This is a genomic window from Arenibaculum sp., assembly GCF_035998295.1.
Taxonomy (GTDB): domain Bacteria; phylum Pseudomonadota; class Alphaproteobacteria; order Azospirillales; family Azospirillaceae; genus DASYHS01.
Genome location: NZ_DASYHS010000279.1, coordinates 1 through 81,034, shown reverse-complemented (window position 1 = coordinate 81,034; position 81,034 = coordinate 1). Strand labels below are relative to the sequence as shown.

At 70.5% G+C, this 81,034-nt stretch carries 83 protein-coding genes and 2 tRNA genes; 56 read left to right on the top strand and 29 right to left on the bottom strand.

Annotation, left to right across the window (positions count from 1 at the left end; genetic code table 11):
• Nucleotides 1–27 precede the first annotated feature (27 nt).
• Together VGO20_RS26365 and VGO20_RS26360 are read right to left on the bottom strand one after the other, a co-directional pair.
• Entirely contained in the window at nucleotides 28–1,197 is a 1,170-nt protein-coding gene (locus VGO20_RS26365) for a UxaA family hydrolase (RefSeq protein ID WP_327505389.1), read from the bottom strand.
• Nucleotides 1,198–1,199: 2 nt separating this feature from the next.
• Complete coding sequence (locus VGO20_RS26360) at nucleotides 1,200–1,568, bottom strand: UxaA family hydrolase (protein ID WP_327505388.1); 369 nt, start codon at nucleotides 1,566–1,568, stop codon at nucleotides 1,200–1,202.
• Nucleotides 1,569–1,700: 132 nt separating this feature from the next.
• On the opposite strand from VGO20_RS26360, the gene VGO20_RS26355 reads away from it, so the two are divergent.
• The 3 genes from VGO20_RS26355 to VGO20_RS26345 all read left to right on the top strand — a co-directional run bounded on the left by VGO20_RS26355 (nucleotide 1,701) and on the right by VGO20_RS26345 (nucleotide 4,775).
• Entirely contained in the window at nucleotides 1,701–2,648 is a 948-nt protein-coding gene (locus VGO20_RS26355; protein WP_327505387.1) for a hydroxyacid dehydrogenase, read from the top strand.
• A complete protein-coding gene (locus VGO20_RS26350) occupies nucleotides 2,645–3,658 on the top strand; it encodes an Ldh family oxidoreductase (RefSeq protein WP_327505386.1) in 1,014 nt (337 codons plus the stop codon). Before VGO20_RS26355 ends, VGO20_RS26350 begins: the two co-directional genes overlap by 4 nt.
• An 88-nt stretch (nucleotides 3,659–3,746) precedes the next feature.
• Nucleotides 3,747–4,775, top strand: a complete 1,029-nt coding sequence (locus VGO20_RS26345) for a YeiH family protein (protein ID WP_327505385.1) — start codon at nucleotides 3,747–3,749, stop codon at nucleotides 4,773–4,775.
• Nucleotides 4,776–4,782: 7 nt separating this feature from the next.
• Here the strand turns inward: VGO20_RS26345 and rpoH are convergent, their stop codons facing one another.
• The gene (gene rpoH / locus VGO20_RS26340) at nucleotides 4,783–5,667 is read right to left on the bottom strand and encodes an RNA polymerase sigma factor RpoH (RefSeq protein ID WP_327505384.1); all 885 of its coding nucleotides are present in this window, start codon (nucleotides 5,665–5,667) and stop codon (nucleotides 4,783–4,785) included.
• A 198-nt stretch (nucleotides 5,668–5,865) separates the two neighbouring features.
• Between rpoH and VGO20_RS26335 the strand changes: the two genes are divergently transcribed.
• A complete protein-coding gene (locus tag VGO20_RS26335) occupies nucleotides 5,866–6,636 on the top strand; it encodes a PRC-barrel domain-containing protein (RefSeq protein ID WP_327505383.1) in 771 nt (256 codons plus the stop codon).
• On the opposite strand, the gene VGO20_RS26330 is transcribed toward VGO20_RS26335, so the two are convergent.
• Nucleotides 6,609–7,532, bottom strand: a complete 924-nt coding sequence (locus tag VGO20_RS26330; protein ID WP_327505382.1) for a LysR family transcriptional regulator — start codon at nucleotides 7,530–7,532, stop codon at nucleotides 6,609–6,611. The genes VGO20_RS26335 and VGO20_RS26330 overlap by 28 nt on opposite strands.
• A gap of 94 nt (nucleotides 7,533–7,626) precedes the next feature.
• Between VGO20_RS26330 and VGO20_RS26325 the strand changes: the two genes are divergently transcribed.
• Nucleotides 7,627–8,637 (top strand): NAD(P)H-binding protein, encoded by a 1,011-nt coding sequence (locus tag VGO20_RS26325; protein ID WP_327505381.1) that lies wholly within the window; start codon nucleotides 7,627–7,629, stop codon nucleotides 8,635–8,637.
• Here VGO20_RS26325 and VGO20_RS26320 read toward each other — a convergent pair.
• From VGO20_RS26320 to VGO20_RS26305, 4 genes are all read right to left on the bottom strand, one after another.
• The gene (locus VGO20_RS26320) at nucleotides 8,615–8,821 is read right to left on the bottom strand and encodes a hypothetical protein (RefSeq protein WP_327505380.1); all 207 of its coding nucleotides are present in this window, start codon (nucleotides 8,819–8,821) and stop codon (nucleotides 8,615–8,617) included. The two genes, VGO20_RS26325 and VGO20_RS26320, sit on opposite strands and share 23 nt — an antisense overlap.
• 87 nt (nucleotides 8,822–8,908) lie before the next feature.
• Nucleotides 8,909–10,564 carry a thiol reductant ABC exporter subunit CydC gene (cydC, locus tag VGO20_RS26315; protein WP_327505379.1) on the bottom strand — a complete coding sequence of 552 codons (1,656 nt, stop codon included), beginning with the start codon at nucleotides 10,562–10,564 and terminating at the stop codon, nucleotides 8,909–8,911.
• Complete coding sequence (cydD, locus tag VGO20_RS26310) at nucleotides 10,564–12,285, bottom strand: thiol reductant ABC exporter subunit CydD (protein WP_327505378.1); 1,722 nt, start codon at nucleotides 12,283–12,285, stop codon at nucleotides 10,564–10,566. Before cydD ends, cydC begins: the two co-directional genes overlap by 1 nt.
• A 121-nt stretch (nucleotides 12,286–12,406) precedes the next feature.
• Nucleotides 12,407–12,631 carry a hypothetical protein gene (locus VGO20_RS26305; RefSeq protein ID WP_327505377.1) on the bottom strand — a complete coding sequence of 75 codons (225 nt, stop codon included), beginning with the start codon at nucleotides 12,629–12,631 and terminating at the stop codon, nucleotides 12,407–12,409.
• A gap of 225 nt (nucleotides 12,632–12,856) precedes the next feature.
• Here VGO20_RS26305 and VGO20_RS26300 point away from each other — a divergent pair, with 225 nt between their 5' ends.
• Genes VGO20_RS26300 through VGO20_RS26290 form a run of 3 tightly spaced genes read left to right on the top strand, consistent with a single transcriptional unit; the run spans nucleotide 12,857 to nucleotide 14,716 of the window.
• Entirely contained in the window at nucleotides 12,857–13,336 is a 480-nt protein-coding gene (locus tag VGO20_RS26300) for a hypothetical protein (protein ID WP_327505376.1), read from the top strand.
• 12 nt (nucleotides 13,337–13,348) lie between these two features.
• Nucleotides 13,349–14,272, top strand: coding sequence for a CAP domain-containing protein (locus VGO20_RS26295; protein ID WP_327505375.1), 924 nt, complete (start codon nucleotides 13,349–13,351; stop codon nucleotides 14,270–14,272).
• Between the two features lie 18 nt (nucleotides 14,273–14,290).
• On the top strand, nucleotides 14,291–14,716 hold the full coding sequence (locus tag VGO20_RS26290; RefSeq protein ID WP_327505374.1) for a GFA family protein: 426 nt from the start codon (nucleotides 14,291–14,293) through the stop codon (nucleotides 14,714–14,716).
• Nucleotides 14,717–14,777: 61 nt separating this feature from the next.
• Here the strand turns inward: VGO20_RS26290 and VGO20_RS26285 are convergent, their stop codons facing one another.
• Together VGO20_RS26285 and VGO20_RS26280 are read right to left on the bottom strand one after the other, a co-directional pair.
• Nucleotides 14,778–15,608: a DUF2066 domain-containing protein gene (locus tag VGO20_RS26285; protein WP_327505373.1), complete on the bottom strand. Its 831-nt coding sequence runs from the start codon at nucleotides 15,606–15,608 to the stop codon at nucleotides 14,778–14,780.
• Nucleotides 15,609–15,766: 158 nt separating this feature from the next.
• Nucleotides 15,767–16,504, bottom strand: coding sequence for a terminase small subunit (locus VGO20_RS26280; RefSeq protein ID WP_327505372.1), 738 nt, complete (start codon nucleotides 16,502–16,504; stop codon nucleotides 15,767–15,769).
• Between the two features lie 106 nt (nucleotides 16,505–16,610).
• On the opposite strand from VGO20_RS26280, the gene VGO20_RS26275 reads away from it, so the two are divergent.
• Complete coding sequence (locus VGO20_RS26275) at nucleotides 16,611–17,639, top strand: HNH endonuclease (protein WP_327505371.1); 1,029 nt, start codon at nucleotides 16,611–16,613, stop codon at nucleotides 17,637–17,639.
• A 390-nt stretch (nucleotides 17,640–18,029) separates the two neighbouring features.
• Here the strand turns inward: VGO20_RS26275 and VGO20_RS26270 are convergent, their stop codons facing one another.
• The 5 genes from VGO20_RS26270 to VGO20_RS26250 form a co-directional block, all read right to left on the bottom strand.
• On the bottom strand, nucleotides 18,030–19,859 hold the full coding sequence (locus VGO20_RS26270) for a hypothetical protein (RefSeq protein ID WP_327505370.1): 1,830 nt from the start codon (nucleotides 19,857–19,859) through the stop codon (nucleotides 18,030–18,032).
• Nucleotides 19,860–19,924: 65 nt separating this feature from the next.
• Entirely contained in the window at nucleotides 19,925–20,410 is a 486-nt protein-coding gene (locus VGO20_RS26265; protein WP_327505369.1) for an ABC-three component system middle component 2, read from the bottom strand.
• Entirely contained in the window at nucleotides 20,407–21,417 is a 1,011-nt protein-coding gene (locus VGO20_RS26260; RefSeq protein WP_327505368.1) for an ABC-three component system protein, read from the bottom strand. Before VGO20_RS26260 ends, VGO20_RS26265 begins: the two co-directional genes overlap by 4 nt.
• Nucleotides 21,418–21,739: 322 nt before the next feature.
• Nucleotides 21,740–21,829, bottom strand: a tRNA-Ser gene (locus tag VGO20_RS26255).
• A 68-nt stretch (nucleotides 21,830–21,897) separates the two neighbouring features.
• The gene (locus VGO20_RS26250) at nucleotides 21,898–22,662 is read right to left on the bottom strand and encodes a class II glutamine amidotransferase (protein WP_327505367.1); all 765 of its coding nucleotides are present in this window, start codon (nucleotides 22,660–22,662) and stop codon (nucleotides 21,898–21,900) included.
• 119 nt (nucleotides 22,663–22,781) lie between these two features.
• On the opposite strand from VGO20_RS26250, the gene VGO20_RS26245 reads away from it, so the two are divergent.
• Entirely contained in the window at nucleotides 22,782–23,195 is a 414-nt protein-coding gene (locus VGO20_RS26245) for a VOC family protein (RefSeq protein WP_327505366.1), read from the top strand.
• Nucleotides 23,196–23,212: 17 nt separating this feature from the next.
• Here VGO20_RS26245 and VGO20_RS26240 read toward each other — a convergent pair whose 3' ends face one another.
• Nucleotides 23,213–23,797, bottom strand: a complete 585-nt coding sequence (locus tag VGO20_RS26240; RefSeq protein WP_327505365.1) for a hypothetical protein — start codon at nucleotides 23,795–23,797, stop codon at nucleotides 23,213–23,215.
• 129 nt (nucleotides 23,798–23,926) lie between these two features.
• Between VGO20_RS26240 and VGO20_RS26235 the strand changes: the two genes are divergently transcribed.
• Nucleotides 23,927–24,235, top strand: coding sequence for a DUF1330 domain-containing protein (locus VGO20_RS26235; RefSeq protein ID WP_327505364.1), 309 nt, complete (start codon nucleotides 23,927–23,929; stop codon nucleotides 24,233–24,235).
• Here the strand turns inward: VGO20_RS26235 and VGO20_RS26230 are convergent.
• The gene (locus VGO20_RS26230) at nucleotides 24,232–25,017 is read right to left on the bottom strand and encodes an exodeoxyribonuclease III (RefSeq protein ID WP_327505363.1); all 786 of its coding nucleotides are present in this window, start codon (nucleotides 25,015–25,017) and stop codon (nucleotides 24,232–24,234) included. The two genes, VGO20_RS26235 and VGO20_RS26230, sit on opposite strands and share 4 nt — an antisense overlap.
• Nucleotides 25,018–25,086: 69 nt before the next feature.
• Complete coding sequence (gene erpA / locus VGO20_RS26225; protein ID WP_327505362.1) at nucleotides 25,087–25,464, bottom strand: iron-sulfur cluster insertion protein ErpA; 378 nt, start codon at nucleotides 25,462–25,464, stop codon at nucleotides 25,087–25,089.
• Between the two features lie 208 nt (nucleotides 25,465–25,672).
• On the opposite strand from erpA, the gene argS reads away from it, so the two are divergent.
• From argS to VGO20_RS26155, 14 genes are all read left to right on the top strand, one after another.
• Nucleotides 25,673–27,430, top strand: coding sequence for an arginine--tRNA ligase (argS, locus tag VGO20_RS26220; protein WP_327505391.1), 1,758 nt, complete (start codon nucleotides 25,673–25,675; stop codon nucleotides 27,428–27,430).
• Entirely contained in the window at nucleotides 27,427–28,425 is a 999-nt protein-coding gene (locus tag VGO20_RS26215) for an SPOR domain-containing protein (protein WP_327505361.1), read from the top strand. The genes argS and VGO20_RS26215 overlap by 4 nt, the downstream gene beginning before the upstream one ends.
• Before the next feature lie 4 nt (nucleotides 28,426–28,429).
• Nucleotides 28,430–29,455: a beta-N-acetylhexosaminidase gene (nagZ, locus tag VGO20_RS26210; RefSeq protein ID WP_327505360.1), complete on the top strand. Its 1,026-nt coding sequence runs from the start codon at nucleotides 28,430–28,432 to the stop codon at nucleotides 29,453–29,455.
• Between the two features lies 1 nt (nucleotide 29,456).
• Entirely contained in the window at nucleotides 29,457–30,143 is a 687-nt protein-coding gene (locus VGO20_RS26205) for a site-2 protease family protein (protein WP_327505359.1), read from the top strand.
• 35 nt (nucleotides 30,144–30,178) lie between these two features.
• Nucleotides 30,179–30,985 carry a segregation and condensation protein A gene (locus tag VGO20_RS26200; RefSeq protein WP_327505358.1) on the top strand — a complete coding sequence of 269 codons (807 nt, stop codon included), beginning with the start codon at nucleotides 30,179–30,181 and terminating at the stop codon, nucleotides 30,983–30,985.
• Nucleotides 30,986–30,992: 7 nt separating this feature from the next.
• A complete protein-coding gene (gene scpB, locus VGO20_RS26195) occupies nucleotides 30,993–31,616 on the top strand; it encodes an SMC-Scp complex subunit ScpB (protein ID WP_327505357.1) in 624 nt (207 codons plus the stop codon).
• A gap of 116 nt (nucleotides 31,617–31,732) precedes the next feature.
• Nucleotides 31,733–32,971 carry an ABC transporter ATP-binding protein gene (locus tag VGO20_RS26190; protein ID WP_327505356.1) on the top strand — a complete coding sequence of 413 codons (1,239 nt, stop codon included), beginning with the start codon at nucleotides 31,733–31,735 and terminating at the stop codon, nucleotides 32,969–32,971.
• 118 nt (nucleotides 32,972–33,089) lie between these two features.
• On the top strand, nucleotides 33,090–33,311 hold the full coding sequence (gene tatA, locus VGO20_RS26185; RefSeq protein ID WP_327505355.1) for a twin-arginine translocase TatA/TatE family subunit: 222 nt from the start codon (nucleotides 33,090–33,092) through the stop codon (nucleotides 33,309–33,311).
• 60 nt (nucleotides 33,312–33,371) lie between these two features.
• Complete coding sequence (gene tatB / locus VGO20_RS26180) at nucleotides 33,372–33,830, top strand: Sec-independent protein translocase protein TatB (protein ID WP_327505354.1); 459 nt, start codon at nucleotides 33,372–33,374, stop codon at nucleotides 33,828–33,830.
• A gap of 5 nt (nucleotides 33,831–33,835) precedes the next feature.
• Nucleotides 33,836–34,639: a twin-arginine translocase subunit TatC gene (tatC, locus tag VGO20_RS26175; protein ID WP_414639904.1), complete on the top strand. Its 804-nt coding sequence runs from the start codon at nucleotides 33,836–33,838 to the stop codon at nucleotides 34,637–34,639.
• Between the two features lie 133 nt (nucleotides 34,640–34,772).
• A complete protein-coding gene (gene serS / locus VGO20_RS26170; RefSeq protein WP_327505352.1) occupies nucleotides 34,773–36,044 on the top strand; it encodes a serine--tRNA ligase in 1,272 nt (423 codons plus the stop codon).
• A gap of 22 nt (nucleotides 36,045–36,066) precedes the next feature.
• Nucleotides 36,067–36,819, top strand: a complete 753-nt coding sequence (surE, locus tag VGO20_RS26165) for a 5'/3'-nucleotidase SurE (protein WP_327505351.1) — start codon at nucleotides 36,067–36,069, stop codon at nucleotides 36,817–36,819.
• The gene (locus VGO20_RS26160) at nucleotides 36,816–37,481 is read left to right on the top strand and encodes a protein-L-isoaspartate(D-aspartate) O-methyltransferase (RefSeq protein ID WP_327505350.1); all 666 of its coding nucleotides are present in this window, start codon (nucleotides 36,816–36,818) and stop codon (nucleotides 37,479–37,481) included. The genes surE and VGO20_RS26160 overlap by 4 nt, the downstream gene beginning before the upstream one ends.
• Nucleotides 37,478–38,773, top strand: coding sequence for a LysM peptidoglycan-binding domain-containing M23 family metallopeptidase (locus VGO20_RS26155; RefSeq protein WP_327505349.1), 1,296 nt, complete (start codon nucleotides 37,478–37,480; stop codon nucleotides 38,771–38,773). Before VGO20_RS26160 ends, VGO20_RS26155 begins: the two co-directional genes overlap by 4 nt.
• Here the strand turns inward: VGO20_RS26155 and VGO20_RS26150 are convergent.
• Nucleotides 38,730–39,581, bottom strand: coding sequence for an ATP-binding protein (locus VGO20_RS26150; protein ID WP_327505348.1), 852 nt, complete (start codon nucleotides 39,579–39,581; stop codon nucleotides 38,730–38,732). The two genes, VGO20_RS26155 and VGO20_RS26150, sit on opposite strands and share 44 nt — an antisense overlap.
• 191 nt (nucleotides 39,582–39,772) lie before the next feature.
• On the opposite strand from VGO20_RS26150, the gene yajC reads away from it, so the two are divergent.
• The 5 genes from yajC to VGO20_RS26125 all read left to right on the top strand — a co-directional run bounded on the left by yajC (nucleotide 39,773) and on the right by VGO20_RS26125 (nucleotide 43,627).
• Nucleotides 39,773–40,201: a preprotein translocase subunit YajC gene (gene yajC / locus VGO20_RS26145; RefSeq protein ID WP_327505347.1), complete on the top strand. Its 429-nt coding sequence runs from the start codon at nucleotides 39,773–39,775 to the stop codon at nucleotides 40,199–40,201.
• Between the two features lie 39 nt (nucleotides 40,202–40,240).
• A complete protein-coding gene (gene secD / locus VGO20_RS26140; protein ID WP_327505346.1) occupies nucleotides 40,241–41,812 on the top strand; it encodes a protein translocase subunit SecD in 1,572 nt (523 codons plus the stop codon).
• Nucleotides 41,813–41,885: 73 nt separating this feature from the next.
• On the top strand, nucleotides 41,886–42,818 hold the full coding sequence (secF, locus tag VGO20_RS26135) for a protein translocase subunit SecF (RefSeq protein WP_327505345.1): 933 nt from the start codon (nucleotides 41,886–41,888) through the stop codon (nucleotides 42,816–42,818).
• Between the two features lie 19 nt (nucleotides 42,819–42,837).
• Entirely contained in the window at nucleotides 42,838–43,212 is a 375-nt protein-coding gene (locus VGO20_RS26130; RefSeq protein WP_327505344.1) for an Mth938-like domain-containing protein, read from the top strand.
• Nucleotides 43,213–43,234: 22 nt separating this feature from the next.
• The gene (locus VGO20_RS26125) at nucleotides 43,235–43,627 is read left to right on the top strand and encodes a RidA family protein (RefSeq protein ID WP_327505343.1); all 393 of its coding nucleotides are present in this window, start codon (nucleotides 43,235–43,237) and stop codon (nucleotides 43,625–43,627) included.
• Nucleotides 43,628–43,636: 9 nt separating this feature from the next.
• Here the strand turns inward: VGO20_RS26125 and hpnE are convergent, their stop codons facing one another.
• The 3 genes from hpnE to VGO20_RS26110 are packed head-to-tail and all read right to left on the bottom strand — an operon-like array spanning nucleotide 43,637 to nucleotide 46,648.
• Nucleotides 43,637–44,887 (bottom strand): hydroxysqualene dehydroxylase HpnE, encoded by a 1,251-nt coding sequence (gene hpnE, locus VGO20_RS26120; RefSeq protein WP_327505342.1) that lies wholly within the window; start codon nucleotides 44,885–44,887, stop codon nucleotides 43,637–43,639.
• A gap of 31 nt (nucleotides 44,888–44,918) precedes the next feature.
• The gene (locus VGO20_RS26115; protein ID WP_327505341.1) at nucleotides 44,919–45,779 is read right to left on the bottom strand and encodes a squalene/phytoene synthase family protein; all 861 of its coding nucleotides are present in this window, start codon (nucleotides 45,777–45,779) and stop codon (nucleotides 44,919–44,921) included.
• Complete coding sequence (locus tag VGO20_RS26110) at nucleotides 45,776–46,648, bottom strand: squalene/phytoene synthase family protein (protein WP_327505340.1); 873 nt, start codon at nucleotides 46,646–46,648, stop codon at nucleotides 45,776–45,778. Before VGO20_RS26110 ends, VGO20_RS26115 begins: the two co-directional genes overlap by 4 nt.
• Before the next feature lie 138 nt (nucleotides 46,649–46,786).
• On the opposite strand from VGO20_RS26110, the gene VGO20_RS26105 reads away from it, so the two are divergent.
• Entirely contained in the window at nucleotides 46,787–47,638 is an 852-nt protein-coding gene (locus VGO20_RS26105) for a phytoene/squalene synthase family protein (RefSeq protein ID WP_327505339.1), read from the top strand.
• Nucleotides 47,639–47,646: 8 nt separating this feature from the next.
• Here the strand turns inward: VGO20_RS26105 and trmFO are convergent, their stop codons facing one another.
• Complete coding sequence (gene trmFO / locus VGO20_RS26100; protein ID WP_327505338.1) at nucleotides 47,647–49,002, bottom strand: methylenetetrahydrofolate--tRNA-(uracil(54)-C(5))-methyltransferase (FADH(2)-oxidizing) TrmFO; 1,356 nt, start codon at nucleotides 49,000–49,002, stop codon at nucleotides 47,647–47,649.
• Between the two features lie 104 nt (nucleotides 49,003–49,106).
• Between trmFO and VGO20_RS26095 the strand changes: the two genes are divergently transcribed.
• From VGO20_RS26095 to VGO20_RS26085, 3 genes are all read left to right on the top strand, one after another.
• On the top strand, nucleotides 49,107–49,949 hold the full coding sequence (locus tag VGO20_RS26095) for an AraC family transcriptional regulator (protein WP_327505337.1): 843 nt from the start codon (nucleotides 49,107–49,109) through the stop codon (nucleotides 49,947–49,949).
• A gap of 121 nt (nucleotides 49,950–50,070) precedes the next feature.
• A complete protein-coding gene (locus VGO20_RS26090) occupies nucleotides 50,071–50,688 on the top strand; it encodes a LysE family translocator (protein ID WP_327505336.1) in 618 nt (205 codons plus the stop codon).
• A gap of 87 nt (nucleotides 50,689–50,775) precedes the next feature.
• Nucleotides 50,776–51,687, top strand: coding sequence for a DMT family transporter (locus VGO20_RS26085; RefSeq protein WP_327505335.1), 912 nt, complete (start codon nucleotides 50,776–50,778; stop codon nucleotides 51,685–51,687).
• Here the strand turns inward: VGO20_RS26085 and uvrA are convergent.
• Nucleotides 51,648–54,500 (bottom strand): excinuclease ABC subunit UvrA, encoded by a 2,853-nt coding sequence (gene uvrA, locus VGO20_RS26080; protein ID WP_327505334.1) that lies wholly within the window; start codon nucleotides 54,498–54,500, stop codon nucleotides 51,648–51,650. The genes VGO20_RS26085 and uvrA overlap by 40 nt on opposite strands.
• A 230-nt stretch (nucleotides 54,501–54,730) precedes the next feature.
• Here uvrA and ssb point away from each other — a divergent pair, with 230 nt between their 5' ends.
• Entirely contained in the window at nucleotides 54,731–55,255 is a 525-nt protein-coding gene (ssb, locus tag VGO20_RS26075; protein WP_327505333.1) for a single-stranded DNA-binding protein, read from the top strand.
• A 102-nt stretch (nucleotides 55,256–55,357) separates the two neighbouring features.
• A complete protein-coding gene (locus VGO20_RS26070; protein ID WP_327505332.1) occupies nucleotides 55,358–55,969 on the top strand; it encodes a class I SAM-dependent methyltransferase in 612 nt (203 codons plus the stop codon).
• A gap of 27 nt (nucleotides 55,970–55,996) precedes the next feature.
• Here the strand turns inward: VGO20_RS26070 and VGO20_RS26065 are convergent, their stop codons facing one another.
• A complete protein-coding gene (locus VGO20_RS26065; protein WP_327505331.1) occupies nucleotides 55,997–56,827 on the bottom strand; it encodes a GNAT family N-acetyltransferase in 831 nt (276 codons plus the stop codon).
• A gap of 173 nt (nucleotides 56,828–57,000) precedes the next feature.
• Between VGO20_RS26065 and VGO20_RS26060 the strand changes: the two genes are divergently transcribed.
• The 4 genes from VGO20_RS26060 to VGO20_RS26045 are packed head-to-tail and all read left to right on the top strand — an operon-like array spanning nucleotide 57,001 to nucleotide 61,391.
• Nucleotides 57,001–58,092, top strand: a complete 1,092-nt coding sequence (locus VGO20_RS26060) for an ABC transporter ATP-binding protein (RefSeq protein ID WP_327505330.1) — start codon at nucleotides 57,001–57,003, stop codon at nucleotides 58,090–58,092.
• Nucleotides 58,093–58,149: 57 nt separating this feature from the next.
• Entirely contained in the window at nucleotides 58,150–59,196 is a 1,047-nt protein-coding gene (locus VGO20_RS26055) for an ABC transporter substrate-binding protein (protein WP_327505329.1), read from the top strand.
• 55 nt (nucleotides 59,197–59,251) lie between these two features.
• A complete protein-coding gene (locus VGO20_RS26050; protein WP_327505328.1) occupies nucleotides 59,252–60,532 on the top strand; it encodes an ABC transporter permease in 1,281 nt (426 codons plus the stop codon).
• Between the two features lie 22 nt (nucleotides 60,533–60,554).
• Entirely contained in the window at nucleotides 60,555–61,391 is an 837-nt protein-coding gene (locus VGO20_RS26045; RefSeq protein ID WP_327505327.1) for an ABC transporter permease, read from the top strand.
• Between the two features lie 6 nt (nucleotides 61,392–61,397).
• Here the strand turns inward: VGO20_RS26045 and VGO20_RS26040 are convergent, their stop codons facing one another.
• Both VGO20_RS26040 and VGO20_RS26035 read right to left on the bottom strand, forming a co-directional pair.
• Nucleotides 61,398–61,580 (bottom strand): hypothetical protein, encoded by a 183-nt coding sequence (locus VGO20_RS26040; protein WP_327505326.1) that lies wholly within the window; start codon nucleotides 61,578–61,580, stop codon nucleotides 61,398–61,400.
• Between the two features lie 29 nt (nucleotides 61,581–61,609).
• A complete protein-coding gene (locus VGO20_RS26035; protein ID WP_327505325.1) occupies nucleotides 61,610–61,753 on the bottom strand; it encodes a hypothetical protein in 144 nt (47 codons plus the stop codon).
• A 318-nt stretch (nucleotides 61,754–62,071) separates the two neighbouring features.
• On the opposite strand from VGO20_RS26035, the gene gyrA reads away from it, so the two are divergent.
• The 16 genes from gyrA to VGO20_RS25955 all read left to right on the top strand — a co-directional run bounded on the left by gyrA (nucleotide 62,072) and on the right by VGO20_RS25955 (nucleotide 79,060).
• Nucleotides 62,072–64,807, top strand: coding sequence for a DNA gyrase subunit A (gene gyrA / locus VGO20_RS26030; RefSeq protein WP_414639905.1), 2,736 nt, complete (start codon nucleotides 62,072–62,074; stop codon nucleotides 64,805–64,807).
• 31 nt (nucleotides 64,808–64,838) lie between these two features.
• Nucleotides 64,839–65,363 carry a pantetheine-phosphate adenylyltransferase gene (gene coaD, locus VGO20_RS26025; protein ID WP_327505323.1) on the top strand — a complete coding sequence of 175 codons (525 nt, stop codon included), beginning with the start codon at nucleotides 64,839–64,841 and terminating at the stop codon, nucleotides 65,361–65,363.
• A 44-nt stretch (nucleotides 65,364–65,407) separates the two neighbouring features.
• Nucleotides 65,408–65,483, top strand: a tRNA-Lys gene (locus VGO20_RS26020).
• 59 nt (nucleotides 65,484–65,542) lie between these two features.
• Nucleotides 65,543–66,634: a DNA polymerase III subunit delta' gene (locus VGO20_RS26015; RefSeq protein WP_327505322.1), complete on the top strand. Its 1,092-nt coding sequence runs from the start codon at nucleotides 65,543–65,545 to the stop codon at nucleotides 66,632–66,634.
• Between the two features lie 25 nt (nucleotides 66,635–66,659).
• Nucleotides 66,660–68,228 carry a methionine--tRNA ligase gene (gene metG, locus VGO20_RS26010; protein ID WP_327505321.1) on the top strand — a complete coding sequence of 523 codons (1,569 nt, stop codon included), beginning with the start codon at nucleotides 66,660–66,662 and terminating at the stop codon, nucleotides 68,226–68,228.
• Nucleotides 68,228–69,040, top strand: coding sequence for a TatD family hydrolase (locus tag VGO20_RS26005; RefSeq protein WP_327505320.1), 813 nt, complete (start codon nucleotides 68,228–68,230; stop codon nucleotides 69,038–69,040). Before metG ends, VGO20_RS26005 begins: the two co-directional genes overlap by 1 nt.
• A gap of 3 nt (nucleotides 69,041–69,043) precedes the next feature.
• On the top strand, nucleotides 69,044–69,826 hold the full coding sequence (locus VGO20_RS26000) for an MBL fold metallo-hydrolase (protein ID WP_327505319.1): 783 nt from the start codon (nucleotides 69,044–69,046) through the stop codon (nucleotides 69,824–69,826).
• Between the two features lie 93 nt (nucleotides 69,827–69,919).
• Entirely contained in the window at nucleotides 69,920–70,690 is a 771-nt protein-coding gene (locus VGO20_RS25995; protein ID WP_327505318.1) for a TrkA C-terminal domain-containing protein, read from the top strand.
• Between the two features lie 143 nt (nucleotides 70,691–70,833).
• A complete protein-coding gene (locus tag VGO20_RS25990) occupies nucleotides 70,834–71,430 on the top strand; it encodes a hypothetical protein (protein WP_327505317.1) in 597 nt (198 codons plus the stop codon).
• 93 nt (nucleotides 71,431–71,523) lie between these two features.
• On the top strand, nucleotides 71,524–72,639 hold the full coding sequence (locus tag VGO20_RS25985; protein WP_327505316.1) for a radical SAM protein: 1,116 nt from the start codon (nucleotides 71,524–71,526) through the stop codon (nucleotides 72,637–72,639).
• Nucleotides 72,602–73,543 (top strand): SPASM domain-containing protein, encoded by a 942-nt coding sequence (locus VGO20_RS25980; RefSeq protein ID WP_327505315.1) that lies wholly within the window; start codon nucleotides 72,602–72,604, stop codon nucleotides 73,541–73,543. Before VGO20_RS25985 ends, VGO20_RS25980 begins: the two co-directional genes overlap by 38 nt.
• On the top strand, nucleotides 73,540–74,538 hold the full coding sequence (locus VGO20_RS25975; protein ID WP_327505314.1) for a phosphotransferase: 999 nt from the start codon (nucleotides 73,540–73,542) through the stop codon (nucleotides 74,536–74,538). Before VGO20_RS25980 ends, VGO20_RS25975 begins: the two co-directional genes overlap by 4 nt.
• Nucleotides 74,535–76,181, top strand: a complete 1,647-nt coding sequence (locus tag VGO20_RS25970) for a radical SAM/SPASM domain-containing protein (protein WP_327505313.1) — start codon at nucleotides 74,535–74,537, stop codon at nucleotides 76,179–76,181. Before VGO20_RS25975 ends, VGO20_RS25970 begins: the two co-directional genes overlap by 4 nt.
• Nucleotides 76,182–76,183: 2 nt before the next feature.
• On the top strand, nucleotides 76,184–77,179 hold the full coding sequence (locus tag VGO20_RS25965) for a trypsin-like serine peptidase (protein ID WP_327505390.1): 996 nt from the start codon (nucleotides 76,184–76,186) through the stop codon (nucleotides 77,177–77,179).
• Nucleotides 77,180–77,183: 4 nt separating this feature from the next.
• The gene (locus VGO20_RS25960) at nucleotides 77,184–78,104 is read left to right on the top strand and encodes a M23 family metallopeptidase (protein ID WP_327505312.1); all 921 of its coding nucleotides are present in this window, start codon (nucleotides 77,184–77,186) and stop codon (nucleotides 78,102–78,104) included.
• A 98-nt stretch (nucleotides 78,105–78,202) separates the two neighbouring features.
• Nucleotides 78,203–79,060 carry a hypothetical protein gene (locus VGO20_RS25955; protein WP_327505311.1) on the top strand — a complete coding sequence of 286 codons (858 nt, stop codon included), beginning with the start codon at nucleotides 78,203–78,205 and terminating at the stop codon, nucleotides 79,058–79,060.
• On the opposite strand, the gene VGO20_RS25950 is transcribed toward VGO20_RS25955, so the two are convergent.
• Both VGO20_RS25950 and VGO20_RS25945 read right to left on the bottom strand, forming a co-directional pair.
• Nucleotides 79,061–79,960 carry a hypothetical protein gene (locus VGO20_RS25950; RefSeq protein WP_327505310.1) on the bottom strand — a complete coding sequence of 300 codons (900 nt, stop codon included), beginning with the start codon at nucleotides 79,958–79,960 and terminating at the stop codon, nucleotides 79,061–79,063. It abuts the gene before it with no gap.
• The coding region (locus tag VGO20_RS25945; protein WP_327505309.1) for a radical SAM protein at nucleotides 79,957–81,034 on the bottom strand (1,078 nt) is incomplete at its 5' end. The genes VGO20_RS25950 and VGO20_RS25945, both read right to left, overlap by 4 nt.

Here is an 81,034-nt window from a genome sequence, read left to right as displayed (position 1 = left end):
GATGTCCGGCCGCCGCCCCGGCGGAAGTCAGGCGCTGCGGTAGAGCTTCGTCATCACGAACTCGCGATGGCCGAGCGCCTCGGCGGCGGTGAGCCGTCCGTTGCAGGTGCGGATCGTCATGTCGATCAGCGCGTCGCCTGCGTCGTCCAGCGTCATCTCGCGGCGCAGGACGCCGGTGACGTCGACGTCGACATGCTCGCTCATGGTCCTGACGGTACGGGGGTTCCCGGAGATCTTGACCACCGGCATGATCGGGTTGCCGATGACGTTGCCCTGTCCGGTCGGGAACAGGTGAACCACGAAGCCGCCCGCCGCCTGGAGCGTGCAGCATTCGGCGGCAGCGCTCGACGTGTCCATGAAGTAGAGACCAGGTCCCTTGGCCGGCATCTCGGCAGGCTCGAGAACGTCGATGTAGCGGGTGCTCTTGCCGATCTTCTCGAGGTTGCCGAAGGCCTTCTCCTCGATGGTGCTGAGGCCGCCGTACTTGTTGCCCTTCGTCGGCTGGCTATCGGAGAGGTCGTCGGTCTTGTGGGCCTCGATCACCTCCTCCTGATAGGCCTTCCAGGTCCTCAGGAACTTCTCGCGCGCTTCCGGGTTCGCCGCACGGTCGGCGCAGACCATCTCGGCGCCGGTGATCTCGGACGTCTCGCCGAAGCAGGTCGTGGATCCGGCGGGATCGAGCTTGTCGATCAGGTTGCCGACCGTCGGGCATGACGCCAAGCCGGAGGTCGTGTCGCTTTCGCCGCACTTGGTGGCGACCCAGAGCTCTTCGAGGCCGCACTTCTCGCGCTGCTTCTCGGTCGCCCAGTGCAAGAACTCCTTCGCGGCGCGCGACGCGCGGGCAATGGTGTTGATGTCGCCGTTCTGCTCGATCGCGAAGCCCTCGACCGGCTTGCCCGTCGCCGCGATGCCCTCGACTATGCGGCGCGTCCATTCCGGCTCGATGCCGATGACGACGACCGCGGCGACGTTGGGATTGGCGCCGGTGCCGATCATGGTCCGGAAATGGAGGTCGAGGTCTGCGCCGAACTGCAGGCGGCCATAGGCGTGCGGCAGTGCCATCACACCCTTGATGTTGTTGGCGACACCCTCGCAGGCCGCGTTCGAGATGTCGTCGAGCGGGAGCACGACGACATGGTTGCGGATGCCGACCCGGCCGTTCTCGCGCCGGTATCCCAGGAAATGGTCGCGCGCCATGTCTACCACCTCTTCGTCTTCACATTGTGGTAATGGACGTAGCCGCCCTGGCCGATATCCTCGATGGCCCGCCCGATATCGTGCTCGTACTTCAAGATCGTGTCGCCGGTCTTGATCGGACGGATCGCCACCTTGTGGCCGAGCGGTATGTCGGCCTGGGCGGTCACGGTGATGGTCTCGTCCGTTTCCATGACCCAGCCGGAAAGCTGATCGCCGGCGTGAACCGTCTCGACGACGACGACGCCGACAGTATCGGTCTTGTTGTGGACGACGAAATGCGGCGTCGGCCGGCCCTGCGCGTTGGGCACGCCGCCGCGCGCAACGCCGTCGGCCGGGCTACCCGATGCGGAACCCGCGGAATGCAGCGACATGCGCTTTCTCCCTTGCATATCGAATGCGGTGGCAACGGCGCTGAGGGTAGAGGCCGCGAAATCGGTTTGTCAATTGTTCATGTATCTTATATAAGACATCAAAGTTCAAGGAAGCCCAGGGAGGCGGCGCGCATGCCCGCGGACATCGTGATCTCCGAGTTCATGGACCTGCCCGCGGTCGAGCGGCTGCGCGAGGCCCATGAGGTGCTCTACGACCCCGGCCTCGTCGATCGGCCCGAGGATCTGCAGCGCCTGGTCGCCGACGCCCGCGCCCTGATCGTGCGCAACCGGACGCAGGTCCGGTGCGCGCTGCTGGCCGCCGCCGGGCGCCTCGTCGCGGTCGGGCGGCTGGGCGTCGGGCTGGACAACATCGACGTCGATGCGTGCGCGGCACGGGGGATCGGCGTCCATCCGGCGACCGGCGCCAACGACCTTTCCGTCGCCGAATACGTCGTCACGGGGGCGCTGGTGCTACTGCGCGGCGCCTATGGCGCGACCGCCGACGTGGCCGAGGGGAAATGGCCGCGCCAGCGCCTGATCGGGCGGGAGGCTGCCGGCAAGACGCTCGGCCTCGTGGGGTTCGGCGCCATCGCCAGGGCGACGGCGGAGCGCGCGGCCGCGCTCGGCATGCGCGTACTGGCCCATGATCCCTTCGTCGGTCCCGACGATCCCGCCTGGGTCCGCCATGGAGCCGCCCCGTCGCCGTCGCTGCAGGCGCTGCTCGCGCAAAGCGACGTCGTCAGCCTGCACGTACCGCTCGTTCCCGCGACCCGGCATCTGATCGACGAGGCCGCGATCGGGTGCATGAAGCCGGATGCGGTCCTGATCAACGCCGCGCGCGGGGGCATCGTGGACGAACACGCACTCGCCCGCGCGCTGGAGGGCGGGCGGATCGCGGCGGCAATGCTCGACGTCTTCGAGGGCGAGCCGCTGGGATCGGACAACCCGTTCCGGGGCCTGGCGAACGTGATTCTGACGCCGCATGTCGCGGGGGTGACGGTGGAATCGAACGAGCGGGTCAGCGCGGTCGTCGCAGAGACGGTCCTTCGTGTCCTTTCGCCTTCGGGAGACCGGCGATGAACGGGGCGCGGCTCACTCTGGGAGAGCTGCACGAGCTGACCGCGCGGGCCCTGGTGGCGGCCGGGACCCTGAGGGAGACGGCGGACGTCGTCGCCGATGCGCTCGTCGCCGCGGAGGCGGACGGTCAGCCGGGCCACGGGATCTCCCGCCTCGCCAGCTATGCCGATCAGGTCCGCAGCGGCAAGGTCGACGGACGTGCCCGCCCCTCCGCCACGCGGCCGGCGCGGGCGGCGGTCGCCGTCGACGCCCGCTGCGGCTTCGCCTATCCCGCGATCGCCATGGGCGCCGAGCTTGGCGCGGAGGTCGCCGCGCAGTGCGGGATCGCCGCGCTCGTGATCGGGAACTCGCACCATTCCGGCATGGCCGGCCATCACGTCGAAAGCCTGGCCCGGCGCGGCATGGTGACGCTGGCCTTCAGCAACTCGCCTGCGGCCATCGCGCCCCAGGGTGGGGGGCGTCCGCTGTTCGGGACCAACCCGATCGCCTTCGCATGTCCGCGCGCCGGCTCCGATCCTCTCGTGATCGACCTGTCGCTGTCCAAGGTCGCGCGCGGCAAGGTCATGGTGGCGGCAAAGGCGGGCGAAGCCATTCCCGAGGGCTGGGCGGTGGACCCCGAAGGCCGTCCGACCACCGACGCGCGGGCAGCACTGGCCGGCGCCATGCTGCCGATCGGCGACGCCAAGGGGGCGGCGCTCGCGATGATGGTCGAGATCCTGGCAACCTGCCTTTCCGGCGCCAATTTCGGCTTCGAGGCAAGCTCCTTCTTCGACGCGGAAGGGCCTCCTCCGCGGGTCGGGCAGTTCTTCGTCCTGCTCTCGCCCGATGCGGTCGGCGCGCCGGGGTTCGCGGAGCGGGTCGAGACGCTGTGCGCCGCCGTGCTGGCCCAGGGCGGTACCCGCCTCCCGGGCGATCGCCGCTACGAGGCCCGCAGGCGCGCCGAGCGCGAGGGCGTCGTGCTTCCCGACACCCTGTTCGCAGACTTGGTGCGCAGAGCGGGGTCGACGGATTAGGATGCCCCGCCCGGACGCGGCCATGCCGCGGCCGCGTTCACGCCGATCTCATTCCCGCCGACCTCTTTCCAGCCGCGACCGAGTTCCCATGTCCGCTTCGAGTTTTGCCGCCAAGCTGTCCACCGGTACGGTTCCGTGGGTCCGCGCCCATTTCCCGGGGCTCATGTTCAGCGCCGTCGTCGCGCTGGCCGCTACCTTCCTGTCCGAGCATTACGGCGCGCCCACGATGCTGTTCGCCCTGCTGCTCGGCATGGCGTTCAACTTCCTGGCCCAGGAGCCGAGGTTTGCCGCCGGCATCGCCTTCGCGGCGCGCCAAGTGCTGCGCGTCGGCGTGGCGCTGCTCGGTGCGCGCATCACCTTCGACCACGTCGTCGGGCTCGGCTGGGGCGCGTTGGCGGGCGTGGCGGCGGCGGTCGGCCTCACGATCGGCTTCGGGGCGCTGGGAGCGCAGATGCTGGGCCTGCGCACCCGCTTCGGCATCCTGTCGGCCGGCGCGACCGCGATCTGCGGCGCTTCCGCGGCCGCCGCGATCTCCGCCGTCCTGCCGCGCTACGACGAGCAGGAGCGCGACACCGCGTTCACGATCATCGGCGTCACGACGCTGAGCACCGTCGCCATGGTGCTGTACCCGATCATCGCGACGGCGTTCGGATGGAGCGACACCGAGACCGGGATCTTTCTGGGAGGCACGATCCACGACGTGGCGCAGGTCGTCGGGGCCGGCTACAGCGTCTCGAACGAGGCCGGCGACACCGCGACCATCGTCAAGCTGCTCCGGGTGGCCCTGCTCGTGCCCACCGTGCTGCTGATAGCGCTGGCGGCCCGGCGGGTCGCGCCGACCACGGCAAAGCGGCCTTCCCTGGTTCCCGGCTTCCTCGTCGCGTTCGTCGCGATCGTCGTCCTGAACAGCCTCGGCCTCGTGCCCCAGGCGGCGACCGCCGCCATGACCGCCGCCTCCTCATGGTGCATCGTGATCGCGATCTCGGCCCTGGGCGTCAAGACGGCGCTGGGCTCGCTCCTCTCGGTCGGCCATCGGGCGATCGGGCTCATCGTCGTCGAGACGGCGTTCATCGCGGCCGTGGTGATCGCGGTCCTTTCCGCGATCCGGGGGGCGTGAGCAGGCCTCAGGCCGGGAGCAGGGAAGGCCGCCGCAGCCCCTGCGCGGCACTCAGCACCGCCTTGCGCAGCTTCTCGAACGCCCGAACCTCGATCTGGCGGATGCGTTCGCGCGAGACCGAGTACCGCGAGCTCAGCTCCTCGAGCGTCGACGGGTCGTCCTTCAGCCGGCGCTCGAGCAGGATGTGGCGCTCGCGCTCGTTCAGGACGGTCATCGCCTGGGACAGGAGCCGCCGGCGCATCGCGAACTCCGCCGCCTCGCCGACGGCCACCTCCTGCGAGGGCCGTTCATCCGCCAGCAGCTCGATCCATTCGTGCTCGCCGTCCTCGCCGACATTGGTGTTGAGGGAGCTGTCGGACGCCGCGAGCCGGCGGTTCATCTCCATCACCTCGGCCTCGGGCACGTCCAGCTCGGCCGCGATCGTGCGCAGGGCCGCGGGCGGCAGGTCTCCCTGCTCCAGCTCCTGCATCCGGCCCTTGATCCGGCGCAGGTTGAAGAAGAGCTTCTTCTGGGCCGCCGTCGTGCCGATCTTCACCAGCGACCAGTTGTGCAGGATGTATTCCTGGATCGCCGCGCGGACCCACCACATCGCGTAGGTCGCGAAACGGAATCCCCGCTCGGGGTCGAACTTCTCGGCCGCCTGCATCAGCCCGACATTGCCCTCGGCGACGAGGTCGGCCAGCGGGAGCCCGTAGCCGGCGAACCCGCGGGCGATCTTGATCACCAGCCGGAGATGGCTGCCGACGAGCTGGCGGACCGCGTCCTCCTCCCGATGCTGGTTCCATGCCGTCGCCAGCTCCCGCTCGCGTTCGGAGCTGAGCATGGGGTAGCGGCCGGCTTCCTGGAGGAAGCGGTTGAGGATTGCGTCCTGGCTGTACGTCGTCGCGGTCAAGGTGATGCACCTCCCGGAATGCCCGACCGGCGCCCCGGCCGTTCGGGCGCCGTCCCCTGTTCAACCGTCCGAACGCGGCATTTGGTTCCGTCGAACCGCAGGGGGCGTTGCCGGCGGAGAGGCTTCCAGGAACGACAGGGGCCCGCAACTTGTTGATTCGACGGGTCGAGCGAGACCGGCAGTCGAAGGAAAGCGGCCATGTTCTGGAACCTCGAAGCGATGCGCGACTACGGTCTGCGGGCCACGGACGGCGACATCGGGCAGATCACCGACGTCCTGCTGGACGACGCGGCCTGGTCCGTCCGGTACGTCGTGGTGGACACCGGAAGCTGGTTGCCCGGCCGGAAGGTCCTGATCCCGCCGAGGGCGTTCGGCGAACCGGACACGGCGACCCGCGCCTTCCCGGTCGACCTCACCCGGGATCAAGTCAAGCACAGTCCCGACATCGATTGCGACCGCCCGGTCGGCCGGCAGCAGGAGGAAGCGTTGTACGGCCATTACGGCTGGGCGCCCTACTGGGGTGGACCGGCCGCGCCGATGTGGGGCGCCCCGATGGCGGAACCGGTGCCGGCGGACTACCCGGCGACCATGAAGACGCCTGGAGAGCGCGATCCGTCCCGGCCGGAGGACACGGGCGGCGATCCCCATCTGCGCAGCGGGCGCGAGATCGAAGGCTACGCGATCGAGGCCGAGGACGGCTCGATCGGTCACGTCCAGGACTTCCTGATCGGGCATGACTGGCGCATCCGCTATCTCGTGATCGACACGCGGAACTGGCTGCCGGGCAGGAAGGTCGTGGTCCCGCCGGACTGGGTCCGCCGGATCGACTGGGCGACCCGCGAGGTGGACGTCGACCTCACCCGCGAGCAGGTGAAGAGCAGCCCGGAATACGACCCGCTGGTCCAGCTCGACCGCGGGTTCGAGGAGCAGCTGTACGGCTATTACGGCCGGGTCCCGTACTGGATCTGAGCATACTCGGCCAGGCCGGCGGCGAGCGCGTCGAAGACGACGCGGCACTGGCGGCTGGAGCGCAGGTTCTCGTGCATCGCCAGCCAGGTATCGAGCGCGAGCTCGAAATGCCCCGGCAGGACGCGCACGAGATCCGGGTCGCGCGCGGCGAGCGCCGCCTGGCAGATGCCGATGCCGTAGCCGGCCCTGATCGCGGCGAGCTGGGCGAGGTCGCTGTCGGACCGCAGGGCGAACATCGCGCGCCGGATGCCGGCGGCGCGCGCGAGCATGCCCCGGATGGCGGGCGTCTCGGTGTCGAAGCCGATCAGCGAATGGTTCGCGAGATCCTGGAGATCCGCCGGGACGCCGTACCGGTCGAGATAGCGGCGATGGGCATGCAGGCCGAGCACGACGTCGCAGACGCGCTTGGCGAGCAGCGCCTCCTGGCTCGGCCTGACCATGCGCACCGCGATGTCGGCGTCGCGCCGGAGCAGGTCCTCGACCCGGTTGGACAGCGCGAGCTCGATCACGAGCTCCGGGTATTCCCGGCGCAGGCCCGTCAGGATCGGCGGCAGCACCTCGACCCCGACCACCTCGCTGGCGGTCACCCTGACGGTCCCGCGGACCGCACCCCGCGCCGCACTCCCGTGGCCTGAGGCGGCCCTGAGCAGCGAGGCGGCGGTCGCGGCCAGCGCCTCCGCATGGGGGCGCAGCTCGGACGCCGCCTCCGTCGGGGTCAATCCGTCCCGCGACCGCGTGAAGAGCTGGAAGCCGACCGCCTGCTCGAGCGCGTCGAGGTGGCGGCCCACCGTCGGCTGGGCGACGCCCAGCGAGCGTGCCGCGCCGGACAGGGAGCCCTCGCGCAGGACGGCGAGGAAGGTGCGGTAGAGATCCCAGCTCGGCTCATGGACCGTCATTCAGAATAGTATGGATACCGCACGCATTAAGGCAATTCCGTTCGGCCGCCGCCGGACCGATCCTGCCCGGACCGATACCGGAGGAGACAGGATCATGGCCCAGGAACGGATTGCGCTGGTTCTCGGAGCGACGGGAGGGATCGGCGGCGAGGCCGCCCGGCGCCTGCATGCGCGCGGCTGGACGGTAAGGGCGCTGCACCGCGCCCCGGAGACGGCGGCGGCCGGCCGGTCGCCGCCCGGCTTCGAGTGGGTCCGGGGCGACGCGATGCGGGCCGCGGACGTCGCCGGCGCGGCGCGCGGGGCCGGCCTGATCGTCCACGCCGTCAACCCGCCCGGCTACCGCAACTGGGGCGGGCTGGTGCTGCCGATGCTGGAAAGCACGATCGCGGCGGCGCGCCTGTCCGGCGCGCGCATCGTGCTGCCGGGGACGGTCTACAACTACGGCCCCGGCGCGTTCCCCGTGATCGGGGAGGATGCCCCCCAGGCTCCGACGACGCGCAAGGGCGCCATCCGGGTCGAGATGGAGCGCAGGCTGCGGGCGGCCGCCGGGACGGGCGTGCGGAGCCTGGTGGTGCGTGCCGGCGATTTCTTCGGCCCGAAGGCCGGGAACAACTGGTTCTCGCAGGGGCTTGTGAAACCGGGACGCCCGGTTGGGTCCGTGAGCCGTCCGGGCCGGCGCGGCGTCGGCCACCAATGGGCCTACCTGCCCGACGTCGCCGAGACCATGGTGCGGCTGGTGGAGCGGGAAGCCGACCTGGAGGCGTTCGACACGTTCCACATGGACGGCCATTGGGATGCCGACGGCGAGGCCATGATCTCGGCGATCCGCCGCGCGGTCGGCCGGCCGGACCTGAAGGTCCGGGGCTTTCCCTGGTGGCTGGTCCGCGCGGCGTCGCCCTTCGTGCCCCTGTTCAGGGAGCTGGGGGAGATGCGCTACCTGTGGCAGGTGCCGGTCCGCCTCGACAACGCGCGCCTGGTCGCCCTGCTCGGGACGGAGCCGCGCACGCCGCTCGACGGCGCGGTCCGGGCGACGCTCATCGGCCTGGGATGCCTGGATGCGGACGCCGGAGCCCCGGCGCCGGTCAGCGCGCGCGCAGGGGCGTGAGCCCGGCGGCTTCGGGATCGAAGAGGGAGGGACGCGGGGGCGTGCGGGCGAGTTCCCGCTCGGCCGCGTCGCGGAAGGCCTGCTTCACGTGTTCCGGCCGCCGCGCCCATGCGATGCCGGTCCGGTCGCTGGCCTGGTAACGGCATATGGCGAGATCCTCCCGCCGCCTGGGATCGATCCTCATCGTTCTATCCATCCTTGCCACTCCCTAGGGGCAACAGCCCGTCGGCACGGGCCGTTCCAGGGGGAGCATGCAAGTTCCGCGCAAGGCTCAGGCGAGCCGGCCCCCTTCCAGCCGGCGCACCTCGTGCATCGCCGCGAGCCCGGCCGGGCGATGCGTGATCAGCAGGACGGTCCGGCCTTCCATGTGGCGCGCCAGCGCGGCCCATACCTCCGCCTCGGTCTCGGCGTCGAGCCCTTCGGTCGGCTCGTCCAGGACGAGGACCGGCGCTTTTTCGAGCAGCACCCGCCCAAGGGCCAGACGGCGTGCCTGCCCGCCGGACAGCATCGTGCCCGCCTCGCCGACCCAGGTGTCGAGCCCGTCCGGCAGGTCCCGCACGAAATCGGCGAGACGAACCTCCGCCAGCACGGACCACAAGGCCGGGTCGTCGGCGTCGGCGCGCCCGACCAGCAGGTTGTCGCGGATCGTCGCGTTGAACAGCGGCTCGGACTGCGACAGGTAGCCGATCCTGGCGTGGAGGTCGGCCTGGCGCAGCCGCCGCAGGTCGACGCCGCCGAGCGCGACCGTGCCCGCGTCCGGGTCCCACAGCCGGAGCAGCAGGCGGGCGATCGTGCTCTTGCCGCTGCCGCTCGGCCCGAGGACGGCGAGGCGGCGGCCTTGCGGAAGGTCGAGGTCGAAGCCCGAGAGCACGGCCGGGCCGCCGGCGTCGTAGGCGAAGCGCACGCCGCGGAACGCCACGCCGGTGCCGGGCGGCGGCGGCGCCGGCGTCTCCGGGTCGCGGATCGCCGGCTCCATCTCCGCCACCTCGCGCAGGCGGCGCGCCGCCCCGGCGGTGCGGCCGAGGAGCTGGAAGGCCGAGGGCAGGGGGGCCACCACCTCGAACAGCCCGATCACCGCGAGCACCAGCCCGGCCAGCAGCGCCGGGGGCATGCCGCCCCGGGTCACCAGCGCCGCGCCCAGGGCGAGGGCGGCCAGCAAGGTCGCGCCGGAACACAGCGCCGTCATCGCCGCCGACAGCCCGGCGATCCGCCCCATGCGCCGCTGCAGGTCGGCGAGCACCGCGACGGCGGCATGGACGGGTTCCGCCGCCCGCGCGGCCGCCCCGAAGACGCGCAGCTCGGCGGCGCCCTGGATGTCGCGGACGAGACGGTCGCGCAAGCCGGCCGAGACCGAAACGATCTCCCGGCCGAGCGGCTCGCCCAGGCGGCGGGCGAGCAGCGGCACCGCGACGCCGGCCAGCACCATGCCGCCGACCACCGCGAGGGCGACGACGAGGTCGACGGAGCCGATCGCGGCGAAGGCCAGCACGGCGACGGCAGCGGCGACCACCGCGGGGGCGAGGATGCGCAGGTACAGCGTGTCGAGCGCGTCGACGTCGGCGGTCATCCGGGCCAGCAGGTCGCCCGAGCGCAGCCGGCCGAGCTGCGCCGCGTCGAGCCGGGCCGCCCTGGCGAACAGCCAAGCCCGCAGGTCCGCCAGCACGCGGAACGTCGCCTCGTGCGTCGCCAGCCTCTCGCCGTAGCGCGAGGCGGTGCGGAACAGCGCCAGGAAGCGGATGCCGGCGCTGGGGCGGAGCAGGTCGAAGCCCGCCGCCCCGGCCGACAGGGCGGCCGCGGCGACGAACCACCCCGACAGGCCGAGCAGCCCGATCCCGGCGAGCGCGGTCGCCAGCATCAGCGCCGTCCCGGCCACGAGCCAGGGCAGGCGCCGCGCGAACAGGCGCAGGAAGAAGCCGAGGTCGCGCATCAGGCCGCCTCCACCGCCGCGGTTCCGCCGGCGATCCGGATGCGGCGGTCGGCCCAGGCGGCGACAGCCGGGCTGTGGGTCGCGACCAGGACGGTCCGGTCGCGCGGCAGGCCGCCCAGCGCGTCGAGCACCAGCCGCTCGTTGCCGGCGTCGAGGCCGGCGGTCGGCTCGTCGAGCAGCAGCAGCGCGGAAGGGCGCAGCAGCGCGCGGGCGAGTGCCACGCGCTGCGCCTGCCCGCCGGAAAGGCCGAAGCCGCGCTCGCCGACGACGGTCCCGAGGCCGGAGGGCAGGGCCGCCGCGAACTCGTCGACGCGGGACAGCGCCAAAGCGGCCTGCACCCGCGCGTCCGGCGCGTCGGGATCGGCGAGGCGGACATTGTCGAGGATCGTGCCGGGGAACAGGCGGGGGTTCTGGCCGACCCAGCCGACGAGGCGGCGCAGCGTCGCCTCGTCCATCTCCTCGACCGGGATGCCGCCGAGGGTGGCGCGGCCCCGGTCGGGGGCGAGGAAGCCGAGAAGGATCGCGAGCGCCGTCGTCTTGCCGGAGCCCGACGGGCCGACCAGGGCCACGCGCTCGCCCGGGGCGACGGCGAGGTCCATGCCATCGAGGATGATGCCGCGGCCGGGGCGGGCCAGGGTCACGCCGTCGAACCGGACGGCGAGCGGGCCGGGCGGCGGGACGGGACCGCGTTCGGGCCGGGGCGGCGGCGAGGCTTCCAGGATCGGCCGCAGCTCCCGCGCGGCGCCCACGGCCTGGGCGCGGTCGTGGTAGTAGGCCGAGAGCTGGCGCAGCGGCTGGAACAGCTCCGGCGCCAGGATCAGGACGAACAGGCCGCGGCCGAGCGTCATCTCGTCGGCCGGCCCGAGGGAGATCCAGCCGAGCAGGGCGAAGCCGACATAGATCGCGACCAGCGCGACGGCGACCGCGGTGAAGAACTCCAGCACGGCCGAGGTCAGGAACGCGATCCGGAGCACGGACATGGTCCGCCGCCGGAACTCCTGCGCCGCCGCCTCGACGCCGCGAAGCTCGGCCTCGGCCCGGCCGAACAGCTTCAAGGTCACGAGCCCCTGGAGGCGGTCGAGGAAGTGCCCGGACATGCGGGCGAGGGCCTGGAACTGCTCCTGGCTGGCCGCGGCCGCCGCGCCGCCGATCACCATCATCAGCACCGGCACCATGGGCACGGCCAGCAGGAGGATGGTCCCGGCGAGCCAGTCCACCGGAAACACCGCGGCCAGGATCGCGAGCGGGACGAGCACCGCGACGACCGTCTGCGGCCGGTAGCGCGCGACCCAGCCGTCGAGCGCGTCCGTCTGCTCCATCACGGCGGCGGTGAGGGCGCCGGCGCCCAGCGGTGCCGCGAAGCCGGGGCCGAGCGAGACGACGTGGTCGTAGAGCCGGGTGCGCAGCGCCTGCTTGACCCGGGCGGCGGCGGAAGCACCCGCCCGCTCCCACGCCCAGGCGGCGCCCGCGCGGCCGAGGACGACGGCCGCCAGCGCCGCCAGCATCCAGGCCGGGAAGGCGTCGGCTTCCCCGTCCGCCGCGCCTGCGGCCACGGCGGCGATGACGGCCGCGACCAGCGCCGCCTGGGCGACCTGGAGCAGGCCTGCGGCGGTGCCGGCACCGACGCAGACGAGATGCATGCCCCGGCCGGGCCGCGCCGTTTCGCGCAGCCATTCGCGCTCGATGGTGCCGGCCCGCCCGGCCGGCCGGTCCTGGGCCACCCGCGTCCCCTCCCGTCGCCGAAACCGGGGCGAAACCTAGGTCCGGGCGGCCGGGATGTCACGGGTTTCGATCAGGCGGGGGGCAGGGTGCGGCGGCGAAGCGCACCCGCCCTCGAGCCGCCTACTTCTTCTTGTCGCCGGTCAGGGCGCCGATCGCGGCACCGCCGGCGCCCCCGACCAGCGCGCCGGTCAGCAGGCTGCCGCCCGCCAGCACGCCGATTGCGGCACCACCCGCGGCGCCGATCGCGCCGCCGCTGAGCGCGCGCTGCTCCATGTCCGAGAGGCCGGAGCAGGCCGAGGTCCCCGCCAGCGCCAGCATCAGGACCGCGATCGTCGTCTTGCGCATTTTCGGTTCTCTCCCGAGTTCGTGTTCCACCAGCACCGCGCGGGCACGGGTACCCGCCGCGCTGCCGTTCGTGATGCTGTGGAATGTGGAGGGTGGGGTGTGACCTTTCCGGGATTTCGGGGTAGCGGTACCTCCAAAGCGCCGGGGCGGCCCGATGGCGTGCAACCTTCGCCCGGTCCCGGCGGTTGGCGGCATGCGGATGTGCCGGGTGAGGGAAGGGCGATCATGGCGGACGAGGCGGACAGGCCCCCGGGCAAGGCGCCCGAAGGCGGGCCCGAAGGAAAGCGGGCGGAACGGGACGCGGAGGGCGGGCCTCCGGTGCGCCCGCCCTCGACGATACCGGACCCCGGCGCCGAGGGGCGCGGCCCCGTGCCGCCGCGCAGCGAGGCCGTGCCGCCGGAACTGCCGCGGGCCGAGCGGGCCTTCGTGATGGCGGGGCCGCCGGGCAGCGTGAGCGAACGGACCGACGCCCGCCCGGCCGGCCCGCCGGGCGGCCAGGCGCCGCCCGCGGACGAGCTGGCGCAGCGCCGGGCGCGCGACGAGACGGCGCGCCTGCGCGCCCGGGTCGAGGCGATCGAGCAGGAGAACCGGGAGCTGTGGGCGATGCTGATCGAGGAGCGGCGCGAGCGCGTGCGCGAGCACGACCGCATGAGCCGGCTGGTCGAACTGGCCCGGCGCAACCCGCCGGCGCCCGAAGGCCGTTAGGATCGCGGCGGGATGAAGACGACGACGTTAGGAACGCTGCTGGGGGCGGCCGCGCTCGCGGCATTGTGGGCGTGCCCGCCGGCGGGAGCCGCGGAGACGGGCGACCTCGACCGGCTGCGCGGTGCCGCCCTCGACCTCGTCAACGAGCGGCGGCGCGAGCACGATCTGGCGCCGCTGCGCTTCGACGAGGCGCTGAACGCCGCCGCCCAGGCCCATTCCGAGGACATGCTGGCGCGCGGCTACTACGCCCATGAATCGCCCGAGGGCGAGACGGTGATGGACCGCTACCTGTCGGCCGGCGGCAGCACGGCGCGCGCCGTGGCCGAGAACATCGCGCGGTGCGACGGCTGCCCGCCGCCGCCCGGCCGCCCGGACGTGGCGTTCCTGACCGAGGGCTGGATGGACAGCCCGGGGCATCGCCGCAACATCCTCGATCCCGGCATGGACCGCTTCGGCTTCGGCATCGTGGCCGGCGAGGATGCCGGCCTCTACGCGACGCAGACCTTCGCCGGGCCGGGCGCGCCCCGGGGTGCCGGAACGGACGGGGGCGCGCCGATCGGGCCGGAGGTGCAGCAGGCCCTGCTGGTCGACCACGTCAACGAGGCGCGGCGCGAGGCCGGCGTTCCCGAACTCGACGCCAGCGCCGACCTGTCGAAGGCCGCCCGGGACGCGGTCCCGGAGGATATTTCCGCGTTCGATCCGGCGGCGCTGGAGATGCCGGCGTCCTGGCGCACGGCCTCGATCGTGGCGGGTAGCTGCGGCGGCTGCGGGACCCGGCCGACCGAAGCGGACATCAGGTTCTTCGTGCGGCAATGGCTGGACCAGCCCGACTATGCGCGCCGTCTCACGGACCCGGCCTACACCCATGCCGGCATGGCGCTCGCCGCCGACGGCGACGGCCGGAAGCTTGGGGCGGCCGTCCTCGCCGGGCGCTGAGCATTCGGAGGCGACGACATGGACGAACCGGGTCATTCCGGCGGCTGCGCCTGCGGGGCGGTCAGGATCGAGGCGTCGGGCGAGCCCTACCGCGTCGGCCTGTGCCACTGCCTGACCTGCCGCAAGCGCCATGCCGCCCCCTTCAGCGCGTTCGCGGTCTTTCCCCGGGAGCGGGTCCGCTTCGGCGGCGGGGAGATCGCGGCGTTCCGGTCCTCCGGCACGGGGCAGCGGCATTTCTGCCGGGCCTGCGGGTCGCCGCTGTTCTACGCCGAGGACGGATCGGACGAGATCGAGCTCTATCTCGGCTCCTTCGACGAGCCGAGCCGCTGGATGCCGACCTACGAGGCCTGGGACCAACGCCGGGAAGCCTGGCTGCCGGACCTGCCGACGGTGACGCATCGCTACGAGGAGAACCGGACCGGCACCGGCCGGACCGAAACCTGATGCCCCGTTCCGGCCGGTAGAAAAACTCCTCTCCCGTTGCACAGGAGAGGGGGTTTTCCACCTACTCCGGCTGGCCGTTGCCGGACAGGATCCGGGCGGCGCCGCCGATGCCCTTGCGGAACGCCTCGTCGAAGCCGCCGCCGCGGTGCTCCCAGCGATGGTTCCGGCCATCCGCGGCGAAGCGCCATTCGGAGATCCAGCCATGGGCCTCGTCGCTCCAGGTCAGGCTGCCGAGCAACACCAGGTCGGCGTCGGCCGCCTCGGCGACCGCGTCGAGACCTTCCGGCTCCGCCGTCGGCAGAGCCTGCACGGTCAGGCCGTGCTCCGCCAGGACCGCGGCCCGCGGCAGGGCCACCGGGATGCCGAAGCGGTCGGCGGCCAACGCCAGCGCGACGCGCTGGCGCTTCAGGTTCATGCCGCCGTCGGCGGTCAGCAGGTGGTCCTTCGGGCCGTTGCGCATGCCGATCACGGCGACGAAGCCGGGGCGGGCCGCCGTCCAGGGCTTGCGGCCCAGGGACTGCAGGGCGGCGTCGATCTTCCGCGGGTCGAAGTCGACGGTGAGATCGTAGGGCCGGTCCCGCGATCCCTGCTCGTCCGCGAGCGGCTTGCCGTCCATCCGGTCGCGATAGCCGAACCCGACCACATAGGCGCCCGCGTCCTCGGCCATCGCGGCGACGCGCGGGTCGTCGACCAGGCGCGGATCGCCCGAGACCTTTGCCAGCACGTAGCGCAGCGCCTCGGCGATGCCGCCGTGGCGCGTCTCCTCGCGCTGGCCGGTCACGATGGCGCGCGCCCGGTACAACTCGTCCCGCTCCGCCGCCAGGGCGGCGAGGGGCGATGACAAGGCCGCCAGGACCGCGACGACGCCGATACGCTTCCAGAAACCGCGCATTCCCGAAGCTCCTCGTACGGACGTGACAGGCCCGCACTTAAGCAGGTTGCCGCCCGCGAGGGAAGGGCACGCCGTAGGGGTGGCGGGTCCGCTTGCCTGGAGGCCCTCCTTGGCATGCGCCCTGATATTCCCCTGATGGCAGCCCGCCCGGCCGGCGGTCACCCGGAGATGGCGAGCTTGCCCGCGGGAACCGGCAGGGGCTGGTCGCGCAGCCGGGCCTTCAGGCTGCCGGCGCCGTGCGGAGCGGCGACCGCCAGCGGGCCGGCCAGCGGACCGGCCACCGGGCCGGAGGGCACTTGGGCGTCGAAACGTGCGGGAATGTCATGCTTCGTCACGGCCCCGGTCTTCGTCTTCGGCCCGGCCCCGGCGCGCATCTCGCGGCGCAGCTCCACGCGCATATCCTGGCGCAGTTCCGCCATCTCCTTGCGCAGCTCGTCCACCAGTTCCGCCCGGACCTCGCCGCGCAATTCCTCGCGCAGCTCGTCCCGGACCTCCTCGCGCAGGTCCTCGCGCAGGCGATCGCGCTCGGTCCGGGTCTCGGCGCGGACGGCGCCGACCTCCTTCTCGAAGCGCCACCGGTGGACCAGCAGGCGGCTGGCGGCGGGGAACTGCCCCTGCTCGACCAGCTTGCCGTACAGCTCGTCGTGCTGCCGACGCATCTGCTCGACAAGGGCTTGGTGCCGGTCCTCCTCCTCGGCGGACAGCTCGCCGAGGCGGGCCTGGACGTCGTCGCGCGCCCACAGCTCCGAGCCGCGCTGGCGCGCCGAGCCGGGGGCGTAGCCGGCGCGGCGCGCAGCCTCGGCCAGGGACACGCCGCCGGCAGCGACGACGCGGCAGAACAACTCGATGCGCGGGGCCAGCGGCCGGGCGTCGGGCGTGGCGGCGGTAGCGACCATGGGGTGTCCTCCTCGTTCCGGCAGAAAGAACAATAAGAGAACATCTACCCGCGGCAGTCAAGAGGCGGTTACACGGCCCTCTGCCGGAGGTTGAGGCGGCGCATGAGTGAGCCGCGCTAGACGCGACGACGGCGCTGTCAATATACTGGGTTATGAAGAGACCGAAGCCGATCGTCGCGGAGAGCGTGACCTGCTACGCGCCGCGAACCGCCACGCCGCCGTCGCGCATGGGGGCATGGTGAAGGCCGTCTTCGATACCAAACCCGGCTCGGGCTACGACGACAGTACCGAGCGCTACCACTTTCCCAGATCTTACCTGGGACACGCGCGAGCCTGCGTCGGCGACTGGGTGATCTTGCGTGAACCACGGAGGAACGGGGGCAGGCGCGCCTATGTCGCTGCCGCCCGTGTCGAGCGGATCGATCCGGACCCCGACCGCGCCGGTCACAGCTACGCCATCCTTCGTGATTATCTGCCGTTCGATGTGCCGGTGCCGTTCAGAAGCCCCGACGGCCACCGCGAGGCCATCTTGCGTGCGGTTCCCGACCCGACGCAGGTAGGGCGTGCATTGCGCGGCGCGTCGGTCAGGCCGATCCCCGACGACGACTTTGCCGCGATCGTGAACGAGGGCCTGCGGGAGACGCTGTCACCCGCCAACGCGGTGCGGCTCGAGCTTGACGCGATGCACGTCGATCCCGCCACGGCGGCGCTCATCACCGCGGCACCCGCGGAGCGGAGGGTCGAGCAGGTACTGATGAACCGCAAGGTTCGCGATGCGGCATTCAGGCGGGCCGTGCTCGCCGCCTACGATGATACCTGCGCCGTCACCGGCATCAAGATAGTGAACGGCGGCGGCAGAGCGGAGGCTCAAGCTGCGCATATCTGGCCGGTGGCGGACGGTGGCCCCGATGTCGTTCAGAACGGCATCGCGCTATCCGCGACGGTGCACTGGCTGTTCGACCGGCACCTCATATCCATTGATGACGACTGGCGTCTGCTGGTGTCGCACAACAAAGTGCCGCCGGAGCTGCGCGAGTTGTTCACCCGTCACCAAGACCGGATCAGGCTCCCGAAGGACCGCAGCCTTTGGCCTCATCCAGCATTCGTGGCCCGCCACCGCGAGCACTATGGATAGCGGTCAGCGCTCGTTTCAGTTTTAGCCTGATTTTGTGGCAACTGCGGGCGCGGTTTCGCTGAGACCGGGGCTGCGGCATCAGGATGGGTCGTTGGCCGCAGGCAGTGATGTAGCGGATAGTGTGGGGCAAGCTCCACCCTTGCCTTGTGTTATAGTTTCGTTGTGTTATTTGGCATCCCTCGGCGCCATCGGCGTAGCGCCGCGGTGTGGCACATGCAAGGATCCTCGCAGTACGAAAGGGGCGCTCCTTAGAGTCAGGGCCAAACCACTGGCGTTCAGCGTTAACTCAACTGCAGACCACATCACAGTCCCTGCGCAGTTGGCTCGCCAAGTCTATGGGTGGCGGTCACTAACGTCGTCATATTCTCGCGCGATCGTCAGTGCTTAATCTCAAGTCGAGTTGGCCCTGTTAGTCCGAAAGAAGCCTGTCCTGTCCCCATCGCCCTCCTCTCCAGCAAAGACCGTGACCTTTGCGTTCTGTCCTAATTCAAATGGAGGGGCGTCGTTCTCGACAATGATGTATTGAACGTCATCCACAGTGCGAAGTAGATACTCGTAAAAATAATGATTTAGCTTTGTCTGGCTGATCGCCTGCTCATCTTTATCCAAGGCGCCATGTCTCGACCTATGGGCGTCACGATAGCTCAACAGCGGACTGTCGAGTGCAATGATACCCGGATGGGGCAAGCCATGGCGGCGGCAGAAGATCAGCACACCAATCTTGAACGCGGCGTGCATCAATGCGCGGACACCCTTGCCATTTCCGCGGCGACTTTCGCCGTTGAGCAGGATGTCGTGGCTCTTTGTATCGAACGACACCCGCGGCGGTCCGGGATACTTCCAGGCGTGCAGCACGGACTGAACATCTTGAGCAAACTCGTCACCGATAGCACCGCTGATACCCGCGATGACACTGCCACGAGGCAGGGTGGTCGGCTTAAACGCCTCGATCTCTTTTTTTCGCACCTGAAGGTCTTCGATCCGGCGTAGAACCGACAGGCCACGACGAACGTGCTCCCGGGCCCGATCGAGACGTTCATAGTGGGCGCGGACCGAACTCTCTAGAGGTTGCTCTGCCCTAATGGATGCCTCGATCCCCTCGATCTCCGCTGTTTGGTTCGAAATGGAGGCGCTGAGGCCGTCGTGCTTGCCGCGCAAAGCACCAATAGTTCGCTGCAAGTCGGCCTGTTCTAGTCGGATCTTTGCGACCTCAGCCTCGACGGCCGCGTAGGTGCGCTCGATCTCATCCAATCCATGGCGATGACGTTGATGTTCCGGATCCGCGCCGCAGTGGGGGCATGGACGCTGCGCACCAGCGAGCAGCGCCGCCCCACCCTCAGCTAGAGCGTCGAGGCGCATGATGTCGTTTTCATAGACCTTCGCGAGGATGTCGAAACGATCGAGCGTCAGCCTAACGCCGGAGCGCCGCTCCTCCAGAGACGCAAGCTCGTCGAGGGCTGCACGGCGCCGGGCTCGCAGCTCGTCGAGCATCCCTTGTCGTGCCGCGGCCTCAGCCTCCACGGAGCTAAGGGCTTCCGCTATACGCTCCTCCTGAACGGGCAGTTCCGCGCTGTCAGGCCAGCCCTGTTGCAATTCCTCCTCAGCGTCGGCGATGAGCTCATTTATTAACTCTAGCTTGCCAGCGTTGCCCCTGCGCTGTGTCTGCGAGTTCTCCGTTGTGACTGTGGCCGAACCGTCGATCCCTGTAAGGTGGAATTTGAAGACGTTCTTGTTGAAGGTATCGCCTGCCCGCGGGTCGATCACGATCGGGCTCCATGTTGCCATCATGTTCGTTTCGTCCGTGAGGACGTAGGGCGTTACGTGGCGAAATGTGAACGCGTTCTTCTCCCCGTTCAGAGTCCTGTCGATCTGCTTGTCACGGATACCAAGTTCGCGGAGGAGGAAAGATGAAAGGCTGAGGGACTTTGTCTTATGATCCGCTGAGAGGGTCTGGCCAGACGTGCCAGGGGCCTCGGGATCCACGTCGCCCTTGTACAGGGCGTAATTTCCTCCAGAGACCGCTCGCTCGATCGTGACCCGTCCGCTCGCCGGCAAGTCGAGGCTCAACCAGACACGCTCGTAACCACGCAGCATCCTGATGTCGGGAAGGGGCGACCCGCTGCCGAACATGAAATCGAGCGCAGCGAGAATGAACGATTTGCCGGAGTTGGAAGCGCCCCAGACGAGGTTGAGCCCGTCAGCGAAATCTAGATCCGACAATGGGACGTCGGGCCCGGTAAAAGTCAGCCGTCGCAAGATGAAGCGTGGAGGAGGCATAATCAGGCTTACCGTGCGGATCTATCGGCCACACCGAACGCCTCGGCCCAGTCGCCGATCTGGTCTCGTAGCCGCTCTCCGAAGCCAGCCTTCGTGTATTGCCTCACCTCGTCCCGGATCCAGGCCGAGCAGCGCTTTAGGTGCTCCGAGTACGGCGTCTCAAGTAGCTCAATGTAGGCTGCGGCCTCATCGGTGGCGTGGTAGGAGATCCCATACTCATCGTGAGCCTCGGCCACTAAGTGGCATTGCTGCATCAGCCGCAGACTTTCCTCTATCAGACGACGCCGGACGAGAAGCTCTCCCTTTCGATCCGGAAGAGCGGTGTGAAGGCTCCGCGGGCCGCCGTGATCGCCCGTATGGACCACAACGTGGTCGAACAGAATCATCTCGGCAAGGTCCGCCTTTACCGGACGCAGGTGCTCTAGGATGATCACCGCCCGGATGCCCGTCTCCAAGGGCGAGTTGTAGAGGTGGCCGAACTCGTCGAACCTCATGGTGTCCACTTCATGGTCCCCTCATTCGCGAGGTGATGGCACATGCCCTGACGCACAGGCACCCGCGCGAGCTTGCCCCCGATGGCGGCGGCCATCACCGAGGCATGGTCCATCACGGCGCAGAGGCGGTCAAACCCTGTTGGGTGCCTGCGACGATGGACGCCTACTACCCCAAGGTAAACATCCTGCTGAAAGGCTTCGAGCGCATTGGCATCGGTGTTATCCCGATGGAACCGCTTGAAAACGGCGGCCTCGAAGAACCGGGTCCGTTGGTCGCTGAGGTCGGGCCCATACTCCTTATCCGCCAGGACTGCTTCGACAGTTACGAAGGAAGTACCACGGGCAGCACCGTACACCTGTCTGAGTTGGTCGAGGTACTCGATCTCCTCCGCCTGTAGAGTTGATGGTGCGACCCCAACTGGAGCGTCGCCGGGCACCACCTTGAGAACGCGGGTGAGTGCTGGCCCCGCCGCGGAATGCTTCACGATTCCGGTAGCCGGAAGGTAATCGACCTGACCGAAATCGTAGGCCTCAATGGCGGCCCTGATCTGCGGCGTCAGCGGGGTTTTGCCGTTGCCGCGCCCGGTGATACCCGTCAGGCAGTAGGTATCCCAATCCGCCAAAAGCCTTGCCTTAAGGGTGGACGGGTTGAGGATCAGGTCGCGTAAAGGGCCCGTGACGTTGCGTGGGGCAACGAAGACGTACTTGGTCGGCAGCGTCAGGTAGGCCCCTTCAATGTAGTGATAAAACAGCTTGCCGAGTTCGACGAGCGCTTCCGGGGCCCCGAGAGCGCTGCCTTTGGTTTTCCGCTTACACTGGTAAAGGTGCCAAGGCCCCTCATGCTTGGCCGGTGTCAAGAAGCCTACAACGTCGCGGCCCTTATCATTGGCCTGACCCATCCTGTGGACCGCGAGATACCCGGCACCGATGCAGTCGGCAAAGAGCTCAATGAACTCCTCCAGCTGGTCTTCATCCAGCTCCTTCAGGCGAATGGCGAGGCTGGTCACGATCCTTAATCCGGGGAGAGGCCTTCTTAAGTGTGAGGCCCGCGTAAACGCGAATGGCGAGGAGTGAGGGCTCGTCAGAGGCATTACCTGGGCTTTACATACAGAACCATGCTCCAACGTACTAGTGAGAAAATGATTTTCCGGCCACTTACCAGAGAATGAGGAGAAAGGAGACGCTGGAGGGGAGCGACAGCGGGATTGCTGAGGTGGACCCTGAGGAAACCCGTCTAGCAGCAATCGAGCTAGCTCATAGGGAGATCGCGGCGAACGCCCGTGCTTGGCGAGTGAATGTCTGCGCTGTTAATGGTATGCGGCAGTGAAATGGCGGATGGGGTGGGATTCGAACCCACGGTGGGCTTGCACCCACGGCGGTTTTCAAGACCGCTGCCTTAAACCACTCGGCCACCCATCCGGCTTCGGCGTATCGCACGGGGTTGTGTAGCATCGGCCGCGGCTAGCAGCCAAGGGGGATGGCGATGCTCAGCCGACCGGCTCGCCGTCGCGGAACGCGACGAAGCTGTTCCGGTCCATCACGGTCCAGGTCTCGTTCGCGGTCAGGGGGTGGGTCGCGACGACGGTCACGACGTCGTGGGGGGTGGTCTCCTGCGCGAAGTCGACGGTCAGGTCCTCGTCCACCAGGGTCGCCGGGCCGAAGGGGCTGCGGCGCGTGATCCAGGCCAGCTTCGTGCCGCAGTGGCAGAACAGGGCACGGCCCTCGGTCAGCAGCATGTTGAACACGCCCAGTTCCGCGAGGTCGGCGGCCAGCGCGCGGATCTCGCGCGCGAGCGCCGGCATCGTGGGCGCGTCGTGCCAGCGGGCGCGCAGCCGGTCCAGGATCCAGCAGAAGGCGTGCTCGCTGTCGGTGGTGCCGACCGGCCGGTAGTAGTCGAGCGGGCGCCGCTTGATGCCGCGGAGCTGGCCGTTATGGGCGAAGGTCCAGTTGCGGCCCCACAGCTCGCGCGTGAAGGGATGGGTGTTCTCCAGCGAGATCCGCCCGCGATTCGCCTTGCGGATGTGGCACACGACGACCCGGCTCTTGATCGAGTAGCCGCGGATGAAATGCGCGATCTCGGACTGGACGGACGGGCAGGGGTCGTGGAAGGCCCTGCAGCCGCGGCCGTCGTAGAAGGCGATGCCCCAGCCGTCGCGGTGCGGGCCCGTGCCGCCGCCGCGGCGCATCAGCCCGGCGAAGCTGAAGCAGATGTCCGTCGGGGTGTTGGCGCTCATTCCCAGGAGTTCGCACATGTGCTCTGTCTAAGGTGTCGGTCGGCGGGACGCAACCTCCCGCCGGGAACGAAACCTTCGGCCGGGGGATGGGTTGCGCCTGAGGACGGATATCGGCCGAGCAAAGACAGGAGGGGACCGTGCCGCGAATCGACGGCATCCTGGAGACCGCGCTCTACGTCGCCGACATGGACAGGGCGACGGCGTTCTACGCCCGCGTCCTCGGCCTGGAGGCGATGGTCATGGGGCCCAGGCTCACCGCGTTCGACGCCCGCGGCAACGGCGTGCTGCTGATCTTCCAGAACGGCACCACCGAGGAGGACATCCCCGCCAGGGGCGGGATCGTCCCCGGGCACCACGGCAGCGGAAGGCTGCACATGGCGTTCAAGATCCCCGGCGCCGAGCTCGACGCCTGGCGCGCCCATCTCGGCGAGCAGGGCGTGCCCGTCTACAGCGAGGTCAACTGGTCGGCGGGCGGCACCAGCCTCTATTTCCACGACCCCGACGGGCACGTGATCGAGCTGGCGACGCCGGGGCTGTGGCCGAACTACTGAAGCCTACTGAAGCCCGCCTACTGAAGCCCGTCGCGGGCCGCGAGCCGCGGCGGGTCGGCGGGAGCATCGGGCTCGTCGAAGTCGGGCAGGGCCGGGACGCGGCGCAGCACCTCCTCCAGGTCGGCGCGGGCGGCGGTCGCCGAGGCGGCCAGGCGCGGGCTCGCCTCCTCGCCGCCAGCCAGCCGCGCCAGCGCCTCGTCCAGAAGCGCCAGTTCCGGGCGCAGGACGTCGTGCGCCACCAGCGGCAGGACCGCGCGGTCGAGCATCGCGCGGAAATGGACGCCGGCCGTGCGGACGTAGAGCGTCAGCATCGCCGCGTCCAGGCGCCGGAACTCCTGCCCCAGGGCATCGGCCCGCGCGCCCTCCAGGCCCGGCAGGCGCAGGTTGATCAGGCTGACGAGGGCGCGGAAATCGTCGATCTTGGCCCGGAACGCCCGCCAGAAGGCGAGGTTGCCGGGCCGCGGGTCGCGCAGCGCCGCCTGGGTCAGTTCGACCGCCTGATGGGCGTGGGCCTCCAGCGCGCCCAGCATGGCCACCACCTCGCGGCGGGCGTGCTCCTGCCGTTTGTCGCGCTCTTCGCGCTCCACCTCGCGCGGGCCCATCGTCGCGTCCGATCCGTATTCGCAGGGAGACGGATAGTGACCCGGGACGCGGTACACTGCAACGGCGGCGCTCGCATCGCGCCTGCCGCTTTCGTATGGTGGGCGGGAAACATCGTGGGAGGCCCGCTCATGGCCAAGGGGTATTGGGTCGCGTTCGGCGAGGTGAGCGATCCGGAGGGGTACAAGGCCTATGTCGCGGCGAACGCGAAGGCCTTCGCCAAATACGGCGCGCGCTTCCTGGCGCGCGGCGGTGCCTGCGAGAACCCGGAAGGCAGCGCGCGCCCGCGCGTGGTCGTCATCGAGTTCCCGAGCTACGCCGCGGCGCTCGACTGCTACCGGTCGCCCGAATACGCGGAGGCGATGGCCCTCAGGCAGGGCAAGGCGGTCGTGGACCTGGCGATCGTCGAGGGCTACGACGGCCCGCAGCCCGGAGGTTAAGATACCGGGTCGGCCAGCTCGACGATGACGGGGGTGTGGTCGGACGCCTTCTCCCGGCCACGCGGGCCGCGGTCGATCGTGCAGGAGACGAGCCGGTCGGCGGCGCCGGGCGACAGCAGGAAATGGTCGATGCGCAGCCCGTTGTCGCGCGGCCACGCCCCGGCCTGGTAGTCCCAGAACGTGTAGGCGTGCCGCTCCTGCGGGTGCAGGGCGCGGAACGCCTCGGTCAGGCCGAGATTGAGGAGCTTGCGGAACTGCCGGCGCGTGTCCAGGCGGAACAGCGCGTCCTCCGTCCAGCCGACCGGGTCGTACACGTCTTCCGGCGCGGGGATCACGTTGTAGTCGCCGCCCAGGACGAAGGGGACCTCCTCGGCCAGCAGGGCGCGGGCGCGCTCGTGCAGGCGGTCCATCCAGCGCAGCTTGTAGGGGTATTTCTCGGTGCCGACGGGATTGCCGTTGGGCAGGTAGAGCGAGGCGACGCGCAGGCCGCCGACGGTCGCCTCGACGTAGCGGGCCTGCGGGTCCTCCGGCTCGCCGGGCAGCCGGTCGAGGACGTCGGAGACCGGGAGGGTCGAGAGCAGCGCCACGCCGTTGTAGCTCTTCTGCCCGACGACGGCGGCGTGGTAGCCGAGCTCCTCGAACGCCGCCCTCGGGAAGGCGTCCGTCTCGCACTTGATCTCCTGGAGCAGGACGATCTCGGGCCGCGTCTCGGCTATCCACCCGGTCACGTTGGCGAGGCGCGCCTTGACGGAGTTCACGTTCCAGGTGGCGATTCTGGTCATCGGGCGGTCCGGCAATGAAAAAGGGCCCGCGGCGCGGGCCCTCCTTGATAGATCAGCGTGCGGGCGGGATCAAACGGCGAAGCTGGAACCGCAGCCGCAGGACGAGCTGGCGTTGGGGTTGCGGATCTGGAAGGCGGCGCCCATCAGGTCCTCGACGAAGTCGATCTCGGCCCCGGCCAGCAGGTCGAGGGAGACGTCGTCGACCACGACCTGGACGCCGTCGCGCTCGAACACGTAGTCGTCGTCGTTGCGCAGGTTGTCGAAGCTGAAGCCGTACTGGAAGCCGGAGCAGCCGCCGCCGGACACCGAGATGCGCAGCATCAGCGTCTCGTCCCCCTCCATCCGCCGGAGTGCCGCGACCCGCCGCGCGGCGCTCTCGCTCAGGGAAAGGACGCGTCCCGGAGTGGGGTTCGGGGCCGTGCCCCCCGCCATCGCCGTATCCGCCATGTCCGGCTCCTCGATCACAAAAATGGAACTGTCGCTCTCCCATATGTAGGCTCACCCTCCGGCCCGGTCAAAGGGTTGCGTTGCAGGTTGCAGCGAGGCCGGGCGTCGGGGCTTGCGCTCGGACGCGAATCGGCGCATCTAGCCGCGCGACCGCCGGCCGTGCGACACGAGCGTGCGACGCCGGCCGTACGACATGGACGACGATCGAATGAACCTGTTCAACGCCTTCGCCCAAGACCTCAGCGCCATCCTCGGCGACCTCGCCGAATCCGGGGCCCTTCCGCGAGGCCTGGACGCGGCGAAGGTGACCGTCGAGCCCCCGCGCGAGGCCGCGCACGGCGACCTGTCCACCAACGCGGCCCTCGTGCTCGCCAAGCAGGCCGGGCGCAAGCCGCGCGACATCGCCGAGCTGCTGGCCGCGCGCCTGAAGGAGCACCCGCACGTCGCCTCGGTCGAGATCGCGGGGCCCGGCTTCGTGAACCTGCGGCTGACGGACGCCTACTGGCGCGCGCGCGTCGGCGACATCCTGGCCGCGGGCACCGCCTACGGGGCGAGCACGGTCGGCGCCGGGCGGGGGGTCAACGTCGAATACGTGTCGGCCAACCCCACCGGGCCGCTGCACGCCGCCCATGCCCGGGGTGCCGTGGTCGGCGACGTGCTGGCCAACCTGCTGGAGAAGGCGGGCTACGCGGTCACGCGCGAATACTACATCAACGACGCCGGCGCGCAGGTGCAGACCCTGGCCCGCTCGGCCCATCTGCGCTACCGCGAGGCGCTGGGCGAGGACGTCGGCGAGATCCCGCCGGGAATGTATCCGGGCGAGTACCTGAAGGACGTCGGCGAGGCGCTGGCCCGGCGCGACGGCCGGAAATGGGTGGGCGTTCCCGAGGAGGAATGGTTCCCGGCGGTGCGCGACTTCGCCATCGACGAGATCATGGCCGGCATCCGCGGCGACCTGAAGGCGCTGGGCGTCGGCGAGCAGGTCTTCTCCTCGGAACGCGCGCTGGTCGCGTCGGGGGCGGTCGAGGCCGCGCTCGACGCGCTGGAGCGGCAGGGGCTGGTCTATGTCGGCGTGCTGGAGCCGCCCAAGGGCAAGAAGCCCGAGGAGTGGGAACCGCGCCCGCAGACGCTGTTCCGATCGAGCGAGTTCGGCGACGACGTCGACCGGCCGCTCAAGAAGTCGGACGGGTCCTGGACCTATTTCGCCAACGACATCGCCTATCACTACGACAAGTTCCGCCGCGGCACGCCGCTGCTGGTCGACGTGCTGGGCGCCGACCATGGCGGCTACGTCAAGCGGATGGTGGCCGCGACCCAGGCGGTCACGGCACGCGAGGGCGCGCTCGACGTGCTGCTGTGCCAGCTCGTCCACCTCATGGACAAGGGCCAGCCCGTGAAGATGTCGAAGCGGGCCGGCACCTTCGTCACCCTGCGCGACGTCGTCGACGCGGTCGGGCGCGACGTGATCCGCTTCATCATGCTGACCCGGCGCAGCGACCAGACGCTGGAGTTCGACTACGCCAAAGTGACGGAGCAGTCCAAGGACAACCCCGTCTTCTACGTCCAGTACGCGCATGCGCGCTGCTGCTCGGTGCTGCGCAACGCGGCCGAGGCCGATCCGGCCGCCGACCTCACCGGGCCGGGGCTGGCCGGCGCGCCGCTCGACCGCCTGGCCGAGCCGGACGAGCTGGCGCTGGTCCGCGCGATGGCGAACTGGCCCCGGGTCGTCGAGGGCGCGGCCGAGGCGCACGAGCCGCACCGGATCGCCTTCTACCTCCAGGACCTCGCGGCGGCCTTCCACGCGCTGTGGAACCGCGGCCGCGACGACGCGTCGATGCGCTTCCTGGTCGAGGGCGAGCCCGAGCTGACGCGCGCGCGCCTGGCCCTCGTGAAGGCCGTGGCGCTGGTCATCGCGTCGGGCCTCGAAGTGATGGGCGTCAAGCCGCTGGAGGAGCTGCGGGCATGAACCGGTTCGACGAGTTCGACGGGGACGACCGGCCCGGGCGGCGCGAACCGACCCTGGGGCAGGGGCACGGGCCGGGGCAGGGGCACGACGAGTTCGCGCAGGAGGAGGCCTATGCCGAGGCCCCGATCCCGCGCGACCGGGAGATGCCGCCGCGCCGGGGCTACGAGCGGCCTGTCCGCGGGCACGACCTGCGCCCCGGCCGCCGCCGGCTGCTGGTCCGGGCGGGGGCGGGGGCGATCGTGGTGGTGGCGCTGGTCGCGGTGGTCGGGATGATGAGTTCCGAGCCCGCCACCGACGGGCACGTGCCGCTGATCCAGGCCGACGCGACGCCGGCCAAGATCCGGCCGGAGCAGCCCGGCGGCATGGCCGTGCCGCACCAGGACAAGCTGGTGTTCCAGCGCCTGAGCCCGGGCGGCGACGAGCCCACGGTCGAGCGCCTGCTGCCGCCGCCGGAGGAGCCGCTGCCCCGTCCGGCGCCGCTCCAGCCGGCGGAACCGGCGCCGGCCCAGCTCGCGGCCGAGCCGGAGCCCGTGGAAGCCGCGCCCGAACCGCCGCTCGCGCAAGCGGCACCCGAACCATCGCCATCACCGGCACCGGCCCCGGCACCGGCCGCGGAGCCCGCGCCGGCCGAGGTCGCGGTGCTTCCGCCGGCCCCGCCGCCCGCACCGGTGACGGCGCCCGTGGTCACCCCGGCGCCGGCACCGCCGGTCGCCGCGCCGGCCCAGCCTGCGCCCGCCCAGCCCGCGGCGCTGGGCGACGTCCGCCTGCAGATCGCCTCCGTGCGCAGCGAGGACGTCGCGCGGCAGGAGTTCCAGCGCCTGCAGCGCCGCTTCCCGGCGGAGCTCGGCCCGCTCGGCCTCACGGTCGTGCGCGCGGATCTCGGCGACAAGGGGATCTACTACCGGGTCCATGCCGGCCCCGTCGACGGGCCCCGGGCCGACGCCATCTGCCAGACGCTCAAGGCCCAGAGCGTCGGCTGCCTCGTGATCCGGTAGCCCGGTGGCGTCCGTACCCTCCGCCGCCGTGTTCGGCTGCGCCGGCCCCGAACTGAGCCGGGACGAGCGCGACTTCTTCCGCAGCGTCGACCCGCTGGGCTTCATCCTGTTCCGGCGCAACTGCCGCGACCCCGACCAGGTCCGCGCCCTGGTGGCCGAGATGCGGGCGGCCGTCGGGCGCCCCGACGCGCCGGTCCTGATCGACCAGGAGGGCGGGCGGGTGGCCCGCCTGCGGCCGCCGTCCTGGCCCGCGCATCCGCCGATGCGCCTGATCGGCGACCTGGCGGCCGGCGACCCCGAGGCGGCCGCGGAGGCCGCCTGGATCAATGCCCGCCTGCTGGCCCACCTGCTGCACGGCCTGGGCATCACCGTCAACTGCGCGCCGGTCTGCGACGTGCCGGTCGAAGGCGCGCACGACGTGATCGGCGACCGGGCGTTCGGCACCGACCCGGAGCAGGTGGCGGGGCTTGCGCGCGTCAGTTGCCTCGGTATGCTCGACGGCGGCGTGCTGCCGGTGATCAAGCACCTGCCCGGCCACGGCCGGGCCTTCAGCGACAGCCACCGGGAATTGCCGAACGTCGATGCGCCGCTGGACGCGCTGGCCGCCACCGACTTCGTGCCGTTCGAGGTGCTGGCCGACATGCCGCTCGGCATGGTCGCGCACGTCGTCTACCAGGCGATCGACCCCGACCGGCCGTCCAGCGTCTCGCCGGCGGTGATCGGGACGGTGGTGCGCGGCAGGCTCGGCTTCGACGGGCTGCTGCTGTCCGACGACCTGTCGATGGAGGCGCTGTCGGGGAGCATGGAGGAGCGTGCGCGCGCCGTGCTGGCGGCGGGCTGCGACGTGGTCCTGCACTGCAACGGCGACATGACGGAGATGACGGGGGTGGCGCGCGCGCTGGTTCCGCTGTCGGCGCGCGCCGGCGAGCGCTGGACGCGCGCGGCCGCGATGCTGAAGCCGCCGGGCGCGATCGATCCGGAGGCGTTGCGCGCGCGCCTCGACGCGCTGCTCGGCGCCGGGGACGTGTAGGATGGACGAGACGACGGAATTCCTGATCCGCGCCTCGGCCTGGGTCCTGCCGACGATCCTGGCGATCACGTTCCACGAGGCCGCGCATGGCTGGGCGGCCTCCAAGCTCGGCGACGACACGGCCAAGCGGCTGGGCCGCGTCACCTTCAACCCGATCGCGCATGTCGACCCGTTCGGGACCGTCATCCTGCCGGCGCTGCTGTATTTCACGACCGGGTTCCTGTTCGGCTGGGCGAAGCCGGTGCCGGTGTCGTTCGGGCGACTGAACAAGCCGCGCCGCGACATGGTGCTGGTGGCGCTGGCCGGGCCGGTCACGAACATTCTGCTGGCCTTCGTCAGCGCGTGGCTGATGCGCTGGGCCCATCTGCTGCCGGAACCGCTGGCGCCCTGGGCGGCGACGAGCCTCCAGATCTCGGTCGTCATCAACCTGGTGCTGGCGATCTTCAACATGCTGCCGCTGCCGCCGCTCGACGGCGGGCGGGTCGCGGTCGGCATCCTGCCGAGGCCGCTCGCGATCCCGCTGGCGCGCATGGAGCGCTACGGACTGCTGGTGCTGATCGGGGTGCTGGTGCTGCTGCCGATGATCGGCGGGCAGCTCGGCTACCGCATCGAGATTCTCCCTTGGCTGCTGCGGACTCCGATGGAGTACATTGGCGACCTGATCTTTCGGCTGGCCGGCCACGGCTGAGTGCCGGACGGCCGAGACCACGACCACCGACCCGAATGAGCGCATCGCCCCTGCAACCGGCCGAGAGCTTCGAGGAGGACCCGCCCCGGACGGGCGCCGGCGAGGCGCCCGACGGGCGCCTCGTGCTGGCGCTGGACGGGTTCGAGGGGCCGATCGACCTGCTGCTCGGCCTCGCGCGCGACCAGAAGGTCGACCTCGCCCGGATCTCGATCCTCCAGCTCGCGGACCAGTACCTCGCCTTCATCGCGCAGGCGCGCCGCGTCCGCCTGGAGCTCGCGGCCGACTACCTCGTGATGGCCGCCTGGCTCGCCTACCTGAAGTCGCGCCTGCTGCTGCCCGAACCGGACGAGCAGGAGCCGAGCGGCGAGGAGCTGGCCCAGGCCCTGGCCTTCCAGCTCCAGCGGCTGGAGGCGATGCAGCAGGCGGGCGGGCGGCTGCTGGCGCGCCCGCAGCTCGGCCGGGACGTGTTCGCGCGCGGCGCGCCGGAGGGGATCCGCGTCGTCACCCGCTCCGTGTTCGAGGTCTCGCTCTACGACCTGTTGCGCGCCTATGCCGACCACAAGCGGCGCAAGGAGTTCCGGACCTGGCGGATCCGGCCGCTGGAGCTGTTCTCGATGGAGGACGCCCGCCAGCGGCTGGAGGCGATGCTGGGCAGCCTGCCGGACTGGGCGGACCTGTCGAGCTTCGTTCCCGAAGGGGCGGGCGACGGGCTGGCGAGCCGGTCGGCGCTCGCCGCCACCTTCGCGGCCAGCCTGGAGCTGACCAAGGAGGGGCAGATCGAGCTGCGCCAGGACGGCGTCTTCGCGCCGATCTTCATCCGCAACGCGTCGCGCGCGGAGTGAGGCGGGCATGAGCGAAGCCGGTCCCGACGTGCCCGCCCTTCACGGCCAGCAGCTTCGCCTGCTGGAGGCGCTGCTGTTCGCGGCGGTCGAGCCGCTCGACGAGCGGACGCTGCGGCTGCGGATGGGGGAGGGCGCCGACCTGCCGGCGCTGCTGCGCGAGCTCGCCGGGCTGTACGCCAACCGCGGCATCAACCTCGTCTCGACCGGCGGGCGCTGGTGGTTCCGCACGGCGCCGGACCTGGCGGAACGGCTGCGCGTCGAGGCGGACGTGCAGAAGCGGCTGTCGCGCGCGGCGGTCGAGACGCTCGCGATCGTCGCCTACCACCAGCCCGTCACCCGCACCGAGATCGAGGGCATCCGGGGTGTGGCGACCAGCAAGGGCACGCTCGACCTGCTGATGGAGGCGGGCTGGATCCGGCCGGGCAAGCGCCGGGAGACGCCGGGCCGGCCGCTGACCTGGATCACGACCGACGCCTTCCTCGACCATTTCGGCCTGGACTCGCTTCGCGACCTGCCCGGCGTGGACGAGCTCAAGACCGCCGGGCTGCTCGATCCGCGGCCGGTCCTGGCCGCCGTCGCCGGCGAGGACGTGGCCCAGGGCGATCCGGAGGACGAGGCCGAGGACGACTGACCGGGCGGCGCGGTGCGAATGGGAGTGAGAACCGTTTGCAAAGTGAGCGGGGCCTGCGATAATGCCGCCGGCCCGGACATCCTTCCACGGTCTCCACGGACGCTGGCGGCGGACAGATGGCACTGTTTCACGACGACGACGGATCCCGAGGGCTCGGCAGGTCGCTGCGGTCGCGCGCCACCTCCTGGCTCGCGAAGCCGCGCGCCGTGCACGCCGTGCACGCCGTGCCCGACCGGCGGCCCGACGAGGTCGACGCCCGCGGGCCGGGCGGCCGGGACGCCGCCCCGCTCGAGGCGCTGGCGCTCGTCTCGATCACCCATGCCTACGACCGCAAGACCGCGGTCGACGACGTTTCCATCGACCTCGCCGCGGGGGAGATCCTGTGCCTCGTCGGCCCGTCGGGCTGCGGCAAGTCGACCCTGCTGCGCCTGGCCGCCGGCCTCGAGCCGCTGCAGCGCGGCGCGGTGCGGATCGGCGGCCGCCTCGTCGCCGACGGCATGCGGCAGATGCCGCCGGAGCTGCGCGGCGTCGGGCTGGTGTTCCAGGACTACGCACTGTTCCCGCACCTCTCGGTGCTGGACAACGTCCGCTTCGGGCTGTCCGACCTGCCTGCCGCCCAGCAGCGGGCCCGCGCGACCGAGACGCTGGCCCAGGTCGGCATGGAGGGGTACGCCAACGCCTATCCCCACGCGCTGTCGGGCGGCCAGCAACAGCGCGTGGCGCTGGCCCGGGCGCTGGCGCCGCAGCCCAAGGTGCTGCTGCTGGACGAGCCGTTCTCGGGCCTGGACGCGCGCCTGCGCGAGCAGATCCGCGACGAGACGCTGCACGTCCTGAAGCGCAGCGGCGCGGCGACGCTGCTGGTGACCCACGATCCCGAGGAGGCGATGTTCCTCGGCGACCGCATCGCCTTGATGAACGAAGGCAAGCTGGTCCAGCTCGGCACGCCGGTCGACCTCTACACCAGCCCGGCCGACGCCTTCGCCACGACCTTCTTCGGGGAGGCCAACCGGCTGCAGGGCGTCGTGCGCGGCGGCCGGGTCGCCACGCCGCTCGGCAGCATCGCCTGCGGCTTTAGCGACGGCGACGGCGTCGACGTGCTGGTGCGGCCCGAAGCCTTGCGCCTGTCCATGCTGGGGCAGGGGGCCGCGGAGGTGCCGATCCTGGCGCGGGTCGAGGCGGCGCGCCTGCTCGGCCGGTCGAGCCTCGTCCATCTGCGCGTCCAGGACGGCCGGGGCGGCAGCGTCCACCTCCATTCGCGCATGCCCGGACAGTTCCTCCCGCCCGAGGGCAGCCATGTCTGCGTGGTGCTCGATCACGCCCAGGCCTTCGTTTTCCGGAGAGCCGGCACCATCTGAGAGAATAAGAGGGGGATACCCGGAAGGGGTCCTGCGATCGTTGCGACGGATATGGCTTTCTGCCATTATCCGCGCCGGACGATGGGATCGTCAACGGACCGCGGAGCGGAGTTTTCCTATGAGTATCGGTATTTGGCAGGTCATCCTGATCCTCCTGATCGTCCTGATCATCTTCGGGGCCGGGAAGCTGCCCAGGGTGATGGGAGACGTCGCCAAGGGGGTCAAGAACTTCAAGTCCGGCCTTAAGGAAGAGGACGAGGACACGAAGAAGATCGACGCCGAGGAAGGGCGCACGATCCACCAGACCGTCAACAAGGACGAGACGGCGAAGAGCTCCTGACCCGGGGCCGGTACACCGGGCCGTCACCGGCCGGACAAGCCCGTCGCAGGACGCAATAGAATGCTCGACATCGGCTGGACCGAACTCGCGGTCATCATCGTCGTCGCCCTCATCGTGATCGGTCCCAAGGACCTTCCGATGGTGCTGAAGACGGTGGGCGGCTGGGTCCGCAAGGCGCGGATGCTGACCCGCGAGTTCCAGAGCAGCATCGACGACATGGTCCGCGAGGCGGAACTCGACGAGGTCCGCAAGCAGGCGCTCGAACTGAAGCAGCTGAACGTCGCCAAGCAGATCGAGAAGACGATCGATCCGACGGGCAGCCTGCGCAACGCCTTCGATCCCGAGGATACGGGCTCCAAGGACACGGGCTCGAAGGACACGGCCAAGGCGAACGAGGCTGCGGCGCCGGCGACGGCCGCCGCGCAGGCCGTCCCGGCTCCGGCTCCCGCGCCAGCCCCGGCTCCGCCGGCGGACGCGAAGGCCGAGGCCCCGGAGACCGCCGGCCAGAAGCAGGCTTGACGGACGTGACCCAAGAAGAAGATCTCGAAGACGCCAAGATGCCGCTCCTCGACCATCTGGTCGAGCTGCGGAACCGGCTGATGTACTCGCTGGCCGCGTTGTTCGTCGCGTTCCTGTTCTGCTACTACTTCTCGCAGGACATCTACGCCTTCCTGCTCGAACCGCTCGCCGACATCCTCGGCGAGGGGCGGCGGATGATCTACACCAACCTGACGGAGGCGTTCTTCACCTATGTGAAGGTCGCGTTCTGGGCTGCGTGCTTCCTGTCCTTCCCGGTCATCGCCAGCCAGCTCTGGCTGTTCATCGCCCCCGGCCTGTACCGGCAGGAGAAGAGGGCGTTCCTGCCGTTCCTGGTGGCGACGCCGTTCCTGTTCTTCCTGGGCGGGGCGATGGTCTACTACTTCATCTTCCCGCTCGCCTGGCGGTTCTTCCTGGGCTTCGAGCAGGTGCCCGGCACGTCGGAACTCGCGATCGAGTTCGAAGGCCGCGTCGGCGAGTACCTGTCGCTGGTGATGACGCTGATCTTCGCGTTCGGCATCGCCTTCCAGCTTCCGGTGCTGCTGACGCTGCTGGTCCGCGTCGGGATGGTTTCGGTCGACGCGCTGGCGCGCAAGCGCAAATACGCCGTGGTCATCATCCTGACCGCGGCCGCGGTCCTGACCCCGCCCGACGTCATCAGCCAGGTCGGCCTCGGCATCCCGCTCTACCTGCTGTACGAGGTGTCGATCCTGATCGGCCGGCGGATCGAGAAGGACCGCCTGCGCCGCGAAGCCGCCGAGGCGGCCGAGGAAGGCGCGACCACCGTCTGAAGGCGCCCGGCGGGGGTGATTCTTCTATGCAACACCAGCGCTGCATTCATGCAACGGATGGCGCCGTCCCCCTGGACCCCGGAGGCTGGACCGGACTATAACCAGCCTCCCTCCCGTTGACGGTCCAGGGTCCATGCACGATCTCCGCTTCATCCGCGACAACCCCGGGGAATTCGACCGAGGCCTGGCCCGGAGAGGCCTGGAGCCGCTCTCCGCCGACGTGCTGGCGCTGGATGCGCGCCGCCGCGCCGCGCAGACCTCGATGCAGGAGATGCAGGCCCGCCGGAACGAGGCTTCGAAGGAGATCGGGGCGGCCAAGCGCCAGGGCCAGGGTGCCGCCGGGCTGGTCGCCGAGGTCGCGACCCTGAAGGAGCGCCTGCCCGAGGTCGAGGCCGAGGAGAAGGCGCTGGGGGAACAACTCGAAGCGCTTCTCGCCGGCGTGCCGAACCTCCCGGCCGAGGACGTGCCGGACGGCCCCGACGAGACCGCGAACGTCGAGATCCGGCGCTGGGGCACGCCGCGGGAAAGCGGCCTGCGCGAGCATTTCGACCTCGGCGAGGCGCTCGGCCTGATGGACTTCCAGGCGGCGGCCAAGCTTTCGGGCGCCCGGTTCACGGTGCTGAAGGGGGCGCTGGCGCGGCTGGAACGCGCGCTCGGCGACTTCATGCTCGACATCCACACGGCGGAGTTCGGCTACCAGGAGGTGTCGCCGCCGCTGCTCGTGCGCGACGAGGCGATGTTCGGCACCGCGCAGCTGCCGAAGTTCCGCGACGACCAGTTCCAGGTCTCGTCGGGCCACTGGCTGATCCCGACCGCTGAGGTGCCGCTGACCAACCTGGTCGCGGACGAGATCCTGGACGCCGAGGCCCTGCCGCTGCGCTTCACCGCGCGCACGCCGTGCTTCCGCGCCGAGGCCGGCGCCGCCGGCCGCGACACTCGCGGCATGATCCGGCAGCACCAGTTCTACAAGGTCGAGATGGTGAGCGTCACGGCGCCCGACCAGTCGGCCGCGGAGCACGAGCGCATGACCGAAGCGGCGGAGACGGTGCTCCGACGGCTCGGGCTCGCGTACCGGACGGTGGTCCTGTGCACGGGCGACATGGGGTTCGCGTCGCGCAAGACCTACGACATCGAGGTGTGGCTGCCCGGCCAGGGCGCCTATCGCGAGATATCGAGCTGCTCCAACTGCGGGGATTTCCAGGCGCGCCGCATGAAGGCCCGGTTCCGCGGGCGCGGCGAGAAGGCGACGCAGTTCGTGCATACGCTCAACGGCTCCGGCACGGCCGTCGGCCGCGCGCTGATCGCCGTGATGGAGACCTACCAGGAAGCCGACGGTTCGATCGCCGTGCCCGATGCCCTGCGCCCGTACATGAACGGCATGGAAAGGATCTCGGTCCATGGATGACCGGTCGCCCGACACTTCGGGCATGCGGATTCTGATCACGAACGACGACGGCATCCATGCGCCGGGCCTGCAGGTCCTGGAGAGGATCGCCCGCAGCCTGACCGACGACGTCTGGACCGTGGCGCCCGAGACCGAGCAGTCCGGCGCCAGCCACTCGCTGACCATCCACCGTCCGCTGCGGCTGCGCACGCTCGACGACCGGCGCTTCATCGTCGACGGCACGCCGACGGACTGCGTCCTGCTGGCGCTCAACCACGTCCTGAAGGACCGCCGGCCGGACCTCGTGCTGTCGGGGGTCAACCACGGCAGCAACATAGGCGAGGACGTGACTTATTCCGGCACGATCGCGGCCGCGATGGAGGCGACGCTGCTGGGCTGCCGGGCCGTGGCGCTCAGCCAGCATCTCGACCCGGCCCGGCCGGCCGACTGGCCGACGGCCGAGCACTGGGGGCCGCAGGTGATCCGCAAGACGCTGGCGGTGGACTGGCCGCGCAACGTCCTGATCAACGTGAACTTCCCGGCCGTCGGTCCCGAGGAGGTGAACTGCATCAAGGTCGTCCGGCACGGCAAGAGGAAGATCGGCGACGACCTCCACGAACGCCAGGACCCGCGCGGCCGCACCTATTTCTGGATCGGGACGCTGCGCGGCGATGCCGACGTCCTGCCGGACACCGATGTCGGGGTCATCACAGACAACGGGATCGCGGTGACGCCGCTCGACCTCGACCTGACCCATTACGGGACGCTGGACACGCTGAGGGACGTTCTCCGTTGACCGTCGACGCCCGCAAGATCCGGCTCGTGATGCAGCTTCGGCGGGCCGGGGTGACCGACACCGCGGTCCTGGGCGTCATCGAGCGCATCCCGCGCGAGGCGTTCCTTCCTCCCGCCTTCCTCGACCGCGCCTACGAGGACGTGGCGCTGCCGATCGGCGAGGGCCAGACGATCAGCCAGCCGCTCGTCGTCGCCCAGATGACCCAGGCGCTGGAGCTGAACGACCGCCACAAGGTGCTGGAGATCGGCACCGGGTCGGGCTACCAGGGCGCGGTGCTGTCGCGCCTGTGCCGCCGGGTCTACACCATCGAGCGCCACCGGCCGTTGCTGAGGGAGGCGGAACGGCGGTTCGCCGACCTCAACCTCCACAACGTCACGACGCGGCACGGCGACGGCATGCGCGGGTGGCCGGAGCAGGCGCCCTTCGACAGGATCATCGTGACGGCCGCGGCATCGGGAGACGTGCCGCGGGACCTGGCCGACCAGCTCGCCGTCGGCGGCATCATGGTGATCCCGCTCGCCGCCGACCGGCGGGACCAGAGCGTCTACCGGATCCGCCGCACGGCGGCCGGACTTGAACGGGAGGAGCTGTGGCCGGTACGTTTCGTGCCTTTGCTGCCCGAGGCGGTGCCCGAGCCGCTCGAGCGCGTACGGGTCCAGTGAGAGCGGGTCGGGCGGCCTTCCTGCCCGCCGCGATCGTGCTCGCCGCGGCCGGGTGCGCGTTCGACCGCAGCGGCCCGCCCGCGCCGGTGACCATGAGCGAGCAGGCGGCGTCTCCGAGCGCGGCGGGGGCGGTCACCGTCGCGGCCGGCGATACGCTCTACGAGATCGCGCGCCGCTACAACGTCCCCGTCCGCGAACTGATCGAGATGAACGGCCTCGCGCCGCCCTACGTCCTCCAGGTGGGCCAGCGGCTGGCCCTGCCGACCGCGCGCTACCACACGGTCCAGGGGGGAGACACGCTGTACGCGGTATCCCGCCTCTACCAGGTCGACCTGGCCGAGCTGGCGCGCGCCAACGGGCTGGCGGCCCCCTACCAGATCCGAGTCGGCCAGCAGCTCCGCCTGCCCGGCGCGAACGGCGTCGCCACCGCCACCGCCACGGACCCGGCAACGCCGGCCGGCGCGCCGCTGCCCGGCCGCAAGCCCGGCAGCACCGTCGTGGCCGCAGCACCGGTCGCGCCCGCGCCTCCGGCCGCCCCTCCGGCCTCCCCTGCGGTCGCGGCGCCGCGACCGGGGCAGGGCGCCGTGCTGCCGGCGATCCCGTCGCGGCAGGAACCGCCGCCCGAAACGCTCCCGCCCGCGGCCGTTCCGAACACGGTGCATCCGTCCGCGATCCATCCCTCCGCGGTCCCTCCGGCCGCGGTCGCGCAAACGCCGGTCGTGGTTCCTCCGAAGCCGCCGGCGAGGACGGCCGCGGCCGCGCCTCCCCCCGCGCCGGTGCCCGAACCCGTCCCCAGCCAGCCGGCGAGCCCGCCGCCAAGCCCGCCGTCAAGCCCGCCGCCGGCCGAAGATCCCCCGCCGCGTACTGCGTCCACCTTCGCCTGGCCGCTGCGCGGCGAGATCCTGTCCGATTTCGGTTCGAAGCCGGGTGGGCTCCACAACGACGGCATCAACATCGCCGCCGCGGCAGGCACGCCGGTGACGGCGGCGGAGAGCGGCATCGTCGCCTATGCGGGCAACGAGCTGCGGGGCTTCGGCAACCTGCTGCTGATCCGCCACGCCGACGGCTGGATGACCGCCTATGCCCACCTGCAGCAGATGCAGGTGGAGCGCGGCGCGCGCGTGTCCAGGGGACAGCAGATCGGGACCGTCGGCTCGACCGGCAACGTCACCTCGCCGCAGCTCCATTTCGAGGTGCGCAGGGGCAGCCGCGCGGTGAACCCGCGCGAATGGCTGGCCGACCGGACCGTCAGTCGATCCGGCGCCCCAGGCGGCCGGCGAGATCCTGGATGAACTGCCACGCGACGCGGCCAGAACGGCCGCCGCGGGTCATCGCCCACTCCACCGCCTCGGCCCTGAGCCGTTCCTGCGGGACGTCCAGCCCGAAGCGGCCGGCATAGCCTTCGACCATGTCGAAGAAGGTCGGCTGGTCGCAGTTGTGGAAACCGAGCCACAGCCCGAACCGGTCCGACAGGGAGACCTTCTCCTCGACAGCCTCGCCCGGGTTGATCGCGGTCGAGCGCTCGTTGTCGATCATGTCCCGGGGCATCAGGTGCCGGCGGTTCGACGTGGCGTAGAAGACGACGTTGCGGGGCCGTCCCTCGACGCCGCCCTCGAGCACGGCCTTCAGGCTTTTGTAGGCGCCGTCGTCGTGGTCGAAGGACAGGTCGTCGCAGAACAGGATGAAGCGCCGCGACGAGCCGCGGAGCATGGCCAGCAGGTCCGGCAGGGACGGGATGTCCTCGCGGTGGATCTCCACCAGCGCCAGGGCGCCGCCGCACTCGGCCGAGGCCTCGGCATGGACGGATTTCACGAGCGAGCTCTTGCCCATGCCGCGCGCGCCCCACAGCAGCGCGTTGTTCGCGGGCATGCCGCCCGCGAAGCGCCGGGTGTTGTCGAGCAGGATGTCGCGCTGGCGCTCGATGCCGCGGAGCAGGGCGATGTCGACGCGGTTGACCTCCCTGACCGGGACCAGGCGCCGGTCCTCGGCATGCCAGACGAACGCGTCGGCGCCATCCAGATCGGGCGGGCCCGGCGGGGGCGGGGCGAGCCGCTCCAGGGCCGACGCGATGCGCTCCAGCAGGGCGGATACTTCCGCCAATCCCTCATTGACCGTTTGCACGAGCTTCCAACCTGCTTACTTAGACCGGGTAGCGCGAAAGCTAGCACAGGTCGGGGGCGCATCGCCTCCCCCGGTGGAGGCCCGGCCCGCGGGTTTCATTTGCCATCGTGGCGCGGCCCGCTATAGTCCCGGCGTCCGCGGACACATTTGAGCAAAGAGAGGAGCACCGGATGTTGGTTTCGACGGCCTACGCCCAGGCAGCGGGCGGTGCGCCGGCTGGCGGTTTCGAACTGATGTCGTTCTTGCCGCTGATCCTTATATTCGTGGTGTTCTACTTCCTGCTGATCCGGCCGCAGCAGAGAAAGCTCAAGGAGCACAAGACGATGCTGGACGCGCTGCGGCGCGGCGACCGCGTCGTCACCGGCGGCGGCCTGATCGGGACGGTCACCAAGGTCGCGGACGACGAAGTGACGGTGGAGATCGCCGAAGGCGTGCGCGTGCGCACGGTACGGGGCACCATCTCCAACGTCCTGGCCAAGACCGAGCCGACCAAGGGCTCCCGCGACGACAAGGAGACGGCCGACGCCGCTCCCGCCAAGCCGGAAACCAGCGCGCAGAGCGCCGGGGTCAAGATCGGCAAGATGTTCGGCCGCAAGTAACCCTCAGCATGTCTTCGTAAGGTCGGGTCGTCGCCGCTCATGGTCCATTTTGAACGCTGGAAGATCATTCTCGTCCTCGCGATCTGCGCGTTGGGCGTGCTGTACGCAGCTCCCAACCTGCTCGGCCGCGCCACGGTCGACCAGTGGGGCGAGGACCTGCCGGGCTGGCTGCCGACCAGGACCGTCAATCTCGGCCTGGACCTCCAGGGCGGATCGCATCTCCTGCTCGAGGTCGAAGTCCAGGAGGTGATCTCCGAGCGCCTGGAGGCGCTGCTCGACAGCGTCCGCGCCGAGCTCCGGCAGGTGCGCATCGGCTACACGGACCTCGCGGTCGCCGACGCCACCGTCAGCTTCCGCCTGCGCGACGCTGCCGACGCCGAGCGCGCGCAGGACATCCTGCGCGACCTCGATCCGGACGTCGTGGTCGAGACGTCGGGGGACGCGGTCGGCCTGCGCCTCAGCGAGGCGGCGATCGAACAGCGGACGGAGCAGGCCGTCCAGCAGTCGATCGAGATCGTGCGCCGGCGCATCGACGAGACCGGCACGCGCGAGCCGACGATCCAGCGCCAGGGGCGCGACCGCATCCTGGTCCAGCTTCCGGGCATCGACGACCCGGAACGGGTGAAGCGCCTGCTCGGCGAGACGGCCCGGCTCAGCTTCCGTTTCGTGGACGAGACGACCTCGGTCCAGGACGCGCTCGCCGGCCGCATCCCGCCGGGCTCGGAACTGCTGCCCTCCGCGGAGACGCCGGGCCAGCAATACGTCGTCCGCAAGCGGGTGATGGTCAGCGGCGACACGCTGGTGGACGCGCAGCCGACCTTCGCCGAAGGGCAGCCCGTCGTCAGCTTCCGCTTCGATTCCGTCGGCGGCCGGCGGTTCGCCGAGGCGACCCAGGAGAATGTCGGCCGCCTGTTCGCGATCGTGCTGGACGAGAAGGTCATCAGCGCGCCGGTGATCCGCCAGCCGATCCTGGGCGGAAGCGGCCAGATCGAGGGCAACTTCAGCGTCCAGGCGGCGCAGGACCTGGCGCTGCTGCTCAGGGCGGGCGCGCTTCCGGCGCCGCTGACCATCCTGGAGGAACGGACGGTCGGCCCCGGCCTCGGCCAGGATTCGATCGACGCCGGCAAGTTCGCGAGCATGCTCGGCCTCGTCCTCGTCATGATCTTCATGGTGATCACCTACGGCCTGTTCGGCCTGATGGCGAACGTCGCCCTGCTGTTCAACATCGCGCTGATCTTCTCCGCGCTGTCGATCCTGCAGGCGACGCTGACGCTGCCCGGCATCGCGGGCATCGTGCTCACGATCGGCATGGCGGTCGATGCGAACGTGCTGATCTTCGAGCGCATCCGCGAGGAGGTGCGGGCCGGCCGGACGGTGATCTCGGCGATCGACGCGGGCTACAGCCGCGCGCTGACGACGATCATCGATTCCAACGTGACCACGCTGATCGCGGCGCTGCTGCTGTTCATGCTCGGCTCCGGTCCGGTCCGCGGGTTCGCGGTGACGCTGGCGATCGGCATCATCACCTCCATGTTCACGGCGATCATGGTGACGCGCCTGATGGTCGTGGCCTGGCTGCGGCGGACGAAGCCGAAGACCGTTCCGATCTGACCCGAAGCGGTCGACAACACAGTCGGGCGGGGCCCCACGGGACCCGCCCCCGAGCATCTCCAGAGGACTTTCGATGCGCCCGCTGCGTCTAGTGCCAGATAACACCCGGATCGACTTCCTCCGGTACCGCATCCCGGCTTTCATCCTGTCGGCGCTGCTGATCGTGGCCTCGTTCGTGGTGGTGGCGGCCAACGGACTGAACTTCGGCATCGATTTCCGGGGCGGCATCCTGATCGAGATCCGGACCGAGCAGCCCGCCGACATCGCGCAGCTGCGCTCGACGCTCGGCGGGCTCGGCCTCGGCGAGGTCTCGCTGCAGGAGTTCGGGGAACCGACCGACGTCCTGATCCGCCTGCAGCAGCAGGAAGGCGGCGAGCCGGCGCAGCAGGCCGCGATCGAGAAGGTGCGGACCGCGCTCGGCGAGGACGTGAGCTACCGGCGCATCGAGCAGGTCGGCCCGCAGGTCGGCGCCGAGCTGATCGAGGCCGGGACCCTGGCGGTGCTGCTGGCGATGGCCGGCATCCTTCTCTACGTCTGGTTCCGCTTCGAGTGGCAGTTCGGCCTAGCGGCGCTGGCGGCGCTGGCGCACGACGTCATCACGACGATCGGCCTGTTCTCGCTGACGCAGATGGAGTTCAGCCTGTCCTCCGTGGCGGCGGTGCTGACGATCGCCGGCTACTCGATCAACGACACGGTCGTGGTGTTCGACCGCGTGCGCGAGAACCTGCGCAAGTACAAGTCGAAGAGCCTGCCGCTGATCCTGAACGAGGCGATCAACGAGACGCTGGCGCGCACGGCGATGACCAGCGGCACCACGCTGCTGGCAGCGCTCGCCCTCACGATCTTCGGCGGCGAAGTCATCCGCGGGTTCAGCGTCGCGCTGGTCTGGGGGCTCGTCGTCGGCACCTATTCGTCGATCCTGGTCGCGGTCCCGCTGCTGCTGTACTTCAATCTCAGGCGCGGCGAGCAGAAGAGCGGGGCCAAGACCGCGACCGAGACCTCCTGAACCAGCAAGGGAGAGCGGCATGGACGTCACGCCGATCATTCCCGCCGACCGCCAGTTCATCGAGAGCTACGGGGAAGGTGAGTTCCGCGTCAGCGGCACCGTCTACCAGGGTCCCGTCCTGGTCTTCCCGGACCACTCGCGGGCGTGGCCGGTCGCGTCCTTCGAGACGATGACGGTCGAGGCCTTCGCCCCGGTCATGTCGGCCGACCCGCCGGTCGAGCTGCTGCTGCTCGGCTCCGGGCAGAAGATGCAGCTCCTGCCCGGCGCGTTGCGGCGCGACCTGCGCAGCGCCGGCGTCGTGGTCGAAGTGATGGACACGGGCGCCGCCTGCCGCACCTACAACATACTGCTGGCCGAGGCGCGCCGGGTCGCTGCGGCCCTGCTGCCGATCTGAACCCGAAAGCAGGCGGTACCGCATGAACCGGACGCACAACCCCTCGGCCATCGCGCCGCCCTTCAACAACCGCTATTCCCACGCCGTCGAGACGGTCGAGGAAGCGCGGCATCTCTTCATTTCCGGCCAGATCGGCGTCAAGCCCGACGGATCGATCGATGCGGACGTCGAGGGCCAGTCGGAACAGATCATGGAGAACCTGCGGGAGATCCTGGCGTCGGCAGGCATGGGCTTCGCCGACCTCGTGAAGATCAACGCCTATCTCCTCAATGCCGAGGACATCCCGAAATTCGCGGCGATCCGGGCGCGGCACCTGGACGGGGGCCGGCCGGCCATGACGACCGTCGTCGTGACGGCGCTCGCCGCTCCGCAGTGGCTGATCGAGGTGGAGGCCGTCGCCGCAAAGCGCGGCTGACGCCGGCGATCAATCGAGACAGGCGGCGGCGCGCTCTCCCGACAGGATCGCGCCTTCGATCGTCGCCGGCAGGCCGGTGTCGGTCCAGTCGCCGGCGAGGAACAGATTCGACCACCGCGTCCGCGGCCCCGGACGCGACGCCAGTGTTTCCGGCGTCTGGAGGAAGGTCGCCCTCTTTTCCTTGACGACGCGGAACGCGGGCAGCGGATCCTCGGGCGTGCCGAGCGCCGCCGCGGCGTCCCGCCAGACGCGCGATGCCACCACGGGCGCGGGCTCGGCCGCGAGCGCGTCGGCCGCGCTCACGGTTGCCGACAGGACGTCGCCGCGGGCGAACAGCCACTCGGCCGTCCCGCCGATCAGCCCGAGGAGTGCCAGGCCCCCGGGCAGGCGCGGCGGCCGGTCGAGACGGAAATGCACGTTCACGATCGCGGGGCCTTCCGGGGGAACGACGAGCCCCGGCAGGAGCGAGGCCGCCGTGCCGGGCGGCACCGCGAGCACGACCGCGTCCTCCGGCCCGAGGCCGACGGTCCCGTCCGGCAGGTCCAGGCCCGCGGCCCGGTTCCCGGCGAAGGCGATCCCCCGGAGACGGCTGTGGAAGCGGACCTGCACGCCGGCCCGTTCCAGCCGGGCGAGCGCCGGGTCGATGAAGCATGGCCCGAGGCCGTCCCGGGCGATCATCGGCCGGCACGCCGCCTCACCCCTGAGCAGCGACCGCAGCAGCACGGTCCGCATCAGCCGGGCGGCGCCCCGATGCGCGTCGACGTTCAGCGCCGACACGGCGAGGGGCTTCCAGAGCCGGTCGAACAGGGGATCGCCGGCGTCCAGGCATTCGGCCACGCTCGCGCCCGCCGGCGCCGCCAGCAGCCGCACCGACGCCAGATGCGCGCGTGCGGACGAGCCGGGGACGCGGCGGCCGGCGGCGAAGACCCACCAGGGCAGGAGCCCGGCATTGGGGCGGACGGTCCAGCTCTCGCCCGTCCGCAGGTCCAGGAACGGGAACGCGGCCGGGCTCGTCTCGATCAGCCCGCCCCGCGTGCCGAGCATATCGAGGAAGGCCAGCGCCCTGGCATTGGCGCCGAGCAGGAGATGGTTGCCGTTGTCGATCAGGCAGCCGAGCACGGGGTCGTGGAACGACCGGCACCGCCCGCCCGCCTGGCCGGAGGCCTCGTGCAGCACCACCGTCCGGCCCGCATCGGCCAGGCGCATGGCGGCCGCCAGGCCGGCGAGCCCGGCGCCGAAGACGTGGGTCGTCCCAGTCATGCCGCCGTCATCACCCCGATCATCGCCCCGATCATCGCCCAGGCGGCTGCCCGGCGAGGCAACGCAGGGTGACGGCCGCCCGCTCGACCTTGCCCAGAAGCGTCGGCCGGCCGGTCTCCGCCCAGCCGCGCGCCCTCATGCGGTCGAGCAGGCGCCGGTACAGCACCATCATCGCGCGCGCCGACCACAGCCGCCGTTTCGGCCAGTGGCGCAGGAAATCGTCGGCCTCGAGGTAGCGCGCCTCCGCGTGCTCGGCGAGCCGTTCGCAAGCGGTCCCGAACCGCGCATGCCCGAGCACGGCGTCCGGCAGCGTGTCGGGGATGTCCGCCTGCAGCAGGTATTCCCGCGGGACGTACAGGCGGCCGATCGCGGCGTCGTCCCGCAGATCGCGCAGGATGTTCGTCGCCTGCAGCGCCTCCCCGAGGGCGAGCGCGAAGCCTTCGGTGTCCGGGTCGGCCCGGTCGAAGACGTGGATCGACAACAGGCCGACCGCACCAGCGACGCGCCGGCAGTAGGTCCGGAACACGTCGAGCGGCGGAGCCCGCATGTCCGACAGGTCCATCGCGACCCCGTCCACGACCGCTTCCAGCTCCGCGCGGGGAAGGCGGTAGCGCCGGATCGCCGCCTGCAGGCCGGTCTCGACCCGGCCCTGCGGCGGCATGCCAAGATAGAGGGCGCCGAGCCGGTCCCGCCACGCGGCCAGGCGGGCTTGCTTCTCGTCGGGATCGCCCGGGAGGTCGACGATGTCGTCGACCTCCCGGCAGAAGCGGTAGATCGCGAACATCGCGCCGCGCTGGGACGGCGGCAGCAGCAGCATGGGCCAGAAGAAGGTGCTGCCCGTCGTCGCCGGCGCCGTCTCGACCCGGTCCAGGGCTTCCGCCGGCACGCTCATCGCGCGGCGATGCCCAGGGCGATGCCCCGCATCACCGCACCGGCCTTCGCGTGCGCGGGCAGGCGGACATGCGCCGCCAGCGGGTCGCGCCGGCGCAGCCGGCGGGCGAGCGCCCGGGCCAGGCTCAGGATCACGGCCGCCTCCACCCTCAGCCCGCGGTGGGCGACAAGTCGGGGCAGCGGCGCCGCGCGGACGAGCAGGGCGTCGACCTGGTCCAGGGTGCGGTCGAGGACTGCCCGGAGCGGCGGGTTGGCACGGCGCTCGACGAGCGCTTCGGGGCTGATCCCCGCCTGGTCGAACCAGACCCGGGGGATGTAGCAGCGGCCGAGCTGGCACCAGTCGTCGCGCACGTCCTGGAGATGGTTGATGATCTGGAGTGCTGCGCACAGCGCGTCGCTGGCGGACGTGGCGCGCGGGCCTTCGCCGTGGAGCGCCAGCATGTAGCGGCCGACCGGCACCGCCGAGTAGCGGCAGTACAGCATCAGGTCGCCCCAGGTCCGGCAGGATTCGTTGCGGGCGTCCCGGCGGAAGGCATGGAGGAGGTGGCGGGCGTAGCTGTCGGCCAGCCCGCTTTCGCGCAGGCTCGCCCGCAGCACGACGGCGGCGTCGGCGTATCCCGGGCCGGGGCCGCCCTGCTGGAGCACGCCTTCGAGAACGTCGAGGTACTGGAGCTTGGTCTCGCGTTCGAGGTTCGGGTCGTCGGCGACGTCGTCGGCGAGGCGCACGAAATCGTAGAAGGCGGCCACGTGGCGGCGCAGCCGGCGGGGCAGGAGGCGCGAGGCGACCGGGAAGTTCTCCCCCGAGGCGTCCTTGCGCGCGCGTGGCTCGGTCGGGCCGAGGAGAGGCGGGATGGTATCGAACTCGGGCATGTCGTCCGCGGAAACCGCACCCCTCGTTTCGGACTGGCGGGTCGGGCGGCGAGGAGCGATATAACCTCGCGAGGCTATCGAGTATAGGCCATCCTCTCCCGTTTTCCCGTCCCACTTCGTGCAACGGCAAGAAATTTCATGGCTAACCCCGATGCTGCCCTGTCCTACTGCGGGCGGGAGGTGCGCCGGCACGACAACGACCGGTATCAGACCTGCCTCTTCGCGCCGGCCGACCGCCGCGAGGGGCTGTTCGCCCTGTACGCGTTCAATGTCGAGATCGCGAAGACCCGCGAGGTGGTGACGGAGCCGATCCTCGGCCAGATCCGCCTGCAATGGTGGCGCGAAGCCGTCGAGGAGCTGTTCGGCGGGACCGTGCGGCGGCACGAGGTCGTCCAGGGCCTCGCCGAAGCGGTTGCCGCGCACGGGCTGAGCCGGGCGTCGATCGAGCGCCTGATCGACGCCAGGGAAGCCGATCTCGACGACGAGCCGCCGGCCACGCTCGACTGCCTCGTCAGCTACGCCGAGGTGACCGGGGCGCCGCTGGCGCAGCTCGCGCTGGAGGTCCTCGGCGTGCGGGGGGAGGCGGCGATGGCGGCGGCCCGCCACGTCGGCATCGCATGGGCCCTGACCGGCCTGCTGCGGGCGGTTCCCTTCCACGCGCGGTCCCGGCGGCTCTACCTGCCGCGCGACCTGCTGGACCGGCACGACGTCGCGCCGGGCCGGCTGTTCGAGATGAAGGCGCCCGAAGGGCTGCGCGAGGTGGTCCGTGCCGTGGCGGCGACGGCGGCGGACCACCTGCGCGAGGCGAGGGCCCGGCGCCGGGACGTGCCGCGGGCGGCCCTGCCGGCGCTGCTGCCGGCGACGCTCGCCGACGTCTATCTGTCGGCGCTCGCCAAGGCCGGCCACGATCCCTACGACGCGCGGTTCCAGGTCGCCGATCCGCTCCGCCCGCTCCGCCTCGCCGGGCGCGCGCTGATCGGCCGGTACTGATCCTGCGCTCATTCGGCTGCGGCGCGTTCCCGTCCGAGCCAGGCGTCGAGCGCGCCCAGCGCGCGCCCGGTGTAGGCGCGCTTGCGCTCGCGCCCGCGGACGCGGTCGTCGACGGGCGGGAAAAGGCCGAAATTGACGTTCATGGGCTGGAAGGTGTCGGCGGCCGCCCCGCCGGTGATGTGGCCGAGCAGCGCGCCCAGGGCGGTTTCCGGCGGCGGCGGCCCGACCTCGTGGCCGAGGCGCTCGGCGGCGGCGAAGCGGCCGGCGAGAAGGCCGATCGCGGCACTCTCGACATAGCCCTCGACGCCGGTCACCTGGCCCGCGAAGCGCAGCCGCGGCATGGCCTTCAGCCGCAGCATGCCGTCCAGCAGCCGCGGGCTGTTGATGAAGGTGTTCCGGTGCAGCCCGCCGAGCCGGGCGAACTCCGCCTGCTCGAGCCCGGGTATCATCCGGAACACGCGGGCCTGCTCGGCGTATTTGAGCTTCGTCTGGAAACCCACGATGTTGTAGAGCGTGCCGAGCGCGTTGTCCTGGCGGAGCTGGACCACCGCGTAGGGCCGCCGGCCGGTATGCGGATCGGTCAGCCCCACCGGCTTCATCGGCCCGTAGCGGAGCGTGTCGGGGCCGCGCGCGGCCATCACCTCGATCGGCAGGCAGCCCTCGAAATAGGGCGTGTCCTTCTCCCAGTCCTTGAACTCGGTCTTGGCTCCGGTCAGCAGTTCGGCGATGAACGCCTCGTACAGCTCGCGGTCGAGCGCGCAGTTGATGTAGTCGGAGCCCGTTCCGCCGGGACCGGGCTTGTCGTAGCGCGACTGGAACCAGGCCTTCGACATGTCGATCGAATCGCGATGGACGATCGGGGCGATCGCGTCGAAGAAGGCGAGGCTGTCCTCGCCGGTCAGGGTCCGCACCGCCTCGGCCAGGGCGGGCGAGGTGAGGGGGCCGGTCGCGACGACGACGCTGTCCCAGTCCTCGGGCGGCAGGCCGTCCACCTCCCCGCGCACGACCGTGACGAGCGGATGGGCGGCCAGCGCGCCGGTCACGGCGTCGGCGAAGCCCTCCCGGTCGACGGCGAGCGCGCCGCCCGCCGGCACCTTGTTGGCGTCGCCCGCGCGCAGGATCAGCGACCCGCAGCGGCGCAGCTCCTCGTGCAGCAGGCCGACCGCGTTGTACTCGGCATCGTCGGAGCGGAAGGAGTTGGAGCACACGAGTTCGGCAAGGCGGTCCGTCTGGTGCGCGTCCGTGCCCCGGACGGGCCGCATCTCGTGCAGCACGACCGGCACTCCGGCCGAGACGATCTGCCAGGCCGCCTCGCTGCCGGCAAGCCCGCCGCCGATCACGTGAATGGGTGAAGGCGTGGCCATGGAACCCCCGTGTCCCTGCGTGTCAGCGCGCAGACATGGGCCGATCCGGCAGCGCGCGCAAGTATCATTTGCCCCCGGACCGCCAGCCGCTATCCTGGGCGGCGATGACGAGCGGCCAGTTCAGGATGCACCGGCGCAAGGTCGCCGGCGTGGAGGCGGTCGAGGCCGATACGCGCCACACCTTCGCGCGCCACACGCACGAGCAGTTCGGCATCGGCGTGATCCATCGCGGCGCGCAGAGGTCGCTCAGCGGCCGCGGCGAGGTCGAGGCGGGGCCGGGCGACACGATCACCGTCAATCCCGGCGAGGTCCATGACGGCGCGCCGATCGGCGACCGCGGCCGTTCCTGGCGGATGCTCTACTTCGACCCGGCGGTGGTCGCGGATGCGGTTCTGGACATCGGCGCCGGCGGGACGGCGGGCCGCGAGTTCTCCCGCCCCGTGATCCGGAGTGCCGCCCTCGCCGAACGGTTCGGGGAGCTGTTCTCCATCCTGACCGCGCAGGGGGACGAGCTTCGCCGCGAAGAGCTGTCGCTGTCGGTGCTGGCCGAAGCGATGCGCGAGCATGCCGGCGACGACCGGAAACGGCCGGTCCCCGCGGCGGTCGCCATCACCCGCACCCTGATCGACGACGACCCGGCGGCGCCGGTCACGCTCGCCGACCTGGCGCGGGAATGCGGGTTGAGCCGGTTCCAGGTGCTGCGGGCGTTCGCCAGGGCCACCGGGCTCACGCCCCATGCGTATCTCGTCCAACGCCGGATCGACGTCGCGCGGCGGCTGATCGCGCAGGGCACCCCGCTGGCGGAAGCCGCCGCCGCCAGCGGCTTCGCCGACCAGAGCCACATGACCCGCACCTTCGTCCGCAAATACGGCCTTTCGCCCGGCGCCTACGCTGGCGCGAGCATCTCCTCTCCCATGCACCGAGAGAGGAAGGGGCCCGCCGCGTAGCGGTGGGAAGGCGAGGGTTTGCCGGCAGCCGGCCCTCACCCTGCCGCACTTTCAGTGCGGGCCCCTCCCTCTCCCGTTGCACGGGAGAGGGAATATTCGCGTCGCCCCATCAGGAGATCCCATGGTCGACCCGAGCCTTTTCCTGGCGTTCGTCGCCGCCGTCACGGTCCTCATGCTGATACCGGGGCCGAACGTCGCCCTGATCGTCGCCAACAGCGTCGCCTACGGGCCGAAATACGGCCTTCTCACCGTCGCCGGCACCAGCTCGGCGATGGTGGTGCAGCTCGGCATCGCGGCCTTCGGGATGACGGAACTCCTGGGAACGCTCGGCGTCTGGTTCGAATGGCTGCGCTGGATCGGCGTCGCCTACCTGATCCATCTCGGCATCGCGCAGTGGCGCGCGCCGGCGGTCGACCTGACCAGGACCCGCCCGGAACCGAGATCGGCGCGCGCGATCTATCTGCGGGCCCTGCTGGTGTCGCTGACCAACCCCAAGACGCTCCTCTTCTACGGCGCCTTCTTTCCACAGTTCCTCGTCTTGGACGGGTCGGTCGGATCGCAGGTCGCCGTCCTGTCGGCGGCGTTCCTCGCGGTCGCGCTGCTGGTGGACGGCGCGTGGGCGCTGGTCGCCGGCCGCGCCCGGGGACTGCTGGCGGCGCGCGGCCGCCTGCGCAACGCGGTGTCCGGCGGGCTGCTGATCGGGGCCGCGGCGGCGCTCGCGCTGACGCGGAGCAAGTAAGCGCGGCCGCGGGCCTGCAATCCCGTTCAAGACCGGGCCCGGCCGATCGGCTTTCCTGCGGTTTTCCGCGGATGAGGAGGGCCAGCCGTGCCGAGGCAGGTTCAGGGATATCTCTATTTGTCGCTCGCGATGGTGCTGGTCGGGAGCACGGTGGTGGCGAGCAAGGTGATCGCATCGGGCCTGCCGCCCTTCACGGCGACGGCCCTGCGGTTCGCGATCGCGTTCCCGTTCTTCCTCGCCCTGATGCGCCTGACCGGGACGCCCTGGCCGAGGCCGGGGCGGGGGGATTGGGTGCTCCTGCTCCTCCAGGCCGGGGCCGGCAGCGTCGGCTACACGACCCTGCTGATTTCCGGGCTGAGCTTCACCTCCGCGGCGGACGCGGGCGTCATCATCGGGACCTTGCCCGTCGTCTCGGCGGCGTTCGCCATCCTCGTCCTCGGCGAACGGCCCCGCCGGTCCCTGCTCGCGGCGATCGCGCTCGCCGCCGCCGGGGTTCTGGCGATCACGTTGCGGCCGGGTGCCGGCGGCACGCAGTCGCTGATCGGAAACGCCCTGATCCTCGGCGCCGTCGCGTGCGAGAGCCTGTTCATCCTGCTCAACAAGCGCCTGCGGACGGCGATCGCCCCGCTCGCCCTGTCAGCCGTCATGACCGGCGCGGGACTGGCGGTCGCGGCGGTGCCGGCCGTCCTGGAGGCGCCCTGGACCACGGGCATGACCGCCGGGGCCGCATGGGCCGTGGTCTACTACGCCCTCGTCCCCACCGTCGGCGGCTTTGTCTTCTGGTATGCGGGCTCCGCGAGGGTCAGCGGCGCGGAGGCGTCCCTCTTCACCGCCCTGGCGCCCGTCTCGGCCGTGCTCCTCGCCGCCGTGCTCCTGGGCGAGGCGGTCGGCGCGAACCAGATGGTCGGGATCGGCTGCGTGCTCGTCGCCGTGCTGGGCATGGGCATGACGGCGCGCGATCAGGCGCGCCGGCGCCCGGCCGCACCCTCCCAGAGATAGGGGGCGAGGTAGCTGCCGGTGTAGCTGCGCGGTGCGCGCGCGACCTGCTCCGGCGTGCCTTCGGCCACGACCTCGCCGCCGCCGTCGCCGCCCTCGGGGCCCAGGTCGAGGATCCAGTCCGCGGTCTTGATCACTTCGAGGTTGTGCTCGATCACGACGACGGTGTTGCCCTGGTCGACGAGCGCGTGCAGCACCTCCAGCAGCCTGCGCACGTCCTCGAAATGCAGGCCCGTCGTCGGCTCATCGAGGATGTAGAGCGTGCGGCCGGTGGCCCGGCGCGACAGTTCCTTGGCGAGCTTGACGCGCTGGGCTTCGCCGCCCGACAGCGTGGTCGCCGCCTGGCCGACATGGATATAGCCGAGCCCGACGCGGTCGAGCATCGCCATCTTGTCCCGGATCGAGGGGACCGCCTTGAAGAAGGCGGCCCCTTCCTCGACCGTCATGTCAAGAACGTCCGCTATGCTCTTGTCCTTGTAGAGGATTTCGAGCGTCTCGCGGTTGTAGCGCTTGCCGTGGCAGACGTCGCAGGTGACGTAGACGTCGGGTAGGAAGTGCATCTCGATCTTGATGACGCCGTCGCCCTGGCACGCCTCGCAGCGCCCGCCCTTGACGTTGAAGGAGAAGCGGCCCGGCCCGTAGCCCCGGGCCTTGGCCTCGGGCAGCCCGGCGTACCAGTCGCGGATCGGCGTGAAGGCGCCGGTATATGTCGCGGGGTTGGAGCGCGGCGTGCGGCCGATCGGCGACTGGTCGATGTCGACGATCTTGTCCAGGAACTCGACCCCGTTGATCGCGTCGTGCGCCGCCGGGTGCTCGCGCGCGCCCATCAGGCGGCGCGCCAGCGCCTTGTACAGCGTCTCGATCACCAGGGTGGACTTGCCGCCGCCCGACACGCCGGTGACGCAGGTGAAGGTGCCGAGCGGGATGCGCGCGGTCACATTCTTGAGGTTGTTGGCCCGCGCGCCGACCACTTCCAGCGCCTGGCCGCGGTGGCCCGGACGGCGCGTTTCCGGCACGTCGATGCGGTGGTTGCCGACGAGGTACTGGCCGGTCAGGCTGGCGGGGTTGCCCATCACCTCCTGCGGCGTGCCGCGGGCGACGACGGTGCCGCCATGGGTCCCCGCGCCCGGCCCCATGTCGATGAGGTAGTCGGCGCTGCGGATCGCGTCCTCGTCGTGCTCGACCACGATGACGGTGTTGCCGAGGTCGCGCAGGCGCTTCAGCGTCTCCAGCAGGCGGTCGTTGTCGCGCTGGTGCAGGCCGATCGACGGCTCGTCGAGGACGTAGAGCACGCCCGTGAGGCCGGAGCCGATCTGCGAGGCGAGGCGGATGCGCTGGCTCTCACCGCCCGACAGGGTGCCGGACTTGCGCGACAGGGTCAGGTAGTCGAGGCCGACGTCGACCAGGAAGCCGAGCCGCTCGTTGATCTCCTTCAGGATGCGCTGGGCGATCTCCCGGTCCTTGGGCCGCAGATGCGCGTCGAGCTCGCCGAACCACTCGGCCGCCTGCCGGATCGACATCTCGGCGACCTCGCTGACGTTGCGCGCCCGCACCTTCACCGCCAGCGCCTCCGGCTTGAGGCGCGCGCCCTGGCACGCCTCGCACGGCATCGTGGACTGGTACTTGCCCAACTCCTCCTTGACCCAGGCGCTCTCGGTCTCGCGCCAGCGCCGGTCAAGGTTGGTGACGATCCCCTCGAACGGCTTCGATGTCTCATAGCTGCGCAGCCCGTCGTCGTAGCGCATGGTCACGGACGTGCCGCCGGAACCGAACAGGATCGCGTTGCGGACGGCCTCGTCGATGTCCTTCCACGCGGTCGTGGTGCTGACGCCGTAGTGGCGCGCCAGGCTGTCGAGGGTCTGCTGGTAGTACTGGCTGCTTGACCCGGCCCAGGGCGCGACCGCACCGTCGCGCAGGCTCAGCCGCTCGTCGGGGACGACCAGAAGCGGATCGAAATAGAGCTTCTCGCCCAGGCCGTCGCAGGCCGGGCAGGCGCCGAACGGGTTGTTGAACGAGAACAGGCGCGGCTCGACCTCGTCGATGGTGAAGCCGCTGACCGGGCAGGCGAACTTCGCCGAGAAGGTCGTCCGCTCCCCGCTGTCGGCATCGTCGGCGAAGAGCAGCCCCTCGCCCATGGCGAGCGCGGTCTCGATCGAATCGGCGAGCCGGTTGCCCAGCCCCTCGCGCACGACGATGCGGTCGACGACGACCTCGATGTCGTGCTTCAGCTTCTTGTTGAGGTTAGGGACCTCGTCGATCTCGTAGAGCTGGCCGTCGATGCGGACGCGCTGGAAGCCGCGCTTGCGCAGGTCCTGCAGCTCCTTGCGGTACTCGCCCTTGCGGCCGCGCACCACCGGGGCCAGGAGATAGAGGCGGGTGCCTTCCGGCATCTCCAGGATGCGGTCGACCATCTGGCTGACGGTCTGGCTCTCGATCGGCAGGCCGGTCGCGGGCGAATAGGGGATGCCGACCCGCGCCCACAGCAGGCGCATGTAGTCGTAGATCTCCGTCACCGTGCCGACGGTCGAGCGCGGGTTGCGCGAGGTCGTCTTCTGCTCGATCGAGATCGCCGGCGACAGCCCCTCGATCGAATCGACGTCCGGCTTCTGCATCAGCTCCAGGAACTGGCGCGCATAGGCCGACAGGCTCTCGACATAGCGGCGCTGCCCCTCGGCATAGATCGTGTCGAAGGCGAGGCTCGATTTCCCCGACCCGGACAGCCCGGTGATCACGACGAGGCTGTCGCGTGGCATTTCCACGTCGACACCCTTCAAATTGTGTTCCCGCGCGCCGCGGACGGTGATAAATTTGTTCATGGGATGTTCTTAGCGGAGTCCCTGAGCGAAAGCCAGTCACATATTGGCCTGTTCACCCCCGATTGCGACAGCCGTAACCGCGACCGGACGGCGCAGGGCAGGGTGGACGCAGAAGCGCATCGGCCGCCGTATCCCCGGCCGCGCACCATAGCGCGAGGCACCCCCTCGCGCTATGGTGCGGCGGACCGTGCGGCGCGCCGCAGGAGCGAGAGAAAGAAGGAAGCAAGGACATGGCAGGCGTCAACAAAGTGATCCTGGTGGGCAACCTGGGCAAGGACCCGGAGATCCGCAGCATGCAGAACGGCGGGCGGGTCGCCAGCTTCAGCCTGGCCACGTCCGAGACGTGGAAGGACCGCGCCACCGGCGAGCGCAAGGAGCGCACGGAGTGGCACCGGATCGCGGTGTTCAACGAGAACCTGGTCGGCGTGATCGAGCGCTTCGTGAAGAAGGGCAGCAAGATCTACGTCGAAGGCCAGCTCGAGACCCGCAAATGGACCGACCAGAGCGGCCAGGAGCGGTACACGACCGAAGTGGTGCTGCGCCCCTACCGCGGCGAGCTGACCCTGCTCGACAGCGCGTCGGGCGGCGGTGGTGGTGGTGGCGGCGGCTACGACCGCGGCCCGGACGAGGGCTATGGCGGTGGCGGGGGCGGCGGTGGCGGCTACGACCGCGGGCCGAGCGGCGGCGGTGGCGGCCGTTCCGGCGGCGGCGGCCGGGGCCCGAGCGAGGATTTGGACGACGAGATCCCGTTCTGACGCGGAACGCCATTTAACCGTAGTGAAACCCTAGCGTAACCGGCGCGCTCCGATTTCCGTGGTTCCTTCTTGCGACGTGCTCATCGCAATGGAACCAGGGACTTGATCAGCCTCACCTACGACCGGATCGCGCCGGTCTACGACATCCTGGACAAGGCCTACGAGGTCGGCTGGAAGCGGCGGCTGCGCCGGGACGTCTTCGCCGGCCTCCATGGCGACATCCTCGACGCGGGGGCGGGGACCGGCTGCAACATGCCGTTCTACCCGGCCGGCTCCCGCGTGGTCGCGCTCGACGCCAGCGCCGCGATGCTCCGCCGGGCGCGCCGCCGTGCCGACAGCCTCGGCCTGGACGTCGATGTCCGGGTCGGCGACCTCCTGGCGACCGGCTTCCCGGACGGCCATTTCGACCACGTTGTCGCAACCTTCGTGTTCTGCGTCCTGCCGGAGGAACTCCAGCTGCCCGCGCTGCGCGAGCTGGCCCGGATCTGCAAGCCCGGAGGGACGGTCCGCATCCTCGACTACTGCACGCCGAAGAGCGGCCCGGCCCGGCTGTGGACCCGGACGGTCGCGCCCTGGATCGGGTTCGTCTTCTCCGCCCGGCACGATGCCGGCTACGAGAGCTGCGTCGCCCCGGCCGGCCTCGACCTCGTCGAGAGCCGCCACGTGTTCGGCGACGTCGTGAAGCAGCTCACGGCCCGGCCGGTCCGGGCCTGAGCGCGCGCCTGACCGCAGACGGGCCGTTCAGGCGCCGCGGTGGAGGAAATGGGCGGCGTATTTCCGCGACACGCCGTCCATGGGGACGATCAGGCAGACATCCGTCGTATTGAAGGCGGTGTCCACCACCGCCCCGTCGCCGACGAAGCCGCCGACCCGCAGGTAGCCCTTGAGCAGCGGGGGCAGCGTCGCGGCGGCCGCGTGCGGCTCGAAGCCGGCGGCCGCCTGCTCGGCCGAGCCGAGGCCGGCCGGCAGGCGGTCCATCGCCACGTAGCGGCCGGGCAGGGCCCGGGCGCGCAGCGGCTCGGGCGCGAGGTGGTTGTGGTGCAGATAGGCCAGCGCGGGGGCCAGCGCCTCGACGTCGGTGCCGGGCAGGCTCGCGCAGCCGAACATCAGCGTCACCCCGTGCCGCAGCACGTAACCCGCGATGCCGCGCCACAGGAGCTGCATCGTCGCGCGGGTGCGGTGGGTCGGCGCGACGCAGGAGCGGCCCAGCTCCAGCAGTTCCCCGGGATTGGAGAGCAGCGGCGCCACGTCGAACTCGGTCGCGGTGTAGAAGCCGCCGTGCCGCTCCGCGACGGAGCGGCGCAGGAGCCGGTAGGTGCCGACCACCGCGGGGCCCGGCCGGCAGGCGTGGTCGAGGATGATCAGGTGGTCGCACACGGAATCGAACGCGTCCACGTCGCGGCCGGCCGCCCCCGCGGGCGACCCCGCGCCGAGCTCCTCGTAGAAGACGCGGTAGCGGAGCGCCTGGGCCGCCTCGATCTCGGCGGCCGAGGCGGCGAGCCGGACTTCCAGCCCTTGCGTTTCCCCCGGCGCCGCGGCGACTGTCGGCCTGCGCAAGTTCTCGAGTGCCATGATGGTCGTCCGTCGTTCCTGACACTCACAGGGTACCTCGATTCGGTGACGCAATCATGGAGATATCGCGAAAGACCCGTGACTCCCCGCATCCGCCACCGCCACCATGCCGCTTTACGCCCAACATCCGGTTCTTTAGGCTTTCCGTCAGGCAGGTGTCTCGAGGAGGGTGGATGTCGGGTTCCGACACGCTGGTGTCGTTCCGGGGTGTGCAGAAGACCTACGACGGCGAAACGCTCGTCGTGCGCAATCTCGACCTCGACATCCGCAGGGGCGAGTTCCTGACGCTTCTCGGCCCGTCGGGATCGGGCAAGACGACCTCGCTGATGATGCTCGCCGGCTTCGAGACGCCGACGCGGGGCGAGATCCTGCTCGACGGGCGGTCCCTGGCCAACGTGCCGCCGCACCGCCGCGACATCGGGGTCGTGTTCCAGAACTACGCGCTGTTCCCGCACATGACGGTCGAGGAGAACGTTGCCTTCCCGCTGTCGGTCCGGCGCGTGCCCAAGGCCGAGCAGCGGGAACGGGCGCACCGGGCGCTGTCCCTCGTGCGGCTGGAGGGTTTCGGCGGCCGGCGGCCGGGCCAGCTTTCGGGCGGGCAGCAGCAGCGCGTGGCGCTCGCCCGCGCCCTGGTCTTCGAGCCCAAGCTGGTGCTGATGGACGAGCCGCTCGGCGCGCTCGACAAGCAGCTGCGCGAGCACATGCAGATCGAGATCAAGCACATCCACGAATCCCTCGGCGTCACCGTCGCCTACGTCACCCACGACCAGTCCGAGGCGCTGACGATGTCGGACCGGATCGCGGTGTTCAACGACGGCGCGATCCAGCAGCTCGACACCCCCGCCGGGCTGTACGAGACGCCCTGCAACAGTTTCGTCGCGCGGTTCATCGGCGAGAACAACAGCCTCGCGGGTACGGTCGAGGCGGTCGACGGCGGGCAGTGCTCGGTCCGCCTCGCCGACGGCAGCCGGCTGCGCGCGCGCGCGGTCAACGTCGCCGGCCCCGGCAGCCCGACGTCCCTGTCGGTCCGCCCGGAGCGGGTCCACATCGAGGACGAGGCGCAGGGGCACGAGAACCGGCTGTCCGGAGAGGTGCAGGAGACGATCTATCACGGCGATCACCTGCGGGTCCGCATGGCGCTGGACGCCGGCAGCCCGTTCACGATCAAGATGCGATTTCGCACCGGACGCCCGGTGCCGAAGCCCGGCGAGCGGCTACCCGTCGCTTTCGCCGCAAGCGACTGTCTCGCCCTCGACCCGGCGTGAGCCGGGCCGAGGACGGCGCAGACGACAAAGAACGTCCACGGTCCAGGGAGGCCAATCATGAGGATTCCGCGCACAGCACTCGCCGCCTGTCTCGCCTTGCCGCTCGCGGCCGCCTCCGCGGGGGCGGATGCCCGCGACCTCACCATCGTGTCCTGGGGCGGCGCCTACCAGGACGCCCAGAAGAAGGTCTATTTCGAACCGTTCAAGGCGGCGACCGGCACGCCGCTGATCGACGAGTCCTGGGACGGCGGCATCGGCGTCCTGCGCGCCAGGGTCGAGGGCGGCAACTCCACCTGGGACGTGGTCCAGGTCGAATCGGAGGAACTGGCGCTCGGCTGCGAGGAGGGCCTGTTCGAGACGCTGGACTGGTCGAAGATCGGCGGCAAGGACGCCTATATCGAGGAAGCCGTCGACGAATGCGGCGTCGGCGCGATCGTCTACAACTTCGTGCTCGGCTACGACCGCGACGTGCTGAAGGACGCGCCGACGTCCTGGGCCGACTTCTTCGACACCGAGAAGTATCCGGGCAAGCGGGCGCTGCGCCACGGGCCCAAGACGACGCTGGAGTTCGCGCTGATCGCCGACGGCGTCGCGCCGTCCGACGTCTACGACGTGCTCGCGACCGACGAGGGCGTCGACCGGGCCTTCGCGAAGCTCGACACCATCCGCGACGACCTGATCTTCTGGAAGGCGGGCGCGCAGCCGCCCCAGCTGCTCGCGTCCGGCGAGGTCGTCATGACCTCGGTCTACAACGGCCGCGTCGACGCCGCCAACCGCGACGACAACCGCAACTTCGGCATCGTCTGGGACGGCAGCCTGTTCACCATCGACAGCTTCGTGATCCTGCGGGACAGCCCCAACCTCGAGCAGGCCTACGCGCTGCTGGAGTTCGTGGGAAGTGCCGAGAACCAGGCGAAGCTGCCGCAGGAGATCGCCTACGGCGTCACCAACGTCGATGCGAACGCCTCGGTCGACCCGGCCCGCCTCGCCGACCTGCCGACCGCGCCCGAGAACATGAAGAGCGCGGTCGAGCTGGACGCCGAGTTCTGGCTGGAGAACATCGACCGGCTGACCGAGCGCTTCAACACCTGGGCCGCGCGGTAGACCGGAACCCAGCGAAGAGGGGTCCGGCCCGCCGGACCCCGTCTCCGGAGCGCACATGCCCGACCAGAGCCTGGCACCGCCGGCGGCCGGCCACCCGGCCGCCGGCACCGCCGACGCCGACAGCCCCGACGCGCTGAAGCGCCGCCTGCGCCGCACCCAGCGCATGCGCAAGCTGAAGGCCGTCGGCCTCACGGCGCCGCTGTTCCTGTTCCTGCTCGCGACCTTCGTGCTGCCGATCGGCGACATGCTGCGCCGGAGCGTCCACGACACCGAACTGGCGGCGGTCTGGCCGCGGGTCGCCGTGGCGGTGGCGGAATGGACCGACCGGTCGACCGTGCCGCCCGAGCACGTCTTCGCGGCACTTGCCGCCGACCTGCGCGCGAGCCGGGAGGAACGGACGCTCGCGACCGCGGCGCGGCGGCTGAACTACGCCGTGGACAACGGCCGCTCGCTGGTGTTCGGGACGGCGCGGGGCCTGCCCGAGACGTCGCCGGACTGGCGCGCGACGCTGACCGAGGCCGATCCGCGCTGGGCCGACCCGGAGACCTGGGCCGCCGTCGAGCAGGCGAGCGGGCCGCTGACGGGCTTCTTCCTGCTGGCGGCACTCGACCTGCGGCAGGCGGCCGACGGCGCGATCGCGTCCGTCCCGCCGAGTTCCGCCATCTACGTCACGGTGCTGGCCCGGACCTTCACGGTCTCGATCGTGGTGACCGGGCTGTGCCTGCTGCTGGGCTTCCCCGTCGCCTATCTCCTCGCCTCGCTGCCGGCGCGGATTTCGAACCTGCTGATGATCTTCGTGCTGCTGCCGTTCTGGACCTCGCTGCTCGTCCGCACCGCCGCCTGGGTGGTGCTGCTCCAGGAGCAGGGGCTGATCAACGGCGCCATGCTCTGGCTCGGCATCGTCGACGAGCCGGTGCGCATGATCTACAACCGGATCGGGGTCTACATCGCGATGACCCACATCCTGCTGCCGTTCATGATCCTGCCGCTCTACTCGGTGATGAAGGGCATTCCCCCGCACTACGTGCGCGCGGCCCGGTCGCTGGGCGCGCCGCCGGCCACCGCCTTCGCGAGGGTCTATCTGCCGCTGGTCCTGCCGGGCGTGGCGGCCGGCTCGCTGCTGGTGTTCATCCTGGCGCTCGGCTACTACATCACGCCGGCCCTGGTCGGCGGGGCGGCCGACCAGATGATCAGCTACTTCATCGCCTTCTACACCTCCGACAGCCTCAACTGGGGCATGGCGGCGGCGCTCGGGGCGATCCTGCTGACCGCGACGCTGGTCCTGTACGGCGTCTTCAACCGCCTGCTCGGCGTCGACCGCATCCGGCTGGGCTGAACGGGAAGGGGAGGACGACGCCATGGCCGGCAGCAACCCGCACAGCAGTCCGAAAAGCATGCAGGAACGGGTCTGGACCGGCCTGCTCTACGTGTCGAGCGCCCTGGTCCTCGCCTTTCTGACCGCGCCGGTGCTGGCGATCGTGCCGCTGTCGTTCAATTCCGGGCAGTTCCTGACCTATCCGCTGCAGGGGCTGTCGCTGCGCTGGTACGAGGAGTTCTTCACCGACCCGGCATGGACGCGCTCGCTGTGGAACAGCCTCTACATCGGTGCCGTCTCGACCCTGCTGGCTACCATCCTCGGCACCATGGCCGCGCTGGGCCTGACCCGGGCGGACTTCCCCGGCAAGACCGCCGTCGCCGCGATCCTGCTGTCGCCGATCGTGGTGCCGCTGGTGATCACGGCGGTGGGGGTCTATTTCTTCTTCGCGCAGTTCAATCTGAACGCGACCTATACCGGCCTGATCCTGGTCCAGACCGCGCTCGGCGCGCCTTTCGTCGTGATCACGGTGAGCGCCACGCTGCGCGGATACGACACGACGCTGTCGCGCGCGGCGGCGAGCCTCGGGGCCGGGCCGCTGACGACGTTCTTCCGGGTCACGCTGCCCCTCATCGGGCCCGGCGTGGCCTCGGGCGCGCTGTTCGCCTTCGCGACCAGCTTCGACGAGGTCGTGGTCGTGCTGCTGGTCGGCGGCCCGGAGCAGCGGACGCTGCCCCGCGAGATGTTCTCCGGCATCCGCGAGAACATCAGCCCGACCATCATCGCCGCCGCGACGATCCTGATCGTCGTCGCGGCGGCCCTGCTCGCGGTCCTGGAGCTGCTGCGGCGGCGCAACGAGAGGCTGCGCGGCCAGGCGTGACCGCGGTCAGGCCCTGACCGGGGGCACGGTATCGGGTGGAACCTCCGTCGGCGGCGGAATCTCGGGCGGCGGGTGCTGCCCGGGCGGCGGCTCGATGATCGGCGGCACCTCGCCCGGCGGCTGGCCGGGCGGCGTGATCGGCGGGTCGGCCGGCTGCTCGCCGGGAACGCCGGGAATCGGTCCTGTCATGCTGTATCCGTCATTGTCTTCGGGCGTGTTCAGGACAAGACGGCCAGGCCGTAGAAGCAGCCTGCCATCAGTGCCGCGCCGGCCACGAGCGCCATCGCCCGCAAGTGGTCTTCCCGGTCGCGTGCCGCGGCCACAGCTCGGCCGCGCCTGTCGATCGCTGTGCGGTTCCTCATCGGCCCGCTCCACCAGTGGTCATCCTGAACGGCCAACACCGCAGGCGTCGCTGAAGTTCCTGGCAGCCGCCACGTGGCCGTCGGGCGGCGGCCGGGACGGCTTTCTAGCAAAATGCCTGCATCCCGGGCAGGCAGGATATATAATGGCCAGGCGCCATTGTTCGCAGATGCGAAAACTGCTAGAAATTCCCATATGGGTAGGGACGGCGGGGTCCGCCGTCCCATCATTTCGTCCACCCTGACAGTCGAGCCGGTTTTTTGACCTCCGTACCGAACCCGCCCCACACGGACATCGCGCCCGTCACCATCGAAGAGGAGATGCGCCGGTCGTATCTCGATTACGCCATGAGCGTGATCGTGAGCCGCGCGCTTCCCGACGTGCGCGACGGGCTGAAGCCCGTGCATCGCCGCATCCTCTACGCGATGAAGGAAGGCGGCTACGACAGCACGAAGCCCTACAAGAAGTCCGCGCGCGTCGTCGGCGACGTGATGGGCAAGTACCATCCGCACGGCGACAGCGCGATCTACGACGCCATGGTCCGGATGGCGCAGGACTTCTCGATGCGCCTGCCGCTGATCGACGGCCAGGGCAATTTCGGCAGCATGGACGGCGACCCGGCCGCGGCGATGCGCTACACCGAGGCGCGCCTCGCGAAGGCGGCGGAGTCCCTGCTCGACGACATCGACAAGGACACGGTCGACTTCCAGCCGAACTACGACGAGTCGGTGCTGGAGCCGACGGTGGTCCCGGCGCGCTTTCCCAACCTCCTCGTCAACGGCGCGGGCGGCATCGCGGTCGGCATGGCGACCAACATCCCGACCCACAACCTGACCGAGGTGATCGACGCCTGCTGCGCCTATGTCGACAACCCCGACATCTCCGTCGACGAGCTGATCGACATCGTGCCGGGCCCGGACTTCCCGACCGGCGCCACCATCCTCGGCAAGTCCGGCATCCGCAGCGCCTACCACACCGGCCGCGGCTCGGTCGTGATCCGCAGCCGCACCGAGATCGAGGAGATCCGCAAGGACCGCTGGGCGATCGTCGTCTCGGAGATCCCCTACCAGGTCAACAAGTCGCGCATGATCGAGCGGATCGCCGAGGCGGTCCAGGAGAAGATCGTCGAGGGCATCTCCGACCTGCGCGACGAGAGCGACCGCGACGGCGTGCGCGTCGTCATCGAGCTGAAGCGCGACGCGGTCCCGGACGTGGTGCTGAACCAGCTCTACCGCCACACCCCGCTGCAGACCTCGTTCGGCGTCAACATGCTGGCCCTGAACGGCGGCCGGCCGGAACTGATGACGCTGCGCGACATCATCCGCGCCTTCGTCGCGTTCCGCGAGCAGGTCATCACGCGGCGCACCGAGTACGAGCTGGGCAAGGCGCGGGAGAAGGCCCATACCCTGGTCGGCCTGGCGGTCGCGGTCGCCAATCTCGACGACATGATCCTCCTGATCCGGCGCGCGCCCGATCCCGTGACCGCGCGGGCGGAGATGATGGCGCGTGAGTGGCCTGCCGCCGACGTGGCGCCGCTGATCGACCTGATCGACGACCCTGGGCAGGCCGTCAGCGCGCAAGGCACCTACCGGCTGTCCGAGGCGCAGGCGCGCGCGATCCTGGACCTGCGCCTGCACCGGCTGACCGGCCTGGAGCGTGACAAGATCGCGGCCGAGCTGAAGGAAGTCACGGACCGCATCACCTACTACCTCGAGGTGCTGGCGAACCGCGACCTGCTCCTGCGCATCCTGCGCGAGGAGCTGGTGGAGATGAAGGCGCGCTACGGCACGCCGCGCCGCACCACGATCGAGGAGGCCGAGTTCGAGGCCGACATCGAGGACCTGATCCAGCGCGAGGACATGGTCGTCACGGTGACCCAGACCGGCTACATCAAGCGCGTGCCGCTGTCGACGTACCGCGCCCAGGCGCGGGGCGGCAAGGGCAGGGCGGGCATGGCGCTGAAGGCGGAGGACACGGTCACCGACCTGTTCGTGGCCAGCACCCACACGCCGATGCTGTTCTTCTCCAGCCGCGGCCAGGTCTACAAGCTGAAGGTGTACCGCCTGCCGCTCGGCACGCCCCAGGCGCGCGGCAAGGCGCTGGTCAACATGCTGCCGCTGGTCGACGGCGAGACGATCTCGACCGTGATGGCGCTGCCCGAGGACGAGACGACCTGGGGCGACCTGTGCGTCCTGTTCGCGACGTCCCGGGGCAACGTCCGCCGCAACCGGCTGTCCGACTTCAGCAACATCCGCGCGAACGGCCTGATCGCGATGAAGCTGGAGGAGGAGGGCGAGCGGCTGATCGCGGTCCGCACGGCTTCGGACCAGGACGACGTGCTGCTGGCGACGCGCGGCGGCCGCTGCATCCGCTTCTCGGTCGAGGACGTCCGCATCTTCAGTGGCCGCACCTCCACCGGCGTCCGCGGCATCCGGATCGCCGAAGGCGACGAGGTGATCGCGATGTCGGTGCTGGGCCATGTCGACGCGAGCCCGGACGAGCGCGCCGCCTATCTGCGCCAGGCCAACGCGCTGCGCCGCGCGGCGGGCGAGGAGGCGGCCAGCGACGAGCACCCGGACCCGGATGCCGAGCCGTCGGAGGCCCTGGTGCTGACGCAGGAGCGCTTCGACGAGCTGCAGGCGCGCGAGCAGTTCATCCTGACCGTGAGCGACCGCGGGTTCGGCAAGCGGACCTCGTCCTACGAGTACCGCGTGACCGGCCGGGGCGGGCAGGGCATCTGGAACATGGAGCTGAGCGGGCGCAACGGCAACATCGCCGCCACCTTCCCGATCGGCGACGACGACCAGGTGATCCTGGTGACGGACGGCGGCCAGATGATCCGGATGCCGGTGCACGACGTCCGGATCGCGGGCCGCAAGACCCTGGGCGTCACGCTGTTCCGCGTCGCCGCCGAGGAGCGCGTCGTCTCGGTCGCCCGGGTGTCCGAGGACGCCCTGAACGGCAACGGCAACGGGCACGTTCAGGAGAACGACCAGCAGGCTCAAGAGAGCGACCAGCAGGCGACCCCGGACGGGGCCGCGCCCGGCGACGCATGAAGCCGGCACCGCGACCAGGCGAGAGGCACATATGAGCGCGCAGCGTATCGGCGTCTATCCGGGTACCTTCGACCCGGTGACCAACGGCCATCTCGACATCATCCAGCGGGCCGCCCGCGTGGTCGAGCACCTGATCGTCGGCGTGGCGCGCAACGCCGGGAAGGGGCCGCTCTTCTCGACCGACGAACGGGTCGAGATGGTCCGCGACGACATCGCCCTGCTCAACACCAACGGCACGCGCATCGAGGTCAGGGCCTTCGATTCCCTGCTGATGCACTTCGCCGGCGAGATGGGCGCCTCGGTGATCATCCGCGGCCTGCGGGCGGTTTCCGACTTCGAGTACGAGTTCCAGATGGCCGGCATGAACGCCCGCCTCAACCCGCGCATCGAGACGGTGTTCCTGATGGCCTCCGACCGCCACCAGTTCATCTCGTCCCGTTTCGTGAAGGAGATCGGGCGGCTCGGCGGCGACATCAGCCACTTCGTCTCGAAGAACGTCGCGACGCGCCTGAACGACCGCTTCGCGCACGAAGGATCGGTGCCAGCGGACGGTTGACCCGACCGCCGCCAGACCCTATGGTGCGCGCCGGTCGCCGACGGGAGCGCGTAGCTCAGCCGGTAGAGCAACTGACTTTTAATCAGTAGGTCCTGGGTTCGAGCCCCAGCGCGCTCACCACTCCCGCGGCGCTCCGATTGCCCCAACGCGACGCCGGCCTTAGCCGGAAGGGGTGTGACGTGAGCAGCCAGGCACCGATCCCGAACCCGAGACAGACCACCGACCTGTTCGGCCACGAAGCGTCCGAAAGGCTGCTGCTCGACGCCTGGAACTCCGGCCGGATGCCGCATGCCTGGCTGCTGGGCGGCGTCCCGGGCATCGGCAAGGCGACGCTCGCCTACCGGCTCGCACGCTTCGTCCTCGCCCAGGGCGGCGACGGCGGGGCGGGGCTGTTCGGAGCCGCGCCCGCGGCCGACGGCCTCGGCCTGCCCGCCGGCCATCCCGTAGCCAGCCGGGTCGCCGCCGGCGGACATGCCGACCTGCTGACGGTCGAGCGGCCGATGGACGAGAAGAAGGGTCGGCTCAAGCGCGACATCCCCGTCGACGAGGTCCGCCGCATCCAGCCCTTCCTGCGGCTGACCGCCGCCGAGGGCGGCTGGCGGGTCGTCGTGCTGGACGGGGCCGACCGCCTCAATTCCGCGGGCCAGAACGCGATCCTCAAGATCCTGGAGGAGCCGCCGGAGCGCGCCCTGCTGGTCGTGGTCACCGACAATCCCGGCGGCCTGCTGCCGACGATCCGGTCGCGCTGCCGCAGGCTGGCGCTGAACCCGCTGCCGGACGCGACCGTGCTGGCGCTGCTTCGCCGCCACCGGCCGGACATGGGCGAGGACGACCTGACGGCGCTCACGCGCCTCGCGGAGGGGTCCGTCGGGCGCGCGCTCGACCTGGCCGAGGCCGGCGGCCTCGCGCTCTATCGCGAGCTGCTCGGCCTGCTGGAGGAACTGCCGCGCCTCGACGCGGTGGCGCTGCACGCCTTCGGGGACAAGCTCGCCCGGCGGGGCAACGACACCGCCTACGAGGTGGCGTCGACCCTGCTGGTTTGGTGGCTGTCGCGCCTCGTGCGCGCCATCGCGCGGGCCGAACTGCCGGCCCCCGTGGTGCCGGGCGAGGAAGACCTGATGCGCCGCCTGGCCGGGGAACACGGGCTTGATCGCTGGGTTGAGGTGTGGGAAAAGGTCAACCGCCTTTTTTCTCGCGCAGACAGCGCCAATCTCGATCGCAAACAGGTGGTGCTGAACGCCTTGCTCGCGGTGGAGGCGGCGGCTGCCTGACACTGCCGCTGCGGAGAAGCCGGACATGGCCGGGCCGACGCCCTACTACATCACGACCCCGATCTACTACGTCAACGACGTGCCGCATATCGGCCACGCCTACACGACGCTCGCCTGCGACGTGCTGGCGCGCTTCATGCGGCTCGACGGGCGGGACGTGAAGTTCCTGACGGGCACGGACGAGCACGGCCAGAAGGTGGAGAAGTCCGCCAAGGCGGCCGGGGTCGATCCCAAGACCTTCACGGACCGGGTATCGGAGAACTTCCGCGCGCTCCGGCGCGTCATGAACTACTCCAACGACGACTTCATCCGCACGACCGAGCCGCGCCACATCGAGGCGTGCCAGGCGCTGTGGCGCCGCCTGCAGGACAGGGGCGAGATCTATCTCGGCAGCTATGCCGGCTGGTACGCCGTGCGCGACGAGGCGTTCTACGGCGAGGACGAGCTGACCGTCACCGCCGACGGCAGGCGCGTCGCCCCGTCGGGCGCCGAATGCGAGTGGGTCGAGGAGCCGAGCTACTTCTTCCGCCTGTCGGCCTGGCAGGACCGGCTGCTGGAGTTCTACGAGCGCAATCCCGACTTCATCCTGCCGCCGGGCAAGCGCAACGAGGTGATGGCCTTCGTACGCTCCGGCCTGAAGGACCTGTCGGTCAGCCGCACGACCTTCAAATGGGGCGTTCCGGTGCCCGGCGACCCCGACCACATCATGTATGTGTGGCTGGACGCGCTCACGAACTACATCACCGCGACGGGCTATCCCGAGACGGGCGAGGGGAGCGGGTTCGCGCGCTACTGGCCGGCCGACCTGCACATGGTCGGCAAGGACATCCTGCGCTTCCACGCGATCTACTGGCCGGCCTTCCTGCTGGCGGCCGAGCTGGAGCCGCCGAAGCGAGTCTTCGCCCATGGCTGGTGGACGGTCGAGGGCCAGAAGATGTCGAAGTCGCTCGGCAACGTGATCGCGCCGCAGACGCTGGTCGACACCTACGGGCTGGAGCCGACCCGGTATTTCCTGCTCCGCGAGATCCCGTTCGGTAACGACGGCGACTTCTCCCACCGCGCCATGATGAACCGGATCAACGGCGACCTCGCCAACGACTACGGCAACCTGGTCCAGCGCGTGCTGTCGATGATCCAGAAGAACTGCGGCGCCGCGGTGCCGCAGCCCGGACCGTTCTCTCCCGCCGACGAGCGGCTGCTGGCGGCGGCGCGCGCCCTGCTGGAGACGTGCCGGCGCGAGCTGGGCGTGCAGGCCTTCCACCGCGCGCTGGAGGCGATCTGGGCCGTCATCGGCGACGCCAACCGCTATGTCGACGAGCAGGCGCCCTGGGCGTTGCGCAAGACGGACCCCGCGCGCATGGCGACCGTGCTCTACGTGCTCGCGGAGACGATCCGGCACCTGGCCCTGCTGACCCAGGCCGTGATGCCGGACGCGTCCGCCCGCATCCTCGACCAGCTCGCCGTGCCGGCGGACGCGCGCGGCTTCGCGGCGCTGTCGCCGGAGCACGCGCTGGTCGCAGGCACGCCGCTGCCGGCGCCGCAGGGCGTGTTCCCGCGCTATGTTGAGCCGGCGGCCGGGGAGGGTGCGCGGTGATGCTGGTCGACAGCCATTGCCATCTCGACTTCCCCGATTTCGCGGACGAGCGCGACGAGGTTGTGGCGCGGGCGCGCCGGGCCGGCGTGGCCCGGATGATCACGATCTGCACCTACCTGTCGCGGTTCGACCGCATCCGCGAGATCGCGCAGGCCTACCCCGACGTCTACTGCACGGTCGGCGTCCATCCCCACAACGCCGGGAGCGAGCTCGCCGGCGTCTCGGCGGAGCGGATCGCCGAGTTGGCCGCCCATCCGAAGGTGGTCGGGATCGGCGAGACCGGGCTCGACTACTACTACGACAAGAGCCCGCGCGACGCGCAGGAGCGCTCGTTCCGGATCCATTGCCGCGCGGCGCGGGACACCGGCCTGCCGGTCATCGTGCATACCCGCGACGCCGACGAGGACACCGGGCGGATCCTGGAGGAGGAGGGGGCGGGCAGGGGCCTGGACGGCGTGCTGCACTGCTTCAGCTCGGGCCGGGCGCTGGCCGAGAAGGCGCTGGAGATGGGCTTCTACGTCTCGCTGTCGGGCATCGTGACGTTCCGCAACTCGGAGGAGCTGCGCGCGATCGTCGGCACGGTCCCGCTCGACCGCATCCTGGTCGAGACCGATGCGCCGTTCCTGGCGCCGGTGCCCAAGCGCGGCAAGCGCAACGAGCCGGCCTTCGTCGCCCACACGGCGGCGGTCGTGGCCGAGGTCAAGGGCGTGACGCCGGCCGAGCTGGCGCGCCGCAGCACCGAGAACGCCCTGCGCCTGTTCTCGCGGATGCCGGCCCCGGCGGAAGAGGCCGGGATGGGTGCGGGGGCCTGAACGGTGGCGGTCCGGGTCACCGTCCTCGGCTGCGGTGGCTCGGCCGGAGTGCCGCTGATCGGCAACGACTGGGGTGCCTGCGATCCCGCGGACCCGCGCAACCGGCGAACCCGGCCGTCGGTCCTGGTCGAGGTGGACGGCCTCGCGATCCTGATCGACACGAGCCCGGACCTGCGCGAGCAGCTGATCGCGAACCGGGTCCGGCGTATCGACGCGGTGCTGTGGACCCACGGCCATGCCGATCACACGCACGGCATCGACGACCTGCGCGGCGTCAACATCATGACGGGCGGCCCGCTGCCGGGCTATGCCGACGCCGAGACGATGGAAGCCCTGTGCTCCCGCTTCGGCTACGTGTTCGAGCCGCTGCATTACGGCGCGACGATGTTCTACAAGCCGCATGTCGAGCCGCGGCTCATCGAAGGGCCGGTCGAGGTCGGCGGAGTCATGGTGACGCCGATCGTGCAGGACCACGGGTTCAGCGCCAGCCTGGGCTTCCGAATCGGGGCCTTCGCGTATTCGACCGACGTCGTCCGCCTGGACGAGACGGCGTTCGCGTTGCTGGAGGGCATCGACACCTGGATCGTCGACTGCGTGCGGGTGGCGCCGGAGCATCCCGTCCACGCGCATCTGCCGATCACGCTGGAATGGATCGAGCGGGTCCGGCCGAGGCGGGCCTTCCTGACCCACATGAACCACACCATGGACTACGAAACGGTGCGCGCCATGCTGCCGCCGGGCGTGCTGCCGGCCCATGACGGGCTGGTGATCGAGGTCGCGGGCTGAACGCAGGACCCTAAGCGGAACCATTTCCCGGCCCGGCGGTCGAACCTCCGTACCTGCCCGTCGGCAGGCGAGGGAGGTTGCTTCAGCCCGGTCATGATCGCCATCGCGTCCCTTCTCTTCGTCCTGTTCCTGTCCCTGATCGTGGTGCGGGTCGCCGCCGAGGCGCTGATCCTCACCGGCATATCGCGTGAGGCAGCACGTTTCCAGGCCCGGTCGGCCTGGACCGGCACCGGGTTCACGACGGCCGAGTCCGAACAGGTGGTCGGGCATCCCGTGCGCCGGCGCATCGTCAGCGCGCTCATGTTCCTGCGCAGCGCCGGCCTGGTTACCGCCGCCTCCACGCTGATGCTGTCGTTCGTCACCGTGGACGAGCGCGGGGACGGCCTCCTGCGCGTAGCCGCTCTCGTCGGCGGCCTGGCCGGCCTCTGGTTCCTGGCCCGCAGCCCCTGGATCGGCGTGTGGATGTCGCGGGTCATCGCCCGGGCCCTGAAGCGGTATACCGACCTGGACGTTCGCGACTACGCGGGCCTCCTGCATCTCGCGGGCGAGTACGCGATCATGGAACTGAAGGTTCAGGAAGCCAGTTGGCTCGCCGGCCGGAACCTCGAGGACATGCGCCTGCCCGACGAGGGTGTGCTGGTCCTCGGCGTCTCCCATCCCGACGGGCACTATGCCGGGGCGCCCAGGGGCGACACCGTCATCCGGCCGGGAGACACGCTGGTCCTCTACGGCCGCTCGCCGGAACTCTCGCGCCTCGGCCGCCGCCGTGCGGACCTTGCGGGGGAAGCGGAGCGCAGGATGGCGGTGGGTGTCGAGCGGCAGGTCGAGAGGAACGAGAAGACGACGACCGGAGCCGGGCGATGAGTCTCACCTGCATACAAATGTAGGTAATAAAATTATATAAGAAGTACCGCAAACGTATATTTTCGGATTGTGTATTGCCCGCCCTCCGTGAAACACTCGATCACGGGACTTCCTTACGACGACTGAAACAGGGAGGGGCAATCATGTCGAAGTTCGGCGAGGGCAGCGTTGGCAACGATGCGGGCGGCATTTCCGGCGGGTCCGGCGAGGGTGCATCGAGCGTACCCGAAGCCGCCCAGATCGAGGCGCAGATCGCCACGGACAACCGCGTGGTGGCGCGGCGCCGGCAGAATCTCACCAAGACCGTGAAGCTTGCCGGCGCATCGCCGGTCGAGGCCCAGATCGCCTTCATCAAGGGCCTGATCGACAATCCGGCCGAAGCTCGCAAGTTCACCTCGTCGCCCAAGGACTACGCGGTCGACCACGGTGTCCTTCTCGACCCGGACGTGGTCCGCGAAGTGGCCAACGGGCTCCTGTTCGACGTGAATGTCGATGGTGCGCTGATGGGCAAGCTGGGCGGCCGGGCAGCCCAGGATTTCCTCGACATGCGCTCCAACGCCTCGGTGGCCGCCGTTCCGGCCGCGGTGGTGGCGGGAGCGGCCGTGGTGGCAGCCGCCGCCGCCGTGGTCGAGGCGGTCGTCACGGTCGTGCGCACCAGCAAGATCAGCGACCTCGCGGCGCTCAAGGGGCTGGGCCCGAACGGCATCCGCATGCCCGGCGGCGGCAGATTCTCGATGTGAGAACGGCTCCCTGGAACCATGCGCGCGCTTCCGCCGGCGGCGACCGCCGCCGGCGGGAGGTGCGGCGCCAGCCTTATTCCTGACGGTGCCCTCATGCAGGTTTCTCCCGATCCGGTCGCCGTGAACGACGCCGTCGTGCGGCTGGCCATGTTGCAGGACATGCCGATCTTCTATGCCGGCCTCGTCGTGGAGAACACGACGCGCTGCAACGCCAAATGCGCGATGTGCTACCAGTCGGCAGGGCCCAAGGGCTCGGACACCTGGGGAACGCAGTCGCTGACGACGGCGGAAATCAAGCGGGTGATTGCAGAGGCCAGCACGATCGAGACGCTCTACCCGCGCTTTCACCTGAGCGGCGGCGAGGCGTTCATCGACGTCGACGGCTGCATCGAACTGTTCACCGCCGCCCGCGAGGCGGGCTTCCTCGACATCACAACCACGACCAACGCCTACTGGGCGAACAAGCCCGACCGCGCCCGCGCGGTCTGCGAGCGCCTGCGCGCTGCCGGGGTGACCAGCATGGAAATCAGCTGGGACTACTGGCACAAGCCCTATGTCTCGGGCGATGCGGTCAGCAACTGCCTAGAGGCCTGCAGCGAGTTCGAGATCGAGACCAACCTCCGCATCCTCTGCACGAAGTCGCACTCCTATTCTGAGGCCCTGTCCTTCCTGCGGCCCGAGGCGCTCGCCCGCGCCAGCCGGGTATCCGGAGGACCGGTGTTCGCGACCGGACGCGCGGCGAAGATGATCCCGCCCGAGGACTTCCATCGCCAGAACAACATCGAGGGCAACTGCCACAGCGTCCTGAACCTCACCGTCAACGCCAGGGGCAACGTCTATCCCTGCTGCGCAGGCCTGGACCAGACCGACTACGTGTTCGGCAACGTGCGCGAGGCGTCCCTCGACGCCATCGCGGAACGCCTGAACCGGTCGCCGGTCGTGCGGACGGTCGTGTTCTCCGGGATCGCGGCGCTGGCGCCGCTGCTCGAACGGTCGGGGATCGACGTCGGCCGCGAGTACAACGGGATCTGCCACATGTGCTGGCGCATCTTCTCCGATCCCGAATGCGTCCGCGCGCTCGACGACGAACTCGAGAAGGCGACCCAGCGTGCCCTCAGCCGGGCGCTCGATCGCCTGGAGCACTCGCGGATCGAAACAGCGGTTGATGACCATGACCCACATTGCTGCGCGCACGCCGAAGCCGATTGATTTCTCGACCGGAAGGCAGCCGGCGGCGCAGTGGCTGCGCTCGGTCGCTCTCCTGGTCCGCAGCGACGCGAACGGCGGTCTGGAGCCCAGCCCCGACTTGCTGGCCGCTTGGCTCGAGCGCTTCGACGACTGGTACAAGGTCGCGATCGGCTGCGAGCGCAACGAGCGCCTGCACCTGCTCTATCACCGGGACGTCACGGTGGTCGGGGACCGGCTGCTCGATCACGTCGCCGAAATCGGCATGGTCGCCCGGCGCGCGGCGGGCCTCGGCTTCGGCTTCTCCGTCACCATCCCGCTCGACGAGGCCCTTGCCGCCGAGCCGCGGATGAACGAACTCGTCGCCTGCCCGGGGGTCAGCACGTTGGCGCTTTCCGTCGCGGGCGACGAGGTCGTCGGCGACGAGGAGGCCCTGGCCCGGATCCTCAGCGCGATCGTCCGAACCAAGGGGCACATAGGCTTCATCGGGGTCTACGACCGGATCCGCGAGCTGGGCCTCCTCGATTACCCGGACGTGCTCAGCACCCAGATCACCATCCACCCCAAGGACGGTACGACCGGCGAGACGTTGCCGATCCCCTCGCGGCCGGTCCAGCCGTGCTTCGCCCGGCTGCGCGTCTATGTCGATACCACGGGGGAGATCTTTCCCTGCCTGGGCCTGGTCGGAATGCCGGCCGCCCGTCTCGGAAGGATCGACGACCCCATCGAGCGGACGGTGCTCGGCGGCCAGCCCTATCCGCTGTGCCTCGACCGGCTCGCGCGGACGGGCCCCGACCTGACGCATCCGGAGCCGGCCCAGCGCTACACGGGCCTGCCCTGGATCTGCGAACGCCATCGCCGCGAACTGCTCCAGGAACAGGAGCCGCTCCTCGCGGGAGAGGCGCCGGCCGAGTCCGGGCTGCAATGACGGACGAGCATTCCGCCGGCTGGCAGGCAAAGCTGGTGGAGTCGTACGGCTTTCCTGCCGACACGGTCGTCGAGCCGCGGCGACCGGGCCGCCACGTGATCCGCCCGGTCCGGGCCGGTGGACGCCGGTTCCTGCTCAAGGCCGTTCCGATGGAAACCGGCACGGTGACGCGGCTGCATTGGCAGCTCGGCTACCAGCGTCATCTCGCATGCCGGGGCGGACCGGCTGCCCGCCCGTTCGAGCGCTGCGACATTCCGGGCGAGATGCAGGTCGCCCATCCATTCGAGGGCCTGGGCGCGCTTTACGAGCACCTGCCGGGACGGCCCTGCCAGGCGACCCCGCACGACGCCGAGGCCGCCGGCCGGGCTCTGGCGACGCTGCATCGGCTTTCCGACGGCTACGGCGATGCCGGCGGCGCACCCGCGGGCGAGCGGGACGATCTCGTCGACGGCCCCGTGCGGACGGTCCGCGACTATCTCGGCGGGCGGATGCCCGACGGCATCGGGGAACTGGCCGGCCGGCTGGGCGGCTGGCTCGACCGGCTGCCGAGAGAGCCGGGGGCGTTCGGCCTCTGCCACGGCGACAGCCATCACGAGAACGCCTTCATCGACGAGGAGGGCAGAGTCCGCTACTTCGACTTCGAGCATGCCGCGCGCACCTGGCGCGCCTACGATCTCGCGACCTTCATCTGGAACACCTTCCGCCTCGACCGCGGCACCCCGGTCTGGAACGGCTTCATGGGAGGATATGCCGGCATCCGGCCCCTGAGCGTGACCGAGGCCGCCTGGATCCGGCCGTTCCTCGTCGTCCGCCAGTTCTGGTGGCTGGGATTCACCGTCGAGGGGACGACGCGGGAGAGCGGATCGCTGCGGCGCCTGGTCGACGACGGGCTCGCCTTCGCGCTCCGCCTGGCGCAGGACCTCGACGTCCACGCCGTCCTAGCGGGCGTGGGCGCGGGCGCGGGCGCGGGCGCGGGCGTGGAGGACACCGCATGACGAGGGAACTGCGCGTCAGCCAGTACGGCTATTCCTCATGCCCGGGCTGTGGGCGCTACGTCCGCCTGGAGGACGAGATCGAGGACACGCGCTGCCCGTTCTGCGGCGCCGGGATCCTGGACGAGCCGGCGGCGCCGCCGCCCGGGACGCTCGCCCACATGGCAGCGCAGCCGGGCCGCTCGGGACGGGCCGCGGCGTTCCTCGCGGCCGCGTCGCCGCCGCCGCCGCCGCCCCGCCCGCGGCGCGATCCCGAACTGGACGACGATCCGGCCGCGCTTCCCCGCAACCGCGCGGCCGACCCGGACGCCGGCTTCACGCCTCCCGGCCACGCCGTGTGGGAGCTGACGCTGGGCTGCGACCTCAAATGCTTCCATTGCGGCTCGCGCGCGGGGAAGGTGCGCACCGCCGAGCTGTCGACCGAGGAATGCCTGGACCTGGTCCACCAGATGGCCGAACTCGGCATCCGCGAGGTCACGCTGATCGGCGGCGAGGCGTATATGCGCCGCGACTGGCACCGCATCGCCCGCGAGATCACGAGCCTGGGCATGGGCTGCAGCATGACCACCGGCGGCCGCAACTTCGGCCCCGAACGGCTGGAGCAGGCGGTCGAGGCCGGCATCTCCTCGATCGGCGTCTCGATCGACGGGCTGGAGGCGACGCATGACGCACAGCGCGGCGTGTCCGGCTCGTGGCGGGCCGCCGTGGAGACGTCGCGGCGCATCGCCGGGAGCCCGATCCGGCTCGCCACCAATTCCCAGCTCAACCTGCTGTCGGCGGCCGAGATGCCGGGCATCGCCCGCCTGATGCGCGACGTCGGCTCCGCGGCCTGGCAGATCCATCTCACCGTCGCCATGGGCCGGGCCGCCGACCGGCCCGACCTGCTGCTCCAGCCGGACGACCTGCTGGAGATCTTCCCGCTGCTGGTCTGGGTGCGCGAGCAGATCCTCGACCCCGCCGGCATCGCGATGGTCGTGGCGAACAACATCGGCTATTTCGGCCCCTACGAGCGGGCGCTGCGCTATGGCGGGGACGCCGGCGTGCACTGGAGCAGCTGCACCGCCGGCCGGCAGGTGATCGGGATCGAGGCGGACGGGAAGATCAAGGGTTGCCCTTCGCTGGCGACCCGGAGCTTCACCGGCGGCAACGTCCGCGAACGGCCGCTGCGCGAGATCGTGCGCGAGACGCCGGAGCTGACCTCGATCGGGCGCCGCGGGCCGGCCGATCTGTGGGGCTTCTGCGGCACCTGCTACTACGCCGAGGTCTGCACCGGCGGCTGCTCGTGGACGGCGCACAGCCTGCTCGGCCGTCTCGGCAACAATCCCTACTGCATCCACCGCGCGCTCACCCTGGAGGAACGGGGGCTGCGCGAACGGGTGGTCAAGGTCGCCTCGGCGCCCGGCGAGCCGTTCGACGCCGGCCGCTTCGAAATCCGGCTGGAGGACGACGCCCGGACCGACCGCGTCCCGGAGATCGCCGGCATCCCCCTGGACCGGGTGATGGCGGCCGGCCCTGACATGCCGGGCCATTTCGACGCGCGCACGCTCGCCTCGCATCTGGCGAGGCGCGATCCCGAGGCCGAGGTCGATTCCGGGACCGGGGCCGACGGGCGGCAATTCAGCGAAGGGGAGGGCAGCGCACCGTGATCATGAAGGACGAGAAGGGCTCGACGCCGAAGCGGCGCGGCCCCGGCGTGCAGGCGCCGGCACCGGTTCCCGATCCGGCCGACGACGCCGTGCCGGGCGAGCTGGCGCCGCCGGCGATCGAGCGGCAGAAGTCGCCGATGTGCCGCGTGCGCGAGATGTCGACCGCGGCGCGCCGGCACGAGACCTCATGCTCGGTCGAGGAGGCGAAGCAGGCCGATACCCCCGGGATCGTCGGGGCCGCCGACATCTGCTTCGCCGGGCTGCGGGCCGACGAGCCGGCGCCGCTGCTGATGCGCCATCCCGAGGCGACCAGCACGATGCTGGAGGTCGTGCTCGGGTTCGACGATCGCGTCCGGGTCACGCCCACGCTCGACTATCCCTGGCGCTGCATCTGCATGCTGCGGGTGATCGCGGCGGACGGCACCCAGTGGTTCGGCACCGGATGGCTCGCCGGGCCCCGCCTCGTGGTGACCGCGGGGCACGTCGTCCACATCGCGGAACGCGGGGGCTGGGTGCGGGAGATCGAGGTGATACCGGCCGGAGACGGTGGCGAGCGCCCGTACGGCTCGACCGTTTCCCGCCGCTTCCGGAGCGTCGGGGGGTGGGTGCGCGACCAGACGCCCGGCCTGGACTACGGGGCGATCCTGCTGCCGGCCGACGCCGCCTACGGCGGCAGCCTCGGCTATTTCGGCATCGCCAGCGTCGACGACCAGGCGCTGGCCGGCAGCACCGTCCAGCTCTCGGGCTATCCCGCGGACAAGCCGACCGGCACGCAGTGGCACCATGCCCGCGAGATCCTGCGCCTCGAGCCGCAGATCCTGCATTACGACATCGACACCGCCGGCGGCCAAAGCGGCGCCCCGGTCTGGGCGGAGTTCAACGCCAAGCGGTACGTGGTCGGCATCCACAGGGGAGGGCACGTGACCGGCAACTCCGCTGTGCGGTTGACCGACGCCGTCTACGACAACATCATCGCCTGGAATGGCGAAGCGCGATGACACGGTGGGGAAGACCTCGGACGGGGCGGTCTATGCGCGTTTCTACGCCACGCTCGCCGCGTCCCTCCTTCTCAATCCCCGGATCGCGCTCTGGTCGATCGGGCAATCGGCCGGTCAGGTGGCGCTGGTCCTGCGCGATCTCGTCGGAGGTCCGGCGGCGCTGCCGGTCGTAACCGCGCGCCTTCCTTTCGAGGGCACCTGGCGGGTGCACAGGGGCGGCTCGACGCCGGGCACATCGCATTCCTGGTACCTGATCGGACAGCGCTTCGCCTACGACTTCGTCCGGGACACGGCCGACGGGCGGGAGCCGGAGGCTGGTCCGTTGACGACCTATCCGGCGTTCGGCATGCCGATCCTCGCCGCCGCCGCCGGCACGGTGATCGCGATCCGCGACGGCTGCCGCGACCATCCCCGTCCCGGGCTCGGCTGGATCGACTGGCGGGCCGCGGACCCCCGGGGCAACTTCGTCCTGATCCGGCACGATGACGGCTGGATCAGCCTGTCCGCCCATCTGCGCCGGGGCAGCGTGCCGGTCCGGCCCGGGCAGCGCGTCCGCGAGGGCGAGCCGATCGGCGCCTGCGGCAACTCCGGCCATTCGACGGAGCCGCATCTGCACTTCCAGGCACAGGACCGGGCGTTCTTCGCCGTCGCCCGGTCGTTGCCGATCAGGTTCGAAGGCGCCGTCCTGCCGCCGGACACGGAAGAACCGGCGGCCGGGGAGGGGAGCGACGACCCCTTCCTTCATACGGGACAGCGCGTGGCGGCGGCCGACGCCCGGATACCGGCCGCGGACGACGGCCCCGTCGCGGCCCCGGCCGGTGCCCCGGAGCTCCTCGTCGGCCTGGTCTCCCTGGCGTCGGTCCTGCTCGGCCTGGCGGCCGTGATACGTCTGCTGGCGGCGTTGGTCGGCGCCTTCGTCACGTAACCCCGACAGGCATGACATCGCCGCTCGAAAACGGAGCGGAAATCGTGCTATGGTAGAAAAAGTGAACCACTGAAGCGTAGCTTTCGAAGGAGCCTGTCGTGTCAGATGGCCCGAAGCACAGCGCGGACGACTCCGTTTCCAACGAAAGCGAGCAACCGCCGGTGCCGGCCGAGCGCCGGGACGTCGATCTCGAGACGCCGGTCGCGAACCTGACCGTCGGCGAGCTGCTGCGCCTCGTCCGCGACGCGCAGGACGAAGCCGGGATCGGGGCCGGAGCCGGGGCGGGCGCCCGGACCGAGTCCGCCGCCGCCTCCATCGCGCTCGAGGTCGCCAGGAGCGACGAGAAGGCGCGCTCCGACTGGGAAGCCACCCGCGAGGCCGTCGCATGGGTCGGCGCCTCGCCCCCGGACGTGCAGGTGTGCTTCCTGCAAGGGCTGATCGATCGTCCCGACGAGGCCGAGCGCTTCCTCGAAGACCCGGTCGGCTTCGCCCGGGACAGCGGCGTGCTGCTCGACCCCGCGCTGGTGCGCGACATCGTCGATACCGTGGTCTTCGGCGCCAACCTGAAGGAGCGCCTCGGCAACCGCCTGTCTCCCGGGGCTTTGCGCGACATCGCCTACATGCGCCAGCAGCCCAACGCCTGCGTGATGGCCGGGGCCGCGACGGTGGCCGCTGCCGCCGTGTCGGCGGTGACGGCCGCGGTGAAGACCGAGGCGCTGGCCGAGGTGGCGCGCCTGAAGGGACTCGACAAGGCCGGCATCCGGCTGCCCGGCGGGCGCGTGCTCAAGGCGCCGAGGGACGTGGCGGTCGCCGTCGTCGCGTCGAACAACGCCGTCGCCGTCTATGCCACCACGGCCGTGGCCGCTTCCGGTGCGGTCGCCGCCACGGACCGGGCCAGGCTGGCCGCGCTGCGTGGCCGGGAGAGCGCCAAGGGCCCCAAAAGCCCCAAGACCTGATCAGGCCCCGATCGCGCTTCGGTGCCGTTCGCAGGCCGTCGGCAGGCCCAGGTGGCGGGCGGGGAGGTCATCCCCCGTGAGCACGGGGCCCGCCACGGCCAGTTCCGCGAGGTCGAGCGGCGAGGGGAGGCCGCCGAGGACCGTGTCCTCCAGGGCGTCGTCGATGTGCCCCAGGCATCCGGCTTCCAACCCCAGCATCCCCAGGCAGGGATAGAGACGGCCGGTCGAATCGACATATAGCCGCATTAGCGGCAGACAGGGCTGCGGCCGCAGCGACGGCGCCTCGGGCGCGCCCGGGTTCCTCGGGTTGATCGTGACGTTGCGGGCGTTGAGCAGCGGGGAATCCAGGAGGCCGCTTCGCAGGAAGTCGGCGGGATTGCCGGCGAGCTGGACCTGCAGGCCGGTCGAGAAGATCTCCTCCACGAACGGGACGAGGGCGCCGGCGTCCCCGGCGGGAAGGTCGTGGACCAGGGTCAGCGCCTGCAGCCAGCCTTCGCCCAGGACCGAGACGAGTTCGCCGCGATGCGCGATGGCGGCCGACATCAGCACCGGCGCGCCGAAGCCGATGCCGGCGGTCCGGCATGCCTCGCCGATCGGCCTTGCCGTAAGGAGGTCGGCGAAGTCCAGGTCCGTCACGACGACGGCGTCCCGGCGATACTGCAGATGCAGCCCGTTGCCGCGGTCCATGCCGGCGGCGAGCCGGAACCAGTTGTCCCAGCGGATGATCCAGTCCGCGAGGGCCGCCACGTCGGGGCCGAGCGCGGCGGCCGGCCCGGGCATCCGTTCCAGCACGATCGCGATCGAGCGGAAGGCGCGCAGCAGCGGCCGGCCGGGACCCGCGAAGTCGAGGGGCGAGGGCAGAGCAGGGGCAGGGGTGAGGGCAGGGGGCACGCCGCTCATTGGGGCACGCCCTGGACCGCCGCCGCGTCCCGCAGGCGCGCGATCGCCGCGCCGATGGCGCCGCGGCGGCGCTCCCTCATCGCCGTCTCCAGCGCCTCGACATGGGCGGGATCGGAGAAGATCGACCAGCACAGATGGCAGATGCCGCGGTAGTCGCCCTCGACCTCGACGCCGGCTTCCTTCATCGCGGCCAGCAGGTGGCGCACGCCCCGGAAGACCAGCATCCGGATGATCGGAGACCGGTTCAGGCGCTCGGCGATGTCGTGGAGGGGCCGTTCCCCGACATTGCCGAAGCGGTACGAGGACAGCTGGTCCAGCCCGGCGCAGCAGGGCGACACGTCGCCGCGCGCGTTGACCGTGAGGTTGAGCACGGAGTGGCAGGTGTCGTCGAGCGTGCCCTGGTGATAGACGTCGTCGAGGTCGAGTTCGCGCGAGGCGCGCCCCGTGGGATGGACGGGCGCGCAGGTCACGCTGCCGACCTTCGCCAGCGAGTCCGGCCTGATCAGGGCGAGCGCCTCGGCATAGGAGTGCGAGCGCGTCGACAGGATGCGGAGATTGGCATCGATGCCGGTCGCGGCGCAGGCGTCCAGGCAGTTGCTGACGGCCTCGGCATCGACGAAGGGGCGATGCCAATGGTCCCAGCTTATCTCCATGCCCGTGAGGCCCGCCTGCCTGGCGCTGCGGCAGAGCGCGAGCGCGCGCTCCGGCTTGGCCGCCCAGAAGGCGTTCGTGGTCGTGGTCAGGGTGGAGAAGCCTTCGTCGCGGGCGAACGCGACCATCCGGAGCAGCATGTCCTCGTCGATGAAGGCTTCGCCGCCGGTGATGTGGAAGCGCGGCTCCAGGCTCTCGATCGACCGCGCCTCGCGCACCAGCCGCCGGATCGTGTCCTCGGACAGCCGTGCCGAACTGAGGATGTCGGAACCCTTGGGCCCGGCGGCCTGATAGCACATCGCGCATCGCGCCGTGCAGTGGGTGGTGTATTCGACGACCAGCGCGTTGAAGGTCAACGGCATCCGGTCCATCAGGACGACTTCGGTCAGGATGTCGGCCAAGCCATGCTCCGTCGCCGATTTG

Bases quoted from the DNA above. Each gene is read 5' to 3' on its own strand.
- VGO20_RS26060 (WP_327505330.1), top strand. From the start codon at position 57,001: ATGTCGGGTTCCGACACGCTGGTGTCGTTCCGGGGTGTGCAGAAGACC.
- VGO20_RS26035 (WP_327505325.1), bottom strand. From the start codon at position 61,753: ATGAGGAACCGCACAGCGATCGACAGGCGCGGCCGAGCTGTGGCCGCG.
- VGO20_RS26240 (WP_327505365.1), bottom strand. From the start codon at position 23,797: ATGGGCCCGCGCGAGGTGGAGCGCGAAGAGCGCGACAAACGGCAGGAG.
- VGO20_RS26105 (WP_327505339.1), top strand. From the start codon at position 46,787: ATGGCTAACCCCGATGCTGCCCTGTCCTACTGCGGGCGGGAGGTGCGC.
- cydC (WP_327505379.1), bottom strand. From the start codon at position 10,564: ATGCGCGACCTCGGCTTCTTCCTGCGCCTGTTCGCGCGGCGCCTGCCC.
- VGO20_RS26350 (WP_327505386.1), top strand. From the start codon at position 2,645: ATGAACGGGGCGCGGCTCACTCTGGGAGAGCTGCACGAGCTGACCGCG.
- serS (WP_327505352.1), top strand. From the start codon at position 34,773: ATGCACGATCTCCGCTTCATCCGCGACAACCCCGGGGAATTCGACCGA.
- gyrA (WP_414639905.1), top strand. From the start codon at position 62,072: ATGCGCCGGTCGTATCTCGATTACGCCATGAGCGTGATCGTGAGCCGC.
- VGO20_RS25975 (WP_327505314.1), top strand. From the start codon at position 73,540: ATGACGGACGAGCATTCCGCCGGCTGGCAGGCAAAGCTGGTGGAGTCG.
- metG (WP_327505321.1), top strand. From the start codon at position 66,660: ATGGCCGGGCCGACGCCCTACTACATCACGACCCCGATCTACTACGTC.
- secD (WP_327505346.1), top strand. From the start codon at position 40,241: ATGGTCCATTTTGAACGCTGGAAGATCATTCTCGTCCTCGCGATCTGC.
- ssb (WP_327505333.1), top strand. From the start codon at position 54,731: ATGGCAGGCGTCAACAAAGTGATCCTGGTGGGCAACCTGGGCAAGGAC.
- VGO20_RS26050 (WP_327505328.1), top strand. From the start codon at position 59,252: ATGCCCGACCAGAGCCTGGCACCGCCGGCGGCCGGCCACCCGGCCGCC.
- trmFO (WP_327505338.1), bottom strand. From the start codon at position 49,002: ATGGCCACGCCTTCACCCATTCACGTGATCGGCGGCGGGCTTGCCGGC.
- VGO20_RS26325 (WP_327505381.1), top strand. From the start codon at position 7,627: ATGGCCCAGGAACGGATTGCGCTGGTTCTCGGAGCGACGGGAGGGATC.
- VGO20_RS26265 (WP_327505369.1), bottom strand. From the start codon at position 20,410: ATGAGGTTCGACGAGTTCGGCCACCTCTACAACTCGCCCTTGGAGACG.
- VGO20_RS26055 (WP_327505329.1), top strand. From the start codon at position 58,150: ATGAGGATTCCGCGCACAGCACTCGCCGCCTGTCTCGCCTTGCCGCTC.
- scpB (WP_327505357.1), top strand. From the start codon at position 30,993: ATGAGCGAAGCCGGTCCCGACGTGCCCGCCCTTCACGGCCAGCAGCTT.
- VGO20_RS26115 (WP_327505341.1), bottom strand. From the start codon at position 45,779: ATGAGCGTGCCGGCGGAAGCCCTGGACCGGGTCGAGACGGCGCCGGCG.
- VGO20_RS25970 (WP_327505313.1), top strand. From the start codon at position 74,535: ATGACGAGGGAACTGCGCGTCAGCCAGTACGGCTATTCCTCATGCCCG.
- VGO20_RS26330 (WP_327505382.1), bottom strand. From the start codon at position 7,532: ATGACGGTCCATGAGCCGAGCTGGGATCTCTACCGCACCTTCCTCGCC.
- argS (WP_327505391.1), top strand. From the start codon at position 25,673: ATGAACCTGTTCAACGCCTTCGCCCAAGACCTCAGCGCCATCCTCGGC.
- VGO20_RS26125 (WP_327505343.1), top strand. From the start codon at position 43,235: ATGAACCGGACGCACAACCCCTCGGCCATCGCGCCGCCCTTCAACAAC.
- VGO20_RS26110 (WP_327505340.1), bottom strand. From the start codon at position 46,648: ATGCCCGAGTTCGATACCATCCCGCCTCTCCTCGGCCCGACCGAGCCA.
- VGO20_RS26305 (WP_327505377.1), bottom strand. From the start codon at position 12,631: ATGCGCAAGACGACGATCGCGGTCCTGATGCTGGCGCTGGCGGGGACC.
- VGO20_RS26290 (WP_327505374.1), top strand. From the start codon at position 14,291: ATGGACGAACCGGGTCATTCCGGCGGCTGCGCCTGCGGGGCGGTCAGG.
- VGO20_RS26200 (WP_327505358.1), top strand. From the start codon at position 30,179: ATGAGCGCATCGCCCCTGCAACCGGCCGAGAGCTTCGAGGAGGACCCG.
- VGO20_RS26365 (WP_327505389.1), bottom strand. From the start codon at position 1,197: ATGGCGCGCGACCATTTCCTGGGATACCGGCGCGAGAACGGCCGGGTC.
- VGO20_RS26280 (WP_327505372.1), bottom strand. From the start codon at position 16,504: ATGGTCGCTACCGCCGCCACGCCCGACGCCCGGCCGCTGGCCCCGCGC.
- hpnE (WP_327505342.1), bottom strand. From the start codon at position 44,887: ATGACTGGGACGACCCACGTCTTCGGCGCCGGGCTCGCCGGCCTGGCG.
- erpA (WP_327505362.1), bottom strand. From the start codon at position 25,464: ATGGCGGATACGGCGATGGCGGGGGGCACGGCCCCGAACCCCACTCCG.
- VGO20_RS25980 (WP_327505315.1), top strand. From the start codon at position 72,602: ATGACCCACATTGCTGCGCGCACGCCGAAGCCGATTGATTTCTCGACC.
- VGO20_RS26335 (WP_327505383.1), top strand. From the start codon at position 5,866: ATGTTCTGGAACCTCGAAGCGATGCGCGACTACGGTCTGCGGGCCACG.
- VGO20_RS26040 (WP_327505326.1), bottom strand. From the start codon at position 61,580: ATGACAGGACCGATTCCCGGCGTTCCCGGCGAGCAGCCGGCCGACCCG.
- tatB (WP_327505354.1), top strand. From the start codon at position 33,372: ATGCTCGACATCGGCTGGACCGAACTCGCGGTCATCATCGTCGTCGCC.
- tatA (WP_327505355.1), top strand. From the start codon at position 33,090: ATGAGTATCGGTATTTGGCAGGTCATCCTGATCCTCCTGATCGTCCTG.
- VGO20_RS26065 (WP_327505331.1), bottom strand. From the start codon at position 56,827: ATGGCACTCGAGAACTTGCGCAGGCCGACAGTCGCCGCGGCGCCGGGG.
- VGO20_RS26205 (WP_327505359.1), top strand. From the start codon at position 29,457: ATGGACGAGACGACGGAATTCCTGATCCGCGCCTCGGCCTGGGTCCTG.
- VGO20_RS26345 (WP_327505385.1), top strand. From the start codon at position 3,747: ATGTCCGCTTCGAGTTTTGCCGCCAAGCTGTCCACCGGTACGGTTCCG.
- VGO20_RS26095 (WP_327505337.1), top strand. From the start codon at position 49,107: ATGACGAGCGGCCAGTTCAGGATGCACCGGCGCAAGGTCGCCGGCGTG.
- VGO20_RS26090 (WP_327505336.1), top strand. From the start codon at position 50,071: ATGGTCGACCCGAGCCTTTTCCTGGCGTTCGTCGCCGCCGTCACGGTC.
- VGO20_RS26230 (WP_327505363.1), bottom strand. From the start codon at position 25,017: ATGACCAGAATCGCCACCTGGAACGTGAACTCCGTCAAGGCGCGCCTC.
- VGO20_RS26360 (WP_327505388.1), bottom strand. From the start codon at position 1,568: ATGTCGCTGCATTCCGCGGGTTCCGCATCGGGTAGCCCGGCCGACGGC.
- VGO20_RS25965 (WP_327505390.1), top strand. From the start codon at position 76,184: ATGAAGGACGAGAAGGGCTCGACGCCGAAGCGGCGCGGCCCCGGCGTG.
- VGO20_RS26130 (WP_327505344.1), top strand. From the start codon at position 42,838: ATGGACGTCACGCCGATCATTCCCGCCGACCGCCAGTTCATCGAGAGC.
- VGO20_RS26300 (WP_327505376.1), top strand. From the start codon at position 12,857: ATGGCGGACGAGGCGGACAGGCCCCCGGGCAAGGCGCCCGAAGGCGGG.
- VGO20_RS26250 (WP_327505367.1), bottom strand. From the start codon at position 22,662: ATGTGCGAACTCCTGGGAATGAGCGCCAACACCCCGACGGACATCTGC.
- VGO20_RS26215 (WP_327505361.1), top strand. From the start codon at position 27,427: ATGAACCGGTTCGACGAGTTCGACGGGGACGACCGGCCCGGGCGGCGC.
- coaD (WP_327505323.1), top strand. From the start codon at position 64,839: ATGAGCGCGCAGCGTATCGGCGTCTATCCGGGTACCTTCGACCCGGTG.
- VGO20_RS26295 (WP_327505375.1), top strand. From the start codon at position 13,349: ATGAAGACGACGACGTTAGGAACGCTGCTGGGGGCGGCCGCGCTCGCG.
- secF (WP_327505345.1), top strand. From the start codon at position 41,886: ATGCGCCCGCTGCGTCTAGTGCCAGATAACACCCGGATCGACTTCCTC.
- VGO20_RS26235 (WP_327505364.1), top strand. From the start codon at position 23,927: ATGGCCAAGGGGTATTGGGTCGCGTTCGGCGAGGTGAGCGATCCGGAG.
- VGO20_RS26045 (WP_327505327.1), top strand. From the start codon at position 60,555: ATGGCCGGCAGCAACCCGCACAGCAGTCCGAAAAGCATGCAGGAACGG.
- VGO20_RS25950 (WP_327505310.1), bottom strand. From the start codon at position 79,960: ATGAGCGGCGTGCCCCCTGCCCTCACCCCTGCCCCTGCTCTGCCCTCG.
- VGO20_RS26285 (WP_327505373.1), bottom strand. From the start codon at position 15,608: ATGCGCGGTTTCTGGAAGCGTATCGGCGTCGTCGCGGTCCTGGCGGCC.
- VGO20_RS25985 (WP_327505316.1), top strand. From the start codon at position 71,524: ATGCAGGTTTCTCCCGATCCGGTCGCCGTGAACGACGCCGTCGTGCGG.
- VGO20_RS25995 (WP_327505318.1), top strand. From the start codon at position 69,920: ATGATCGCCATCGCGTCCCTTCTCTTCGTCCTGTTCCTGTCCCTGATC.
- VGO20_RS26190 (WP_327505356.1), top strand. From the start codon at position 31,733: ATGGCACTGTTTCACGACGACGACGGATCCCGAGGGCTCGGCAGGTCG.
- VGO20_RS25990 (WP_327505317.1), top strand. From the start codon at position 70,834: ATGTCGAAGTTCGGCGAGGGCAGCGTTGGCAACGATGCGGGCGGCATT.
- VGO20_RS26320 (WP_327505380.1), bottom strand. From the start codon at position 8,821: ATGAGGATCGATCCCAGGCGGCGGGAGGATCTCGCCATATGCCGTTAC.
- yajC (WP_327505347.1), top strand. From the start codon at position 39,773: ATGTTGGTTTCGACGGCCTACGCCCAGGCAGCGGGCGGTGCGCCGGCT.
- VGO20_RS26355 (WP_327505387.1), top strand. From the start codon at position 1,701: ATGCCCGCGGACATCGTGATCTCCGAGTTCATGGACCTGCCCGCGGTC.
- VGO20_RS26005 (WP_327505320.1), top strand. From the start codon at position 68,228: ATGCTGGTCGACAGCCATTGCCATCTCGACTTCCCCGATTTCGCGGAC.
- surE (WP_327505351.1), top strand. From the start codon at position 36,067: ATGCGGATTCTGATCACGAACGACGACGGCATCCATGCGCCGGGCCTG.
- uvrA (WP_327505334.1), bottom strand. From the start codon at position 54,500: ATGAACAAATTTATCACCGTCCGCGGCGCGCGGGAACACAATTTGAAG.